General features: G+C 73.3%; 111 protein-coding genes, 1 rRNA gene, 4 pseudogenes and 1 riboswitch (1 of these 117 running past the window's edge). Of the genes and pseudogenes, 39 read left to right on the top strand and 77 right to left on the bottom strand.

Annotated features, from left to right (window positions below; all coding sequences use genetic code 11):
* From GVV04_RS27520 to GVV04_RS27470, 11 genes are all read right to left on the bottom strand, one after another.
* Positions 1–134, bottom strand: partial view of an ABC transporter permease gene (locus tag GVV04_RS27520; protein ID WP_161691894.1) — the start only. The gene continues 886 nt to the left of window position 1, outside the view; only the first 134 of its 1020 coding nucleotides appear in the window; the start codon lies at positions 132–134; the stop codon falls past the left edge of the window.
* Positions 131–1642, bottom strand: a complete 1512-nt coding sequence (locus GVV04_RS27515; RefSeq protein ID WP_328822613.1) for a sugar ABC transporter ATP-binding protein — start codon at positions 1640–1642, stop codon at positions 131–133. Before GVV04_RS27515 ends, GVV04_RS27520 begins: the two co-directional genes overlap by 4 nt.
* A 119-nt stretch (positions 1643–1761) precedes the next feature.
* Positions 1762–2940, bottom strand: coding sequence for an ROK family protein (locus GVV04_RS27510; protein WP_161691893.1), 1179 nt, complete (start codon positions 2938–2940; stop codon positions 1762–1764).
* A gap of 247 nt (positions 2941–3187) precedes the next feature.
* Positions 3188–4372 (bottom strand): YihY/virulence factor BrkB family protein, encoded by a 1185-nt coding sequence (locus GVV04_RS27505; protein WP_328822599.1) that lies wholly within the window; start codon positions 4370–4372, stop codon positions 3188–3190.
* A 119-nt stretch (positions 4373–4491) separates the two neighbouring features.
* Positions 4492–5028 (bottom strand): hypothetical protein, encoded by a 537-nt coding sequence (locus GVV04_RS27500; protein WP_161691892.1) that lies wholly within the window; start codon positions 5026–5028, stop codon positions 4492–4494.
* Between the two features lie 203 nt (positions 5029–5231).
* On the bottom strand, positions 5232–5768 hold the full coding sequence (locus GVV04_RS27495) for a hypothetical protein (protein ID WP_161691891.1): 537 nt from the start codon (positions 5766–5768) through the stop codon (positions 5232–5234).
* Complete coding sequence (dnaG, locus tag GVV04_RS27490; protein WP_161691890.1) at positions 5768–7639, bottom strand: DNA primase; 1872 nt, start codon at positions 7637–7639, stop codon at positions 5768–5770. Before dnaG ends, GVV04_RS27495 begins: the two co-directional genes overlap by 1 nt.
* Before the next feature lie 81 nt (positions 7640–7720).
* Positions 7721–8995: a phospholipase D-like domain-containing protein gene (locus GVV04_RS27485; RefSeq protein ID WP_161691889.1), complete on the bottom strand. Its 1275-nt coding sequence runs from the start codon at positions 8993–8995 to the stop codon at positions 7721–7723.
* 76 nt (positions 8996–9071) lie between these two features.
* Positions 9072–9902, bottom strand: coding sequence for a siderophore-interacting protein (locus tag GVV04_RS27480; RefSeq protein ID WP_161691888.1), 831 nt, complete (start codon positions 9900–9902; stop codon positions 9072–9074).
* A gap of 123 nt (positions 9903–10025) precedes the next feature.
* Entirely contained in the window at positions 10026–11276 is a 1251-nt protein-coding gene (locus tag GVV04_RS27475) for a deoxyguanosinetriphosphate triphosphohydrolase (RefSeq protein ID WP_161692015.1), read from the bottom strand.
* A gap of 18 nt (positions 11277–11294) precedes the next feature.
* The gene (locus GVV04_RS27470; protein ID WP_161691887.1) at positions 11295–11645 is read right to left on the bottom strand and encodes a VOC family protein; all 351 of its coding nucleotides are present in this window, start codon (positions 11643–11645) and stop codon (positions 11295–11297) included.
* 234 nt (positions 11646–11879) lie between these two features.
* On the opposite strand from GVV04_RS27470, the gene GVV04_RS27465 reads away from it, so the two are divergent.
* Positions 11880–12386: a roadblock/LC7 domain-containing protein gene (locus GVV04_RS27465; RefSeq protein WP_328822598.1), complete on the top strand. Its 507-nt coding sequence runs from the start codon at positions 11880–11882 to the stop codon at positions 12384–12386.
* Between the two features lie 110 nt (positions 12387–12496).
* Here GVV04_RS27465 and ppdK read toward each other — a convergent pair whose 3' ends face one another.
* Complete coding sequence (ppdK, locus tag GVV04_RS27460; protein ID WP_161691885.1) at positions 12497–15232, bottom strand: pyruvate, phosphate dikinase; 2736 nt, start codon at positions 15230–15232, stop codon at positions 12497–12499.
* 734 nt (positions 15233–15966) lie between these two features.
* Between ppdK and GVV04_RS27455 the strand changes: the two genes are divergently transcribed.
* A complete protein-coding gene (locus tag GVV04_RS27455) occupies positions 15967–16632 on the top strand; it encodes a C39 family peptidase (protein WP_161691884.1) in 666 nt (221 codons plus the stop codon).
* Positions 16633–16687: 55 nt separating this feature from the next.
* On the opposite strand, the gene dusB is transcribed toward GVV04_RS27455, so the two are convergent.
* The 4 genes from dusB to GVV04_RS27435 form a co-directional block, all read right to left on the bottom strand.
* Positions 16688–17860, bottom strand: coding sequence for a tRNA dihydrouridine synthase DusB (gene dusB, locus GVV04_RS27450; RefSeq protein WP_161691883.1), 1173 nt, complete (start codon positions 17858–17860; stop codon positions 16688–16690).
* A gap of 64 nt (positions 17861–17924) precedes the next feature.
* Positions 17925–19304 (bottom strand): glycine--tRNA ligase, encoded by a 1380-nt coding sequence (locus tag GVV04_RS27445; protein WP_161691882.1) that lies wholly within the window; start codon positions 19302–19304, stop codon positions 17925–17927.
* Positions 19305–19463: 159 nt separating this feature from the next.
* On the bottom strand, positions 19464–19937 hold the full coding sequence (locus tag GVV04_RS27440) for an Rv0361 family membrane protein (protein WP_161692014.1): 474 nt from the start codon (positions 19935–19937) through the stop codon (positions 19464–19466).
* A 126-nt stretch (positions 19938–20063) separates the two neighbouring features.
* The gene (locus GVV04_RS27435; protein WP_161691881.1) at positions 20064–20405 is read right to left on the bottom strand and encodes an antibiotic biosynthesis monooxygenase family protein; all 342 of its coding nucleotides are present in this window, start codon (positions 20403–20405) and stop codon (positions 20064–20066) included.
* Positions 20406–20431: 26 nt separating this feature from the next.
* On the opposite strand from GVV04_RS27435, the gene GVV04_RS27430 reads away from it, so the two are divergent.
* From GVV04_RS27430 to GVV04_RS32420, 8 genes are all read left to right on the top strand, one after another.
* Positions 20432–20689, top strand: a complete 258-nt coding sequence (locus tag GVV04_RS27430) for a DUF6703 family protein (protein ID WP_161691880.1) — start codon at positions 20432–20434, stop codon at positions 20687–20689.
* A gap of 110 nt (positions 20690–20799) precedes the next feature.
* Positions 20800–21762, top strand: coding sequence for a metal ABC transporter substrate-binding protein (locus GVV04_RS27425; protein WP_161691879.1), 963 nt, complete (start codon positions 20800–20802; stop codon positions 21760–21762).
* On the top strand, positions 21759–22520 hold the full coding sequence (locus GVV04_RS27420; RefSeq protein ID WP_161691878.1) for a metal ABC transporter ATP-binding protein: 762 nt from the start codon (positions 21759–21761) through the stop codon (positions 22518–22520). Before GVV04_RS27425 ends, GVV04_RS27420 begins: the two co-directional genes overlap by 4 nt.
* 2 nt (positions 22521–22522) lie before the next feature.
* Positions 22523–23389 carry a metal ABC transporter permease gene (locus tag GVV04_RS27415; RefSeq protein WP_161691877.1) on the top strand — a complete coding sequence of 289 codons (867 nt, stop codon included), beginning with the start codon at positions 22523–22525 and terminating at the stop codon, positions 23387–23389.
* A 43-nt stretch (positions 23390–23432) separates the two neighbouring features.
* Positions 23433–23732, top strand: coding sequence for an ArsR/SmtB family transcription factor (locus GVV04_RS27410; RefSeq protein WP_161691876.1), 300 nt, complete (start codon positions 23433–23435; stop codon positions 23730–23732).
* Positions 23726–24124, top strand: a complete 399-nt coding sequence (locus tag GVV04_RS27405) for a Fur family transcriptional regulator (protein ID WP_161692013.1) — start codon at positions 23726–23728, stop codon at positions 24122–24124. The genes GVV04_RS27410 and GVV04_RS27405 overlap by 7 nt, the downstream gene beginning before the upstream one ends.
* A gap of 94 nt (positions 24125–24218) precedes the next feature.
* Complete coding sequence (locus GVV04_RS27400) at positions 24219–24824, top strand: hypothetical protein (protein WP_161691875.1); 606 nt, start codon at positions 24219–24221, stop codon at positions 24822–24824.
* A gap of 9 nt (positions 24825–24833) precedes the next feature.
* Positions 24834–25001 carry a hypothetical protein gene (locus tag GVV04_RS32420; protein ID WP_201754299.1) on the top strand — a complete coding sequence of 56 codons (168 nt, stop codon included), beginning with the start codon at positions 24834–24836 and terminating at the stop codon, positions 24999–25001.
* Between the two features lie 76 nt (positions 25002–25077).
* Here the strand turns inward: GVV04_RS32420 and GVV04_RS27395 are convergent, their stop codons facing one another.
* The 6 genes from GVV04_RS27395 to GVV04_RS27370 form a co-directional block, all read right to left on the bottom strand.
* Positions 25078–27069, bottom strand: a complete 1992-nt coding sequence (locus tag GVV04_RS27395) for an acyl-CoA dehydrogenase family protein (protein WP_161691874.1) — start codon at positions 27067–27069, stop codon at positions 25078–25080.
* A 131-nt stretch (positions 27070–27200) separates the two neighbouring features.
* On the bottom strand, positions 27201–27704 hold the full coding sequence (locus GVV04_RS27390) for a DUF6328 family protein (RefSeq protein WP_161691873.1): 504 nt from the start codon (positions 27702–27704) through the stop codon (positions 27201–27203).
* A gap of 114 nt (positions 27705–27818) precedes the next feature.
* The gene (locus GVV04_RS27385) at positions 27819–28568 is read right to left on the bottom strand and encodes a sugar isomerase domain-containing protein (RefSeq protein ID WP_161691872.1); all 750 of its coding nucleotides are present in this window, start codon (positions 28566–28568) and stop codon (positions 27819–27821) included.
* Positions 28565–29365 (bottom strand): aminoglycoside N(3)-acetyltransferase, encoded by an 801-nt coding sequence (locus GVV04_RS27380; protein WP_161691871.1) that lies wholly within the window; start codon positions 29363–29365, stop codon positions 28565–28567. The genes GVV04_RS27385 and GVV04_RS27380 overlap by 4 nt, the downstream gene beginning before the upstream one ends.
* Positions 29366–29414: 49 nt before the next feature.
* On the bottom strand, positions 29415–30245 hold the full coding sequence (locus GVV04_RS27375; protein WP_161691870.1) for an alpha/beta fold hydrolase: 831 nt from the start codon (positions 30243–30245) through the stop codon (positions 29415–29417).
* 10 nt (positions 30246–30255) lie between these two features.
* Positions 30256–30468, bottom strand: a complete 213-nt coding sequence (locus GVV04_RS27370; protein WP_161691869.1) for a hypothetical protein — start codon at positions 30466–30468, stop codon at positions 30256–30258.
* A 45-nt stretch (positions 30469–30513) separates the two neighbouring features.
* A riboswitch (TPP riboswitch) is annotated at positions 30514–30619 on the top strand.
* Positions 30620–30692: 73 nt separating this feature from the next.
* Between GVV04_RS27370 and GVV04_RS27365 the strand changes: the two genes are divergently transcribed.
* The 5 genes and pseudogenes from GVV04_RS27365 to gndA all read left to right on the top strand — a co-directional run bounded on the left by GVV04_RS27365 (position 30693) and on the right by gndA (position 36115).
* Positions 30693–31286 (top strand): ECF transporter S component, encoded by a 594-nt coding sequence (locus GVV04_RS27365; RefSeq protein ID WP_161691868.1) that lies wholly within the window; start codon positions 30693–30695, stop codon positions 31284–31286.
* A gap of 104 nt (positions 31287–31390) precedes the next feature.
* Positions 31391–32854: an ABC transporter ATP-binding protein gene (locus GVV04_RS27360; RefSeq protein WP_161691867.1), complete on the top strand. Its 1464-nt coding sequence runs from the start codon at positions 31391–31393 to the stop codon at positions 32852–32854.
* Positions 32851–33651, top strand: a complete 801-nt coding sequence (locus GVV04_RS27355) for an energy-coupling factor transporter transmembrane component T family protein (RefSeq protein WP_161691866.1) — start codon at positions 32851–32853, stop codon at positions 33649–33651. The genes GVV04_RS27360 and GVV04_RS27355 overlap by 4 nt, the downstream gene beginning before the upstream one ends.
* Before the next feature lie 417 nt (positions 33652–34068).
* Positions 34069–34260 (top strand): annotated as a pseudogene (locus tag GVV04_RS34870) (hypothetical protein); the annotation flags it as partial.
* Positions 34261–34672: 412 nt separating this feature from the next.
* Positions 34673–36115 carry an NADP-dependent phosphogluconate dehydrogenase gene (gene gndA, locus GVV04_RS27350; protein ID WP_161691865.1) on the top strand — a complete coding sequence of 481 codons (1443 nt, stop codon included), beginning with the start codon at positions 34673–34675 and terminating at the stop codon, positions 36113–36115.
* A gap of 93 nt (positions 36116–36208) precedes the next feature.
* Here gndA and GVV04_RS27345 read toward each other — a convergent pair whose 3' ends face one another.
* The 3 genes from GVV04_RS27345 to recO all read right to left on the bottom strand — a co-directional run bounded on the left by GVV04_RS27345 (position 36209) and on the right by recO (position 38088).
* The gene (locus GVV04_RS27345; protein WP_161691864.1) at positions 36209–36394 is read right to left on the bottom strand and encodes a hypothetical protein; all 186 of its coding nucleotides are present in this window, start codon (positions 36392–36394) and stop codon (positions 36209–36211) included.
* Positions 36395–36463: 69 nt separating this feature from the next.
* On the bottom strand, positions 36464–37264 hold the full coding sequence (locus GVV04_RS27340; protein WP_161692012.1) for an isoprenyl transferase: 801 nt from the start codon (positions 37262–37264) through the stop codon (positions 36464–36466).
* 8 nt (positions 37265–37272) lie between these two features.
* Complete coding sequence (recO, locus tag GVV04_RS27335; RefSeq protein WP_161691863.1) at positions 37273–38088, bottom strand: DNA repair protein RecO; 816 nt, start codon at positions 38086–38088, stop codon at positions 37273–37275.
* 99 nt (positions 38089–38187) lie between these two features.
* On the opposite strand from recO, the gene GVV04_RS27330 reads away from it, so the two are divergent.
* Positions 38188–39033, top strand: a complete 846-nt coding sequence (locus GVV04_RS27330; RefSeq protein WP_161691862.1) for a DUF4097 family beta strand repeat-containing protein — start codon at positions 38188–38190, stop codon at positions 39031–39033.
* Here GVV04_RS27330 and GVV04_RS27325 read toward each other — a convergent pair.
* The 8 genes from GVV04_RS27325 to GVV04_RS27290 form a co-directional block, all read right to left on the bottom strand.
* Positions 39020–40183, bottom strand: coding sequence for an acyltransferase family protein (locus GVV04_RS27325; RefSeq protein ID WP_161691861.1), 1164 nt, complete (start codon positions 40181–40183; stop codon positions 39020–39022). The two genes, GVV04_RS27330 and GVV04_RS27325, sit on opposite strands and share 14 nt — an antisense overlap.
* Before the next feature lie 225 nt (positions 40184–40408).
* Positions 40409–41416, bottom strand: coding sequence for a GTPase Era (gene era, locus GVV04_RS27320; RefSeq protein ID WP_328822596.1), 1008 nt, complete (start codon positions 41414–41416; stop codon positions 40409–40411).
* Positions 41413–41799 carry a cytidine deaminase gene (locus tag GVV04_RS27315; protein WP_161691860.1) on the bottom strand — a complete coding sequence of 129 codons (387 nt, stop codon included), beginning with the start codon at positions 41797–41799 and terminating at the stop codon, positions 41413–41415. The genes era and GVV04_RS27315 overlap by 4 nt, the downstream gene beginning before the upstream one ends.
* Positions 41792–43210, bottom strand: coding sequence for a hemolysin family protein (locus tag GVV04_RS27310; protein WP_201754267.1), 1419 nt, complete (start codon positions 43208–43210; stop codon positions 41792–41794). Before GVV04_RS27310 ends, GVV04_RS27315 begins: the two co-directional genes overlap by 8 nt.
* On the bottom strand, positions 43186–43659 hold the full coding sequence (ybeY, locus tag GVV04_RS27305; protein ID WP_117672428.1) for an rRNA maturation RNase YbeY: 474 nt from the start codon (positions 43657–43659) through the stop codon (positions 43186–43188). Before ybeY ends, GVV04_RS27310 begins: the two co-directional genes overlap by 25 nt.
* A 9-nt stretch (positions 43660–43668) precedes the next feature.
* Entirely contained in the window at positions 43669–44733 is a 1065-nt protein-coding gene (locus GVV04_RS27300; protein ID WP_161691858.1) for a PhoH family protein, read from the bottom strand.
* A gap of 174 nt (positions 44734–44907) precedes the next feature.
* Positions 44908–46248, bottom strand: coding sequence for a serine hydrolase domain-containing protein (locus tag GVV04_RS27295; protein WP_201754266.1), 1341 nt, complete (start codon positions 46246–46248; stop codon positions 44908–44910).
* 40 nt (positions 46249–46288) lie between these two features.
* On the bottom strand, positions 46289–46639 hold the full coding sequence (locus GVV04_RS27290; protein WP_161691856.1) for a histidine triad nucleotide-binding protein: 351 nt from the start codon (positions 46637–46639) through the stop codon (positions 46289–46291).
* Between the two features lie 45 nt (positions 46640–46684).
* Here GVV04_RS27290 and GVV04_RS27285 point away from each other — a divergent pair, with 45 nt between their 5' ends.
* Positions 46685–47446 carry an SDR family NAD(P)-dependent oxidoreductase gene (locus GVV04_RS27285; RefSeq protein WP_161691855.1) on the top strand — a complete coding sequence of 254 codons (762 nt, stop codon included), beginning with the start codon at positions 46685–46687 and terminating at the stop codon, positions 47444–47446.
* A 191-nt stretch (positions 47447–47637) separates the two neighbouring features.
* On the opposite strand, the gene GVV04_RS27280 is transcribed toward GVV04_RS27285, so the two are convergent.
* From GVV04_RS27280 to hrcA, 3 genes are all read right to left on the bottom strand, one after another.
* Complete coding sequence (locus tag GVV04_RS27280) at positions 47638–48372, bottom strand: 16S rRNA (uracil(1498)-N(3))-methyltransferase (RefSeq protein ID WP_161691854.1); 735 nt, start codon at positions 48370–48372, stop codon at positions 47638–47640.
* Between the two features lie 57 nt (positions 48373–48429).
* Complete coding sequence (gene dnaJ, locus GVV04_RS27275; protein ID WP_328822595.1) at positions 48430–49572, bottom strand: molecular chaperone DnaJ; 1143 nt, start codon at positions 49570–49572, stop codon at positions 48430–48432.
* 73 nt (positions 49573–49645) lie between these two features.
* Positions 49646–50668, bottom strand: a complete 1023-nt coding sequence (gene hrcA, locus GVV04_RS27270; protein ID WP_161691852.1) for a heat-inducible transcriptional repressor HrcA — start codon at positions 50666–50668, stop codon at positions 49646–49648.
* 267 nt (positions 50669–50935) lie between these two features.
* On the opposite strand from hrcA, the gene GVV04_RS27265 reads away from it, so the two are divergent.
* Positions 50936–51613 carry a DUF4870 domain-containing protein gene (locus GVV04_RS27265; RefSeq protein WP_161691851.1) on the top strand — a complete coding sequence of 226 codons (678 nt, stop codon included), beginning with the start codon at positions 50936–50938 and terminating at the stop codon, positions 51611–51613.
* A gap of 69 nt (positions 51614–51682) precedes the next feature.
* Here GVV04_RS27265 and hemW read toward each other — a convergent pair whose 3' ends face one another.
* Positions 51683–52906: a radical SAM family heme chaperone HemW gene (hemW, locus tag GVV04_RS27260; protein WP_161691850.1), complete on the bottom strand. Its 1224-nt coding sequence runs from the start codon at positions 52904–52906 to the stop codon at positions 51683–51685.
* Positions 52907–52924: 18 nt separating this feature from the next.
* Here hemW and GVV04_RS27255 point away from each other — a divergent pair, with 18 nt between their 5' ends.
* The 3 genes from GVV04_RS27255 (at position 52925) to GVV04_RS27245 (ending at position 55931) form a co-directional block, all read left to right on the top strand.
* Entirely contained in the window at positions 52925–53707 is a 783-nt protein-coding gene (locus GVV04_RS27255) for an enoyl-CoA hydratase-related protein (protein WP_161691849.1), read from the top strand.
* A gap of 238 nt (positions 53708–53945) precedes the next feature.
* Positions 53946–54809 (top strand): hypothetical protein, encoded by an 864-nt coding sequence (locus GVV04_RS27250; protein WP_161691848.1) that lies wholly within the window; start codon positions 53946–53948, stop codon positions 54807–54809.
* Between the two features lie 219 nt (positions 54810–55028).
* Positions 55029–55931 carry a phytanoyl-CoA dioxygenase family protein gene (locus GVV04_RS27245; RefSeq protein ID WP_161691847.1) on the top strand — a complete coding sequence of 301 codons (903 nt, stop codon included), beginning with the start codon at positions 55029–55031 and terminating at the stop codon, positions 55929–55931.
* 72 nt (positions 55932–56003) lie between these two features.
* Here the strand turns inward: GVV04_RS27245 and GVV04_RS27240 are convergent, their stop codons facing one another.
* The 9 genes from GVV04_RS27240 to GVV04_RS27200 all read right to left on the bottom strand — a co-directional run bounded on the left by GVV04_RS27240 (position 56004) and on the right by GVV04_RS27200 (position 64611).
* Positions 56004–56648 carry an MOSC domain-containing protein gene (locus tag GVV04_RS27240; RefSeq protein ID WP_161691846.1) on the bottom strand — a complete coding sequence of 215 codons (645 nt, stop codon included), beginning with the start codon at positions 56646–56648 and terminating at the stop codon, positions 56004–56006.
* A gap of 149 nt (positions 56649–56797) precedes the next feature.
* Positions 56798–57631 carry a carbohydrate ABC transporter permease gene (locus tag GVV04_RS27235; RefSeq protein ID WP_161692010.1) on the bottom strand — a complete coding sequence of 278 codons (834 nt, stop codon included), beginning with the start codon at positions 57629–57631 and terminating at the stop codon, positions 56798–56800.
* Positions 57632–57642: 11 nt separating this feature from the next.
* A complete protein-coding gene (locus tag GVV04_RS27230) occupies positions 57643–58629 on the bottom strand; it encodes a carbohydrate ABC transporter permease (protein ID WP_161691845.1) in 987 nt (328 codons plus the stop codon).
* A complete protein-coding gene (locus GVV04_RS27225; protein WP_161691844.1) occupies positions 58626–59915 on the bottom strand; it encodes a sugar ABC transporter substrate-binding protein in 1290 nt (429 codons plus the stop codon). Before GVV04_RS27225 ends, GVV04_RS27230 begins: the two co-directional genes overlap by 4 nt.
* 345 nt (positions 59916–60260) lie before the next feature.
* The gene (locus GVV04_RS27220) at positions 60261–60542 is read right to left on the bottom strand and encodes a GlsB/YeaQ/YmgE family stress response membrane protein (protein WP_161691843.1); all 282 of its coding nucleotides are present in this window, start codon (positions 60540–60542) and stop codon (positions 60261–60263) included.
* A gap of 313 nt (positions 60543–60855) precedes the next feature.
* Positions 60856–61143: a GlsB/YeaQ/YmgE family stress response membrane protein gene (locus GVV04_RS27215; RefSeq protein WP_161691842.1), complete on the bottom strand. Its 288-nt coding sequence runs from the start codon at positions 61141–61143 to the stop codon at positions 60856–60858.
* 229 nt (positions 61144–61372) lie between these two features.
* Entirely contained in the window at positions 61373–63250 is a 1878-nt protein-coding gene (lepA, locus tag GVV04_RS27210) for a translation elongation factor 4 (protein WP_161691841.1), read from the bottom strand.
* A 122-nt stretch (positions 63251–63372) separates the two neighbouring features.
* Complete coding sequence (locus GVV04_RS27205; protein WP_161691840.1) at positions 63373–63906, bottom strand: DUF4240 domain-containing protein; 534 nt, start codon at positions 63904–63906, stop codon at positions 63373–63375.
* Positions 63907–64023: 117 nt separating this feature from the next.
* Positions 64024–64611 (bottom strand): DUF4240 domain-containing protein, encoded by a 588-nt coding sequence (locus tag GVV04_RS27200; protein ID WP_161691839.1) that lies wholly within the window; start codon positions 64609–64611, stop codon positions 64024–64026.
* 157 nt (positions 64612–64768) lie between these two features.
* Between GVV04_RS27200 and GVV04_RS27195 the strand changes: the two genes are divergently transcribed.
* Together GVV04_RS27195 and rpsT are read left to right on the top strand one after the other, a co-directional pair.
* Positions 64769–65791 carry a phosphotransferase family protein gene (locus GVV04_RS27195; RefSeq protein ID WP_161692009.1) on the top strand — a complete coding sequence of 341 codons (1023 nt, stop codon included), beginning with the start codon at positions 64769–64771 and terminating at the stop codon, positions 65789–65791.
* Between the two features lie 113 nt (positions 65792–65904).
* Entirely contained in the window at positions 65905–66171 is a 267-nt protein-coding gene (gene rpsT, locus GVV04_RS27190) for a 30S ribosomal protein S20 (RefSeq protein WP_161691838.1), read from the top strand.
* A gap of 531 nt (positions 66172–66702) precedes the next feature.
* On the opposite strand, the pseudogene GVV04_RS34865 reads toward rpsT, so the two are convergent.
* The 3 genes and pseudogenes from GVV04_RS34865 to GVV04_RS34155 all read right to left on the bottom strand — a co-directional run.
* A pseudogene (locus GVV04_RS34865) lies at positions 66703–67023 on the bottom strand (hypothetical protein); the annotation flags it as partial.
* 14 nt (positions 67024–67037) lie between these two features.
* Positions 67038–68018 carry a DNA polymerase III subunit delta gene (holA, locus tag GVV04_RS27180; protein ID WP_161691837.1) on the bottom strand — a complete coding sequence of 327 codons (981 nt, stop codon included), beginning with the start codon at positions 68016–68018 and terminating at the stop codon, positions 67038–67040.
* Between the two features lie 124 nt (positions 68019–68142).
* Positions 68143–69768 (bottom strand): annotated as a pseudogene (locus GVV04_RS34155) (ComEC/Rec2 family competence protein); the annotation flags it as partial.
* 342 nt (positions 69769–70110) lie between these two features.
* Here GVV04_RS34155 and GVV04_RS27170 point away from each other — a divergent pair.
* From GVV04_RS27170 to GVV04_RS27150, 5 genes are all read left to right on the top strand, one after another.
* Positions 70111–70302 carry a hypothetical protein gene (locus GVV04_RS27170; RefSeq protein WP_161691836.1) on the top strand — a complete coding sequence of 64 codons (192 nt, stop codon included), beginning with the start codon at positions 70111–70113 and terminating at the stop codon, positions 70300–70302.
* 77 nt (positions 70303–70379) lie between these two features.
* Entirely contained in the window at positions 70380–72410 is a 2031-nt protein-coding gene (locus tag GVV04_RS27165) for an AAA family ATPase (RefSeq protein ID WP_161691835.1), read from the top strand.
* A 244-nt stretch (positions 72411–72654) separates the two neighbouring features.
* Positions 72655–72903, top strand: a complete 249-nt coding sequence (locus tag GVV04_RS27160; RefSeq protein ID WP_161691834.1) for a hypothetical protein — start codon at positions 72655–72657, stop codon at positions 72901–72903.
* A gap of 74 nt (positions 72904–72977) precedes the next feature.
* Positions 72978–73340 (top strand): hypothetical protein, encoded by a 363-nt coding sequence (locus GVV04_RS27155; RefSeq protein ID WP_161691833.1) that lies wholly within the window; start codon positions 72978–72980, stop codon positions 73338–73340.
* A gap of 61 nt (positions 73341–73401) precedes the next feature.
* Complete coding sequence (locus tag GVV04_RS27150) at positions 73402–73677, top strand: hypothetical protein (RefSeq protein ID WP_161691832.1); 276 nt, start codon at positions 73402–73404, stop codon at positions 73675–73677.
* 502 nt (positions 73678–74179) lie between these two features.
* Here the strand turns inward: GVV04_RS27150 and GVV04_RS27145 are convergent.
* Complete coding sequence (locus GVV04_RS27145) at positions 74180–74431, bottom strand: hypothetical protein (RefSeq protein ID WP_161691831.1); 252 nt, start codon at positions 74429–74431, stop codon at positions 74180–74182.
* 636 nt (positions 74432–75067) lie between these two features.
* Here GVV04_RS27145 and GVV04_RS27140 point away from each other — a divergent pair.
* Together GVV04_RS27140 and GVV04_RS27135 are read left to right on the top strand one after the other, a co-directional pair.
* Complete coding sequence (locus GVV04_RS27140) at positions 75068–75493, top strand: helix-turn-helix domain-containing protein (protein ID WP_161691830.1); 426 nt, start codon at positions 75068–75070, stop codon at positions 75491–75493.
* Positions 75494–76004: 511 nt separating this feature from the next.
* The gene (locus GVV04_RS27135; RefSeq protein WP_161691829.1) at positions 76005–77165 is read left to right on the top strand and encodes a hypothetical protein; all 1161 of its coding nucleotides are present in this window, start codon (positions 76005–76007) and stop codon (positions 77163–77165) included.
* A 64-nt stretch (positions 77166–77229) separates the two neighbouring features.
* On the opposite strand, the gene GVV04_RS27130 is transcribed toward GVV04_RS27135, so the two are convergent.
* Positions 77230–77445, bottom strand: coding sequence for a hypothetical protein (locus GVV04_RS27130; protein WP_161691828.1), 216 nt, complete (start codon positions 77443–77445; stop codon positions 77230–77232).
* A gap of 158 nt (positions 77446–77603) precedes the next feature.
* Here GVV04_RS27130 and GVV04_RS27125 point away from each other — a divergent pair, with 158 nt between their 5' ends.
* Positions 77604–77945, top strand: a complete 342-nt coding sequence (locus GVV04_RS27125) for a hypothetical protein (protein WP_161691827.1) — start codon at positions 77604–77606, stop codon at positions 77943–77945.
* A 231-nt stretch (positions 77946–78176) separates the two neighbouring features.
* On the opposite strand, the gene GVV04_RS27120 is transcribed toward GVV04_RS27125, so the two are convergent.
* From GVV04_RS27120 to pepN, 10 genes and pseudogenes are all read right to left on the bottom strand, one after another.
* On the bottom strand, positions 78177–78371 hold the full coding sequence (locus tag GVV04_RS27120; RefSeq protein WP_161691826.1) for a hypothetical protein: 195 nt from the start codon (positions 78369–78371) through the stop codon (positions 78177–78179).
* 75 nt (positions 78372–78446) lie between these two features.
* Positions 78447–79811: a recombinase family protein gene (locus tag GVV04_RS27115; protein ID WP_161691825.1), complete on the bottom strand. Its 1365-nt coding sequence runs from the start codon at positions 79809–79811 to the stop codon at positions 78447–78449.
* Positions 79812–79827: 16 nt separating this feature from the next.
* Positions 79828–80631: pseudogene (locus tag GVV04_RS27110) on the bottom strand (ComEC/Rec2 family competence protein); the annotation flags it as partial.
* Positions 80628–81530 (bottom strand): helix-hairpin-helix domain-containing protein, encoded by a 903-nt coding sequence (locus tag GVV04_RS27105; RefSeq protein WP_407938845.1) that lies wholly within the window; start codon positions 81528–81530, stop codon positions 80628–80630. The pseudogene GVV04_RS27110 and the gene GVV04_RS27105, both read right to left, overlap by 4 nt.
* Before the next feature lie 576 nt (positions 81531–82106).
* Entirely contained in the window at positions 82107–83174 is a 1068-nt protein-coding gene (locus GVV04_RS27100; RefSeq protein ID WP_328822594.1) for a protein kinase family protein, read from the bottom strand.
* A 133-nt stretch (positions 83175–83307) separates the two neighbouring features.
* On the bottom strand, positions 83308–84165 hold the full coding sequence (locus tag GVV04_RS27095; protein ID WP_161691824.1) for a DegV family protein: 858 nt from the start codon (positions 84163–84165) through the stop codon (positions 83308–83310).
* A 47-nt stretch (positions 84166–84212) separates the two neighbouring features.
* Complete coding sequence (locus GVV04_RS27090) at positions 84213–84842, bottom strand: histidine phosphatase family protein (protein WP_161691823.1); 630 nt, start codon at positions 84840–84842, stop codon at positions 84213–84215.
* A complete protein-coding gene (rsfS, locus tag GVV04_RS27085) occupies positions 84839–85249 on the bottom strand; it encodes a ribosome silencing factor (protein WP_161691822.1) in 411 nt (136 codons plus the stop codon). Before rsfS ends, GVV04_RS27090 begins: the two co-directional genes overlap by 4 nt.
* A 110-nt stretch (positions 85250–85359) precedes the next feature.
* Positions 85360–85956, bottom strand: a complete 597-nt coding sequence (nadD, locus tag GVV04_RS27080) for a nicotinate-nucleotide adenylyltransferase (protein WP_161691821.1) — start codon at positions 85954–85956, stop codon at positions 85360–85362.
* Between the two features lie 130 nt (positions 85957–86086).
* Positions 86087–88603, bottom strand: a complete 2517-nt coding sequence (gene pepN, locus GVV04_RS27075) for an aminopeptidase N (RefSeq protein WP_161691820.1) — start codon at positions 88601–88603, stop codon at positions 86087–86089.
* 67 nt (positions 88604–88670) lie between these two features.
* Between pepN and GVV04_RS27070 the strand changes: the two genes are divergently transcribed.
* The gene (locus tag GVV04_RS27070; RefSeq protein ID WP_161691819.1) at positions 88671–88889 is read left to right on the top strand and encodes a DUF397 domain-containing protein; all 219 of its coding nucleotides are present in this window, start codon (positions 88671–88673) and stop codon (positions 88887–88889) included.
* A gap of 180 nt (positions 88890–89069) precedes the next feature.
* Here the strand turns inward: GVV04_RS27070 and GVV04_RS27065 are convergent, their stop codons facing one another.
* Entirely contained in the window at positions 89070–89474 is a 405-nt protein-coding gene (locus GVV04_RS27065; RefSeq protein WP_235967107.1) for a hypothetical protein, read from the bottom strand.
* A gap of 265 nt (positions 89475–89739) precedes the next feature.
* On the opposite strand from GVV04_RS27065, the gene GVV04_RS27060 reads away from it, so the two are divergent.
* A complete protein-coding gene (locus GVV04_RS27060; protein WP_328822593.1) occupies positions 89740–90867 on the top strand; it encodes a glycosyltransferase in 1128 nt (375 codons plus the stop codon).
* Positions 90868–90950: 83 nt separating this feature from the next.
* Entirely contained in the window at positions 90951–91430 is a 480-nt protein-coding gene (locus GVV04_RS27055) for a DUF4383 domain-containing protein (RefSeq protein ID WP_161691818.1), read from the top strand.
* A gap of 134 nt (positions 91431–91564) precedes the next feature.
* Here the strand turns inward: GVV04_RS27055 and GVV04_RS27050 are convergent, their stop codons facing one another.
* The 9 genes from GVV04_RS27050 to GVV04_RS27010 all read right to left on the bottom strand — a co-directional run bounded on the left by GVV04_RS27050 (position 91565) and on the right by GVV04_RS27010 (position 101990).
* Complete coding sequence (locus tag GVV04_RS27050) at positions 91565–92014, bottom strand: GNAT family N-acetyltransferase (protein WP_161691817.1); 450 nt, start codon at positions 92012–92014, stop codon at positions 91565–91567.
* Between the two features lie 102 nt (positions 92015–92116).
* Positions 92117–93592: a GTPase ObgE gene (obgE, locus tag GVV04_RS27045; RefSeq protein WP_161691816.1), complete on the bottom strand. Its 1476-nt coding sequence runs from the start codon at positions 93590–93592 to the stop codon at positions 92117–92119.
* Positions 93593–93686: 94 nt separating this feature from the next.
* Positions 93687–93944, bottom strand: coding sequence for a 50S ribosomal protein L27 (gene rpmA / locus GVV04_RS27040; protein ID WP_161691815.1), 258 nt, complete (start codon positions 93942–93944; stop codon positions 93687–93689).
* 11 nt (positions 93945–93955) lie between these two features.
* Entirely contained in the window at positions 93956–94270 is a 315-nt protein-coding gene (rplU, locus tag GVV04_RS27035; protein ID WP_161691814.1) for a 50S ribosomal protein L21, read from the bottom strand.
* A gap of 246 nt (positions 94271–94516) precedes the next feature.
* Positions 94517–95020, bottom strand: coding sequence for a hypothetical protein (locus GVV04_RS27030; protein WP_161691813.1), 504 nt, complete (start codon positions 95018–95020; stop codon positions 94517–94519).
* 117 nt (positions 95021–95137) lie between these two features.
* On the bottom strand, positions 95138–98278 hold the full coding sequence (locus GVV04_RS27025) for an Rne/Rng family ribonuclease (RefSeq protein ID WP_161691812.1): 3141 nt from the start codon (positions 98276–98278) through the stop codon (positions 95138–95140).
* A gap of 139 nt (positions 98279–98417) precedes the next feature.
* A complete protein-coding gene (locus GVV04_RS27020; RefSeq protein WP_161692005.1) occupies positions 98418–99131 on the bottom strand; it encodes a TIGR03936 family radical SAM-associated protein in 714 nt (237 codons plus the stop codon).
* A gap of 173 nt (positions 99132–99304) precedes the next feature.
* Positions 99305–101296, bottom strand: coding sequence for a TIGR03960 family B12-binding radical SAM protein (locus GVV04_RS27015; RefSeq protein WP_161691811.1), 1992 nt, complete (start codon positions 101294–101296; stop codon positions 99305–99307).
* Positions 101297–101369: 73 nt separating this feature from the next.
* On the bottom strand, positions 101370–101990 hold the full coding sequence (locus GVV04_RS27010) for a hypothetical protein (protein ID WP_161691810.1): 621 nt from the start codon (positions 101988–101990) through the stop codon (positions 101370–101372).
* Between the two features lie 224 nt (positions 101991–102214).
* Between GVV04_RS27010 and GVV04_RS33590 the strand changes: the two genes are divergently transcribed.
* Positions 102215–104077, top strand: coding sequence for a hypothetical protein (locus tag GVV04_RS33590; protein ID WP_235967159.1), 1863 nt, complete (start codon positions 102215–102217; stop codon positions 104075–104077).
* A gap of 54 nt (positions 104078–104131) precedes the next feature.
* Here GVV04_RS33590 and GVV04_RS27000 read toward each other — a convergent pair whose 3' ends face one another.
* The gene (locus tag GVV04_RS27000; protein ID WP_161691809.1) at positions 104132–104827 is read right to left on the bottom strand and encodes a lysophospholipid acyltransferase family protein; all 696 of its coding nucleotides are present in this window, start codon (positions 104825–104827) and stop codon (positions 104132–104134) included.
* A 335-nt stretch (positions 104828–105162) separates the two neighbouring features.
* Here GVV04_RS27000 and GVV04_RS26995 point away from each other — a divergent pair, with 335 nt between their 5' ends.
* Both GVV04_RS26995 and sigJ read left to right on the top strand, forming a co-directional pair.
* Entirely contained in the window at positions 105163–105603 is a 441-nt protein-coding gene (locus GVV04_RS26995) for a carboxymuconolactone decarboxylase family protein (RefSeq protein WP_161691808.1), read from the top strand.
* Positions 105552–106484 carry an RNA polymerase sigma factor SigJ gene (sigJ, locus tag GVV04_RS26990; protein WP_161691807.1) on the top strand — a complete coding sequence of 311 codons (933 nt, stop codon included), beginning with the start codon at positions 105552–105554 and terminating at the stop codon, positions 106482–106484. Before GVV04_RS26995 ends, sigJ begins: the two co-directional genes overlap by 52 nt.
* Before the next feature lie 45 nt (positions 106485–106529).
* Here sigJ and ndk read toward each other — a convergent pair whose 3' ends face one another.
* Complete coding sequence (ndk, locus tag GVV04_RS26985) at positions 106530–106955, bottom strand: nucleoside-diphosphate kinase (RefSeq protein WP_161691806.1); 426 nt, start codon at positions 106953–106955, stop codon at positions 106530–106532.
* A gap of 144 nt (positions 106956–107099) precedes the next feature.
* Here ndk and GVV04_RS26980 point away from each other — a divergent pair, with 144 nt between their 5' ends.
* Positions 107100–108494, top strand: coding sequence for a VOC family protein (locus GVV04_RS26980; protein WP_161691805.1), 1395 nt, complete (start codon positions 107100–107102; stop codon positions 108492–108494).
* A 110-nt stretch (positions 108495–108604) separates the two neighbouring features.
* Here the strand turns inward: GVV04_RS26980 and GVV04_RS26975 are convergent, their stop codons facing one another.
* The 3 genes from GVV04_RS26975 to GVV04_RS26965 all read right to left on the bottom strand — a co-directional run bounded on the left by GVV04_RS26975 (position 108605) and on the right by GVV04_RS26965 (position 112985).
* On the bottom strand, positions 108605–109003 hold the full coding sequence (locus GVV04_RS26975) for a DUF4233 domain-containing protein (protein WP_161691804.1): 399 nt from the start codon (positions 109001–109003) through the stop codon (positions 108605–108607).
* Complete coding sequence (locus GVV04_RS26970; protein WP_235967121.1) at positions 109000–110271, bottom strand: bifunctional folylpolyglutamate synthase/dihydrofolate synthase; 1272 nt, start codon at positions 110269–110271, stop codon at positions 109000–109002. Before GVV04_RS26970 ends, GVV04_RS26975 begins: the two co-directional genes overlap by 4 nt.
* Before the next feature lie 95 nt (positions 110272–110366).
* Positions 110367–112985 carry a valine--tRNA ligase gene (locus tag GVV04_RS26965; RefSeq protein WP_161691802.1) on the bottom strand — a complete coding sequence of 873 codons (2619 nt, stop codon included), beginning with the start codon at positions 112983–112985 and terminating at the stop codon, positions 110367–110369.
* A 69-nt stretch (positions 112986–113054) separates the two neighbouring features.
* Here GVV04_RS26965 and GVV04_RS26960 point away from each other — a divergent pair, with 69 nt between their 5' ends.
* Positions 113055–113738 (top strand): hypothetical protein, encoded by a 684-nt coding sequence (locus tag GVV04_RS26960; RefSeq protein ID WP_161691801.1) that lies wholly within the window; start codon positions 113055–113057, stop codon positions 113736–113738.
* A 141-nt stretch (positions 113739–113879) separates the two neighbouring features.
* Here GVV04_RS26960 and rrf read toward each other — a convergent pair.
* Positions 113880–113996 (bottom strand): 5S ribosomal RNA (rrf, locus tag GVV04_RS26955).
* Positions 113997–114005: the final 9 nt, after the last annotated feature.

Raw genomic sequence — 114005 nt, 5'->3', positions numbered from 1 at the left:
TCGCCGTACAGGTCGGGTCGGGTGGCGATGCCGATCAGGATCAGCACCACCAGGACCCCGATCAGGCCCAGGTTGCGCCGGGCGCCCTCGCCGCCGTCGCCGCGCCACCAGGAGAGCCGGCAACGCTCGCTCATGCGGCTGCTCCTTCCATCAGGGACCCCGCCATGACGAGGTCGAGCACCGTGTTCTCGTCCAGTTCGTCGGCGGGCGCCTCGCGCACCATCCGGCCCTCCCGCAGCACCAGCACCCGGTCGGCCAGGCCCAGCACCTCGGGCACCTCGCTGGACACCAGCAGGACCCCGACGCCCCGGGCGGCCAGTTCGCGGATCACCTGGTACAGCTCGGCGCGGGCGCCGACGTCCACCCCGCGGGTGGGCTCGTCGAGCAGCAGCAGCCGGGTGTCGCCGAGCAGCCAGCGCCCGACCACCACCTTCTGCTGGTTGCCCCCGGACAGGGTGCGCACCGGCCGCCGCACGTCGCGGGGGCGCAGCTCCAGGGAGCCCGCGATCCGGTCCGCCTCGGCCCGCTCCCGCCCGGCGTCGGTGAAGCCGAGCCGGGCGTACCGGCCGAAGGTGGCCAGGGTGACGTTGCGGTAGATCGGCTCGCCGAGCAGCAGCGCCTGGCTCTTGCGCTCCTCGGGGGCCATTCCCATGCCGGCCCGTACCGCCGCGCCGACGCTGCCCGGGCGCAACGCGCGCCCGGCCATCCGGACCGTCCCGGCGTGCGCGCGGCGTGCCCCGTAGATGGTCTCCAACAGCTCGGACCGGCCGGAGCCGACCAGCCCGGCGATGCCGACGATCTCGCCGGCCCGCACGCTGAGCGAGACGTCGGCGAACTCGCCGGACCGGCTCAGGCCGTCGACCCGGAGCAGCTCCGCGCCCGCGCCGGAGTCGGCCGGGCGGTCCGGGAAGACGTACTCGATGGTGCGGCCGGTCATCCGGGCCACCAGGTCGCGGGTCGGGGTGTCGCGCGCCGGCAGGTTCGCCGCGGTGGTCCGGCCGTCCTTGAGTACGGTGACCCGGTCGCCGATCTCCCGGATCTCCTCCAGCCGGTGGGAGATGTAGATGACGGCGATGCCCTGCGCGGTCAACTCGCGGATGATCCGGAACAGGTTGCCCACCTCGTCGTGGGCCAGCACCGCGCTCGGCTCGTCCATGATGATCAGCCGGGCCTCGTGGGACAGCGCGCGGGCCATGCTGACGATCTGCTTGCCGGCCGCCGGCAGCGCCCGGACCATCCGCCCCGGCGGAATCTCGCCGTGGCCGAGCCGGCCGAGGATCTCCCTGGTCCGGCTGGCCATCCGGCCGCGACGCACGAAGCCCGCCCGGCGCGGCTCGTGGCCGAGGAAGGCGTTCTCCGCCACCGACAGGTCCTCGACGAGGTCGAGCTCCTGGTAGATGGTGGCGATGCCGGCGCGCATGGCGGCCTGCGGGTTGGCGAACTCGGCGGGCTGCCCGCGCCACTCGACCTGACCGGAGTCGGGGCGGTGCACCCCGGCGAGGACCTTGATCAGGGTGGACTTGCCGGCCCCGTTCTGCCCGAGCAGGCAGTGCACCTCGCCGGCCCGCACCTCCAGCTGCACCCCGTCCAGCGCCCGTACGCCGGGGAAGGTCTTCACCACGTCGGTGAGGCGCAGCACCACCTCGCCGGGAACGGCGTCGGCGGGCGCCTCGACCAGCGGGCCGGTGGCGGTGTGCGCCGGGTCGGCGGCGTCGGCGGGTGCCTCGGCCAGCGGGCCGGTGGCGGCGTCGGCTGGCTCGGTCATGACGCCTCCCCGAAGGCCACGTCGCTGGCGAGCACGGCCGCTCCGGCCACCCCGGCGCGCGGGCCCAGCTCGGACAGGACGACCGGCAGGTTGCCGGTGGCCAGCGGCAGCGAGCGGCGGTACACCACGCTGCGGATCTCGGCGAGCAGGATGTGGCCGAGCTGGGCCAGCCCTCCGCCGATCACGATCATCGACGGGTTGGTGAAGCTGACCAGGCCGGCCAGCACGCCGCCGACCCGTCGGCCGCCCTCGCGGATGAGCTGGATGCAGGTCACGTCCCCCTCGACGGCGCCCTCGGCGACGTCCCGGGCGGTGACCACGCCCCGGTTGGCGAGCCGGTCGGCCAGGGCCGGGGACGCCCCGCTGCGGGCGGCGACGTTCGCCTCCCGGGCCAGCGCGGCCCCGCTGAACAGCGCCTCCAGGCAGCCGGCGTTGCCGCAGGAGCACATCGGCCCGTGCGGGTCGACCTGGATGTGCCCGATGTCGCCGGCGCAGCCGTCGGTGCCCCGGTAGACGTCGCCGCCGAGGTGGATCCCGCACCCTATGCCGGTGCCGATCTTGATGAACAGGAAGTCGTCCACCGAGTGGGCCACCCCGCCGTGCCGCTCGCCGATCGCCATGATGTTGACGTCGTTGTCGACCACCGCCGGGCAGCCGTGCTCGCGGGTCAGCAGCTCACGGACCGGGAACCGATCCCAGCCGGGCATGATCGGCGGCGAGACCGGCACCCCGTCGCGGAAGCTCACCGGCCCCGGCACCCCGACGCCGACCGCGTGCAACCGGTCGAAGGCCCCGTCGACCCGCGCCTTGTGCAGCAGCTCGTTGACCCGTTGCAGGATCACCTTGGGGCCGTTGCGGATGTCGGCCGGCTCCACGTACGCGGCGATCGTCTCCAGCCGGCCGTTGACCACCTCAAGGTCGATCGAGCTGGCCCCGAGGTCGACCGCCGCGAAGCGCAGCTGGGGGTTCAACTTCACCAGCGTGGACCGACGCCCGCCCCGGGAGGCCGCGAGACCGGCCTCGGCGACGTAGCCGAGGCCGACCAGCCGCTCCAGCTCGGCGAGCAACCTGGGGCGCGGCATCTGTAGCCGGTCCCCGAGCTCCGCCCGGGACACCGCACCCTCGTCGCGGAGCAGCCGCAACAGTCGCAGGTGCAGGGGCTCCACCGTCCGCATCGGCACTCACCTCCACCTCGGCATCATCCACATCAACAAGTACGTCGATGTGTTGTGTCCGACACAGTAGGAGGCTTCCGTGCCGCCTGTCCAGAGCTTCGGCCAGCTTGACTCCAACTTTTGTTCGTTCGAACAAAAGCGGGCGGTTGATCCAGGAAGTCGACGGGTCACGCAGCCGCCCCGCCTCGCGGGGCGAGACGGGGCGGCGGGCTCCGAAGCGGCGGGCGGCGGCCCTGGTGGAAGGAGGTCAGCGGCCGGCGGCGGAGTTGCGCTTCTTCTTCAACTTGCGGTCGTCGCGCAGCTCGACGTACGGCTCGACCTCGGCCGGGTGCCCGGCGGCGATCGCCCGGCTGCGCTCCAACTCGGCGTCGAACTCCGCGCCCAGCAGGATCGCGATGTTGCTCAGCCACAGCCAGACCAGGAAGATGATCACACCGGCCAGCGCCCCGTACGTCTCGTTGTACGAGCCGAAGTTGCCGACGTACAGGGCGAACAGCCCGGAGACCAGCACCCAGATCAGCACGGCCAGCACCCCGCCGGGGCTGATCCAGCGGAACCCGCCGTGCCGGGCGTTCGGCGACGCCCAGTAGAGGATCGCGAACATCAGGCTGACCAGCACCAGCAGCACCGGCCACTTGGCGATGTTCCACACCGTCACGGCGGTGGAGCCGATCCCGATGGCGCTGCCCGCCTCCTCGGCGAACCGGCCGGTGAAGACCACGATCACCGCGCTGGCCAGCAGCAGGACGCCGATCACGGCGGTCACCCCGACCCGGATCGGCAGGGTCTTCCAGATCGGCCGCCCCTCCGGAACGTCGTAGATGCTGTTGGAGGCGCGCATGAACGCGGCGACGTACCCGGAGGCGGACCAGAACGCGGCGAGCAGACCGATGACGGCGGCGACGCTGGCCAGCCCGCCGGCGTTGGACGCCTGGTCGATCGCGGCCGAGATGATCTGCTGGATGTTGCCCTCCGGCACCGCCTGGTTGACGGTGTCCCTGACCCCCTCGGTGGCGCTCGGTCCGAGCAGGCCGAGGATCGAGATGAGCACCAGCACGCCGGGGAAGATCGACAGCACCCCGTAGTAGGTCAGCGCCGCCGCCCAGTCGGTCAGGCTGTCGTCCTGGAACTCCCGGACGGTGCGCTTCAGCGTCGCCAGCCAGCCGGTGCCCGACAGCTCCATCGGGCTGTCCGGCCCCTCGTCCGGACCGACCGGCCGGTCTCGGACCGAGCCACGCCGATCGCGGTCGGCATCCTGCCGGTCCCGGTCGGCATCCTGCCGGTCCCGGTCGGCGTCCTGCCGGTCCCGGTTACGGCCGGTCCCCGGACCATCGGCGTCGGTCCGGCTGTCGGTGCCCGGCCGGGCCGCGCCCGCGTTGCGGGCCCCGTCCCGGTCGCGTCCGGCGCGGACGGAAGTCTCGTCGGAGGCCATCGCCCCTCCTCATGGTCGCGGTGTCCACTCGGACATGCCCAGCGAAGGAGGCCACTAACCGCTGACGGTGGAGCACACGTTCCATCCGGCGGGCCGCCACCACCAGCCCGGCCCAGGCGTCAGCCGGCCGCCCGGGGCGCGGTGGCCAGCGCCCACACCGCGTACGCCCAGAGCAGCAGCCCGGCGCCGACACCCACGACCAGGCCCGGCACCACGGCCGAGGCGAGCCCGGTGACCAGGCCGGCGAGCGCCACCAGGCACATCGCGACGCCGAGCAGCCGCAGCCGGGGGTCGCGCAGCAGCGGGGTGAGCGGGAAGAAGTGGGCACCGACGACGGCGCAGACCAGCACCGGGGCGTACGCCGAGCGCCCGAGCACCGCCAGCAGCGCCGCGCCGAGCCCCGCTGCGGCGAACTCGGCCACCACGATGAGCAGGTACCGGCGGTCCGACGCCCGGTCCCCGACGGCACCCGCCCCGGAGCGGCTGCGCGCGACGACCACGGCGCCGACCACCGCCGTGCCCAGGGCGACGACGCTCGCGACAATCAGCAGCGTTCGCAGTGGCTGGCCGGCTGCCGGCACGCTGAACCAGATCGTCGCGAAGACGCCGAGGTAGAGGGCGGTGAGCCCGGCCTGGCGCCGGGGGACAGTGAGCACGAGGGGACTCGCTTTCGGTAGGGGGCAGTCAATTGGGCCGCATCCGGCGAGCCGTAGGAAGAAGCCCCCTGGCTCCACCCCGCCAACCCGCAGCGCGGCCGGCGCGGCGCCATGATCGTCTGCTGAAAACTGAGACGACACGCCGTGCCAGTTCTCCCTGAACGACAGACGATCATGAAACGGCGTGCGGGGGGCGGGGCGGGCTAGAGGTTGGTGGGGGTGGTGGCGGCGCGGGCGGAGGCGACCAGGCGGTCGGTCTCGGCGACCACCGGCTCGTCTTCGGCCGGGGTGCCGGGTTCGTAGCGGACCGTCCAGGTCAGGCCGTCCACGCCGGGCACCCGGCGGGCGGCGATCCGGCCGGCACCGCCGGGCACCGGGTGCTGCTGGGTGTACGCGACCGAGTTGGTCACCCGCGCGCGCACCTGGTGCGGCAGTTCCCCCGGGTCGAGCAGCAGGTACGTCCCGGCCGGGCAGTCGGCCACCACCAGGTAGCCGGCCCGCTCGGCAACCTGTTCGGCGGGGGTGACGGTCAGCTCCCGGCCCGACCAGCCGGCCTTGAGGATGTCGTGCCAGCCCAGCCGGTGGGCCCGCCCCGGGAGCCAGAGCCCGAGGTTGCTGGCGACCACCACGCCCGCGCCCTCGCCGTCGCCGACCGCGGCCCAGGCGAGCACCCGCTCGTCGTCGGCGAGCGGCGGGCGGGCCGCCGGGGGCAGCTTCGGCCTGCGGTTGAACAGTCCCATCAGAGCCCTCCTGCGGCCTGCTCGCGCAGCGCCCGTGCGTGCTGCTCCAGCGAGAGCAGCTCCCCGAACAGCGCGAAGTACTCGTCCTTGTCGCTGACCGGGTTGATCCGCTGGATCTTGGACTTGAGGTCCCTGATCCGGCCGGTCACCGAGCCCCACTGCAACCGCGCCATGGTCACCGAGACGTACCTCGGGTCGGGCTCGCCGTCGATCCGCAGCGGCTCGACGGCCAGCTCGCCGACCAGGGCCTGGGCGGCAAGGTCGGCGCACGCGTCGCGGACGGCCTCGACCCAGACGGCCCCGCCGGTGGCGCCGGCGACACCGCCGGCCGCCGCGACCGCCTCCCGCACGGCCACGTGCAACGGGTGGCGGTACTCCGACGCCTCGACCGCGTCGAACATCGGGCCGGCCAGCACCGGCTCCTGGACGGCGAGCTTCAGCGCCTCCCGCTCGACCAGCGACAGCGGGCTGTCCACGGCGGGCGCGCCCCGGGCCCCACGGGCCGCTGCGGGCGCCGCCTGCCCGGCGGGCTGGCCCGAGGCGGCGGCGAGCACGGCCCGCTGCACCGGCTCGATCTCCATGCCGAGGTCACCGGCGAGCTTGCGCACGTACTCGGGGCGCTTCTCCCGGTCCTTGAGCTTCGCCACCAGGGGGGCGGCCCGGCGCATCGCCTCGACCCGGCCGTCGACGGTGTCCAGGTCGTACCGGTTGATCAGGTGCCGGAGCGCGAAGTCGACCAGCGGCTCGCGGCGGGCGACCAGGTCGCGGACCGCCAGGTCGCCCTTGGCCAGGCGCAGGTCGCAGGGGTCCATGTTGTCGGGGCTGACCGCGATGAAGGTACGCCCGACGAAGCGCTGGTCGTCCTCGAAGGCGCGCAGCGCGGCCTTCTGCCCGGCGGCGTCCCCGTCGAAGGTGAAGATGATTTCGCCGGCCACGTCGTCGGTGTCCAGCAGCAGCCGGCGCAGCACCCCGATGTGGTCGGAACCGAACGCGGTGCCGCAGGTCGCCACGGCCGTCGGCACGCCCGCGAGGTGGCAGGCCATCACGTCGGTGTAGCCCTCGACGACCACCACCTTGCCCTGCTTGGCGATCTCCCGCTTGGCCTGGTCGATGCCGTAGAGCACGTGCGACTTCTTGTAGATCGGCGTCTCGGGGGTGTTCAGGTACTTCGGGCCGTCGTCGTCGTCGAACAGCTTGCGGGCCCCGAAGCCGATCACGTCGCCGGTGATCTCCCGGATCGGCCACATCAGCCGGCGACGGAACCGGTCGATCAGCGTGCCGGAGCGTGACGGACGGGACAGCCCGGCGGTGACCAGCTCGTCGTGGCTGAAGCCCTGCTGGCGCAGGTGCTTGGTGAGCAGATCCCAGGCGTCCGGGGCGAAGCCGCAGCCGTACCGCTCGGCGGCGGCCCGGTCGAAGCCGCGCTGCGCCAGGAACTCCCGGGCCGGGCGGGCACCGGCCGTGGTGAGCTGGGACCGGTAGAAGTCGACGGCGGCGGCGTGCGCGGCCACCAGGCGCTGCCGCTGACCCTGCTGCGGGCGGGCGCGCGGGGTGGCCTGGTCGTTCTCGACGTAGCGGAGCTGGAGGCCGGCGCGGGCGGCGAGCCGCTCGACGGACTCGACGAAGCTGAGGTGGTCGGCGTCCATCAGGAACTTGATCGCGTCGCCGCCGGCCCCGCAGCCGAAGCAGTACCAGACGTTGCGGGCGGGCGAGACGTTGAACGAGGGGCTCTTCTCGTCGTGGAACGGGCAGAGCCCCTTGAGGTTGCCGCCGCCGGCCGACTTGAGAGTCACCGTGTCCGAGATGACCTCCGCGATCGAGGTGCGTTCCCGGACCAGCGCGATGTCCTCGTCCCGGATCCGCCCAGCCATCCACCACACCCCCTCGGCCCCACATCCTGCCCTGCGCCGACGACGACGCCCGCTCCGGGTGGCGCCGGAGGAGTCGCCCGGTCAGTAGACGCAGCTCCCGTTGGCGGGATTGACGCACTTCGCCCGGCCCCAGAGGGTGGTGAAGTTGGCTTGGTAGCCGGCCGAGACCGTCGGGTGTTCGATCTTGAGGAACGTCTCGTCGTGGTTCACGAGCGACGGGCCGGTCAGGTTGTGCGAGCCGGTGAAGACGATGTTCCGCCCCGACGCGCCGTTGTAGTTGCCCTTCACCACCAGGTACTTCGAGTGCACGGTGACCGTCCGGCCGTCGACGTTGCCCGTCTCGGCGTCCCAGTACTTCTTCAGCGACACGTTCGCCGAGCCGCGCAGGATGCCGTACACCTGGTCGCCCATCTCGCCGTAGACCACCCGGACCTTGCAGCCGAGCCGGGCGATGCGCAGCAACTCGGTGGCGACCGCGGGGCGGGCGTCGGTGAACATCGCCTGGGCCACGTCGATCGCGCACCCGCTCTCGTACGTGGTGACGTAGCTCAGCACGTTGTCGACCGTGTCGCCGGCGGCCCGCGGCGAGTGGTAGACGGTCACCGCTGTGGTGGGCGACTTGTAGTACCCGTCGGCGGCGGAGAAGAAGTTGTTGTTCTTCCGCTCGGCGCGCAGCTCGTTGAAGTAGCGGGTGAAGTGGTCGTACAGGTCGTAGTCGCCGTGCACGACCACGGCGTTGTTGAACAGGTTGTTCTGCGAGAACGTCAGGTTCTGCGAGGAGACCAGGACCACCCGCTTCATCGTCCCGGACGTGGAGAAGGTGAAGAACTTGTTGTGGTTGATCGAGTTGGCGTGGTTGGCGACGCACGCGCTCGACCCGGCCACCGACGCCGACGAGGTGCCGCAGAAGACCAGGTCGTCCAGGCCGGCCCCGCGCAGGGTCACCACGGCCGCGTTGGCCGGGTCGAGGTTGACGTTGCCGTCGCCCTCCCGGTCGACCGCCAGCCGGACCACCACGCCCCGGGCCGCCGCCCGCTTCAGCGCCTCGGCGACCACCGGCGAGGTCCAGCTGAACATCGCACCCCGGATGTACCCCCCGGCCGGCGCGCCGTCGGCCAGCCGGACGATCTCGTCCTCGATGCTGCGGTCCCGGGTGCCGTCGTCGGCCGGCACGTTGAACACGGTGTACGCGTCGAACGCGGCCAGCGGCGCCGCCTCGCCGGCGAGGTCGCGAGCCACTCCGGCCGACGGGTCGGCGGCCGGGGAAGGGCCGGCGGCGGCGGGAGTGGGTGCCACGGCGAGGGCGGCAAGGGCGGCGAGGGCCAGCAGCCCGGCCCCCCGGTAGCGGTTTCTCATGTTCGTGTGTCTATGTCATGACGGCGAATGAAACAAGCCCGGCCGGGGCCCGATTGATCAGCGGGAGCGGGGTCGGTCAGGCGACGATGGTCTCCTCCGCCTCGACCTGACGGTTCCAGTCCGCCTTGCTGGAGCGCCAGCCCTCGTCGTCCATGCCGCGCCGCCAGTAGCCGGAGATCGACAGCCGCTCGCGCGGCACGGCGCGCTCGACGCGCAGCAGCCGGCGCAGCTCGCGGACGAAGGTCGCCTCGCCGTGCACGAAGGCGTGCACGTCGCCGGGCGGGAAGTCCAGCGCCGCCACGGCCGCCACCAGCGCCGCACCGACCGGCCGGTCGCCCCGGTGCAGCCAGGTCAGCTCCACCGCGCCCGGGCTGGGCAGCGGCTGCTCGTCGGCGGCGTCGGCGACCTCGACGAAGACCTTCGCGGGGGCGTCGAGCGGCAGCCGCTCCAGGGCGGAGGCGATCGCCGGCAGGGCGCTCTCGTCGCCCACCAGCAGGTGCCAGTCGGCGGCCGGGCTCGGCGCGTACGCCCCGCCGGGGCCGACGAACATCACCGGGTCGCCGGGGAGCAGCCGGGCCGCCCACGGCCCACCCACCCCGGCCTCGCCGTGGTGCACGATGTCGATGGTCAGCTCGCCGGCCAGCGGATCCCAGGCCCGCAGGGTGTAGGCCCGCAGCCGGGGCCACTGTTCCGCCGGCAGGTCCCGGCGGATGGCGGCGAGGTCGACCGGCTCCGGGTAGGTCACCCCGGGCGGCGGGAACACCAGCTTCACGTAGTGGTCGGTGTACTCGCCCACCGGCAGGCCGGTCAGCTCCTCGCCGCCGAGCACCAGCCGGACCAGGTGCGGGGTGGGCCGCTCGGTCCGCAGGACCCGGGCGGTGGTGACCATCTTCGGACGCTCCGTCATGCTTCTTAGGCTAGCCTAAGTACCCCCCGGCTTCCTACTGACCGCTCGGGCCCGGCGGCCCGTCGGCCGATCGGCCCGTCGGCCACCCCGGGCGGCCCGTCGCCGTCCGGCCGGCCCGGTGGCTCAGTCGGCGAGCAGCCGCTCGTGCCAGGCCAGCGCGGCCGGGTCGGTGAGCGAGGCAACCTGGTCGATCACCACGCGCAGCCGCACGGCGTCGTCCGGGGCAGCCCGCCACAGCGGGGCGAAGACCTCGTCGAGCGCCTCCGGCGCCCGGTGGGTCAGGGCCGCGACCAGCTCCGCGAGGATCTGCCGCTGCCGCTCGTACCGGCTCCGGGAACCCGGGCGGCGCATCACGTAGCGCAGCGCGATGCCCTTGAGCAGCGCGCACTGCGCCCGGACCGGGCGCGGCACCACCAGGTCGGCGGCGTACCGACGCAGCGGGCCGGGGCCGCAGCGCTCCCCGGTGGCGGCCAGCACGGTCGAGACGAAGCGGCCCGTCAGCACGCTGGTGGTGGCCTTCAGCGCGGCCTGGGCGCGGTGGCTGCCGTCGTACCCGAGGAGCGGGGCGAGCACCGGGTCGGCGAGCAGTTCGACCAGCACCTCACCCAGGTCGGCCGGGGACTCCCCCGAGTACTCGGCGGCCACGTCGGCGCAGAGCGCGGCCCGCTCGTCGGGGTCGGCCAGCAGCGGGCGCAGGGCGACATGTCCGCCGTGGATGCCGTCCTCGACGTCGTGCACCGAGTACGCCACGTCGTCGGCCCAGTCCATCACCTGCGCCTCCAGGCAGCGCCGCCCGCCGGCCGGGGCGCCGGCGCGCAGCCAGTCGAAGACCGGCCGGTCGTCGGCGTACACCCCGAACTTGCGCTCGCCCGGCCGGCGCGGCCAGGGGTACTTGCCGGAGGCGTCGAGCGACGCCCGGGTCAGGTTGAGCCCGACGGAGCGGCCGTCGGGGCCGAGCACCTTGGCCTCCAGCCGGGTGAGCACCCGCAGCGTCTGGGCGTTGCCCTCGAAGCCACCGCAGGCCGCGGCGAGCCGGTCCAGCTCGGCCTCGCCGTTGTGCCCGAAAGGCGGGTGCCCGAGGTCGTGGGCCAGCCCGGCGGTGTCCACCACGTCGGGATCGCAGCCCAGCCGGGCACCCATCTCCCGGGCGATCTGCGCCACCTCCAGCGAGTGGGTCAGCCGGGTACGCAGGAAGTCGTCGGTGCCGGCGACGTGCACCTGGGTCTTCGCGGCGAGCCGGCGGAACGCCGCCGAGTGCAGCACCCGGGCCCGGTCCCGCTCGTACGGCGAACGGCCGTGGCCGGCGTCCTTCGGCGGCTCGGCGACCCAGCGCGCGGCGTCGGCCGGCTCGCCGCCGGTACCGCCCCCGGGCAGATCGCTCACGCCGCCCCGCTACCCGCGCTGCCGCAGCACGCAGAACTCGTTGCCCTCCGGGTCGGCCAGCACCGTCCAGCCGACGTCGCCCTGGCCGACGTCGACGTGCCGGGCGCCCATGTCGACCAGCCGCTCGACCTCGGCCTCCTGGTCGGCCGGGCGCAGGTCGAGGTGCAGCCGGTTCTTGACCTGCCGGTCGTCGGGGACCGGCAGGAAGACGATGCCGGGGAGTTGGTCGGCGGACTGCCGGATCTCCACCTCGGCGGGCTGGTCGTTGATTACCTGGTAGCCCAGGACCTCGGCCCACCAGCGGGCGAGCCGGGCCGGATCCCGCGCGTCGACGGTCAGACTTTCCCAGACGCTGGCCATGCGGTCCACCCTCCACCGGCGATACGACACACTCGCGGGCCCAGGTTACGCCGGAGCGGCCCGCTCGGCTCAGCGGGCAAGGTGAGGGTTTTGCAACAGCCGATCAGTCGAGAGTTGTCGACCGATCGCCGACCGTCACGGGGGTCGCGGGCGGCCATGGCGGCGGGTAGCGTTTCCGGAGCAGAACGTTACCGAAGATCCGCACATCTGAATGCACGACGGGAAGTGACGCTCGTGGACGCTGACGCGGTGCTGGGAACGGAGTTGTGGGGGCTGCGCCGACGCCGGCCGGAGGTCGCCGGCACGGTGCTCGCCGGCACCGACGGCCTGCTCATCTCCAGCGACCTGCCGACGACCGACGCCACCCACCTGGCCGCCCTGGCCGCGGCCAGCTTCGGCCTCGGCAACCGGGTCGCCGACACGGTGCGGCACGGCGAGTTCCAGGAAACGATGGTGCGCACCGCCCGGGGTTGCGTGGTGACCTACCCGGCCGGCCGGCACGCCCTGCTCACCCTGATCACCGCAGCCGGCGCCGACCTGGAGACACTGCACGCGGAGGCCCGTGAGGTGGCCGACCGGACGGGTTCCGTCTTCGACCGGCAGCGCACGGCGGTCGCCCCGGGCCCGGTCCCGGTGCCGGACCCGCACGCGCCGCTGGCCATGCGGACCCCGATGGCGACGCTGCCCGGCCGGGCCCCCAACGCGTCCCGCGTGACCGGCTGGCGGCGCCCACCGATCTGAGCCCGCCGGTCCCGGTGGGGGTGCGTGCGGCTCACCCACCGGGACCGGCGCCGATCAGTCAACGCCGACCCTCGTAGCCGATCGGCTGCGAGGGTCGGCGACGCCGGCCGTCAACGGCTGTCGGAGCCGTCGCTCTCCACCACGGCACGACCCGCCTCCAGCCGGGCCACCGGGACGCGGAACGGCGAGCAGGAGACGTAGTCCAGCCCCACCTCGTGGAAGAAGTGGACCGACTCCGGGTCGCCGCCGTGCTCGCCGCAGACGCCGAGCTTCAGCTCCGGCCGGGCGGCCCGGCCCTCCTCGGCGGCGATCCGCACCAGCCGGCCCACGCCGTCGCGGTCGATCGACTCGAACGGCGAGATGCCGAAGATGCCCAGCTCCAGGTAGCGCCAGAAGAACGCGCCCTCGACGTCGTCCCGGGAGAAGCCCCAGCCCATCTGGGTCAGGTCGTTGGTGCCGAAGGAGAAGAACTGCGCCGCCTCGGCGATCTGGCCGGCGGTCAGCGCCGCCCGGGGCACCTCGATCATCGTGCCGATCAGCACCTCGACCCCGCTGTCCCCGACCACCTCGGCGATGATCTTCTCGGCCTCGGCGCGTACCGTCTCCAGCTCCTGGACCGCGCCGACCAGCGGGACCATGATCTCCGGGCAGGCCGTCCGGCCCTCGCGGGTGACCTGGACCGCGGCCTCCGTGATCGCCCGGACCTGCATGGCGAACAGGCCGGGGATGACCAGGCCCAGCCGGACCCCGCGCAGCCCCAGCATGGGGTTCTCCTCGTGCATCCGCCGGACGGCGGCGAGCAGCGCCTCCTCCTTGGCGACGTCCTCGCCGCGTTCCTGGGCGACGGCGACGTCCACGGCGAGCTGCTCCAGCGGGGGGAGGAACTCGTGCAGCGGCGGGTCGATCAGCCGGACGGTGACCGGCAGCCCGTCCATCTCGCGGAAGATCTCCACGAAGTCGTCGCGCTGCAACGGCAGCAGCGCGGCCAGCGCGTCCTGCCGCTCGGTGTCGGCGCGGGCCAGGATCAGCCGCTCGACCAGCTCCCGCCGGTCGCCGAGGAACATGTGCTCGGTGCGGCACAGCCCGATGCCCTGCGCGCCGAAGCGCCGGGCCCGGGCGGCGTCCGCGGCGGTGTCGGCGTTCGTCCGCACCGCCAGCCGCCGCCGCCCGTCGGCGTGCGTCATGATCCGGTGTACGGCCCGGACCAGCGCGTTGTCGATGTGTTCCGGGTCGACGCTGCCCTCGAAGTACTGCACCACCTCGGACGGCATGACCGGCACCTCGCCGAGGTACACCTTGCCGGTGGTGCCGTCGATGGAGACGACATCGCCCTCGGTGACGGTGCGCCCGCCGACGGTGAACTTCTTCGCCGGCACGTTGACGTCGATCTCGTCGGCGCCGGAGACGCAGGTCTTGCCCATCCCCCGGGCCACCACGGCGGCGTGGCTGGTCTTGCCGCCCCGCGAGGTGAGGATGCCCCGGGCGGCGATCATGCCGTTCAGGTCGTCGGGGTTGGTCTCCCGGCGGACCAGGATCACCGCCTCCCCCGCGCCGGCCAGCTCGACCGCCCGGGCGGAGGTGAAGACCACCTTGCCGGACGCCGCGCCCGGCGACGCCCCGATGCCCTTGGCCACCGGCTCGAACTCGTGGTCGAGCTGGAACCGGGGGAACATGAGCTGGGCGAGCTGCGCGCCGTTGACCCGGTGCAGCGCCTCGTCCAGGTCGATCAGCCCCTCGTCGACGAGCTGCCCGGCGATGACGAACGCCGCCGCGGCGGTGCGCTTGCCGACCCGGGTCTGGAGCATCCACAGCTTGCCGCGCTCGATGGTGAACTCGATGTCGCACAGGTCCCGGTAGTGCTCCTCAAGCCGGGCCATGATGCCGAGCAGCTCGTCGTAGGACTTCTTGTCCAGCCGTTCCAGCTCCTGCAACGGCACGGTGTTGCGGATGCCGGCGACCACGTCCTCGCCCTGGGCGTTGGCCAGGTAGTCGCCGTAGATGCCCTGCGCGCCGCTGGCCGGGTCGCGGGTGAACGCGACACCGGTGCCCGAGTCCGGGCCGAGGTTGCCGAAGACCATGGCCACCACGTTGACCGCGGTGCCGAGGTCGGCCGGGATGCGCTCCTGGCGGCGGTAGAGCACCGCGCGCTCGGCGTTCCACGACTCGAAGACCGCGCGGATGGCCAGGTCAAGCTGCTCGCGCGGCTCCTGCGGGAACTCCCGTCCGGTGTGCTTGGCGAAGATCTTCTTGTACGCGTCGACAAGCCCACGCAGGTCGTCCGCGTCCAGGTCGAGGTCGTTCTGCGTGCCCCTGGCGCGCTTGACGTCGTCGAGGGCCTGCTCGAACTCCTCGCCCGGCACCTCGCACACGGTCTTGCCGAACATCTGGATCAGCCGGCGGTAGGAGTCCCAGGCGAACCGGTTCGCGCCGCCGGAGGTGGCCTGGCCCGCCCCGCCGCCCGCCTGCGCGCTGAGCCCGACGACACTGTGGTCGTTGAGGCCGACGTTGAGGACGGTCTCCATCATGCCCGGCATGGAGAACTTGGCGCCGGAGCGGACGGAGACCAGCAGCGGGTCGTCGGGGTCGCCGAGCCGCCGGCCCATCCCGCGCTCCAGCGACTCCAGGTGCGCCTCGATCTGGCCGGCGAGCCCGTCCGGCTCCCGGCCGGTCGCAAGGTACGCCTTGCACGCCTCGGTGCTGATCGTGAAGCCGGGGGGTACGGGCAGGCCGATGTTCGTCATCTCGGCGAGGTTGGCCCCCTTGCCGCCGAGAAGCTCCTTGAGCTCCTTGTTGCCCTCGGAGAAGTCGTAGACGTACTTGCGATCGACCATCTCTTGCGCTGCCACCAGAGCCTCCCACGCGCGCCGGGACTGACACTTAACGAAGGTTCAGTTCCTCCATACCCCGGGGCCGGCCTCTGGTAATCCGAGGTCGTCGGCGATCGGTGGGCGAAGGCTAAGCGAACATCGCGTGACCTGGGCCCGGTCGGTGACAATTGGCACAGTCATCCCGACTGTCCGTGTCCGTACCGGTTTTTGGGAACGCTTCCACGCGCACTATCACGCAATTCTCCGTTCCTCTCGCATTCTTGACGCGCTGGTTCTGTCGAACCTCACCTTTGCCATATCACACGCAAATACACACCGGGGAGCCGCCATCGTGCCACCCATCCCGCCCCACCCTGCCCCGCCCGCTCTGGCCGCGTTGATCAAGAGGTTTACGTCAGGATCCGCCGCCCCGCAGACGCAAACCTCTTGATCAACGCGGCCAGGGGGAGGAGTGGGGGGCGGTCTGAGGGGTTTGGGGTGGTTTGGGGTGGGCTCGGTTACCCCGGCGGGGGAATCGGTGGGGGGTCGGGGGCGTTGTACATGGTTCACCCGGGCGAGACCGGCCCGAGGCAGCCCCCGGAACCGAGACCCCCGCGGAATGCGGGGCCGGCCGGGACCGTTACACCCCCCGGACACCCGAGCAGGTCCCCCGACCGCCGGGCCCGTCCCCCCGAACCTGACCCCCCTCGCGGCACACCTCGCTGCCCTGGCGAATACTGCCGCGTGTCCCCCGACCAGAGGAGCACGCCACCATGCGTACCGATCTGATCCGCAGGACCGCCCTCACCGCCGGCATCCTCACCGCCACCGCCGGTGGCATCGCCGCCCCCGCCATCGCCGCCCAGGCGGCCCCGGCCGAGAAGGCCCCCACCACCACGTCGGTGCAGGCCGAGCGTAAGGCTGCCGGCGAGCGGCAGCTCGATGTCCGGTACGAGGCCCAGCCGAACTTCTACTACTGCGGCCCCGCCGCCGCCCGTAACGCCCTGTCGGTGCAGGGTAAGGCCATCAGCGTCGACGCCATGGCCAAGGAGATGGGTACCACCGAGGACGGGACTGATTCGATCAACGACATCACCCCTGTCCTGAACAAGGAGACCGGTAAGGCCGACGCGTACCGCAGCGTCGAGATCAAGACCGGCAAGGCCGACAACGGCCAGACCGACAAGCTGCGCGCCGACGTCGTCCGCACCGTCGACAACGGCCGGGCAGTCGTCGCCAACATCGCCGGCACCACCACCGACACCGACGGCGGCGTCCACTCGTTCGAGGGCGGCCACTACATCAGCGTCGTCGGCTACCGCGACAACGGCGGCATCGTCAAGATCGCCGACTCGGCCAACCCCGACCAGGCCAGCTATGAGATCAGTGTCGACAACCTCGCCGACTGGATCGCCACCCGCGGCTACGCCACCTCCTGACAACCACAACGACAAGGGCCGGCCCCCACCCGGGGACCGGCCCTTTCGTCGTGGGTCAGCCGCCGGAGTCGGCCAGTTCCGCGCCCTCGGGCACGGTGTCGTCGTCCCGGCTAGCCAGCCAGCCCTCGGGGAGGTAGACCTTGCCCGGGGAGTTCGTCCGGCCGCGTGGCTGGCCGAGCGTCGCCACCGGGAACGGCTCGGCCGGGTCGAGCTTGCCCAGCAGGTCGTCGAGCTGAGCCAGGCTGTCGATCATGGCGAGGGACCGGCGCAGCTCGCTGCCGACGGGAAAGCCCTTGAGGTACCAGGCGACGTGCTTGCGGAAGTCGGTGCAGCCGTCCCGCTCGCCCCGGGCCGGGTTCCGCGCCCCCGCCACGAACTGGTCGACCAGCAACTCGGCGTGCCGCCGCATGGTCGCCGCCACCTCGCCGAGGGTGGGCAGCCGCCGCTCCGGCCGCCCGTCGAACGCGGCCTCCAGGTCGGCGAAGAGCCACGGCCGGCCCAGGCAGCCCCGCCCGACCACCACCCCGTCGACGCCGGTGTGGGCGACCATCCGCAGCGCGTCGTCGGCTTCCCAGATGTCGCCGTTGCCGAGCACCGGCACGTCGAGGGCCTGCTTGAGGGTGGCGATCGCGTCCCAGTCGGCGGTGCCCGAGTAGCGCTGGGCGGCCGTACGACCGTGCAGGGCGACCGCCACGACTCCGGCGTCCTGGGCGGCGAGCCCGGCCTCGACGTACGTCAGGTGGTCGTCGTCGATGCCCTTGCGCATCTTCACGGTGACCGGCACCCCGGCGGGTGCGGCGGCGTCCACCGCGGCCTTCACCAGCCGGGCGAAGAGCCGGCGTCGCCAGGGCAGGGCCGACCCGCCGCCCCTGCGGGTGACCTTGGGGACCGGGCAGCCGAAGTTCAGGTCGATGTGGTCGGCGAGGTTCTTCTCCACCACGATCCGCACGGCGGCGGCGGTGATCTCCGGATCGGTGCCGTAGAGCTGGAGGCTGCGTGGCTGCTCGTCGTCGCCGAAGGCGATCATGCGCAGGGTCTTCGGGTTCCGCTCGACCAGCGCGACCGTGGTAATCATCTCGCAGACGTAGATGCCGCCGCCCTGCTCCCGGCAGAGCCGGCGGAACCCGACGTTGGTGATCCCGGCCATCGGCGCGAGCACCACCGGCGGCCACACCTCGTGCCGCCCGAGGGTCAACGGACGCTGCGCGGGCAGGATCGGGGCGGTCACCGGACAAGTGTACGGGGCCCCAACCGGCACGTTCCCGCGCCGGCCGAGGCCCCGTCGACGGTGCTCAGCAGCCGGGGAGGCGTTCGATCAGGTAGCGCTCGACCTGGTCCAGGGAGATCCGCTCCTGGGCCATGGTGTCCCGGTTCCGCACGGTCACCGCGTCGTCGTCGAGGGTGTCGAAGTCGACCGTCACGCAGAACGGGGTGCCGATCTCGTCCTGGCGGCGGTACCGGCGGCCGATGGCCTGCGAGTCGTCGAACTCGACCACCCAGCGCTTGCGCAGGTCGGCGGCGAGGCCCTTGGCCTTCGGGGACAGCGCCTCGTTGCGGGACAACGGCAGGACCGCCACCTTGACCGGGGCCAGCCGGGGGTCGAAGCGCATGACGGTGCGCTTGTCCACCCCGCCCTTGGTGTTCGGGGCCTCGTCCTCGTCGTACGCCTCCAGCAGGAACGCCAGCACCGCGCGGGTGAGGCCGGCGGCCGGCTCGATGACGTACGGCATCCAGCGCTCGCCCTTGCCCTGGTCGAAGTACGACAGGTCGACGCCGGAGTGCTTGCTGTGCGTGGAGAGGTCGAAGTCCGTGCGGTTGGCGATGCCCTCCAGCTCGGCGAACTCGCTGCCGCCGAACCGGAACCGGTACTCGATGTCGACGGTGCGCTTCGAGTAGTGGGAGAGCTTCTCCTTGGGGTGCTCGTAGAAGCGCAGGTTCTCCTCGGACAGGCCGAGGTCGAGGTACCAGTTCCAGCGCTCGGAGAGCCAGTACTCGTGCCACTGCTCGTCGGAGCCCGGCTCGACGAAGAACTCCATCTCCATCTGCTCGAACTCGCGGGTGCGGAAGATGAAGTTGCCCGGGGTGATCTCGTTACGGAACGACTTGCCGGTCTGCGCGATGCCGAACGGCGGCTTCTTGCGGGCGACCGTCTCCACGTTCTTGTAGTTGACGAAGATGCCCTGGGCGGTCTCCGGGCGCAGGTAGTGCATGCCCTCGTCGCTCTCCACCGGGCCGAGGTAGGTCTTCATCAGGCCGTTGAACATCTTCGGCTCGGTGAAGGTGCCCTTGTTGCCGCAGTTCGGGCAGTTCAGCTCCGACAGCGAGGCCAGCGGCTTGCCGTGCTTCTCGGCGTACGCCTCCTCCAGGTGGTCGGCGCGGAACCGCTTGTGGCAGGACTGGCACTCCGTCAGCGGGTCGACGAACTCGGCGATGTGGCCGCTGGCCTCCCAGACCTTGCGGGAAAGGATGACCGCGGAGTCCAGGCCGACGACGTCGTCGCGCTGCTGGACCATGGTCTTCCACCACTGCCGGCGGACGTTCTCCTTCAGCTCCACGCCGAGCGGACCGTAGTCCCACGCCGATCGGGTGCCCCCGTAGATCTCACTGGAGGGGAAGACGAAGCCCCGGCGCTTGGCGAGGCTGACGACGGCGTCGATACGGTCGGCTGGCATGTTTCCTCCTACGCCGGCTGGCGGTCGGCGGGGGCGAGATGTGGATGGATCGGTCGGTTCGGGGACAACGGTACGACCGTACGGGCCCCGAGCCCAGCAGAATACCGGGGGCGGGGCCGACCACCCCCGCGAGCCTCCGCTCGGCCACCAGGGCGGGGGTCAGCTCACCCCGCAGACCTTCAGGGCCCCGGTCTGCCCGTCGGTGGCGAGGGTGACCTCCTGGTCGCCCCGGTTGCCGCCGCTGAAGGTGACGGAGACCGGGGCGGTGAGGGTGGTGGGGTCCACCTCGCCCACCCGGTACGAGTCGATCTGCGGCTCGGCGGCGACCCGACGCTCGAACTCCGCCCGGGACTCGCGGCGCCGCGCGTCGTCGCAGAGCGTGTCGTACGACCTGCCGTACTTCCGCTCGACCAGCCCCTGGTAGTAGTCGTCGGTCACCACGCGGCCCTGCTCCCGCACCGCCTGCACGTTGCTGACCGCCAGGCCGACCACGGCCGCCCCGCCCCCGCCGCAGCAGAGCAGCACGGCCAGCGCTCCGGCCCCGAGGCCGAGCCAGAGCCGGGCGCGGCGCCCCTCGGTCGGGGGCGCCACGAACGGCGGGGCCACTCCGGGGCCGGTCGGGGGCTCGGGCACCCCCGGCTCCAGGTGCGTCGGCGGCCCGCCGGGGGCCGGCGGCCCGCCCGGCCCGGGCGCCACAGGGTACGAGGGTGGACCGGCCGGTCCGGGTGCGGTCATAGGTGCAGGGTAGTGCCCGACGGGTCAGCGGTATGGGGCAGCAGCCCGATCACTGGGGTTCACCTCGACCGCCCCACCGGGGGCGGCGACGGCCAGCGCCTCGTACGCGGACGGCTCGTCGAGCGACTCGGCCAGCAGCGGCGTGGCGTGCACCTTGACGTCGAACCCGCCCAGCGCCCGCCGGTAGGCCCCGACGGACTCCCACTCGGTGACGAGGCACCAGTGGCGCGGGTCGTCCAGCGCCCGGAGCAACTCCCCGCGCAGGTAGCCGGGGCGGGCGGCGAGCGCGGCCAGGGCGGCGTGCGCGCGTTCGGTGAAGACGGGGGCGACGTCCTCGTCGACCACGAACCGGTTGGTGACCAGCACCGGGTCCTCCTCGTAGAGTCTGTGGGATGCAGCGTACGCAGCGCACCCTGCCGGTCCGGTTGGCCCGGGCGAACCCTACGACGATCTTCCTGGTCACGCTGGCGCTGGTGCTGGTGGGGCTGTTCACGCCAGGAGTGTTCGGCGGGGTGTTGCTGCTGACGCTCGCCGCCGCCCTGGTCGCGCTGCTGCTGACCACCTGGCCGGTGCAGGCGCCGGCCACCCGGGTGATCCGGTTGGTCATGCTCACCCTGCTGATCATCGCGGCGCTGACGAAGCTGCTCTGACCGCCGCCGCTCGGAGACTGGGCCACCTGAACGGGGCATTAGCAGACACCCCGCTCGCATGCAAGCATGCGTTTTTGACAATCAATTTCGTTATCACGCAGAGTTGAGGCATGAAGCTCCGCCGCTCGACCGCACGTGCCCTGGCCGCAGCGACCGCCCTGATAGCCCTCGGCACCGTCACCGCCTGCGCGGAGGACGGCGCCGGGGCAGACCCGCAGCGGGTCGACGTGGCCGCCGCCTTCTACCCGCTCCAGTTCGTCGCCGAGCGGGTCGGCGGCGACGCGGTCCGGGTGACGAACCTGACCAAGCCGGGTGCCGAGCCGCACGACCTGGAGCTCACCCCCCGCCAGGTCGGCGAGGTGAACCAGGCCGAGCTGATCGTCTACCTCAGGGGCTTCCAGCCCGCGGTGGACGAGGCGGTCGAGCAGAACGGCGGCGACCGGGCCTTCGACGTCGCCGGGGTGCAGCCGCTGCTGACCGGGAACGCCGGCGGGCACGACCACGAGGGCGGGGAGGCCGGGCACGGGGGCGGGGAGGCCGAGGAGGAGGACGGCGGCAAGGACCCGCACCTGTGGCTCGACCCGACCCGGCTGGCCACCGTCGGTGACCGGCTCGCCGAGCGGCTCGGCCGGGCCGACCCGGACCGCGCCGCCGACTACACCGCCCGGGCGGGCGCGTTGCGCGTCGAGCTGGAAAAGCTGGACGCCGAGTTCGCCGCCGGGCTGAGGACCTGCCAGCGCCGGGAGCTCGTGGTGAGCCACACCGCGTTCGGTTACCTGACCGAGCGCTACCAGCTCGATCAGGTCGGCCTCACCGGGCTGGCCCCGGAGAACGAGCCCTCCCCGCAGCGCTTCGCCGAGGTCCTCCGGGAGGCCCGGGAGCACGGGGCCACCACGATCTTCTTCGAGACCCTGGTCAGCCCGAAGGTCGCCGAGACGATCGCCCGCGAGGTGGGGGCGAAGACCGCGGTCCTCGACCCGCTGGAAGGACTGTCCGCCGATCACGGCGGGGACTACCTTTCGGTGATGCGCACCAACCTGGTGACCCTGCGGACGGCGTTGAGCTGCTCGTGAACGCGCCTGTCATCACCGTCACCCGCGGGGCGGTCGGCTACGACGGCCGCCCGGTGCTGCGCGACGTCTCACTGACCGTCACCGCCGGCGAGGTGGTCGCCGTGCTCGGCGCCAACGGCTCCGGCAAGTCCACCCTGATCCGCGCGGTGCTCGGGCTGGTCCCGCTGCACGCGGGGTCGGTCGCGCTCTTCGGCGTCCCGCTGCGCCGGTTCCGGCAGTGGCAGCGGATCGGGTACGTCCCGCAGCGCCTCGGCGCCGGCGGCGGCGTCCCGGCCACCGTCCGCGAGGTGGTGGCCTCGGGCCGGCTGGCCCGCCGGGGCGTGCTGCGCCCACCGGGCCGGGCCGACCGGGTGGCGGTCGACGCCGCGCTGACCGCCGTAGGCCTGGCCGACCGGGCCGGCGACCCGGTCGCCACCCTCTCCGGCGGCCAGCAGCAGCGCACCCTGATCGCCCGGGCCCTGGCCGGCGAGCCGGAGCTGCTGGTCCTCGACGAGCCGACCGCCGGGGTCGACGCCGCCAGCCAGGAGGCGTTCGCCGGGGCGCTGCGCGGCTTCGTCGACGGCGGCGGGACGGTGCTGCTGGTGGCCCACGAGCTGGGGCCGCTGCGACCGCTGATCACCCGGGCCGTGGTGGTGCACCACGGCGGGATCGCCCACGACGGCGCGGTCCCCGAGCCGGCCGGTCACCACGCCGACCCCGACCACGACCACGTGCACCCGCACGGACCCGACGAGCCCGCAGGGCTGTGGAGCAGTTGAGCATGGAGCTTTTCCAGTACCCGTACATGCAGCGCGCCCTGATCGGCGCGCTGGTCATCGGCCTGGCCGCCCCGGCGCTCGGCATCTACCTGGTGCAGCGCCGGCTGGCCCTGATCGGCGACGGGGTCGGGCACGTGGCGCTCACCGGCGTCGGCGCCGGGCTGCTGCTCAACCGCTCCCCGGTGCTGGTGGCCGTGATCGTGGCGACGCTCGGCGCGATCACCATCGAGCTGGTCCGGGCGCGCGGGCGCACCTCGGGCGACCTCGCGCTGGCCCTGCTGTTCTACGGCGGGATCGCGGGCGGGGTGACGCTGGTCGGGCTCTCCGACGCGACCAGCGCGAAGCTCAACGCGTACCTGTTCGGATCGCTGACCACCATCTCGCCCCAGGACCTGACCACCATCGTGGTGCTCGGCGTGGCGCTCCTGGTGACCATGCTGGCGCTGCGCCCGGCGCTGTTCGCGGTCTGCCACGACGAGGAGTACGCCCGGGTCGCCGGGCTGCCCGTCCGGGCGCTGAACATGCTGATCGCGGTCGGCACCGCGGTCACCGTGACGATCGCCATGCGGGCCGTCGGGGTGCTGCTGATCAGCGCCCTGATGGTGGTCCCGGTGGCCACCGCCCAGCAGGTCACCCGGGGGTTCCGCAGCACGATGGCCGCGGCGATGGCGCTCGGGCTGTTCGCCGCCGGCTCCGGGGTCTGGGTGGCCGCCAACGCCGACACCGCCCCCGGCGCGTCCGTGGTGCTGCTGGCGATCGCCTCGTTCCTCGTCGTCGCGGTCGCCGGAGCCGGCTGGCGGGCGGTACGCCGACGCCGGACGACGACCGGGACGGCGGTCGTCGAGCCGCCCGAGGTGGTGCTGAGTTGATCCTGCGCCCCGGCGGCCCGCTGGGACTGGTTATCGTTACAAGATGACCGGCGGATCAGGATACGAGGCGTACGAGGACGCCGGTGAGCTGCTGCGCGCCCTCGCGGCCCCGATCCGGCTGGCGATCGTGAGCGAACTGGCGCAAGGTGAACGGTGCGTGCACGAGCTGGTGGAGAAGCTCGGGGCGACGCAGCCGCTGGTCTCTCAGCACCTGCGGGTGCTGCGGGGGGCCGGCGTGGTCCGCGGCTCCCGGCGGGGGAGGGAGATCGCGTACGCGCTGGTCGACGAGCACGTCGCACACATCGTGGCCGACGCGGTCAGCCACGCGGGGGAGGCATCGTGACCGAGGGGACCGCCGTCCGGAACACCCGGCAGCGCTCGGCGGTGAGCGCGCTGCTCGCCGAGGCCGAGGGGTTCCACAGCGCGCAGGACCTGCACGCCATGCTCCGCGAGCGCGGCGAGCGGGTGGGGCTGACCACCGTCTACCGCACCCTCCAGGGGCTCGCCGACGCGGGCGAGATCGACGTGATGCGGCCGCCCGGCGGCGAGCACCTCTACCGGCGGTGCAGCGAGGGCCACCACCACCACCTGGTCTGCCGGGCCTGCGGGAGCACCGTCGAGGTGGCCGGGCCGACCGTGGAGGTCTGGGCGGAGCGGGTGGCGGCGCAGCACGGGTACGCCGACGTCAGCCACACCCTGGAGATCTTCGGCACCTGCCCGGCCTGCGCAGGCTGACCCCGGCCCGCCGGGCGACGCCGGCAGCCGGGTCCGCGCCGGTTGACAATTCCGACCCGTGCCGGGCGGGGCGAGCCGTGGCACGCTGTCCGGCGTGAAGATCTATGCCGATCGCTTCCCGACCGCCGTCCGCCAGTTCCTGACCGACCTGCTCGTCGTCGTCTGGGTGTACGCCGCGATCCGCTTCGCGCTCTGGGTGCACGACCTCGTGCAGAAGCTCGCCGTACCCGGGCAGAAGCTGGAGGGTGCCGGCGGCGGCCTCGCCGACAACCTGGCCGACGCCGGCGGCAAGATACGCCGGGTGCCGCTGGTCGGCGACGAGCTGACCGCCCCGTTCTCGAAGGCCGCCGACGCCGCCCGGTCGATGGCCGAGGCGGGCCGGGACCAGCAGGAACTGGTCGGCCAGCTCGCCCTGGCGCTCAGTATCGCGGTGCTGGTGTTCCCGCTCGGCCTGGTGCTGGTCGGCTGGCTGCCGCTGCGGCTGCGTTGGATGCGGCGGGCCGCCTCGGCCAGGGCGCTGGCCGCCGTCCCGGCCGGGCGGGACCTGCTGGCCCTGCGGGCGCTGGCCCGTCAGCCGATCGGCAAGCTGACCCGGATCGCCCCGGACGTGGCCGATGCGTGGCGACGCGGCGACGACGCCACGGTCGAGGCACTCGCCGCGCTGGAGCTGCGCGGACTCGGGCTCCGGGCCGACCGCTAGGGTGGTCCGGTGCTCTACTTCCTGATCGTCGTCGCCGTGCTGCTGCTGGTCTACGCCGTCGTGCTGGTCAGCTTCGTCCGCCGGGGCCGCAAGATCCCGCCGGCGGCGTACCTGGTGCTGGCGGCGCTCAACGGGCTGATCCTGGCCGCCGTGCTGGCCTGGGCCATCGCCCGGTAAGCCGGCGCCGGCCCGGGGCGATTCGCTCCGGACGGGCCCCTGCCGCGCCACGGGCGTCGGCAGGGGCCCTCCCTCGTCACTCGGGGCGGGGGATGCGGCGGCGGACGTCCTGGGCGGTGGACGGGCCGGGGGTCCAGTTGGCCACCCAGGGCAGGTCGGCCGGCGGGGTGATCACCCCGTCCTCCAGGGCCGCGTACCGGCCGTCGAGGATCCGCTTCGCCGCCGCCACGTCGACGGAGTCGGTGTTCGCCCACAGGCCGGTGAACAGGGCGTCGACCCGCAGCCGGGCCTGGCGGCAGAACAGGTCCGCCAGCTCGACGTTCTCCGGGCGGGTGTCCTTCTCCGCGTACGCCCGGACGCAGACCGCGGACATCGCGAACAGCTCCGCGCCGATGTCCACCACCCGGCCGAGGAACGCCTGCTTGCGCTCCATCTTGCCCTGCCAGCGGGACATCGCGTAGAACGTCGACCGGGCCAGCTTGCGGCTGTGCCGCTCGACCTGGCGCAGGTGGCCGGCGAGCGGGCCGAACTCGGCGTACGCCCTCGGCGCCTGGCCCCGGCCGACGGCGAGGGTGGGGAGCCACTTCGCGTAGAAGGCCCCCGCCCGCGCGCCGGCCTTCGCCTTGCGGCCGAGCCCGGCGTCGGGGTCGATGATGTCCCCGGCGACCGAGAGGTGGGCGTCGACCGCCTCGCGGGCGATGAGCAGGTGCATGATCTCGGTGGAGCCCTCGAAGATCCGGTTGATCCGCAGGTCGCGCAGCATCTGCTCGACCGCGGCCGGGCGCTCGCCCCGGGCGGCCAGGGAGTCGGCCGTCTCGTAGCCGCGCCCGCCCCGGATCTGGAGCAGCTCGTCGCCGATCTTCCAGGCCATCTCGCTGGCGTAGAGCTTGACCAGGGCCGCCTCGATCCGGATGTCGTTGCGGTCGTCGTCGGCGAGCAGGCAGCACAGGTCCAGCATGGTCTCCATGCCGTACGTGGTGGCGGCGACGAACGCGAGCTTCTGCGCGACGGCCTCGTGCTCGCCCACCGGCCGGCCCCACTGGACCCGGTCGGCGGCCCAGTCCCGGGCCACGTTCAGCGACCACTTCCCCGCGCCGACGCACATCGCCGGCAGCGACAGCCGCCCGGTGTTCAGCGTGGTCAGGGCGATCTTCAGCCCCTTGCCCTCGCCGCCGATGACGTTCTCGTTCGGCACGAACACGTCGTGGAACCGGGTGAGGCTGTTCTCCAGGCCGCGTAGGCCGGTGAACTCGTTGCGCCGCTCCACCGTGATGCCCTCGGCGTCGCCGTCGACGACGAAGGCGGTGATCCCGCCGCGCCGCCCCTCGGCGGCCGGCACCCGGGCCATCACCACCAGCAGGGTGGCCACGGTGCCGTTGGTGGCCCACAGCTTCACCCCGTCGAGCCGGTATCCGGCGCCGTCGGCGGTCGGCTCGGCCGTGGTGGCCAGCCGTGCCGGGTCGGAGCCGACGTCCGGCTCGGTGAGCAGGAACGCCGACACCTCGCCGGCGGCGAGCCGGGGCAGGAAGCGCTGCTTCTGCTCGTCGGTGCCGAACATCTTCAGCGGCTGCGGGACGCCGATCGACTGGTGGGCCGACAGCAGCGCGCCGATCGCCGGGCTGACCGACCCGGCCAGCATCAGCGCCCGGCAGTAGTGCAGGTTGCTCAGCCCGAGGCCGCCGTGGGACCGATCGATCTTCATGCCGAACGCGCCGAGGCGGGCCAGCCCGTGGAACACCTCGTCGGGGATGCGGGCGTCGCGCTCGATCGCCGCCCCGTCCACCTCGGACTCCAGGTACGCCCGCAGCCGGCCGAGGAACTCCTCGGCCCGGGCTTCCTCGGCCGGGTCGGTACGCGGCCAGGGGTGGATCAGGTCGAGCCGGAGCCGGCCGAGGAACAGCTCCTTGCCGAAGCTCGGCCGGTCCCACACGGACTCGCGGGCCGCCTCGGCGACCTGCCGGGCCTCCTTCTCGGACACCTGACCGGCCTCCGTCGGCAGCGGAGGGACGCCCGCCGGGGCTTTCCCCGCCGGGTCGGGCGCGGGTCGGCTGTTCTGCGTCGTGGTCACGGCGGCTCCCTCGAACCTCGGCCCGGATGCGTCAACGTGCTCGACAAAAGCAACGCTACCCCCGGCTGTTACCCAGGGGTAGCGTTGCGTGCACCTCGGATTTTCCCCAGCGTCCACGCTGGTCGGCGGGATCAGCCGGCGGTGAGCACCTGCGGATCGTCATCGTCGTCGTCGATGTCGTCGTCGCCCCAGCTGCGGCGGGCGAACGGCAGGACCACCCAGAAGGCCAGGAACCAGGCCGCCGTGATCCCGGTGAGCACGAAGGCGATGCCCCGGTCCAGCACGAAGTCGGCGACCAGCAGGACCGCGCTGACCATCGAGACGAGCATGAAGGCGAGCCCGCCGCTGGCCATCCGGTGGGCGAACCGGACCAGCTCCGGCTTGCGCCCCTGCCGGAACAGCGCCCGGTGGAAGGCGACCGGAGAGATGATCATGGCGGTGGCGCCGGCCGCCGACAGCAACGCGACGATGTAGACGTCTCTCTGGAACTCGCTGGTCTGCGCGAAGCCGTTGCTGAACGGCAGGGTCAGCAGGAACGCGAACAGGATCTGCACGCCCGTCTGCGCGACCCGCAACTCCTGGAGCAGGTCGGCGAAGTTGCGCTGCCAGCGTTGCTTCTCAGTTTCCTTCGACACGCGCTACCTCCGGGGAAACGTTCCTGCCGGCGGGATCCACCCCGCCGGCAGTACCGCCTTTGCCCCGTCCGGCGGATGGCGAAACCGACTCACGACCGTACCCGCCCGGTGCGGTCAGGACCCCCGGCGGATGCGACCGGCGTACCGGGCCTCCAGGCCGTTGTTGTGCTCGTCGCCGCCGGCAATGTTGGCCGACAGGTAGACCGGGGGCCGCTCCCCCGCCGCGAGCAGCCGGGCCACCACCTCGACCGTGAGCTGCTGCGCCAGCAGGGCGGCGGTGATGGAGGAGACCGCGCCGACCGCGCCACCGCCGGGCAGCGGCAGGGTCGCATCGCCGTACGGGGCCCCGTTGTCCAGCACCACGTCGGCGAAGTCGGCCAGTTTCCGGCCCGACGGGTGGCGGGACGTCATCCGTGCCGAGTGCTGCGCCGAGGTGATCGCGACGAGGCCGTGGCCGTGCTCCTTCACCAGTGCGGCGAACTCCACGATGGCCCCGTTGACGCCGGAGTTGGAGGCGACCACGAAGACGTCCGACGGGCGGACCGGGGCCAGCTCGTAGAGGCGGTGGGCCACCGCCGGGTCGCGCTCCAGCAGCGGGCCCAGGACATCGGCCGGGGCCCCACCGTGCAGTACGAGGTCGCGCAGCGCGATCCGGTTGGTCGGCACCAGGCCACCGGCCCGGCCGGCGATCTCCATGGCGAGGGCCTCGGAGTGCCCGGTGCCGAACGCGTGGACCACCCCGTCGGCGCGCAACGCATCGGCGACCAGGTCGGCCGCCCGACCCACCGCCTCCCGTTGGCTGGCCGACACCCGGCCGATCGTCTCCGTCACCACCGCGAGGTAGTCCTCGGCGCTCACCGTCATGTTTTCTTCCCCGTCCGTCGGTTGCGGGCCAGCCAGTCCACCGCGAAGTCGACCACCGCCCGCTGGCGCATCGACCTGCCCGTCCCGTCGCCGACCGGGCCGACCCGGACCGCGCCGGTCGCCTCCAGGTCCGCCCCGAGCCGGGGGAAGTCTGCCGAGTCGACCGCCACGTCCTCCCACCACACCCAGTCCTGGCCGCCGTCGCGGGTGCGCACCGCCGCGCCCACCCGCTCCCTCGGCGGAGTGGCCTGCCGGTACTCCGCCAGGTGCAGCGACGTGTTGCAGCCATGGTCGACGCCGAGCAGCAGCACGTCGGCGTCCAGGTCGTACAGCCGGCCCAGCGGCGAATTGGGGCCGAGCATGTCGTCCAGCGGGTGCCCGGCCACGATGTCCTCGGCGGCGGGCCCGAGCGCGGCGAACGAGACGTGCGGGTGGTCGCTGCGCCGGGCCCCCGGCCAGCACCGGACGGTCTCGGCCAGCGCCCCCATGAACCGGCTCGCGGTGACCGCCGGATCGAAGCCGGGAGTCTCCGCGCGGATCACCGGCCACCAGTCCGCCGGCACCGGCGGGTTGCTCCACCCTGCCGGGTCGCTGTTCTCCGGCGTGTGGGTCGGCACCACCAGCGTGCCCTCGGGGCCGAGCACGTCGCGCAGGGCGAGGGCCACCGCCTGCGGGCCGCCGCAGACGAACCCGAGCGCCCGCAGGCCACCGTGCACCAGCACGATGCCGCCGGGGCGTACCCCCAGGTCGTGGAGCTGCGTGGCGAGCGACGCGCGGGTGTGCGGCCGGGCCGTCACGACGCCGCTGCCCGCCGCACCCGGGACGGACGGCGGACCCGGGGCGGGGTCATCGGGCGGGGCCCGTGCGGGCCAGGATCGCCTCGGCGAGCGGGCCGGGCGCCTCGTCGGGGATCCAGTGCGAGACGCCGGGCAGCTCTACGAGGCGGTAGTCCCCGGTGACGTGGGCGGCGCACGCCTCGGCGGCGGTGCGGCCGATCGCGATGTCCCTGTTGCTCCACACGAACGTGGTCGGCACCGACACCGGCCCGACCGCCGCGAGGTCGGCCCGCGACATCGCCCGGTACCAGTTCAGCGCGGCGGTCAGCGCGCCCGCCTCGCGCATCGGCTCGGCGTACCGGGCCACCCGGGCGGCGTCGCCGACCCCGCCGAGCAGCTTGCGCAGGGCGGCGGCCCGAAACGCCAGCAGCACCTTCTCCGCCTTGCCGGGCTTGCGGAACAGGGCGATGTACGACGAGCGGGCCTTCTGCTCGGTGTCCGTGGCCAGCGCGTGCGCCATCGCGGCGGGGTGCGGGACGGACACGGCGGTGAGGGTGCGCACCCGGTCGGGGCGGCTCGCGGCGAGCCCCCAGGCCACGATCGCGCCCCAGTCGTGCCCCACCACGTGCGCCGCCTCGACGCCCAGCGCGTCGAGCAGGGCCGCCGCGTCGGCGACCAGCTCGGGGAGCCGGTACGCCTCGACCGCCCCGGGCCGGGCGAGCGGCGAGTAACCCCGCTGGTCCGGCGCGTACGTGCGCAGCCCGGCGGCGTGCAGCGCCGGCGTCACCTCGTCCCACTCGCCCCCGTGCTGCGGGAAGCCGTGCAGCAGCAGCACCGGTTCGCCGTCGGCCGGCCCGCCGGCGCGGGTCTCGAACGTCAGCCCTTGCGCCTCCATCTGCATGATCGGCAGCCTACCCAGCGGGCACGTCGCGGGTCAGGCCCAGCGTGACCGGTCGTCCGTGGGCGGCGCAGCAGGCCAGCACATCCGGGTCGCCCGGCGGCAGCGGCGGGTGGTCGGACGGCTGCTGTTCGGCGGCGCGACACCATCGCGCACGACGGGCCGGGTCGATGGAGTACGGCGAGATGACGGTTTCCGCATCGAGGGTGAGCTGCGGTGGGATCACGTTGCCCGGCGATCTTCCGAGGTGTTAGCGTCGCCGAGACAACTTCATATCCGACAGGGGAGCGCACAGCGCTGAGAGTGCGGGCACCGCCCGCAGACCCTCGAACCTGATCTGGGTAATGCCAGCGCAGGGAGTTCGGTCGACCTCCAGCCGCGTCGCCGTCCGGTTTATCCGGGCGCGGCGTGCGTCTTCTCCTGGTTCACTCACGAACTAGGAGCCATCACATGAACCACACCGACAGCCACCGCTGGCGCACGATCGACATCGTGGTCGCCTCGGTGATCGCGGTCGCCTTCGGCGTCATCTTCTGGGCCTGGGGCCTGGTCTGGAGCGCCACCGAGGGGGCGTTCGCGTTCTTCCCGCCCGCGCAGACCCTGCTCTGCGGGGTCTGGCTGATGCCGGCCGTGGTCGGCGGCCTGGTGATCCGCAAGCCGGGCGCGGCCCTGTACTGCGAGACCGTCGCCGCCGTCCTGTCCGCCCTGCTGGGCAGCCAGTGGGCCGGCACGGTGATCCCGCAGGGCATCGTCCAGGGCATCGGCGCCGAGCTGGCCTTCGCCGCGTTCCGGTACCGCTCGTTCCGACTGCCGACCGCGCTGCTCGCCGGAGCGCTCACCGGCCTCAGCGCCGCCCTGTTCGACTTCCTCGTCTGGAACGCCGAGTACGACCTGACCAGCTACCGCATCCCGTACGCCCTGTTCACCATCGTCAGCGCCACGGTCCTTTGCGGCGCCGGCGGCTGGGCCCTCACCCGCGCCCTGGCCGGCACGGGCGTCCTGGACCGCTTCTCCGTCGCCCGCGACTACCGCGCCCCCGTCTGATCAGGTTGATCAAGAGGTTTGCGTCAGCCGAACCCGTTCTCCAGACGCAAACCTCTTGATCACCCAGGCTGGGGTGGGTTGAGGGCGGTGTTAAGGGGTTGGGTGTGGGCGGGGTTCGGGTGCGGGGGTTCGGGTGGCGGCATGCCGGGCGGCGGGGCTGGGCGGTGCGGGGGGTGGACCTGCGCGTCGAGCGCGGCGAGCGGGTGCTGCTGCTCGGGCCGTCGGGGGCGGGCAAGAGCACGCTGCTGGCCGCGCTGGCCGGGCTCCTGCCCGAGGACTCGGGTGAGCAGGAGGGCGCCGTCGAGGTCGACGGGGTCGACCCGCGCGCGGATCGGGAGCGGGTCGGCATCGTCTTCCAGGACCCGGAGACCCAGCTCGTCATGGCCCGCTGCGGCGACGATGTGGCGTTCGGGCTGGAGAACCGGGGCGTACCGGCCGACGAGATCTGGCCCCGGGTGGACGAGGCGCTGCGCCGGGTCGGCTTCCCGTACCACCGGGACCGGCCGACCGCCGCCCTCTCCGGCGGGGAGCAGCAACGGCTCGCCCTGGCCGGGACGCTCGCCCTGCGGCCGGGTCTGCTGCTGCTCGACGAGCCGACCGCGAACCTCGACCCGGCCGGGGCGGCGCTGGTTCGCCGCGCGGTGGCCGACGCGATGGACGGCGACACCACGCTGATCCTGGTCGAGCACCGGGTCGCCGAGGCGTTACCGCTGGTCGACCGGGTGGTGGTGCTGGAGCCCGGTGGCGGCGTACGCGCCGACGGGCCGCCGGAGGCGGTCTTCGCCGCCCACGGCGACGCCCTCGCCGCCGAGGGAGTCTGGGTGCCCGGCCGGACCGTGCCGCCCCGGCACGCCGGCGCGGCTCCGGGAGACCTGCTGATCAGCGCCGACCGGGTCGCCCTGCCGCCCCGCCTCGCCCCGATCGACCTCGCGGTACGCGCCGGCGAGGCGCTGGCCGTGCTCGGCCCCAACGGTGCCGGCAAGTCCACCCTGGCACTGCTGCTGGGCGGCCTGCTCCGACCGGGGACCGGCCGGGTGGCGGCGACCGGGGAGCTCGCCGGCCGGCATGCCCGGACTCCCCCGTACCGCTGGCGGGCCCCCGCCCTGGCGAGCCGGATCGGGTCGGTCTTCCAGGACCCGGAGCACCAGTTCGTCACCGGAACGGTCTTCGACGAGTTGGCCCTCGGCCCGCGACGTATCGGTCAGCCCGAGACCGCCGTCCGAGCCACCGTGGACGGTCTGCTGGATCGACTGCGCCTGACGGCGCTGGCCCGCGCGAACCCGTACACCCTCTCGGGTGGGGAGGCTCGGCGGCTGAGCGTGGCGACCGCCCTGGCCACCGCGCCCCGGCTGCTGGTCTGCGACGAGCCCACCTTCGGCCAAGACCGACGGACCTGGCTGGAACTGGTCGACCTCTTCGCCGAGCTGCGCGACGCCGGGCACGGCGTGGTCACCGTCACCCACGACCCGGACTTCGTCGCGGCCCTGGCCGACCGGCGGATCACCGTGACCCGCGAGCCGTCCGACGACGGGACCGGCGCGTCCGGCGAGGGGGTGGAGGCCGCATGATCAGCATCGAACCGGTGGCGACGCCGGGCGCCCCGCTGGCCCGGCGCAACCCGGTGGCGAAGGTCGTGGCGGCGTTGGTCTTCTCGTTCACCCTGCTCGCCACCCTGGACCCGGTCGCCCCGGCGATCGCCCTCGTCGTCGAGCTGGCAGTGCTGCCGCTGTTCGGCATCCGGTACCGGATGCTCGCCCGGCGGGCCGCGCCGGTGCTGCTCAGCGCGGTCGGCATCGTGGTCACCCTGGTCCTGTTCGCCGCCGACCGCTCCGGCCGGGTGCTGGTCGACGCGGGGCCGGTGCTGGTCACCACCGGGGTGCTGGTGACCGCGCTCGGGCTGGCGCTGCGCATGCTGGCCGTGGCCCTGCCCGGCGTGATCGTCTTCGCCACCACCGACCCGACCGACCTGGCCGACGCGCTGATCCAGAACGCGAAGGCACCAGCCCGGTTCGCGATCGGCGCGCTGGCGGCGTTCCGGCTGGTGCCGTTGCTGGGCCAGGAGTGGCAGATGATCAGCATGGCGCGGCGGGCACGTGGGGTCGACGCCGGACAGAACCCCCTGGCCCGGATGCGGCTGTTCGTCTCGACCGCGTTCGCGCTGCTGGTGGGGGCGATCCGGCGCGGCACCCGGCTCGCGGTGGCGATGGACGCCCGCGGTTTCGACGCGGGCACCCCGCGCACCGTCGCCCGGCGGCAGCGGTTCCGGGCCGCCGACGGCCTGCTGATCGCCGGGGCGGCGGCCCTGGCCGGGGCCGCGCTGGCGGTCAGCGTCGCGCTGGGCACTTTCCGCCCACTGATCGGCTGACCGCCCGGCGGGCGGACGATGGCGTCCCGCACCCCTTCAGGGACCTGTCCTTCGGCTCCTACGGAGCTGCCCCGTCTGTGCTCCCGCTCCACTGACAGCACAAACGGGGCAGCTCCATAGGGGCCGACGAAGGGTAGGTCGACCCGACCGAGCCGACGGCGCCGAGGTGAGCCGACGTGCGCCGACCTCGGCCCGGGCCCAGCCCCGAGGTGCGCGGATCAGCTGCGGCGGAAGGCGTACCGGCGGGTCTGGCCGGCGCGCTGGGTGCGGCCGGCAGGGTACTTGGCTCCGCCGGCCGGCGGGCCGGTCCTCGGCGGGGACGGCGTCTCCACCATGGGCGACACGTCCAAGGGCTCCGCCGGCGGCGACACGCGGAGCGAATCCCCCGTGGGCGAGAGGAGCGGAGACGCCGTCCCCGGCTGCGGGGAGACGCCAGCCGCGACGCCGAGATCCGGCGCGGTCACCTCCGGAGGAGACGATCCCGGGGACGAACCCGCGGACGAACTCGACGACGAACCCGGGGACGGCTTGCGGGGCTTGCGGGAACTGGGCTTGGCGGGCATACCCGGCCTCCTTACTGCTGGTGCCGACCGCACGGCGAGCGGCTGACGCCGACTGCGCGGCGCGGCGCTGCCGTCGGGCGACGGCGGGGCGAACGGGAACGGGATGGGGAGCGCCCGGGCGTCCGGCCACAACAGGTGCCGCGCAAAGCGGCGGCGGCGGTGGGAATGCGGACGCCCGGAACACCGGACCCGCGGCGAGAACGGCGGGTCGGCTTCCGAAAGAGGGGCGTCAGTTACGCATGTCCGTGACGGTAGTCGCCCGCCCCGCCCGCCGCACCCGATTTACCGGCACCCGCCCCGCCGGGGGGCCACCGCCGGCCCGGACGCCACCAGGTCACGTGCCGCTGCCGGCCCGGACGCCACCACATCGTGACACCGCGTCCACCATCGGGCCCCGCCGCCCGTCCCCCGGGATACGGTCGCAGCACCACAGGCGACGCGAGGGATGGCGGGTACGGATGACGCGACAGGCGACAGCGCAGATCGGCGTGACCGGGCTGGCGGTGATGGGCCGGAACCTGGCCCGCAACCTGGCCCGCAACGGGTTCACGGTGGCGGTGCACAACCGGTCCCCGGAGCGCACCCGCAGCCTGGTCGCCGAGCACGGCGACGAGGGCACGTTCGTGCCGTCGGAGTCCCTCGCGGACTTCGTGGCGTCGCTGGAGCGCCCCCGCGCGGTGATCGTGATGGTGAAGGCCGGCGCCCCGACCGACGCGGTGATCGACGAGCTGGTCCCGCTGCTGGAGGAGGGCGACATCGTCGTCGACTGCGGCAACGCCCACTTCGCCGACACCCGGCGACGGGAGGAGGCGCTGCGCGGGCACGGGCTGCACTTCTCCGGCACCGGTGTGTCGGGCGGCGAGGAGGGCGCGCTGCGCGGGCCGAGCATCATGCCGGGCGGCTCCGTCGAGTCGTACGCGAAGCTCGGCCCGATGTTCGAGAAGATCGCCGCCCAGGTCGACGGCACGCCGTGCTGCCGGCACATCGGCCCGGACGGCGCCGGCCACTTCGTGAAGATGGTGCACAACGGCATCGAGTACGCCGACATGCAGCTCATCGCGGAGGCGTACGACCTGCTGCGGGCCGGGCTGTCGGCGAGCCCGGCGGAGATCGCGGACATCTTCCGGGAGTGGAACACCGGCGAGCTGGAGTCGTTCCTCATCGAGATCACCGCCGAGGTGCTGGGGCACACCGACGCGGCGACCGGGCGGGCGTTCGTCGACGTGGTGCTGGACCAGGCCGAGCAGAAGGGCACCGGCCGCTGGACGGTGCAGAGCGCGCTGGATCTGGGCATCCCGATCACCGGCATCGCCGAGGCCACCTTCGCCCGGTCGCTGTCCGGGCACGCCGACCAGCGCGAGGCCGCCCGCCGGGCGTTCGGCGACGCCGGGGAGAAGTGGCAGGTCGAGGACCGGGACGCCTTCGTCGAGGACGTGCGGCGCGCACTGCTGGCCAGCAAGATCGTCGCGTACGCGCAGGGCTTCGACCACATCCGCGCCGGCAGCCGGGAGTACGACTGGGACATCGACCTGGGCGGCACCGCGACGATCTGGCGGGGCGGCTGCATCATCCGGGCCCGCTTCCTGGACCGGATCAGGGAGGCGTACGACGCCCAGCCGGAGCTGCCGTCGCTGCTGGTGGCGCCGTGGTTCGCCGAGGCGGTCAGCGCCGGCGTGCCGAGCTGGCGACGGGTGGTGGTCGACGCGGCCCGGGCCGGCGTGCCGACCCCGGCGTTCTCCTCGTCGCTGGCGTACTTCGACGGGCTGCGCGCCCAGCGGCTGCCCGCCGCGCTGATCCAGGGGCTGCGGGACAACTTCGGCGCGCACACCTACCAGCGGGTGGACCGGGAGGGGTCGTTCCACACGCTGTGGGCCGGCGACCGCTCCGAGGTGCAGGCGTGACGCGGGTGCAGGCGTGACGCGCTGACGGTCACGACGACCGGGTGGGAAGGCGTCGGCCCCACCCCCGAAGCGGGGGTGGGGCCGACGGACGGCTCACCAGAACCGGCGGCGCTTCGCCTTCTGCGGGCGCAGCAGGTCGGCGCCCTTGCTGAGCGCCCGGCTCACGCCGGTCGAGCCGCGCCGGGCCTCCAGGGTGTGGCTGAGCCGGCGAGCTCCGGCTGCGGCCAGCGGCACGGCGACCGCCATGACCGCCCACTGGCCTATCCGCTTCTGAATCATGTGGGTTCACCTCCGCGTCGTGGCTGCTGGGAGGGTGATACCCAGCCGGGCACGCCGGTAAGCCTGGGCTCAGCTCGACGGGGCGACCGGGTTGGGCAGCGCCCCGCCGAAGCGCCGGTCCCGCTGGGCGTACAGCTCGCAGGCGTACCAGAGGTGGCGGCGGTCGAAGTCCGGCCAGAGGGTGTCGAGGAACACCAGCTCCGCGTACGCGGTCTGCCAGAGCAGGAAGTTGGAGATCCGTTCCTCCCCGGACGGGCGGAGGAAGAGGTCCACCTCGGGGATCTCCGGGTGGTAGAGGTACTTCGCGATCAGCTTCTCGTTGACCTTGTCCGGGTCGAGCCGGCCGGCCGCCACGTCGCGGGCGATCGCGGCGGCGGCGTCGGCGATCTCCGCCTGCCCGCCGTAGTTGACGCAGAATTGGAGGGTCAGCGTCGAGTTCCCCCGGGACATCTCCTCGGCGGTCTGCAACTCGGAGATGACGCTCTTCCACAGCCGGCCGGGCCGGCCGGACCAGACCACCCGGACGCCGAGGTCGACGAGCTGGTCGCGGCGGCGCCGGATCACGTCCCGGTTGAAGCCCATCAGGAACCGGACCTCGTCGGGCGAGCGCCGCCAGTTCTCCGTGGAGAACGCGTACGCCGAGAGGTAGGGCACGCCCAGCTCGATCGCGCCCTCGATGGTGTCGAAGAGGCTGAACTCGCCCGCCTCGTGGCCCTTGGTGCGGGGCAGGCCGCGCTCCTTGGCCCACCGGCCGTTGCCGTCCATCACCACGGCGACGTGCCGGGGCACCGCCCCGGGGGGCAGCGCCGGGGGCCGGGCGCCCGACGGGTGCGGAGTCGGCGGCACCGGCTCGCGCCGGCCGGCCCTCATCGATCGGATCACTCGGCTCTCTCCCTGCTCACGTCCGGCACCCCCGGGCCGGCGACCGCACCGCCCCGGTCGACCAGCGGCAGCGAGCGTAACGCGCGCTCCAGGTGCCACTGCAGGTGCGCCGCGACCAGGCCGCTGCACTCCCGGCGTACGCCGGTCTCGGTGGCGTCGGCGAGCACCCAGTCGCCGGTGGTGAGCGCGGACATCAGGTCGACGGTGGCCGGGGCGGGGTGGGCCGCCCCGGGGGGCCGGCAGTCCGGGCAGACCGCGCCACCGGCCGGCACGGAGAACGCCCGGTGCCGCCCCGGGGTGCCGCAGACCGCGCACGCGGTCAGCGCGGGGGCCCAACCCGCGAGGGTCATCCCGCGCAGCAGGTACGCGTCGAGCACCAGCGTGGTGGCGTGGTCGCCCCGGGAGAGGGACTTCAGCGCGCCGAGGGTGAGCTGGAACAGCCGCAGCGAGGGTTCCCGCTCGACGGGGGTGAGCCGCTCGGCCGTCTCGGCGATCGCACTGGCCGCCGTGTAGCGCGGGTAGTCGCCGAGGAACCGCTTGCCGTACAGGTCGATCCCCTCGACCTGGCTGACGCTGTGCAGCGAGCTGCCGGTGTTGCCCTTCGGGTCGCCGGCGAGTTGCACGTCGACGTGGCCGAACGGCTCCAGCCGGGCGCCGAACTTGCTGGTGGTGCGGCGGACCCCCCGGGCCACCGCGCGGAGCCGGCCGTGCCGGCGGGTGAGCAGGGTGATGATCCGGTCGGACTCGCCGAGCTTCTGCACGCGCAGCACCACCGCGTCGTCGCGGTAGAGCTGTCGGCGGTACCCGGGCATCCGGTCATTCTCCTCGGGGTGTGAAATCAGGGTCGGTTCGGGGTAGCCGGCGCGCGATCCCGGATGCGCCCCAGGTCGGCCCCGCCGTAGCGTGCCGGCATGGCTCCGCATCCCACCGCCGCGCCCGCCCGGGCCGCCGCACCACGCCGCGCCGCCGTCGCCGCCCGCCGGCCGGTTGCCCGCACCGCCCTCGCCGTCGGCGGCGCCGCCGCCCTGATCCTCGTCGCCGGGTGCGACACCTTGTCGATGCGCCAGCTCGACTTCGACACCACCGAGACCGTCGCCGTGACCCGGGTCGTCGTGCGTCCGGGGGCGGGCGACGTGACGGTACGCGGCACCGGTCCGACCGGTCAGGTACGCGTCAAGCGGGTGCTGCGCTACCACGGCGCCCAGCCCGACACCCGGTACGAGGTGCACGGCGACGAGCTGGTGCTGGACTCCGACTGCGGCCACCGCTGCTCGGTGTCGTACGACGTGACCGTGCCCCCGGGGACGGCGGTGCGCGGCGAGGGCGGCTCGGGCGACATCGACCTGTCCCAGGTCAGCGCGGTGGAGCTGCGCCTCGGCTCGGGCAACATCCACGTCGGCGGGGCCACCGGCCCGGTACGGGCCGAGACCGGTTCCGGCGACGTGGAGGTGGACGACGTGCCCGGCCCGGCCACCCTGCGGGCCGGCTCGGGCAGCATCACGGGGCGGGGCCTCCGCGGTCAGGTCGACGCCGAGACCGGCTCGGGCGACGTCGACCTGGAGCTGTCCGCCCCCGCCTCGGCGCGGGCCCACGCCGACAGCGGGAACGTGGACCTGATCGTGCCCGCCGGCCGGTACCGGGTGCGGTCGAGCGTCGGGTCGGGCGATGCCGACCTCGGCGTTTCGGACGACCCGACCGCGCTGCTGCTGATCGACGTCGCCACAGGCAGCGGGAACGTGACGGTCAGCGCACGCTGAGCTTGGTGGTGTACTCCTCGGGGGCCCGGGGCGCCGGCGCCACCGCCCGCCCCGCCGGGGCGGGGCTGACCGGCACGCAACCAGGGGCCGTCGGGGTGCCGCCGGGGCGGGCCAGGGTGCCGTCGGGGCGGGCCGGGGTGCCGCCGGGGGTTCGGCTGCCTGGGAGCAGCTCCGGGGGGCGGCGGGCCGCCACGTCCTCCACCCAGCCGACCAGCACGGTGACCACGCCGACCAGCGCGAAGACCAGCGCCACCCGGATCGCCAGCCCGACCGGGTCCTGGTGGGACCAGCCGACGACGTCGACCAGCGGGGTGAGCGCCACCACGAACGGCATGTGCCAGAGGTAGGCGGTCAGCGCCCGCCGGTTCAGCACGGTCACCGCGCGGCCGAGCAGCGCGTTGCGGTCCACCCAGGCAGCGGACGCCGGGGCCCGGCCGATCGCCACCAGGATGAACGCCGCCGACCAGAGCGCGTTGCCCAGCGGCATGTCGTTCAGGTCGTACCCCCGGGGGCCGGGGTGGGTGACGATCCAGGCCGCCCCGGCGGCGCCGAGGGCGAGCGCGGTCGGGACCAGCACCCGGGTGGCCATGCGGCGCAGCAGGCCGTCGTGGTGGGCGAAGCCGAGCAGCCAGGCCCCGAAGTACAGGCCGAAGTCCCGCAGCACCGTCGGCGCGTTCGGCAGCATGCCGGCCTCGATCGCGGCCAGCAGGGCGTACGGGGCGAGCAGGGTGGGCCACGGCGCCCGGCGGAACAGCCAGAGCGCGAGAGGCGAGGCGAACACGAACCAGAGGTAGTCGCGCAGGTACCAGATCGGGCTGAGCGCCAGCGCCCCCCAGTAGTTGGCCGGCGGGTCGGCCACGGGGAACGCCCAGAGCAGCACCCTCGGCGTCAGCGGCAGCCCGGTGAGCAGCATGGCGGGTACGAAGATCGCGGCCACCACCCACAGCGACGGCAGCAGGCGGCGCAGCCGCCGGCCCACCGCCGGCACCCCGGACCTGTCCAGCGACGCCGCCATGAGCGATCCGGCAAGCGCGAACATCACCGACATGGCCGGGAAGAGCAGCGTCAGCGTGCCCCATCCGGTCACGTGGTAGACCACGACTCGGATGATCGCCAGGAAGCGCAGCAAGTCCAGGTATCGGTTTCGCATCAGCCTGCTTCAATGTCAGGGGGCAGGACGCAAACGTTCCCTACCCTCCGACCGAACGCCGGCAAACGCCCACCATCGCGGGCTGAAAGTGAAAAAAGCCATACCCGGCCTGACCCGGAAGCGTGCCGGGGGTGGATCAGCCCGACGGCGGGGCGGTGCCACTGCCCAGAAACTCCCCAGATCCGCCCCGCACGCCGACGACCCGGCGCGCGGGGCGGATCTGGGTCAGAAGCCGAGCTTGCGGAGCTGGTTGGGGTCGCGCTGCCATTCCTTCGCCACCCGCACGTGCAGGTCCAGGTAGACCCGGGTGCCGAGCAGCTCCTCGATCTGCTGGCGGGCGGTGATGCCGACCTGCTTGAGCCGGCTGGCCTGGTGGCCGAGCACGATCGCCTTCTGGCTGGACCGCTCGACGTAGACGTCGGCGTAGATCTTCATGAGCTGACCCTCGGGGATCATCTCCTCCACCACCACGGCGATGGAGTGCGGCAGCTCGTCGCGGACCCCCTCCAGGGCCGCCTCCCGGATCATCTCGGCGATCAGCACCTGCTCCGGGTCCTCGGTGAGCATGTCGTCCGGGTAGAGCTGCGGCGACTCGGGCAGGTAGCCGGTCATCACGTCGACCAGGGTGTCGACCTGGTGACCGGACACCGCGCTGACCGGCACCACCTCGGCGAACTCGCCCAGCTTGCTGACCGCGAGAAGCTGCTCGGCCAGTCGCCGCTTGTCCACCAGGTCGGTCTTGGTCACCACGGCCATCACGGTGGCCTTCAGCTCGGCCAGCTCGCCGGTGATGAACCGGTCCCCCCGGCCGACCGGCTCGTTCGCCGGGATGCACAGGCCGATCACGTCGACCTCGCTCCAGGTGGCGCGGACCAGGTCGTTCAGGCGCTCGCCGAGCAGCGTGCGGGGGCGGTGCAGGCCCGGGGTGTCGACCAGGACGAGCTGCGACTCCGGCCGGTGCAGCACGGCCCGGATGATGTGCCGGGTGGTCTGCGGCTTGTTCGAGGTGATCGCGATCTTCGTGCCGATGATGGCGTTGGTCAGCGTCGACTTGCCGGCGTTCGGCCGGCCCACGAAGCAGGCGAACCCGGCCCGGTACGGGAGCTTCCCCGGCTCGCCGCCGCCGGACGCGCGGCCACCGGCCGCAGCGCCCCCGCCGTCACGGCGACCGGCTGCCGGACGACCGTCGCGACGACCGGCGGCGGGACGGCCTGCTGCGGGACGGCCGGTCACTCGACCACCGTGCCGAGGACGGTGCCGTCCGGGGCGGCCACGTGGACCGGCGCGTCGGCGGCCAGATCCCGGACGGCGGCGTGCCCCGCCCCGTCCAGGGTCGACGCCTCGGTCACCACCACGGCGGCCTCCAGTCGGGTGGCCCCGGCCGCCACGGCGGAAGCCACCGCGAGCTGGAGGGCGGTGAGCGTGAGCGAGGGCAGCGAGACGCTCGCCGCCGTGTACGTGCGGCCGTCCTGGTCGCGTACCGCCGCTCCCTCCACGGCGCCCACCCGGCCCCGCGCGCCGCGGGCCAGGACGACCAGCTTGCCGTCCTCGGCGGTCAGCTCGACCGGCGCGGTCGGGGTGGGCAGGGCCGCGGGTGCGGCGGGTGACTCAGGCATCGGCGGATTGCCTCTCCTCGGATCGGTTCTGGTTGCCCCGGTAGTCGGCGGGCTCGCCGCGCCCCGGGGTCGTGTCGGCATGGCCGGTCGGCTCGATCCGGCTGACCAGCACGGTGTCTATCCGGTTGCGCCGGCCGGTGGTGCCCTCGGCGTGCAGCCGGAGCTTGGCCACGTCGGCCTCCGCGCCGGGGATCGGAACCCGGCCCAGGGCCTGGGCGAGCAGGCCGCCGACCGTCTCGACCTCGTCGGCGGGCAGCTCGACGTCGAACAGCTCGCCGAGGGTCTCGACCGGCAGCCGGGCGGTGACCCGCACCGAACCGTCCTCCAGCCGTTCGACCGGTGGGCGCTCGACATCGTACTCGTCGGTGATCTCCCCGACGATCTCCTCGAGGATGTCCTCGATGGTGACCAGGCCGCCGGTGCCACCGTACTCGTCGACGACGATGACCAGGTGGTTGCGGGCCGCCTGCATCTCCGACAGCAGGTCGTCGACCGGCTTGGACTCCGGGACGAAGGTCGCCGGGCGCATCAGCTCGGCCACCGGCAGCAGGGCCGCGGCGGGATCGCCGCCCCGGGTACGCCGGATCAGGTCCTTCAGGTAGAGCACGCCCAGCACGTCGTCGACGCTCTCCCCGATCACCGGGATGCGGGAGAAGCCGGAACGCAGGAACAGCGTCAGCGCCTGGGAGAGGGTCTTGCTCTCCTCTATCCACACCATCTCGGTGCGCGGCACCATCACCTCGCGGGCGATGGTGTCGCCGAGCGCGAAGACCGAGTGGATCATCTGCCGCTCGCCGTGCTCCACGACGCCGCGCTGCTCGGCCAGGTCGACCAGCTCGCGCAGCTCCACCTGGGTGGCGAACGGCCCCTCCCGGAAGCCGCGCCCCGGGGTGACCGCATTGCCGATCAGGATCAGCAGCGAGGCGAGCGGGTTGAGCGCCCGCCCGAGCCAGCGCACCAGCGGGGCGACCGCCCGGCCGACCGCGTACGCGTGCTGCCGGCCGATGGTGCGCGGGCCGACGCCGACCACCACGAAGCTGATCACGGTCATCGCGCCGGCGGTGATCAGGGCCGCCCGCCAGCCCGCGCCGAACGTGTCGACCGCCACCAGCGCGACCAGCGTGGTGGCGGTCAGCTCGGCCAGCAGCCGGAGCAGCAGCAGCAGGTTGAGGTGGCGGACCACGTCGCCGGCGACCGCCTGGAGGGTGCGGGCGCCCCGGGCGCCGTCGCGGGCCAGCTCGGCCGCCCGGGCCGGGGACACCGCGGCGAGCGCCGCCTCGGTCATCGCGATCAGGCCGGCGAGCACCACCAGCCCGGCCGCGAAGACGAGCAGTTGCAGGTCGGGCAGGCCGGCGGGGGCGCCGGCCGCCGATATCAGGGTGGGCATCACCGGGACCGGGTCGACCGCCAGCCGGCCAGCAGCCGGGCCTGGAGCTCGAACATCTCCCGCTCCTCCTCCGGCTCGGCGTGGTCGTACCCGAGCAGGTGCAGGACCCCGTGCACGGTGAGCAGGTGCAGCTCGTCCGCCGCCGCGTGGCCGGCGGTCGCGGCCTGCTTGGCCGCCACCTCCGGGCAGAGCACGATGTCGCCGAGCAGGGCCGGCTCCCCGCCGGACGCGCTGGCCTCGCCCGGCCCGTGGTCGACGCTGCCCTCGTCCATGGGGAAGGCGAGCACGTCGGTCGGGCCGTCGCCACCCATCCAGCGGTGGTTCAGCTCGGTCATGTAGTCGATGTCGACCAGCAGCACGGACAGCTCGGCGAGGGGGTTGACCCCCATCTCGTCGAGGGCGTACCGGGCGACGGCGAGCACGGCGTCGGTGTCGACCTCGGCACCGGACTCGTTGGCGATCTCGATGGACAACTGGGTTCCCTAGGTCTGGCGGCGCCGGCCGGCCCGACCGCCCGGGGCGGTAGGCCCCGGCACGGCGTGCACGCCCTGCGCCTGCTGCTTCTCCCGCTCGGCATCCCAGCGGGCGTACGCGTCGACGATCTCCCCGACCAGCCGGTGACGCACCACGTCGGAGCTGGAGAGCTGCGCGAAGTGCACATCCTCCACGTTCTCCAGGATCTCCCGGACGATCCGCAGGCCGCTGGTCGTCCCGCCGGGAAGGTCCACCTGGGTGACGTCGCCGGTGACCACGATCTTGGAACCGAAACCGAGCCGGGTGAGGAACATCTTCATCTGCTCGGGCGTGGTGTTCTGGGCCTCGTCGAGGATGATGAACGCGCTGTTGAGGCTACGCCCGCGCATGTACGCCAGCGGCGCGACCTCGATCGTCCCCGCCGCCATCAGCTTCGGGATGGTCTCCGGGTCGAGCATGTCGTGCAGCGCGTCGTAGAGCGGGCGCAGGTAGGGGTCGATCTTCTCGTTCAGCGTGCCGGGCAGGAAGCCGAGCCGCTCCCCCGCCTCGACCGCCGGCCGGGTGAGGATGATCCGGTCGACCTGCTTGGCCTGGAGCGCCTGGACGGCCTTCGCCATGGCGAGGTACGTCTTGCCGGTGCCCGCCGGGCCGATGCCGAAGACGATGGTGTGCCCGTCGATGGCGTCGACGTAGGTCTTCTGCCCGAGGGTCTTGGGGCGGATGGTGCGCCCGCGCCGGGAGAGGATGTTGTGCGTCAGGACCTCGGCGGGCCGCTCGGCACTGCCCTGCTCGAGCATGCCGACGGTACGCCGTACGGCGTCAGTGGTCAGGGTCTCGCCTTTCTCGATCAGTTCGAGCAGCTCGCTGAAGAGGCGCTCGGCGAAGGCGTTGTCCGCGGGAGCACCGGTGATGGTGATCTCGTTGCCACGGACGTGCACGTCGCTGGTGACCGAGCGTTCGACGAGTCGCAGGATCTCGTCGCCCGCGCCCAGCAGATTGACCATGATCTTGGAGTCGGGGACGGTGATCCTGGTCTGCACCCGGGGCGGGCCGGGAGGTGGGGTGCCGGTCATAGGTCGGGCCGAGGGGCCCTGCGCCACCTGCTCTCACTCTCGGCGCCAGGCCTGGTGGGCGCGGCGGTCGGACGTTGCCCCCATCCTATCGTTTCCCGCGCGGTGGCACCTCTGCCATTAACCGGGCCGCCGCCCCGCCCCACCTGCCGCCGAGCCGCCCCGCCCGGGGCGGGGTCAGCGCCGGAAGTCGTACCCGTCGAAGGTCTCCTGGGCCCGGGTGAACCGGTAGGTGGCCCAGTGCAGCCGGACCACCCTCCCGTCCGCGTCCCGGGTCAGCCGGAGCAACTCGCCGACCTCCCGCCCGGACACGGTGCGGAACACGTCCGGCCGGTCCGGCACCGGGGCGAAGACCGCCGGCGGCTTCCCCGCCGGGTCGTCCGCGCCCCGGGCCCGCAGGGCCCCGTCGTGCCAGCCGAAGACGTACTCGAAGCCCTCGCCCCACCAGCGGCCCAGCATCCCGCGCAGGTGCGCCGGGGCGGGCTCTCCCGGCCGCCACGGCTCGACGTCGGCCGGGTCATGCTCGGCGGACGCCGCGAGCAGCCGGTGCGGCAGGTCCATCACCTGCACCCCGGTCCCGGACGAGCCGAGCACCGCCGCGCCCATCGCCCCGGCGGTGCCGTCACCGCCGCGCCGGCCGTAGACGGCGGCCAGGAAGCCGGGCATCGCCCCGTCGTGCCCGACGTGCACCACCCGCTCGCCCTGCGGCACGAGGATCAGCCCCAGCCCGAAGCCCGCGCCCCAGGACGTCTCGTCGGTGACGGTCAGCGGCCAGCGCATCTCGTCGAGGGTGGCCGGGGCGAGCACCGCGCCGGCCGGGTCCAGCGCCGCCGGGTCGGCCAGGAACGCCGCCCACCGGGCCATGTCGGCCGCGGTGCTCCAGAGCTGGGCGGCCGGGCCGACCGCGCCGAAGTCCGTCGGCGGCTCCGGGTGCGCCTCGTCGGAGTACGCGTCGACCAGGAACCCGGTGGCCGCCGCCGGGCCCGGCCGGTCGGCGGTGGCGGTCAGCCCGAGCGGGGCGAGCACCCGCTCGCCGAGAACCTCGGCCCAGGCGCCGCCGCGCAGCCGCGCGACGAGCTGGCCGAGCAGCGCCATGCCGAGGTTGGAGTAGTGGTAGCGGCGGGCCGGCGGCAGCACCCGCTCGGCCCGGGCCAGGTCGGCCAGCAGCGCGTCCACGTCGGGGGCGGCCAGGGTGTCCCAGACGTCGCCGTGCGGCTCCCGTTGCAGGCCCGAGGTGTGCGACAGCAGCCGGCGCACGGTCAGCTCGCCGTGCGCCGGGACGTCGAGGTGCCGGCCCACCGGGTCGTCCAGGTCGAGCAGGCCCGCGTCGCGGCACTGGAGGACCAGCACGGCGGTGAAGGTCTTGGTCACCGAGCCGATCCGGAACCGCGTCTCCGGGCCGAGGACGCCGTCGTTGCCGGTGCCGCCGACCGCGCACGTCCACGGCGGCCGGTCGGCCCGGTGCAGGGCGGCCGACACGGCCGGCACCCGCCCGTCGGCCTGGACCCGCCGCACCATCCGCTCCAGGCGGCCGTCGATCTCGCTCACCACCGCCCGCCTACCGGCAGATCATCGGGCCGAGCGGCGCGCCGCCGAGCACGTGCGCGTGGACGTGGAAGACCTCCTGGCCCCCGTACGCCCCGGTGTTGAACATCAGCCGGTAGCCGTCGCCGAGCAGCCCCTCGTCCTCGGCCACGACGGCGGCCGCGGCCAGCAGTTCCCCGGCCAGCCCCGGGTCGCCCTGGCCCAGGGTGGCCACGTCGGCGTAGTGCTCCTTCGGGATGACCAGCACGTGCACCGGGGCCTTCGGGGAGATGTCCCGGAACGCCAGGGTGGTGTCGGTCTCCCGGACGATGGTGGCCGGGATCTCCCCGGCGACGATTCGGCAGAACAAGCAGTCGGATCCCATCGGGGCATGGTAAGGCGTGCCGGCCTGCTCGGGCATGATGGCGGCGTGACTTCACGAGCGGTACTGGTGACGGGGTCCTCGCGCGGCATCGGGCGCGCGGTGGCGGCGAGGTTCGCGGCGGGCGGGGACCGGGTGGCGATCCACCACCGGGACTCGGCGGAGCTGGCCGAGGGGCTGCGCGCCGAACTGCCGGGCGACGGCCACGTCGTGGTCCGCGCGGACCTGACCGACCCCGACGCGGTACGGGCGATGGTCGACGACGCGGCGGCCCGCCTCGGCGGCCTGGACGTGCTGGTCAACAACGCCGGCGTGTACGGCGAGCGGGACGCCCCGCACCCGGTCTTCGGCGCGTCCTACGCCGACTGGCAGCGGCGCTGGCGGCAGGCGCTGGAGACCAACCTGACCGGGGCGGCCAACGTGACCTGGTGCGCCGCCCAGCACATGCGCGAACGGGGCGGGCGGATCGTCAACGTCTCCTCCCGGGGCGCGTTCCGGGGCGAGCCGGACCAGCCGGCGTACGGGGCGAGCAAGGCGGGGCTGAACGCGCTCGGCCAGTCCCTCGCGGTGGCCCTCGCCCCGTACGGCATCGCGGTGGCCACGGTGGCCCCCGGCTTCGTGGAGACGGACATGACCACGGAGCACCTGGCCGGCGAGCGGGGCGCGGAGATCCGCGCCCAGAGCCCGTTCAACCGGGTGGCCCGCCCCGACGAGATCGCCGCCGCCATCCACTGGCTGGCCGCCCCCGAGTCGGAGTGGACCTCCGGCACCATCATCGACCTCAACGGCGCCAGCTACCTCCGCCCCTAACCCACCCCCCGCCCACCCCGGGCCACCAGTTGGCGCAAATTCACGGAATGAGTGGCTATTCCACGCGGAATGACCACTCATTCCGGGTAAGTGCGAGCTGAGGCCCCGGGGTGCGGGGTGAGGCCCCGGGGTGCGGGGTGAGGCCCCGGGGTGCGGGGTGAGGCCCCGGGGTGTGGGGTGCGGTTCCGGGGTTACCAGCGGGGGAGGCGGGTGGAGAGGACCGAGAGGGCGGCCACTCCGGCCGTGGAGGTGCGCAGGACCGACGGGCCCAGGCGGACCGGGCGGGCGCCGGCGGCGGCGAAGGTGGCCAACTCGGGCTCGGCTATGCCGCCCTCCGGGCCGACGACCAGCACGATCTCGCCCGCGTCGGGCAGCTCCACGGTGGTCAGCCGGTCGTCGGCCTCCTCGTGCAGGACGAACGCGGCGGCGGACCCGGCGATCCGCCGGGCCACGGTGGCGGTGGACTCGTCGGGGGCCCCGGCCAGCACCGGCAGCCACGCCCGTCGGGCCTGCTTCGCCGCTTCCCGGGCGGTGGCCGCCCACTTCTCCCGCGCCCGTACGCCCCGGTCGCCGCGCCACTGCACCACCGAGCGGGACGCCGCCCAGGGGACGATCTCGTCCACCCCGACCTCGGTCATCGCCTGCACGGCCAGCTCGCCCCGGTCGCCCTTGGCGATGCCCTGCACCACCACGAGCCGGGGCACGGACGCGTCGACGTACCCCCGGGAGGTGACGTCGAGCTCCAGGCTGCCCCGGCCGACGGCGGTGACCACGGCGGACGCGGTGCCGCCCCGGCCGTCGGCGAGCAGCAGTTCCTCACCCACCCGCAGCCGCTGCACGGTGGCGGCGTGATGCCCCTCGGGGCCGTCCAGGGTCAGCTGGGCAGCGGTGGGCAGCGACTCGACCAGGAACAGCGGCGCGGACACGACGATCAGGTTAGCCGCCCCGGCGGGGACCGGGGCGGCGAGGCCGGAGGACCGGGGTCAGGGGTGCCCGTTGAACGCGTCGCGCATCCGGGAGAAGAAGCCGCCCTGTTTGGACAGCTCGGCGACCTCCTCGCCCCGGGTCTTGGCGAAGTCGCGCAGCATCTTCTCCTGGTCGGCGTCGAGCTTGGTCGGGGTCCGCACGTCGAGGTGGACGTAGAGGTCGCCGCGGCCGGTGCCACGCAGGTGCGGCACCCCCCGGGCGCGCAGCCGCAGGGTGCTGCCCGGCTGGGTTCCGGCCTTGACGTCGACCGTCTCCTCGCTGTCCAGCGTCTTGATGGTCAGCCGGGTGCCGAGCGCCGCGGCGGTCATCGGGACGGTCACCCGGCAGTGCAGGTCGTCGCCCTTGCGGGAGTAGACGTCGTGCGGGCGCTCGTGGATCTCCACGTACAGGTCGCCGGCGGTGCCGCCGCCCGGGCCGACCTCGCCCTGCTGGGCCAGCCGGATCCGCATGCCGTCCTCGACCCCGGCCGGGATCTTCACGGTCAGCGAGCGGCGGGTACGCACCCGCCCGTCGCCGGCGCAGGTCGGGCAGGGGTGCGGGATCGTGGTGCCGTACCCCTGGCAGACCGTGCACGGCCGGGCGGAGACCACCTGGCCGAGGAACGTGCGCTGCACCGACTGCACCTCGCCCCGGCCGCCGCACGCCTCGCAGGTGGCCAGGTGGGTGCCGGCGGCGGTGCCCGCGCCGGAGCAGGTGGTGCAGAGCACGGCGGTGTCGACGGTGATCGGCGCCTCGACGCCGAATGCCGTCTCGTGCAGGTCCAGCTCCAGTCGCAGGATCGCGTCGGCCCCCGGCCGGGTGCGCGGGCGTGGCCCGCGTGAGCCGCCGGCCGCGCCGCCGAAGAAGGCGTCCATGATGTCCTGGAAGCCGACGAACGGGCCGGCTCCGCCGGGCCCACCCGGGCCGGCGCCACCGCCGCCCGGGGCGAGCGGGTCACCGCCCAGGTCGACGATCTGCCGTTTCCGATCGTCCGAGAGGACCTCGTACGCGGCGTTGATCTCCTTGAACTTCTCCTGTGCCTCCGGGTCCGGATTCACGTCCGGGTGGAACTGCCGCGCCAGCTTGCGGTAGGCGCGCTTGATCTCGTCGTCGGAGGCTTCCCGGCCTACGCCGAGGATGCCGTAGTAGTCCCTGGCCACTGAGTTCCGTGTCCTCATGTTCGTCTCGCGTTGCGCCGGTCGGCGGCTGAAGCCGGCCGTCGGCCCTGACTGGTCAGTTCTGGGCCAGCAGCTCGCCCACGTAGCGTGCCACGGCCCGCACCGTGGCGATGGTGCCGGGGTAGTCCATCCGGGTGGGGCCGAGCACGCCCAGGCCGCCGAGCGCCGTCGCCCCCGGCCCGTACCCGGTGCTCACCACCGAGGCGGCGCGCAGGTTGTCGATCTCGTTCTCGTCGCCGATCAGCACCCGGGTGGTGGTCGACTCGGCCTCGCCGATGAGCTTGAGCATCACCACCTCCTCCTCCAGCGCCTCCAGGATCGGCCGCAGCGAACCCTGGAAGTCCAGCAGGCCGCCCCGGGTCAGGTTGGCGGTGCCGGCCAGCGCGATGCGCTCCTCGTGCCGCTCGACCAGCGTCTCCAGCAGCACCGTGGCCAGCGTGGTCATGGCCGGGCGCAGGTGCGCCGCAGACTCCTCGACCAGGGCCTGCACCAGCGGCGGGGTCTCCGACAGCCGGCTGCCGACCAGCTTCTCGTTGACCAGCCGGCGCAGGTCGGTGACGGTGTCGGCGGGGACCGGCGCGGGCAGCTCGACCAGCCGCTGCTCGACCCGCCCCGTGTCGGCGATCATCACCAGCATCAGCCGGGTGGTGGAGATCGGCACCAGCTCCAGGTGCCGCACCGAGGACCGGGCCAGCGACGGATACTGCACCACGGCGACCTGCCGGGTGAGCTGGGCCAGCAGCCGGACCGTGCGGTGCACCACGTCGTCCAGGTCGACGGCGCCGACCAGGAAGCGCTCGATGGCCCGACGTTCGGCCGGGCTGAGCGGCTTGACCCGGGAGAGCCGGTCGACGAAGAGCCGGTAGCCCCGGTCGGTGGGCACCCGCCCCGCGCTGGTGTGCGGCTGCCGGATGTACCCCTCCTCCTCCAGCACCGCCATGTCGTTGCGAACGGTCGCCGGGGAGACGCCGAGCTGGTGGCGCTCGACCAGGGCCTTGCTGCCGACCGGCTCCTGAGTGGCGACGTAGTCCTCGACGATGGCGCGGAGCACGGCGAGCTTGCGGTCGTCGAGACCCACTCCCCTTACCTCCTGTCGCACGTCGGTGCCCGTCGTCGCGGCGACGCCCCGGGCCTGCGCGCCGGCCGGCGAAGCCTGGCACTCGACTGTAATGAGTGCCAGTCTACGTCGGCTGCCCCTCCGTCGGTAAGATCACAGACGGACCATCGGTCCGGCTGCGGCCCCCGGGCGACGGGGCGGGGCCCCGGCCCCGCTGGCCGATCATCCCCTCGGCCCGACCAGTGTCGCTCTGGTGCCCCCTTGCCGGCAGCCCCTACCGTGGCGTGCATGACTGAACCACCTCGTCCTCCCGGAGCGGGCGACCCGGGCGGCTACCCGCCCGAGGCCAACCCGCCGTCGGCACCGTACGGCTCGTCGGCGGACGAGCCACCCACCGCACCACTTTCCGGGGCTCCCGGGGCGGGCGGCTATCCACCACCCGGCGGCTATCCACCACCCACCGGCGACCAGTCGCCGTCGGGCGGCTACCCGCCCCCCGGCAGCCAGCCCCCGCCGGCCGGCTACCACCCGGGCGGCTACGCCCCCGGTGGCACATACCCCCCGGGTGGCGGATATCCGACCGGCGGGGCGTACCCGGGCCCGACCGGCGGCTACCCCACCAACGACGACAAGACCTGGGCGCTGATCGCGCACTTCGGCGGCCCGCTCGGCGTGGTGGTCGGCGGCAGCCTGCTCGGCTGGGTCGCCCCGCTGATCGCGCTCGTGGTCAAGGGCCAGCAGTCGCCGACCGTGCGCGCGCACGCCGTCGCGGCGCTGAACTTCCAGCTCACCTGGGCGATCGCCCTGGTGATCAGCTTCGTGCTCGCCGTGGTCACCTGCGGGGTGCTGTTCTTCATCCCGCTGCTGGTCGCCCTGATTCCGATCATCTTCGGCATCATCGGCGGCCTCAAGGCCAACGAGGGCACGCTCTACCGCTACCCGATGACCTACAACCTCGTGAAGTGACCCGCACCGGCCGGCCTCGGTCGGGCCGGCCGGTGCCAGGCGGACGGGGGCGCGGGCCAGGGCGTCCCGTCAGGGCAGCAAATCGCGGACGACCGCGTCGGCCAGCAGCCGGCCGCGCAGGGTGAGCACGGCCCGGCCGGCCGAGTACCCGGCCGGGTCGAGCAGCCCGCCGGCCACGGCCCGCTCCGCGCCGGCCCGGCCGGGCGCGTCCAGCACGTCGAGCGGCAGGCCGGAGGCGAGCCGCAGGCGCAGCATCACGTCCTCCATGTGCGTCTCGCCGGGCGTGAGCACCTCCCGGGCCAGGCCGGGGGACTCCCCCGCCGCGAGCCGCTTCGCGTACGCGCTCGGATGCTTGACGTTCCACCAGCGCACCCCGCCGACGTGGCTGTGCGCCCCCGGGCCCAGGCCCCACCAGTCCGCGCCGGTCCAGTAGAGCAGGTTGTGCCGGCACCGGCCGGCCGGCGTGCGGGCCCAGTTGGACACCTCGTACCAGGAGAAGCCGGCCGCGCCGAGGGCTGCCTCCGCGGCCAGGTAGCGGTCCGCCGCCACGTCGTCGGAGGGGTACGGCAGCTCGCCGCGCCGCATCCGCGCGGCCAGCCGGGTGCCGTCCTCCACGATCAGGGCGTACGCGCTGACGTGGTCCACCCCGGCGGCGACCACCTGGTCGAGGGAGGCCGCGAAGTCCTCGGCGCTCTCCCCCGGGGTGCCGTAGATCAGGTCCAGGTTGACGTGGTCGAACCCGGCGTCGCGGGCCTCGGCCGCGGCGGCGGTGGCCCGGCCGGCGCTGTGCCGGCGGTCGAGCACGGCCAGCACTCCCGGCGCGGCGGACTGCATGCCCAGCGAGATCCGGGTGTACCCGGCCGCCCGCAGGGTCTTCAGCGACTCCGGCGTCACCGACTCCGGGTTGGCCTCGGTGGTCACCTCGGCGTCGGCGGCCAGCCCCCAGGTGCGGTCGATGCCGTCGAGGATCCGGGCCAGGTCGTCGGCGGGCAGCAGGGTGGGGGTGCCGCCGCCGACGAACACGGTGTCGACCCTCGGCGGTGGGGTGTCGCCGAGGACCCGGCCGGCGAGGGCCAGCTCGGCCAGCACCGTGTCGGCGTACGACTCGCGGCCGGCCCCGCCGCCCAACTCGTCGGCCGTGTACGTGTTGAAGTCGCAGTAGCCGCACCGGCTGGCGCAGAACGGCACGTGCACGTACACGCCGAAGCCGCGTGCGCCGACGGCGCGGGTGGCGGTGGCGGGCAGCGATCCGTCGACGGGGACGGCTTCGCCTTCTGGAAGGACGCCGGGCATGGCCACTAGTGTGCCCGCATGACCTCCTCCGACGCGCTCGTGCGGGTCGCCACGACCCGCGGGGTGACCACCCTCACCCTGAACAGCCCGCACAACCGCAATGCGCTCTCCACGCCGCTGATGACCGAGCTGCTGGCCGGGCTGTCCGCCGCGGTGGCCGACGACGCGGTCCGGGTGGTCGTGCTCGACCACACCGGCCCGGTGTTCTGCTCCGGCGCCGACCTGAAGGAGACCGCCGCCGCGTACGCCAGCGGGACGGTCCCGGCGGGAATGCTCGGCGACGTGCTCGCGGCGGTGTGGGAGTGCCCGAAGCCGGTGGTGGCCCGGGTGGCCGGGCCGGCGCGGGCCGGCGGGCTGGGCCTGATCGCGGCGGCCGACCTGGCGTTCTGCGCCCAGGAGGCGACGTTCGCCTTCACCGAGGTGCGGATCGGGGTGGTCCCGGCGGTGATCTCAGCGACCGTGCTTCCCCGACTGGCCCCCCGGGCGGCCGCCGAGCTGTACCTGACCGGCGACACCTTCGACGGCCGGCGGGCCGCCGAGATCGGCCTGGTCACCTCCGCCGTGTCGGCCGACGGGCTGGACGCGGCGGTGGAGCGGGCGTGCGCGTCGCTGGTGCGGGGCGCACCGCACGCGCTGGCCGGGGTGAAGGCCCTGCTGCGCCGGCCACCGGCCACCGACCTGCGCGCCGAGATCGCCGAGCTGGCCGCCGTGTCGACGGGATTCTTCCTCTCCGAGGAGGGGCGCGAGGGGGTGCTGGCGTTCCGGGAGAAGCGGGACGCGAGCTGGGTGCCGACCGCCTGAGGCGTTTCCCGGCCCGGCCGGCGGGAAAGCCCGCCGTCACCGCGCCCGTCGCGCCCCGCCGCCGGGCCGGACGGGACGCGCCGCTCTCGCGCCGGACGGGACGCGCCACCAGGCCGGACGGGACGCGCCGCCCTCGCGCACAAAATGTGGTCGACTCGCTACGGAACGGAGCGAATCGGTCGGACCAGCCGGTCAGCGACGGCGGGGACGTACTCTTGGCGGAGCCGTCGAACGGGGGGTGCGGGTGCGAGGTCGGGCAGTCGTCGCAGTCGGTGTCGTCGTCGCCGTCGTCGCAGTCGTCGGGATCTGGCTCGTGATCCGCCAGGCGGGTGAGCGACTGCGGCTCCCCCTGTCCAGCCGGACCTGCGTCGTGCAGGCGGACGGCCAGGTGCGCCTCGACGCCGACCAGATGGCCAACGCCGCCACCATCGCGGCGATCGGCACCCAACGGAAGATGCCGGAGCGCGCCGTGGTGGTGGCTCTCGCCACGGCGTACCAGGAGTCCGGGCTGCGCAACCTCGACGGCGGCGACCGCGACTCGGTGGGGCTGTTCCAGCAGCGGCCGAGCCAGGGCTGGGGCACCGAGGCGCAGATCGGCGACCCGCGATACGCGACCAACAAGTTCTACGCCGCCCTCAAGCGGGTGCGCGGCTGGGAGAAGATGCGGGTCACCGAGGCGGCACAGAGGGTGCAGCGCTCGGCCTACCCGGAGGCGTACGAGAAGTGGGCCGACGAGTCGCAGGTGTTGACCCGGGCGCTGCTCGGTCAGGCGACCGGGGCCGTGGCCTGCACCGTGGGGTCGACGCCGGTGATGCGCGGCGAGGCCGCAGCGGCGGCGCTGACCCGGGGCCTGAGCCTGGACTGGGCGCCGCCGGGGACGGTGTCGCCGGCCGAGCTGACCGGGCTCGCCGTGCCGGCCACCGACCAGCGCGACGGCTGGCGGTACGCCCACTGGCTCGTCTCACACGCCTCCGACCACGGGGTGAAGCGGGTCCGCTTCGGCGGGTTGGAGTGGACCGCCGAGGCCGGCACCTGGGATCGGGTGGCCGATGCCCCGGCTGCCGACCGGCGGGTCGTCGCGGAGGTCTTCGGCGACTCCTGACCGCCCCGGATCTTCCCACCGACGGTCACCGCACAATCCGGCATAGGGGGGCACTTTCCCCGAGCAAGCCCCAGATTGTGACCCTCCGCACCCGACCGGCTGCCGATCGTCGGGCCACCGTCCGGGGCCGGGCGGGCGCGACGCCCACCCCGATACCGGCGCAGTACCATCGGCTGCCTGTGCCAGAAATGGTTTCCTCATGGGGAGGGGTACTACGCGGTGTTCGATTACGACGGCCGGACCGGCTACGAACCGATCAGCGACACCGATCGCAAGGAGTTTCACGAGCAGGGGTTCCTCCTGCTGCGGAACGTGCTGACGGAGGACCACCGGGCCGCCCTGGAGGAGGCCGTCGACCGCGTCTACGCGGAGGAGCAGACCAAGGGCAACACCACCAAGGACGGCACCCTGCACCTGCTGGGCTTCCTTGATCGGGACGAGCTCTTCGGCAACCTGCTCACCCACCCGATCGCCTTCCCGTACATGTGGGGCCTGGCCGGGTGGAACATCTACACCCACCACAACCACCTGGACGTCACCCCGCCGGCGGCGGAGCCGGAGAAGCCGTACTGGGGTTGGCACCAGGACGGGTACCGGCAGAACTCCGACCCGGAGACGATGGACCCGAACCTGCCCCGGCCGATGTTCTCGCTGAAGGTGGCGTACGTGCTCTCCGACCTGTCGGAGACCGGGCGCGGCGCGACCAAGGTCATCCCGGGCAGCCACCTGTGGAACTCCCTGCCCCGGCCGGACGACCTGACGGTGCACAACCCGGACCCGGAGGGCACGGTGGAGATCACCGCCAAGCCGGGCGACGCGTTCATCTTCGACCGCCGCCAGTGGCACTCCCGGTCGACGAACCTGTCCTCCATCACCCGCAAGATGCTTTTCGTCGGCTACACCTACCGGTGGATCCGCCCCCTCGACGAGCTGCACATCGACCCGGAGAGCGAGTGGTGGGCCAACCGCACGCCGGTGCAGCGCCAGCTCTGCGGCGAGGGCACCCACACCGCGAACTACTGGGGCATCAACTGGAACGGGTACGTCGACGACGAGATCCCGCTGCGCAAGGAGCTCAAGGAGCGCGGCCAGCTCGACCGCAACATCCCCTGGCTCCGCTGACGCGATAGGCGAGGGGCCTCCTGTCGGCGCGCGTCGCACACGGCAGGAGGCCCCTCCGCACGCCCGGCGCGGTCAGGGCCGCCCTGCGGCGAGGCGGCGGCGGGCCTTCTCCCGGACCGACTCCGGCAGCTCGGGGACGTCGAGCAGCCGGGGCAGCAGCTCCGGCTCCAGGGTGCCGGCCCGGAACACCTCGCCGACGGTGACCCCGTGCGCCGGCCGGTCCACCACCTCGACCGGGTCGCCCGCGCCGACCTCGCCCTCCCGGAGCACCCGCAGGTACGCCCCGGGCGCGGCCCGCGCGGTGAACCGCTTGATCAGGTCGGGCACGCCCCAGAACCCGGCGAACGTGGTGCACGGCGTGCGCGGCTTGGTCACCTGGAGCAGGGCCGAGCCGACCAGCCACTGTTCCCCGATCACCGCCCCGGTCACGTCCACGGCGTACGTGGTCAGGTTCTCGCCGAAGCCACCCGGCCGGACGTCCCGGCCCAGCTCGGCCGCCCACCAGGCCGCGTCCTCCTCGGCGTACGCGTAGACCGTCTGGTCGGGGCCGCCGTGGTGGGCCCGTTCCGCGATGAAGTCCCCGTCGACGCCATCGGCCCGCAGCAGCACCGGCCCGTCGACCGGTCGCTTGTCGATCCCGCTGCGGCCGCTCGCGTCGCCCGCCCACTCCGCCTCGGTCACCACGCCGAGGTTCACCGCCACCAGCCTGCCCGTCATGGCGCCAGCCTACGGTGCGGCCTCCGCGACCGCCGTCCCCGGAACGGCCTCCGGCGACCGCCGTTCCCGGAGCGGCCGAGGCCTCGCCGCCGGGCGACGGGCAGGGTCCACTCCGGACGTCACGCGCCCGGCCGGCCCCTGCCCGCGCCTCAGCCCTTGACGGCGCCCGCCACCAGGCCGGAGACCATCCGGCGCTGCACCAGCAGGAAGAAGATGATCACCGGTAGGGCGAACAGCGTCGAGGCGGCCATCACCGGCCCCCACGCGGTGTCGTCCCGGCCGAAGAAGAACGTCATCGCCACCGGCAGGGTGTACCGGTCCTGATCGTTGATGAACGTCAGCGCGAAGATCAGCTCGTTCCAGGCGGTGATGAAGGAGAAGATGCTGGTCGCCACCAGGCCGGGCGCGACCAGCGGGAACAGGATGCGGCGGAAGGTCTGAAACCGGCTCGCCCCGTCGATCGCCGCGGCCTCCTCGAGTTCCTTGGGCACCGCGGCCACGAAGCCGCGCAGCATCCAGACCGCGAACGGCAGCGAGAATCCGAGGTAGGTGAGGATCAGGCTGGGCAGGGTGTTGTAGAGGCCCAGCCGCTGGATCATCAGGAACAGCGGGATGACCAGCGCCTCCAGCGGAATCATCTGCACCACCAGCAGCATGATCAGGAAGCTGGTCCGCAGCTTGAACCGGAACCGGGCCACCGCGGTCGCCGCGAGCAGCGCGACCAGGCCGCTGAGCACCACGGTCGAGACCGCCACCAGGAGGCTGTTGAGGAAGAAGTCCGCGAACGTCACGCCGGGGATCAGGTTCCCGGTAAGGATCTCCCGGTAGTGCTCCAGCGTCGGATGGGCCGGCACCGGCCGGGGCGTGGCCGAGAAGATCTCCCGGTTCGGCTTGAGCGACGTCGCGATCATCCAGTAGACCGGGAACGCCGCGAAGAGCGCCACCAGCAGGCCCGCGCCGTTGAGGGCGACCCGCCTCACCATCGTGCCGCGCTTCACGACTCCTCCTCCTGCTTGAGCACCATCCGCACGTAGAGGCCGGTCACCAGCAGCAGGATCAGCGTGAGGATGACGGCGACCGCCGCGCCCAGGCCGTACTTGGGGGGCGGGGAGAACGCCTCGGCGTACGAGTAGATCGAAAGCATGAACGTCGGCCGGTCCTGGGTGCCGCCGGCCAGCACGAACTGCTGGGTGAAGACCTTGAAGTCCCAGATGGTGGAGAGCACCACCAGGATCCCGAAGACCGGGCGCAGCAGCGGGAAGGTGATCCTCCAGAACACCTTCCACGAGCTGGCCCCGTCCACCCGGGCGGCCTCGTGTAACTCGCTCGGCACGCTCTTGAGCCCGGCCAGCACGCTGACGGCGATGAACGGGAAGGAGTGCCAGACCACCACGAGGGTGAGGATCGAGAAGAACAGCAGCGGCGAATTGAACCAGCCGTAGCCGGTCCAGTCGGCGCGCCCGAACAGCGCGTTCGACAGCCCGTCAGGCAGGGCGTTGAACATCCAGGTCACCAGGCCGGAGGTGTCGTCGAACATCCACTTCCACACGATGGTGCCGGTCAGCGCCGGGGTGGCCCAGGCCAGCATCACGCAGCTCGCGACGAAGGTGGCCATCCGCTTGCCCAGCCGGTTGAGCAGCAGCCCGACCAGGGTGCCCAGGATCATCGTCAGGGCCACGTTGGCCACGGCGAACAGGACCGTGTTGCGCAGCACCGTCAGGAAGAACGGGTCCCCGAGGATCTCGGCGTAGTTGCCGAAACCCACCCAGGGCCATTCCCGGTCGCCGCGCAACTGCCGGACGTTGTTCAGCCGGAAGAAGGACATCGCCACCACCTGGCCGAGCGGCCACAGCAGCAGCACGCAGATGACCACCAGGCAGGGCAGGAGCAGCAGGTAGGGCAGGCGGTCCACCCGGCGACGCCGCCGCGCGGGATTCTCCCGCGCGGCGGACGTCTCCGACGCCTTGGTCAGGGTGGTCACTTCGCGTTGAGGATGCTTTCCATCTCGGCAGCCGCCTCGGCGGTGGCCTTCTCGACCGTCTTCTGACCCTTGATGACCGAGCTGTTCATGGCCTGGGTCACCGTCTTCGTGCGGCTGGCCTCGACCCACTTCGGGGTGAGCGGGGTCAGCTTCGTGTTCTGCATCGTCGTGGCGAATGCCGCCATGAACTTGTCGTTGGCGTACTCGCCGCCGCTGACCAGGTCGGAGTAGACCGGGAAGAAGCCGAGGCTGCTGGCGAACTCCTTGTCCTTCTGCTTGCTCAGCAGCACGGTCAGGTAGTCCCAGGCGAGGTCCTGCTTCTTGCTGTCCTTCCACAGGGCGATGTCCGAGCCGCCCGCGAAGGCCGGGGCCGGCTTGCCGTCCGGGCCGGGGATGGGGAAGGTGCCCCAGACCTTCTCGATCTCGGGGTTGTCCTTCTTGATCGCGCCGGCCTGCCAGCTACCGCCGAAGGCCATCGCGGCCTTGCCGGTGGCGAACTGGGTCCGGGCGTCGATCTCGTTCCACCCGGCGGCGGCCGGCGGGGCGACCTTGTGCACGGTGACCATGTCGGTCCAGAACTTGACCGCCTTCTGGGCCTCCGGGGTGTTGTAGCCGGACTTCCAGCTGTCACCCTGCTTGGTGGCGATCTCGCCGCCCGCGCCCCAGAGGAAGGAGTAGAACGGCAGCTCCGAGTTGCCCGGCAGCGCGATGCCGTAGGTGCCCGGCTTCTTCGCCTGGACGGCCTTCGCGGCGGCGACCAGCTCGTCCCAGCTCGTCGGCGGCTTCACGCCGGCCTCGGCGAACCAGTCGGTGCGGTAGTACAGCGCGCGGACGCCGGCGTACCACGGCACGCCGTACTGCTTGCCGTCGAGCTGGGCGTTCTTGACCAGGTCGGGGAGGATGTCCTTGCCCTCGGACCAGCCACCGAGCTTGCCGGTGACGTCGGCGAGCGCCTCCTGGGCGGCCCAGCCCTGGGTCTCGGTGTTGCCGAGCTCGGTGACGTCGGGTCCCTCACCGCCGGCGAGCGCCGCCTGGAACTTCTTCGGCGCCTCGAGCCAGGGAATGTACTGCACGACCACGTCGGTGTCGGGGTGCTTCTTCTTGAACTCGGTCTCGACGCCGTCGAGGAACTTGGTCTGCGCCTCGCTGCCCTCGCCCATCATCCAGACCGTCAGCTTGCTGTTGTCCGCGGCCTCGTCGTCCCCCGAGCCGCCGCAACCGGCGAGCACCATCGCGGCCGACGCCACCACGGCGGTGACCGGGGCCAGCCGTTTCCACCTGTTCACGCCACATCTCCCTCGCGCCGTCCTGGCACTAACCTTCTGCGCCGCACCTTAGTAGGAAAATTTCCTTTACGACAGGGGGTGGGGTCCCGAGGTGCAGCCGGTCGATGGCCGGTTGCCCGGAAGCGAGGCGACGGTACCGCAGGCGGGGGCGCGGGGGCAGTCCCAACATCGGCCAGAAGTGGGCGTAACGCAGCGAGCGGGGGCCCCCCCCGGGGGGGGGGGGGCCCCCCGCCCGCCGGGGGGGTTAAACCGGGGGGGAGCCCCGGCCACCGGCCACACGTGGGCGTAACGCAGCGCGCGGGCGCCCGACCGGTGAGGTCGGGCGCCCGCTCGCGGACGGTGCTGTTACCGGTGGCTGACGCCGCGGCGACCACCCACGCCGGCCACGATCGCGACCGCGATGGCGGCGACGACGACCTGCACCAGCAGCTCGGTCCAGTCGACCCCGGCGGTGTCGGTGGAGATGCCGATGGCGTTGGCCAGCACGGTGCCGAGCAGGGCCGCGCCCACACCGACGAGCATGTGCAGCCAGATCGGCATGTTCTGCCGGCCCGGCACGACCAGGCGGCCCAGGGCGCCCACGATCAGACCGACGATGAGCGCGGTGATGATTCCGGTAACGGTCATGGTCGTTCTCCTTCAGAAGGCTTCATAAGTATTGATCGCTGTGGTGACAACTAAGTTCCCGGCCCACCGAAAACCCAAACCCGTCATCCGGACATTGCCTGGGGCAACCGCCACTCGGGACATCTGGTCAGCTCAGGCTGCCTGCGGCTGCCCCTCGGCGCAATCGCCCACCCTGCGGGCACACCGGAACGCACATTCACGAGAGACACTCGTGCACACTTTTCGCCTTCGGCACGGCGCGGAAAGGCCGGACGCACGCGAGGGGCGCCCGACCACTGTGGTCGGGCGCCCCTCGGGAGAAAACGGCGTGCCGTTACCGGTGGCTGACGCTCCGGCGACGGCCGACACCGGCGACCAGGGCCACGGCGACGGCGGCCAGCACGACCTGCACCAGCAACTCGGTCCAGTCGATCCCGGCCGTCTCGGTGGCGATGCCCACGGCGCGGGCGAGCACGGTGCCGAGCAGCGCGGCGCCGACACCGATCAGCATGTGCAGCCAGATCGGCATGTTCTGCCGGCCCGGGACGACCAGGCGGCCCAGAGCGCCGACGATGAGACCAACAACGAGTGCGGTGATGATGCCCCAAACGGTGAGCTCCACGGTCGCCCTCCTCCTAAAGATGTGTCACAACGGTGTGTTGTTGCTGTCGTGACCGCTAAGTTCCCGAGGGCCCGAAAATCCAAACCGGGTTCGCCGCCGATCTGCTGCCGCACGTCGATGCCGCCACCTCTCCGCACCCCCAGGGGCGGCAAAAGGCCAGGTGGAAGGGCTCCCACCGCCCCTGGGCGCGCGTTGCCGGGCCCGGAAAAATCCTTCCGGTACGCCCGGACTACTTCTTGCCGGCGGTCTTGCCGTCGCCGTCGTCGGAGGAGAGGGCGGCGATGAAGGCCTCCTGGGGGACCTCGACCCGGCCCACCATCTTCATCCGCTTCTTGCCCTCCTTCTGCTTCTCCAGCAGCTTGCGCTTGCGGCTGATGTCACCGCCGTAGCACTTGGCGAGCACGTCCTTGCGGATGGCCCGGATGGTCTCCCGGGCGATCACCCGGCTGCCGATCGCGGCCTGGATGGGCACCTCGAACTGCTGCCGGGGAATCAGCTTGCGCAGCTTCGCCGCGATGGTGACGCCGTAGTTGTACGCCTTGTCCTTGTGCACGATGGCGCTGAACGCGTCCACCGGCTCGCCGTGCAGCAGGATGTCCACCTTGACCAGGTCGGACGCCTGCTCGCCCGAGGGCTCGTAGTCCAGCGAGGCGTAGCCCTTGGTGCGGCTCTTGAGCTGGTCGAAGAAGTCGAAGATGATCTCCGCGAGGGGCAGCGTGTAGCGCAGCTCCACCCGGTCGGCCGAGAGGTAGTCCATCCCGAGCAGGTTGCCCCGGCGGCCCTGGCACAGCTCCATCACCGCGCCCACGTAGTCGTTCGGGGTGAGCACGGTGGCCCGCACGACCGGCTCGTACACCTCGGCGATCCGGCCGGCGGGGTACTCGCTCGGGTTGGTCACGACGATCTCCTGGCCGTCCTCCGTGATGGCCCGGTAGACCACGTTCGGCGCGGTGGAGATCAGGTCGAGGTTGTACTCCCGCTCCAGCCGCTCCCGGATGATCTCCAGGTGCAGCAGGCCGAGGAAGCCGCACCGGAAGCCGAAGCCGAGGGCACCGGAGGTCTCCGGCTCGTAGTCGAGCGCGGCGTCGTTGAGCTTGAGCTTGTCCAGCGCCTCGCGCAGGTTGGGGTAGTCGGATCCGTCGATCGGGTAGAGGCCGGAGTAGACCATCGGCTTCGGGTCCTTGTAGCCGCCGAGCGCCTGCGTCGCCGGCCTGGCGTTGATGGTGACCGTGTCGCCGACCCGGGACTGGCGGACGTCCTTCACGCCGGTGATCAGGTAACCCACCTCGCCGACGCCGAGCGCGTCGGCCTTCACCATCTCCGGCGAGATGACGCCGATCTCCAGCAGTTCGTGGACGGCCCCGGTGGACATCATCTTGATCCGGTCCCGGGCGCCGATCCGGCCGTCGATCACCCGGACGTAGGTGACCACGCCCCGGTAGACGTCGTACACCGAGTCGAAGATCATCGCCCGGGCGGGCGCGTCGGCGTCGCCGACCGGCGGGGCGAGCTGCCGGACGATCTCGTCGAGCAGGTACGGCACGCCGACGCCGGTCTTGCCGGAGACCCTGATGCAGTCCGACGGCTCGCAGCCGATCAGGTGGGCCAGTTCCTCGGCGTACTTCTCGGGCTGGGCGGCCGGCAGGTCGATCTTGTTGAGCACCGGGATGATCCGCATGTCGTTCTCGAGCGCCAGGTAGAGGTTCGCCAGGGTCTGCGCCTCGATGCCCTGGGCGGCGTCGACCAGCAGGACCGCCCCCTCGCAGGCGGCGAGCGACCGGGACACCTCGTAGGTGAAGTCGACGTGGCCCGGGGTGTCGATCATGTTGAGCACGGCCTGTTCGCCGACCCGGTCGCCCTCGCGGACCGTCCACGGCATCCGGACGGCCTGGCTCTTGATGGTGATGCCGCGCTCGCGCTCGATGTCCATCCGGTCGAGGTACTGCGCGCGCATCTGCCGGGGGTCGACCACGCCGGTGAGCTGCAGCATCCGGTCAGCCAGGGTCGACTTCCCGTGGTCGATGTGGGCGATGATGCAGAAGTTCCGGATGCGCGCCGGGTCGGTGGCACCGGGAGCGTTCGCGCCGGAATCGAGCGTCGGTGGCACAGCGGTCCGTTCTGGTCGGCTGACGTGAGCGGGCCGACGCGACGCCGGCCCCCTCTATGATCCCACGTCGCCCCGGGCCCGATCGGATCACTCCTCCCGCCGCCCGGGGCGGGGCCGGCGGCTCACTCCTCGGGCGGCTCGACGAAGAGCGCGGCAAGCTTCGGCAGCCGGCGCTGGGCCTCCTCCTCGTCGTCGAAGTCCCAGAACTCGCCCAGCTCCGGGTAGGGCGTCTCCGGGACCGCCGGCAGCTCGCTGGCGGTCGCCTTCCGATACGCCTCCTCGGCGACCGTGAGCATCTGCTCGGCCTCGAACTCCTCGCCGGTGAGCGCCGCCTGACGGATCTGCGGCAGCGCCGCCAGCGAGTCCGGGTCGGCCACCGCGCGAGCGAAAACCTCCCGGCCCTGGGTGATCAGCCAGCCCCGGAAGTACTCGAAGCCGTCGTCGGACGCGCCCCCGTTGATCAGGTACGCCGCGCCCCAGAGATCAGCGCGGTAGGACGCCACCATGACTCGGCGCTGGTGCTGCGCGTACCCGACGATGTCGGCGGCATCGCGCTCGGCCAGCAGCGCGACGGCCCGGGCGGCGACCGGCCCGGCCGCGCCGCCCCCGCCGGCCCGGGCCCGGTCGATCAACTGCCAGAAGTCGTCGGTCCTCATGCTCCGCAGTCTGACAGAGCCGGCCGCCGCCACGGCGGTCGCGCGGGTCGTGGCGGTCCCGCACGGCACGCGCGGGCCCTGCGCCGACCCGGGCGGGCAGGCCACGGGCACCGCGGGTCACGGGCGGCCGGGCGCGGGCGGGAACATCGCCGCCAGGTGCGGGTACCGCCGGGCGAACTCCGCCGGATCGTCCGACTCCTCCGGCTCATCGCCGAGGTCCGGCGATTCGTCGCCCGGCTCGCCGACGCGCGCGAGCATCGCGTCCTCCAGACCCTCGGCGACACCGGTGATCCGCTCGTACGCCTCGCCCGCCACGTAATCGAGGGACTCCCAGTCCGGCCACTCGTCGTCGGACCACTCCCGAGTGGGGCGGCCGGCCAGCCGGCACACCTGGGGAACGTCGGCCAGGGTGTCCGGAGCCGCCACCGCCCGCTCGAAGACCGGCCGCCCCAACCCGACCAACCACGCCTGGAAGTAGCGGAACCCGTCGTCGGAGCAGAGCCCACCGCAGATCCGCAGCGCGGCGTCCCAGAGCCGCGTGGTGTCGGCCCGGGCGTGGGCCTCGTCCAGCCGAAGCTGAAAGTCGACCACCTCCGTCGCGGGGAGGCCGGCGAGCCGGTCCGTGAGCCAGGTCAGCCGTCCGGCCGGGTCGCCGGCGGCCCGGTCGGACGCCTCCACCAGCGCCCAGAATTCCTCGGTGTCCACGGCGGCATCATCGCGCGGCGGCACGACATTCCGCCGGGGCCGGCACGGGCTGCGTGAGCGGGGCGGCGTTGCGGGCGAGGTCGGCGAGGTGGCGGCGGGCAGGGTCAACGGCGCCCGGCGGGCGGTGCACCGGGCACGGGTGGGGCAGCATGGTCGGATGGTCCCGATCTCACTCCCCCCGGTGCCGTACGACGCGACCGCGCTGCGCCCCGGCTGGGCGGAACTGCCGGCCGGCCTGCGGGCGGCGGTGACCGCCCGACTGGGCGGCCCGGTGGCGGCGGCCCGGGTGGCCGGGGCCGGATTCACCCGGGGCTTCGCCGCCGTGCTGGAGACCGCCGACGGGCGGCGGACCTTCGTCAAGGCGGCCTCGCTGACCGAGCAGCGGCACCTCGCCGACTGGTACGCCCGGGAGGCCGCCGTCCTGGACCGGCTCCCCGCCGGCCTGCCGGTCCCCCGCCCGCGCTGGACGGTGGCGACGGCCGGCTGGTACGCGCTCGGCCTGGACGCGATCGACGGTCGCACGCCCGCACTGCCGTGGACCCCGGCGGACCTCGACGCGACCCTCGCCGGGTACGCCGAGGTGGCCGCCGCGCTGGCCGACCCGCCCGCCGAACTGGTGGGGCTCGACCTGCCCCGGCTCGCCGATCTGGCCCGGGAGGACATCCTCTGGTGGGGCGAGGTGGCCGCCGGCCGGGAGCCGGCCCCGGAGCTGCCGCCCTCGGCCCGGGACCGGCTGCCCGAGCTGGTCGCGCTGGAGTCGCGCCTGCCCGGGTACGCCGAGCGCGGCGGGCTGGCCCACGGCGACCTGCGGCTGGACAACGTACTCGTCGATCCGAACGGCCGGGCGTGGTTCTGCGACTGGACCTGGATCTGCCACGGGCCGGCCTGGTTCGACCTGGTCAGCCTGCTGATCACCGCCCACGCCAGCGGCCTGGCCGCCGACGGGCTCTTCGCCGGGCACCCGGCGGCGGCCGGCGCACCCCCGGACGCCCTGGACGTGACCCTCGCCGCGCTCTCCGGGTACCTGCTCACCTCGGCCGCAGCCGGGCCGACGAGCGCGTCACCGCACATCCGGGCACACCAGCGGTGGAGCGGCGGGCAGGCGCTGGGCTGGCTCGCCGTCCGGCAGGGCTGGGCGGCGGCGGGCCGGGAACCGACCACCTCGGGGCCGCAGAAGTGAGCCGTTTTGGCTCGTCCGGGCGGACCTGGTAACCTGGCCATTCGCGCAGCGATGACGCATGCTCGTCGCAGCGGAATGCAGACCATACCGAGCTATCAAGACGAGGCTGTCGCGTGGCGAACATCAAGTCCCAGATCAAGCGCAACCGGCAGAACGAGAAGCGCCGGCTGCGTAACAAGTCGGTCAAGTCGTCGCTGAAGACCGCCATCCGCAAGTTCCACGAGGCTGCGGAGGCCGGTGACTCCGAGAAGGCCACCGTCCTCATGCAGGACGCCTCGCGCAAGCTTGACAAGGCTGTCAGCAAGGGCGTGATCCACTCGAACCAGGCGGCGAACCGCAAGTCGGCGATCGCCAAGCGCGTGACCTCGCTCGCTGCCTGACTGACGTCCACAGACCTGACCGGAAGCCCCGGGACCAACCGGGGCTTCCGGCTTTCTGTGCGTCCGCGCCGACCTCCCGCGCGTCGGCTCCGGCGCGCTGCGTAGCCCGCTCTGGGGTTTCCGTGCTGCGGGCACGTTCGCAGCCCATGTCCCGGACCGGGCTGACCAGCCGACTCGTCCTCAACCGCCGCACCATCGGGGGCACCCGGGCTCGCTCGGCGACCCGCGCCTGGATCAGGGGCGGGGACCGGGGGTGTGCTCCGGGCGGGTGTGATCCGGGAGGCCGGGCTCCGCACGGCGGAGCCCGTGGCGGGGCCGTTCTGCGCGTCCCGCCGGCTCGGGATGGACGAGAACGCCCGGGATGGCCCGCGAGGCCGAACCCGGAGCGTCGCGCGGGCCAGCACCGGACGAACTGGCGACACCGATCGCGCCCCGGCCACCAGCGCCCCCGCCCGCGTGACCGGTGCCCGCGTGACCAGCCGCACCCCGGGCAGCGTGACCAGCCGCCCCGGGACGGCCACCGACGCCGTGGACCGTGGCACGCCCGACCACGGGCTCCATCTGCCGGCGGAACCGGTCCCGCTCCTGCTCCGGCACGAGCGCGGCCGTCCGGACCACCGCCTCCGCCACCATGTCGTTCAGCTTGACCATCGCCGCCACGGCGGCGGGCAGCACGAGCACCGCCCACCAGGTCACCAGCTCGGCCAGGGCGAGCAGGACGGCCAGCGCGACGGCACCCTCGAAGAAGAGGAAGCAGAGCACCCCGCCGGGGTTGACGAAGCGCAGGCCGAGGGCCCGGGCGTAGAGGGGGCGATACCGCTCCTGGGCGGAGGGGACCGTCGCCCACGACACCCGAACCGGCCGGTTCACCGGGCGCCGCCCTGCCTGGCCGCCGCCACCGAGAACACCGCCCGCTCCAGCGCGTACGCGCGGTCGTCCGAGCCGCCCTTGACCGCCGCGTTGCACTCGGCGGCGGCCCGCATCGCCTGCACCAGGCCCTCCGGCGTCCAGCCCCGGGCCCGCTGCTGGGCGCTCTTGACCTTCCAGGCCGGCATCCCGAGGGTGCCCGCCAGCTGGTACGGGTCGCCCCGCCCCGCCGCGGCGACCCGGGCGACGGTGCGGACGCCGTCGGCGAGGGCATCGGCGATCGGGACCGGGTCGACGCCGACGTGCAGCGCCCAACGCAGCGCCTCCAGCGCAGCCGGCACGTCGCCGATCAGGGTGGCGTCGGCGACGGTGAAGCCGCTCACCTCGACCCGTCCCTTGTAGTAGCGGGCCACGGTGTCGGCCCCGATCCGCCCGTCGGTGTCGGCGATCAGCTGGGAACACGCGGCGGCCAGCTCGCGCATGTCGTTGCCGACCGCCGCGATGAGCGCCTCAGCCGCGTCGTCGGTGCATTTGCCGCCGGCCCGGCGGATCTCGTCGCGGACGAAGGCCACCCGCTCGCGGTGCCCCTTGAGTTTCGCGGCCGGCACCACCGTGGCGCCCGCCGCCCGCAGCCCGTCCGCGAACGCCTTGCCCTTGGCCCCCCCGAGGTGCAGCACGACGAGCTGAACGTCCGGGTCCGGGTTCTTCGCGTACGCCAGCAGCGCGGCGGCCAGGTCCTTGCGGGCGTCCTGACCGGAGCGCAGCACCAGCACCCGTCGACCGCCGAACAGCGACGGGCTGAGCATCTCGGCGATCTCACCGACGGTCAGCGCCCCGGCCTGGTACTCCCGGACGTCGACCTCGGGGTCGACGTCGCGGGCCCTGGCCACGGTCTCGGCCACCGCGCGCGTGGCGAGCAGCTCCTCGTCGCCGAGGACGAGCAGAATGGGGGCGAGGTCGGCGGCGGTCACGCCGCCCATATTCGCACGCCGCCCACGGGATCGTGCCTGCTCGTTGAGGCCGACGAAGGCAGAGCCCGCACTCAGCGCAAATCCAGACATTTACGCTAATCCCCCTGCCAATGCCGCCAATAGCCATTACTCCTCAGCGTTGCCGTCGTCCCGGGGCGACGCCCCGGTTCACCACGGCCATTCCGTCCCGCCCCAGCACCACTGCCACGTCGCCGTCGGTGTCCGTACGCAGCACCCGCGCCCCGCCCCGGGCGATCCGGGCGAGCACGGCGGCGTTCGGGTGCCCGTAGGAGTTGCCGACCCCCACCGGGACCAACGCGACCCTCGGCCGGACCGCGTCCAGGAACGCCGGCTCCTGATACGCCGACCCGTGGTGGGCGACCTTGAGCACGTCGGCGCGTACGCCACCGGGTGGCGACCGCTCGAGCAGCGCCCGCTGCTCCTCGGTCTCGGCGTCCCCGGCGAGCAGGATCCGCACCCCGGCCACCGTGGCGCGCAGCACGAGCGAGTTGTTGTTCGGATCGGACCGGGTCCCCCGCAGGGGGTACGGCGGGCCGAGCACTACGAGTTCCAGCCCGCCGACCCGGTACGTCCAACCCGCCGTGGCCACGGCCGTCCCCGCCCCGCCCGTCGCGGCGGCAGCGCGTACCAGATCCCGCCCGGCGGCGGGCTCGGGCCACTGCGGCGTGCGCACCGCCGCCACCCGGCGGCCCCGGAACACCCCGGCCACCCCGCCGATGTGGTCGACGTGGAGGTGGCTGAACAACAGCAGCGGGACCTCCCGTACGCCCAGCCGACGCAGGCAGCCGTCCACGGCCGCCGGGTCCGGCCCGGCGTCGACCACCACCGCCCGGCCGGCGCCCGCCGGCAGCACCAGCGCGTCGCCCTGGCCCACCGCGCACGCCACCACCACCCAGCCGGGCGGCGGCCAGCCGGCGGCCACCAGGCGTACGGGCAGGGTGCCGGCGATCACGGCGACCGCGACCACCGCCACCAGCCGGCGTATCAGCGGCCGACGGGTGGCGATCAGCAGCGCCACGGTCAGCCCGGCCAACAGCAGCGCCCCCGGCATCCCACCCGGCCAGGGCAGCGCGCCCGCCGGCAGCCGCGCACCGTACCGGGCCACCGTGACCAGCCACCAGGCCGGCCAGCTCGCCAGCCAGGCCGCGAACTCCGCCCCCGCCGGCCAGACCGGGGAGAGCACCGCCGCCGCCACCCCGAGCACCGTGGCCGGCGCGATCGCCGGCACCACCAGCAGATTCGCCGGCACGGCGACCAGGCTCACCGTCCCCGAGATCCCGGCCACCACCGGGCCGCAGGCGAGCTGGGCGGTAGCCGGCACGGCCAGCGCCTCGGCGAGCCCCGGCGGCACGCCCCGCCGTCGCAGGCCGTCCCGCCACCCCGGGGCGAGCAGCAGCAGGCCGGCGGTGGCCAGCACGGACAGCGCGAACCCGGGGTCGCCGGCCAGGTCCGGGTCGAGCAGCACCAGCCCGGCCACCGCCGCGGCGAGCGCCGGCAGGGCCGCCCGGGGCCGCCCGGCGGCCAACGCCGCGAGGCCGATCGCGCCCATGGTGGCGGCGCGCACCACGCTGGGCGAGGGGCGGACCAGGATGACGAAGCCGACCAGGGCCAACGCGCACAGCCCGACGGCCACCCGGGGACCGGCCCGGGACCAGCGGGCCAGCAGCAGCACCGCCCCCACGACGATCGCGACGTTGGAGCCGGACACCGCGTTCAGGTGTGTCACCGCGCAAGTAAGGCGGGTATAAATCTTCCTGCCGTGACCTGCGCAAACTCTCCAGTCAGTCCTGATCTGGACTGAATATGGGGGCTGAGCTGGGTAAATGTAGATCAACTGAGTAGCGCTTCAATCGATGAAGCGCTACAGTGGAGGCACGGGCGAGAAACCAGCGCCACCCGGCGCAAGGTCCGCACGACGGCCCCAGACACAAACCGGTTGGCTACCGGGGGTCGATAGGTCCTGATGAGTAGCGATGCGCGCTGTAGAAGCGCGCGATGGGCCCGGACGGCACCGGGACGCAGAGGGTGGGGAGCCTAGCCAGGCGGGGCCACCAGGAAGCAACTTTCCTGGAGCCTTGCCATGTCTGTCGAGACACGAGCCCAGCGCGCCGCGCGCACCCTCACCCAGCGCACCACGCCTGAATGGCGTCGGGAGCGCGCCCGGAAGGCTCACCTGGCCGCCGCCGTGAAGGCCGTGGTGGAGCGGGCCCCGGAGCTGACCCCTGAGCAGACCGCGAAGCTGCGCGCCATCTTCGGGGGTGCGGCCCGATGAGCGCAGAGAAAAGCGGCCCGCTCCCCAGCAAGGCCGCTCCCCACGCAAGTTCCACCGTTGACTCTACCTCACCAGCCATGATCACGACTGGTGAGCAGGCCCGCGCGCTGGAGATCGCGCGCCAGCTCATCCGGGCCGGCGTCCCAGTCTTCGCGGCGGAGCCGGACCCTCATAGCCCCCTGGGCTACCGCCTCCCGAAGCACTGGGAGAAGACCTACCCCAGCGAGGTGAACCTGGACCGCTGGCGTCCGGGGTGGGCCCTGGCCGCCGTGGGCGGTTCCACGGCGGACTTCCTGGACGTGGACCCGCGCAACGGCGGGGACGCCAGCGTCCAAGAGCTGAAGGCCGCCGGCCACTGGCCGCGTTCCTTCGGTCAGCAGAGCACCCCGTCCGGCGGTACGCACTACGTCATCACGCCGACCGGGGAGCGGAAGGGCGTGCCGCTGGCGGGCCTGGACCTCCAGGCCGGGGACGCCCACGGTGTGGGCCGGGGCTTCGTGTGGATCTCTCCGACCGTGCGCCGGTCGAAGACCACCGGGGAACTGGTGGCGTACCGGTGGGAGGTGGGGCCGGACCTAGAGGGGCTGGAGGAGTGGCGCGGCCAGGATGAGTCCACCGCCGGCATCGTGACCCGCCTCCAGGCGAAGCGGTCCGCCAGCGTGCCGGCGCAGCGCGTAGAGGCGGACACGGCGGACCCGTTCCTGACCGCCTCCTCCGCCAGCCAGGGAGGGGAGCGGGCTTTCACCCAGGCCCAGGCCCAGGACTTCGTCCGGCCCGCGCTCCTGGCGCTCCAGGCCGCCCGCATCGGGGAGATCGAGGAGAAGGCCAACACCGCCGCCGTCATGCTCTCCCGCTTCGTCCCCACCTTCTGGAGGGCGGACGAAGCGTTCCGGTTCCTCACGGACGCGCTCTCGCACACCGCGTACGACCCAGATCACCAGGCTGCCACCTGGCGGGCGGAGAAGTTCCTCCCGGTGCTGGACGGACGCCGGCCCCTCCAGGACCCCTGGAAGGCCGTACGGCGGGCGGAGCAGGCCCCGGGCGGCCAGGAGAAGGCGCGGCCGGACCGGGTGGCCGCGCTCCTCGGGAAGATGCTGGACCCGGACGCCCTGGAGTGTCGGCCCCACCCCCGGCCCTTGGTGCGGGGACTGGTCAACCTGGAGTCCCTGACCTGGATCATCGGAGAGCCGGGGAGCTTCAAGTCCTTCGTGGCCCTGGACCTGGCGGCCCACGTGGGAGCCGGCCTCCCGTGGCGTGGACAGGAGGTGACCCGGGGCCGGGTGCTCTACGTGGCGGCAGAGGGGGCCTCAGGCATGACGCTCCGGATGCGTGCCTGGCGGAAGGTCTACGGGGCCACGCCGGACCTCCTGACGCTCCCGGAGCCGGTCCAGGCGTCCGACCCTCAGGCGTGGGCGGCCCTCGTGGAGGCGTGCCGGGAACTGGGGCCGGTGCTGGTGGTCATCGACACTCAGGCCCGGAACACGGTGGGCATGGAGGAGAACGACAACACCGCAATGGGGGTCTTCATCGAACGGCTGGAGGAGCTGAAGCGGGCTACCGGCGCGTGCGTCCTGGTGGTCCACCACACGGGCCGCAACGGCGGGGACGCCCGTGGGGCCAGCGCCATTGATGGGGCCCAGGACACGGAGCTGAAGGTCATCCGGGCAAAGCCCCGGAGCGCCCTAGCCGCGAAGGTCTCTGTGGAGAAGCAGAAGGACGGGGAGGACGGTTGGCACCTGCCCATCACCCTCCAGAAGGTGAACCTGGGGACCGACCCGGAGACCGGGGAGGAGCTGGGCACGCTCACCCTGGAGCCCTTCGACGCCTTCAACCTGGCGCAGGGGGTGGAGGAGGCCCCGGACTGGCAGGCCAACCTTACGGAGAACCAGCGGGACGTCATGGCGGCCATGCTGGAGCACTCCGACGAGACCGGGGCCACGCGCGCGCAGGCCATCCAGTGGGTCAAGGCACACCGTGAGCACCGGAACCAGCCGGCCATGACCCCCACCTCCTTCGACTCCGCCACGAAGGCACTGAAGGCGAAGGGGCTCCTCCTGAAGGAGGGGACGCGCTGGATCGCGGCTGAGTACGCGGAGGCGCACGAGTAGGACGGCCAGGGTAAGTGCCCGGCAAGTGCTGCACTTGACCGCACTTGCCGGGCACTTACCCGAAAGTAGGCGTTGACCTGGGAAAACACTTACACGCACTTACGCACTACTCAAACACTTAGCACACGCACTTACCTCCTCCTCTGGAGGTAAGTGCGTGAAGTACCCGGCCAGGGAGCCCCCCTCCTGGCCGCTGGGTCTGGGTTGCAGGAGGCCCGCCAGACCCGGGCCGGAAGGAGAAGACGTGAGCACCAACGCCACCAGGGCCACCGCCGGAGCCCTCTGGGTGGGCGGCGTGGGCAGGGACCGCGCCGGGAAGCCCGTCCCCGTTGTCTACCTGGCCGCCGGACGCTTCCTGATCCCCGATGACGGCCACCAGTGCCCCTGCTGCCGGTGGAGGCACGCGGACCCGGACACGGCACCTGAGCCGGTCACGGCCCCGGTTCAGTACGGGGCGGCCATCCTGGCGGCCAGGAGGGCGGCGGGCCGCTGAGCCCTCTGGCCGCGCAGTCCCCGACTGGTCGTACCCTGGCCGCTTCAAGCCTGACCGTCCGAAGGGGACAGACCTTGACCGAACAACCCATCGTGATCTCCGTGTCAAAGCCGCTCTGGGCGGCTTGGTCGATGATTGATCGACTAAGAATGGCCGGGGTGCAACCTGCCGAGGAATCCACGGGCGAACTCCTGGAAGCGCTGTCACTCCAAGAGGCCACCTTCGAGAAGAGGATGGACCACGTGCCGGAGGTCGTCTACGGACTCTGGATGGAAGACCGGAACTCCCACCCCATGCCGATCATCTGGGACGGAGTGATCCCAGGGGACGACTTCTATGTATGCCTGGAAACGCCGGAAGAGGCACAGAGTATGGCTCAACGATTTCGGGATCGCTCGGTGAGCGCCGTCCGTGAAGAGCTGGCACGCCGGGTCTGACCCCTCCCCTGGCCGCCTGAGACGGCCGGACAGGAATACCCCCCGCCCGTATGGTAAAGGCATGGGTGAGTGGAGAGAGCCGAGGCCGGACGGGGCCTGGATCACGCCGCGCGGGGTGGCCGCCGTGGTGGAGGAACTGGAGCTGTGCGGCATCCCGCTGGACGCCACGGCGGCCTCCGCCCGGTGCCGCCTGGAGCTGAACGGGGTCTGGGTCAGCTACTTCATGGCGAACATGGCGCTCCGGGTCCGCCGGGAGGCCGCCGGATTCCCGTCAGTCGGGTCCGGCCAGCATCGGTCCTGTGTCCCCGCCGCCGGGTCCTCCTCCCTGGCCGCCTGAAGGACTTGGACCCGGAGGACCCCCCCGGGTCCCGCTGAGGTCCTGGACCTAAGGACCCAGAGGCCCCGCCGGGGAGCGGGACCCGCTGAGGTCCTGGACATGGGACCCGGCAGGGACCCCGGGGGACCTCAGCGAAGGACCCACGTCCAGGACCTGGGTCCACCGCTGAGGTCCTGGAGCGGGCGGCCAGGTTGATGTCCTCCTGGCCGCACGGAGCGCACGGGAGCCCGTGAAGCTGACCGCGTGACCCACCAAGCGAGGAGGCCCCCGCCGTAGCGGGGGCCTCCTGTACGACCGCCTCTGGTTGGGCGGGGCTAGGCGGTCGCCCAACGAAATCCCCAGGCCAAGGGCCATGTATGGCTGGTTGGGCCTGGTTGGGCGGGGCTGGGCGAGAGGCCACCCGGACCAGAGAAGAAGTCTGTCTCCGGCCCGGGTAGGCCCGTCTTGATGATGACGTTGGTGAAGCCGGGCCGGAGATGAACTCCAGCACCGGCACACGGAGCTAGGTGCGCCTCCTGGGAGGTCTCCTCCGCAGCACCACCACGATGCCGCCGATCGCCGCGCTGCCGATCGCGCCGATGGTCGGTATCGCCACCGGCGCGACGCTGCCCACGTCCTCACCGCTGAGCCTGACGATGTAGGCGAGCGCCCCGATGGCCAGCACCGCGATCAGCACAAGCGCCCCGATCAGGGCGTTCTCCGTGCCGCTCTCTCCGGGCTGGTGCCGCCCGGTCCCTCTCGTTACCGTGGTCACGTGTTGTCGTTCCTCCTGTAGTTGGTCCTTGCCTCGGACATGTGGCGGACGCGACCGGTCAAGGCGGCCCCCGGGTTGCACCCCGGGGGACCCGCCGCCTTGACCCAGAGATGCAGGCCGGTCGCTCCGTTGCAGAGACAGTAGCGAGTGGACAGGACACATCACCGCCAGTCGCGCGGGTGAGCAGTGGGCCCACAAAACTGCCCACAAACTCCGCCCGCTCAGGCTGGGCGGCGGCGGACGGGCCGGGCGGGCCCGTGTTGGCTGGTAGGAGCGCTCTCCGCCTTGTCGGAAATTTTCTTCTCCAGGTGAAACACCTCGTTCGGGAAGTCCATCTGACCGACAGCGCCACCAACCGTTGTCCGACCGGGGCCACCTTGCGTTCTGGGCGTTGTGCAGGTCGCCCCGTTTGACGCCCGCCCGGCTCACATGAGCTTGTCCATCCGGGGCCACTTGACGTAGCGAAGTTGCCGCTGGTGTGCACACCGGACCGCTCTACAGCCGGCCAGACGGCCAGCCCTCATGTCTTTCGTGCAACTTGCACAAGGCCCCGCGCCGAACATAAGTGTCATTATGGTGCTCTCTCAGTGGCACTTTGGACTAGTATCTGGCACTTTGCGGGTATACGGTCCAAACATGAGCCGAATGACCGCCGGCCAGCGGCACGAACAGGAGCTGACCGCCCTGGAGCTGAGCAACGCCGGCCACTCCATCGACACCATCGCTGAGCGCCTGGACATCAGCCGGAGGACCGCCGCGCGGCGCGTTCAGGCCGCCCTGGAGCGCATCCCCGCCCAGGAGGCGGACACCCTCCGCCGCCAGTCGGAAGCGCGCTTCAACGGCTGGATGCGGCGCGCGAACGTCCTCCTGGACTCCCCGGAGCTGTCCATCCAAGACACGGTAAAAGTCGTCGGACTTCTGCTCTCCCTGGAGCGGGAGCGGGTCCAGCTCTACGGGCTCCGGCTCCCGGCGGCGTTCGTGGTCCAGCACGAACTAGGACCCGGGGGTCCCGGGACCCCGGACCTGACGGGACCCGCCTGGACCCCGGGGACCCAGCGGTGAGCCCCCTCGCGTTCGGTCCCGGGTCCGGGTCCTCCCGGGTCCTGAGGGGACAGGGGACCCGGGACCGCTGTAGGACCCACCGGGTCCCGCTGGGTCCCGGCCGGGTCCAGGAGGTCCCCGGGGAGGACCTGGCGGCCCTCCGCCTGGCCGATGAGTCCGCCGCCCGGCTGAGGGAAGCGGGGGTCCCGCTCCCCCGGGTCCGCCCGCTGACCGACAGACAGTCCCGGTGCCCGGAGTGCGTCCAGGTGTCTGCCCTGGCCGCCGTCGCCCGGTTGAACGGAGATGAGGACCGATGAACGTAGCCCAGGAGCTGGCCGCCGCCATGGTGGCCACCGCACGCCGCCCTCCTCGGGCTCGCCGGCCCGCCCGAGGAGGGCGGCCAGGAGGAGCCGAAGGCGAAGCGCACGGCCCGCCCCCGGAGGGGTGCCCTGGCGGACGCCTTGCCACCAATCACCAACACGGCCACGGCCCGCCGCCGGGCCATGATCCTGAACCTGAAGGAGAGCAACTGATGATCACGGATGAGCGGGTTCGCTACTCCCCGGAGCTGGGCGTCTGGACCGTGGACATGACCGGCATGACCGCCGTGACCCCGGGCCAGTCGGAACACATCCTGGGCCAGGCCATGTTCCACGCCCGGGAGGCGGGGACCGCGCTGGAGGGGTGCACGTGCGACCCGGGAGACCAGTTCTGGGACGGGCCCCGGTTCCGGGTCCCCACCACCCCCTACGGCCACGAAGTGGCCCAGGCGGAGGGCCACACCAGCCGGCTCATGGTGGTCGGGCACGGTGGCCGGACCCGCGCGGCCCAGTTGACCGGCGAAGAGGTCCAGGGCAACCCGTGCCCGCTCCGCAACGTGGCCGGGGAGCACCGGGCGAAGACGCTGGTTCAGCGCGGGGGCGGTGGCCTGACGGAGCTGTACGGCCTCACCGTGGCCTTCCCCGCCGGAGCCGGTCCGCTGACCGCTCTCACGGTCGCTGAGGACGCCCCGGAGGTCTGGGAGTCGGAGCCGGTCCGGTTCCGGGCCGCTGGCCTTGACGTGAGCGTCCCGGGTCGCCACGTTCACCCCGCCGTTCAGCCCTCCCTGGCCGCCTTTCAGGCGCTGGCGCTGAAGGCGGGGGAGCTGAACCGGGCCGCCCGGGACGCGCGCCAGCGGGCGGAGAACGCGCCCCGGGAGCTGCGCCGGGAAGCCGCTCAGGCCGCCATCTCCGGCCGGACGGCGGACGCCGCGAAGGCGGCCCAGAGCCTCCGGGACCTGGAGCTGGAGGCGGACGCCGCAAGGGCGGTAGCGGACGGCACGGAGGACGCCCTAGAGGCGACTCAGGCCGCCGTGGTGAAGGCGGTGGAGGACAACCGGGCGGAGTGGCTGGCGTACCTCGCCGGCCAGGGGCGGACCGCCCTGACGCGCGTGGACGCCGCGCTGACCGCGATGGACGCCGCCCTGGCGGAGCTGGTGGCGGTGGACACCATGCGGGCCAACGTGGAGAAGCCGCTCCACGCGCGTCATCAGGTCTTCGCCCAGGGCTCCACGCTCAGCGCTCCGGCGGATTCCTACCTGGCCGCCGCTCAGGAGGTCCGGACGAAGGCGGCGGAGACCCTGGCCCCGCTGTCCCGCCACGTCGGCACCGGCCAGGAGAAGACGGCCAGGAAGAAGGTGAAGGCCGCCGCCTGAGCCCTCACGGACAACGGCCCGGACCTGGTGGTCCGGGCCGTTTCGTGTGCGCTCTCCTGGCCGCTCAGCTCTCTTCGTCGGATGCGGCGTCCCGGGCCTGGTGGGGCCGGTAGGTCCTGATCCAGGCCTCCACGGCCGCGCGGTCCCAGACTCGCACCTTGCCGCTGGCGACCGTATCCACGGGCTCCGGGAAGGTGCTGCGGTTCGTGATCTCTGTGGTCCGGGTGCGCGACACGCCGCCGAGCATCTCGGCGATATCGGAAAGGGCCACCAGTCTCACGCGCTGACCGTATGCACGTGCAACCCGCACACGTTGCCACTTGCAACCTTGACGGTGCCCACGTTGCAGGGGAGGCTGTAGTGGCAATCGCAACTGGTAGCGGTCCGGCCACCTGATCGGGGATCGGTGGTCGGACCTGCCTGTCTCTGGAGGTGGGGATGGCGATCGACTACGGACCGCCCAGCCGCACGGACCTATTCCTGGCGGCCAGGAGGAGCGCGGAAGTACACCGGGACGGCAAGCGGTGTTCGGAGTGCACCGGGCACGGCGGGTGCCGCCAGTGGCGCTGGGCGGAAGCGCACCTGGCCGCCCTGGTCGCAGAGGAGCACGGGACGGACGTGCTGGCCCGGTGGCGGGAGGTGCGCCACCGGCACGGGTACTGGCACGGCCACGGCAGGCCGTGTCCGTTCTGCCGGGGGAACGGGTGCTGGCTGAACGACTACGCCCGGGACCAACTGGCCGCTTTCGAGCGCGCGGCGGACGGCGGACGGCACCCGTGAGCCTGCCCCAGGAGGTCCCCCGGGAGGTCTGGGTCCCCTGGCTGGCGAAGCGGATCATCCGGCAGCACTGGGCCGAAGGCGGGTGCCAGCGCTGCGGGCACGACGGGTGCCCGTCGCTGACCTGGGCGCGGGAACGACTCAGGGCGTACCGGGGGACCCTCCCGGTACGCCCTGGTTGTTTCGTGGCGCGTTGACACCTGCCACTACGCCGCTGGGAAACCTCAGGGCCCGTCAGCTCCGGCAAACGTTGATGCGCCCCGAAAGGGCCATCTGGTCCAGCACCACGTAAGCCTCTGCCAACTCCAGGGTCTCCCTGGGGGTAACGATCGCTGCCCCGGTCATGCTGTCCGTGGTCGCCAGCCGCTGCAAGATCACCTTCTTAGCCTCGCTGTACAGCTCGTTCTCCTCTTCCTCGGTCATCGCCATGCACGTCTCCTTCGCTTGGCCTGCCCGCTTGACAGGGATCTTGGACCGCGTGACAGTACCGTCCAGGTACGACAGTCACCGCCAGGTGAGCGTGATCCCCTCCGTGGAGAACCCGGGGCCGCGCCGGCCCCGGGCCACGGTGATCTCCAGGAGGAGCCGGACCACGGTGCGGCGCGCGTCCGGGCTCAGGGCCTCCCAGGCCGCCGCCACGTCCCCCGCGCTCACCAGCTCCCCCAGGACGCCGGCCCGGTCCGGGGGCGGAGCGGCGGCGGCCTCCAGGGTGGCCAGCTCTGGCCGGAGCTGACCCGTGATGGTGGCCAGTTGCCGGGCCGTGATGATGCCGGACGCGAAGCTGGCGGCGGCGTCGTCCAGGCGCTGGCGGACCAGCTCCGCCGCCTGGACGGCCCGCTCACGCTCTCCCCCGTCGTCCTCCGGGGTGAGCAGGGCGGCGGCGTCCGGACGGCTCAGGCGAGCGATGACCACGGCCTCCACGTACTCCTCCAGGCGGTCCCGCCGCCGACTGACGCACGCGGACGCCGTGCACCGGTACGCCTCCGTGGCCCTGCTGTGCCCGACCCGGAGCGGGGACCCGCACACGCCGCACCGGGCGATGCCGGACAGGAGGTGGAGGCGTCCCGCGCGGCCAGGGGTGGTGACCCGCTCCGGGTTGGTGAGGATGCGCCGGACCGCGCGCCAGGTCTCCGGCGGGATGATGGCGGGCCAGGCGGCCTGCCCCATCTCCTGGCCGTTGTACTCCCGGAGTCCGGCGTGGCGCGCGTGGAGAAGGACGTTGCGGAACGTCGGGTGCGTCCAGGGCTTCCCGCTGGCGTTGTGCAGGCCCCGGGCGTTCAGGTCCCGGAGGATGGAGCGCAACGGCTCCCCGGCCAGGACACGGCGGGCGGCGTCCCGGAGGACGGCGGCCTCCGACTCCCGGATGGTGAGCCGGTCCACCTCCCAGCCGTACGGCCGGTGCCCGCCGTGCGGCTTGCCAGCGGCGGCGTTCTCCGCCAGCTTGCGCCGGATGCGCGCGGCCTTGTGCTCCGATTCGTAGCGGGCGGTGGCACCCAGCATCCGGGCCACCATCCGGCCGGACGGGGAGCTGAGGTCTACGGCCCCGGACTGGCAGGTCTGGATCTGGAGGCCGGTGCGCTCCGCCAGGTCGATGAAGCGCTCCAGTTCCTTCGGGGAGCGGTGGAGACGGTCCGGGTGCCAGGCGATGAGGCCCCGCACGGTGCCCGCGTCCACGGCGGCCAGGAGACGTTCGTAGTCGGGCCGGGTCCGGCCGGAGTAGGCGCTGATGTCGTTGTCCCGGTAGACCTCGGCGACGGTCCAGCCCAGGCGCTCCGCCAGCGCGCGGCAGTCCGCTTCCTGGCGGGCGACGCCCAGGCCCTCCCCGGTGGAGTCGGAGGAGATCCGTACGTAGATCGCTGCGCTAATCACGCCTTGATCGTGGCATGACATGCGTCATGCCGGTGTCCCGGAAGTCCTCCTCGACTGCGGACGGCAGCCGGCTCGTGTCGCCGACCACCAGGCCGGGCAGCAGCCCGCCCTGCTCGTCGGGCAGCGGCGCGCAGGCCCGTTGCAGGCCGGCGCGCAGCACGCCGGCCGCCCGCTGCGCCCACGGCGGCGGACCGCGCGGCACCGGCGGACCGGGCACGGTGAGCACGGCGGCGGTCAGGTCACCGCCGCGCGGCGCGCCCAACCGCCCCTCGGCCGTGAGCCGCTGCCCGGGCAGCAGGCCCCGCCAGGCCTGGTCGGCGGCGAGCACCAGCACCCGCACCGGGGCGGCGACCCGCGCCCCGTCGGGGCCGGTCAGGGCCACCAGGTCGGCCCGGACCAGCAGGGTGGCGGGCCGCCCGGGGACGCCCCGGACCGGGCGCGGATCGTCCCGGACGACCAGCTCGGCGTCGACCGTGGCCCGGTCGTCGACGAGGGACCGGACGGCGGGTGCGTCCCGGACGACGAGCCGGGCGGCGGTCGCCGCCGCGCCACAGACCACACCGAGCAGCACGGCCACCGCGATCCACCCGTACCGGCGTACGGGAGCCACCGGGCGGCCCAGCGCTCCGAGCAGGTGGGCCGTGCTGAGCGCCGCCAGCCCGGCGGCACCGGCCGCGAGCAGCACCGTCGCGCGGGGGCCGAGGTGCAGACCGGCCAGCGCGGCCAGCCAGGCGGCCACCGCCAGCCCGGCCAGCCGCAGGTCGGGGTTGCTCCCCCCGTCGGCCGCAGGACCGGCGTCCGGCCCCGGCGAGCCGCTCACACCGTCACCAGTTCCTTGAGCTGCTCGTACCGGGCGTCGCCGATGCCATCCACCTGGCGCAGGTCGCCCACGGAGCGGAATCCACCGTGCTGGTCGCGGTGGGTCAGGATGCGCTGGGCGAGCACCGGGCCCACCCCGGGCAGCGCGTCGAGCTGCGCCAGAGTGGCCGTGTTCAGGTTGACCAGGCCCCCGGCACCCGGGTCCGCGCCGGCCGGCTGCCCGGGGACGGCCGGGGCGACGCCGGGCTGGCCCGCCGGGGCAGCCACGCCGACCAGGATCAGCTCCCCGTCGGTCACCTTGCGGGCCGGGTTCAGCAGCGCCACGTCCACGCCGGGCAGCGCACCGCCGGCCGCCTGCACCGCGTCGGCTACCCGGGAGCCCGCCGGCAGCCGGACGAGCCCCGGCCGACGCACCTTGCCGGCGACCGCCACCACCAGCTCGCCGCCCGGCGTCGGCCCGCCGGCCACCGGCTGGATCTCCTCCGGCCCTCCGGAGCCCGGGGCGACGGACGGGGCTGCCCCGACCGGTTCGGCCTGCGGCCGGGACTGCCACGCCCAGAAGCCCGCGCCGAGCACCACCAGCACGGCGACCACCGCCAGCGCCCGTACCCCCCGCCGCCCGGGGTCGAACGCCCCGGGGCCCGGCAGCCGGGACAGCCGCAGCCCGGACGTCGGCTCGTCGCCGGGCTCGGAACCGTCGCCAGGCGGCGATTCGCCGGAAGAACCCGGGCCACCGGCGACCGACGACGCGGGATCCGGACCAGCTACATCGAACGGGCCGACGGGCGGCGACGCTTCGGGCCCCGGACCGTCGGCGGCCGGCGGGGGCGCGGGTGAACGCGCGGGCCCGGGGTCACGGCGACGGCGCGGCCCGGGGCCCGCCCGGCCCGGCCATGGCACCGGCCGCTCGGCCGCCGGACCGCCGGCCGGGGCCCACCGGTCCTCCGGTGGCAGCACCGTCGGCCACTCGGCCGACCGGTCACCCGCCGGAGCCCGCCAGCCCTCGGGCCGCGCCGCCGGGGCAGCCCCGTTCCCGGCCGGCCCCGCCGGGGAACCGGCCCCGACCGACGGCAGGTCGTCGGTGGGCGCCGGCCCGGCCGCCAGCCACCGCAGCCTCCGCCGTACGACCGTCTCCTCGTCGTCTGACACGGCGCGAGGCTAGGCCGGCGGGCGGGCGTCATGCGGTCCCGCTGCCCTCGCCTGTGGACAACAAGACCCCTTGTGGACAACTGCCTGATCTTGCCCGTCGTGTGCTAAGGACGGCAGGTCAGCCGGCCTCCGGCCCGTCGGCCGCGAGCAGACCGGAGCAGGGCGGCGGATCGGTGGCATAGATGCTGGCCTGCAGCCACGATCTTCGAGGTTGTGGTCGGGTCGCTCGGGAAACAGCCCCCAGCCGAGCACTCGCGATCTACAGCCCGCACGCCACCCGGCGCGATTTCGCACGGGAACCGCCGCCCGCAGGATCGCGGGACCGAACTATGGGCCGGGATACACCGCGTGGATGTCGCCGTCGAACAGCCGTAAGCAGAAGTCGGTCATCCGCGCCGCAGCGGGGGCGTGCCGGGCAAGGATCCCCGCCACGGCCGCCGGCACGCCCTGCGGAATGTCGCCGTTCGCGCACCGGCGCACGTACCTGTCGCGGGCAACAAATCCACCGCTGACCGGCACCGGCACCCCGCACACCGTGGTGACCAGCCAGTTCACCAGCCGCATCGCCGCGTAGTCGGCGTCGTGGCCGACGTGGTGCGCGACAAAGTCACGCTCGGCGTTCGACAGCTCGAACCGAGGCGATGTGGCCAGCCCGAAATCGACGAGGTAGATCCGATCACCTTCTGCCCGGATGTTGCGGAAGTGGCCGTCCATATGGAGCAGCTCGCGGCTGCGCAGGAACGCCGCGACCTCAAACAACTGCCGCTCGAACGTCTCAGCCTTGCCGACCGGGTCGTTCAGCCAGTCGAGCAGCGGATCGGGGAGGTATTCGAGAAACAACACGAGGCTGGAGGCCGCGCCGGCCAGTTCCTCGAAGCGGATGCGCACGGCCGGGGAACCGTCGAACTGGGCGACGACGGCGTCGATGTCAAGGTGCTCGGACGCGATAGGTGGACGGCCGGGTAGCACCCGCCAGTGGTACAGCAACGGGAAAGACTCCGCCTCGCCGGCCAGGACCCCCTCGGTGACGATCTCGTTCGCGGCCAGCTCGCGCCAAGCGCCGAAGCCCGGGCCGGCGAGGCGGTACATGCCGTACTGGCAGTAGGTCGGCAGGTCGAACAGGTTCGCCGTGCTGTGCGGATGGGCCAGCTCCCGGTCGGTGATCGCGATCCGCTTGGCGAACACCGGAACGCCGTCAACGTCGAGCACCGAGAAATCGCCGCCCACGCCCACAGCGCCGGTGGGCGCGGCATGGAGGAAGGCCGCCAACTCGTCGTCGTTGCGGGCGGCGAGCGAGGCCGAGATGTGGTCGTGGCGGAGACGTCGGGCGGTGAGCATCGCGCCCATCATTCCATCGGATTGCGATCTCTCGCTTGGCGCGTGGCGGCGCAGCACCGACCCCACCTACCGTCGCGGATCGCCTCGACGGTAGGGCGAGTCACGCCCGTCAGGCGGGCCAATGCACGGCTGCTGATCCTGCGCCGTCTCGTCTCGGCGACGCCCGGCTGGCTTGACCGACCGGCGAGGATCAGGCCGCGTCGGGGTGCCGGTGCACGACCACGCAGGCCAGCCCAGGGCCCGCGTGCGCGGCCACCACCGCGCCCGCCTCCGTCACGTACGACGAGCGCAGCCGGTCGCCGAGCCGCTCCGTGAGCGCGGCGAGGAGCTGCTCGGCGCGCTGCGGGGCGGCGAGGTGGTGCACGGCGAGGTCCACGTCGGCGTCGCCGGCCGCCCCGACCGCCAGGTCGACCAGGCGGGCCACCCCCCGGCTCGCGGTGCGTACCTTGTCCCGGACCACGATCGCCCCGTCCGGCATGTGCATGATCGGCTTCACCGACAGCGCGGTGCCGAACAGCGCCTCGGCTACGCCGATCCGGCCGCCCCGGCGCAGGAACTCCAGCGTGTCGACGTAGAAGAAGATGCTGGTGCGGTCGATGGCGTCGACCGCAGCCCGGCGTACCCCCGACAGGTCGGCGCCCCCGGCGGCTGCCTCGGCCGCCGCGAGCGCCGGGAAGCCGAGGCCCATGCCGGTGGAGCGGCTGTCGACGACCGCGACCCGGTCGCCGACCTCGGCGGCGGCCAGCCGGGCCGCCTCCACCGTCCCGGACAGCTCGGCCGACAGGTGCACCGACACCACCGCGTCCGCGCCCGCGTCGAGCAGCTCCCGGTACGTCCCGACGAACTGCTCCGGGGACGGCCGGGAGGTGCTGACGGAGACCCGGCGACCGCCCAACGCCCGAGTGGCGTCCTCGGGAAAGGTCTCGATGCCCTCCAGCCCTTCCGCGCCGTTGAGCACCACGGTCAGCGGAACGACGGTGAGCCGGTGCGACTGCGCCAGCTCAGGCGGAAGGTAGGCGGTGGAGTCGGTGACGACCGCGACGGGCATGCCGGCACCGTAGCCGATGTCGGCCCCGACCGCCCGGGACCGTGTGGTCAGACCGCCTCGGCGGGAGCCGGCAGGGTGATCGGGCCGACATTGTGGGCCAGCAGCTGCCAGCCCCGCGACTCGCTGTGCCGCAGCTCGGTCCAGTGACAGTTCTGCAACGGCCCGATGGCCCGCAGCACCGTGTGGTCCCAGCCGAGCAGGTGCCCGCAGCCCTGCCGGGCACCGCCGCCGTGGGTGGCGACCACGATCGTGCCGCCGGGCGCCACGTCGGCCGCGTCCTGGAGGGCGGTGCCGATCCGTTTGCCGAGGTCGTCGAGGCTCTCGATGTCCGCCCCCGGATCCGGGTCGCCGGCCCGCCAACGGGAGTACTCGTCCGGGTACCGCTCGGCCGCCTCGGTGCGCGCGAGCCCCTGCCACCGGCCGAAGTGCCGCTCGCGCAGCCGGGCGTCGGCGCGCACCGGCAGCCCGGTGAGCGCGGCCAGGGCGGCGGCGGTGTCCACGGCGCGGCTCAGGTCGCTCGCCACGATCGCGTCGGGACGCAGCGCCGCGAGCAGCTTTGCGGCGGTGGCCGCCTGCTCCCGGCCGAGGTCGTTGAGCGGTACGTCGGTCTGTCCCTGCACCCGATCGGTGGCGTTCCAGTCGGTGTTGCCGTGCCGCCAGACGATCAGTCGGGTCATTCGCTGACGGCAGGCCCGGCGGAGGCCTCGGCCTCGACCAGGTCCCGGTCGACGAACGGGATCTGCGGGCAGTCCTTCCAGAGCCGGTCGAGGGCGTAGAACTCGCGCTCCTCGGTGTGCTGGACGTGCACCACGACGTCGACGTAGTCGAGCAGGACCCACCGGCCGCCCCGCTCGCCCTCGCGCCGGAGCGGCTTGGCCTTCTCCGGCAGCTCGAGTAGCCGCTCCTCGATGGCGTCGACGATGGCCAGCACCTGACGCTCGTTGGGGGCGGAGGCGACCAGGAAGGCGTCGGTGATGGCGAGCTGCTCGCCCACGTCGATGATGACGATGTCCTGTGCCTTCTTGTCGGCCGCGGCCTGGGCGGCGGCCATCGCCAGCTCGTGAGCGCGTTCGGAAACTGTCACCGTTCTCCTTCGATCAACCGTGCGACGCTCCAAGCGTCTCACACCCGGCGACGAGACGACTTGTCAGTTCTGGTCGATTTCCCGGACGAAAGGGCATGTATCCGGCGCGATCACCCGAGATAGAGCCGTCGTTTCGCGATGTACTGCACCACACCGTCGGGCACCAGATACCACACCGGCTCCCCCCGGGCCACCCGGTCCCGGCAGTCGGTCGACGAGATCGCCATCGCGGGCACCTGCACCAGACTGACCGTGTCGGCGGGGAGGTGCTTGGCGGACAGCTCGAACCCGGGGCGGGTGACCCCGATGAAGTGGGCCAGTTCGAAGATCTCGTCCAGGTCCTTCCAGGACAGGATTCGATCCAGCGCGTCCGCCCCGGTGATGAAGTAGAGCTGCACGGTCGGGCCGTACTGGGCGTGCAGGTCGCGCAGCGTGTCGACCGTGTACGTGGGCCCGCCCCGGTCGATGTCCACCCGGCTGACCTGGAACCGGGGATTGGAGGCGGTGGCGATCACCGTCATCAGGTAGCGGTCCTCGGCCGGGGTGACCGGCTGGTCCGCCTTCTGCCACGGCTGCCCGGTCGGCACGAAGACGACCTCGTCCAGCCCGAACCGGTCCGCCACCTCGCTGGCCGCCACCAGGTGACCGTGGTGGATCGGGTCGAAGGTGCCGCCCATGATCCCGACCCGGCGGGTGTCTTCCTCCATCCAAAGATCGTATGCCGGCCCCGACCGGCCCGGCCCGGGCCCTCGAACCGGGACGGGCCGAGCGGAAACGGGGCCGGGACGGAGGGAACGGATCGGGATGGTAGGAACATCTTGGGCGGAAGGGCCCGGGTCAGGCAGCGGCGGCGGCCACGGCCGTGCGGGCCACCAGGGCCCGGCGCAGGTCGTCGTCCAGGTCGGTGACCACCCTCCGCAGGCCGGCGGGAAGGTCGTCGCGGGCCAGCAACGCCGCGGCCAGTTCCCGGGTGGGCTGCGCCACGGCGTACCGGGGGAAGGCGAGCTGCGCGACGGACTCGGCCGCGCCGGGGGTACGCCGGGGCCACGCCACCGGCATGTCGGCGAAGTACCGCGACACGTACGGCGCGGTCAGCTCGACCTGCTCGGGCTGCCAGAAGCCCTCCGCGGCAGCCTCGACCAGCCGAACGGACAGCTCGGTGTTGCGCACCACGGTCTCCCACGCCGCCGCTTTGGCGGCCGGGTCGGGCAGCGCGGCCCGGCAGCCGGCGGCCCGTTCGGCGCCGGCCGCGCTCAGGTCGGCCGCCGCCTCTGCGGAGATCTCCACCTCCCCGGCCGCGCCGAGCACCACCAGCCGGCCGAGCACCGACCAGCGCAGCTCGGTGTCCACGGCCAGCCCGTCGGGCACGCCCCGGCCGGCCAGCCAGCCGGTCAGCAGGTCGATGTCGGTGGTCGCGCCGATCAGGGCACGCGCGGCGGCCAACTGCCGGGACCCGCCCGGCCCGGCGGCGGCGAGCATCCGCTCGCAGGCCCCGGCGAGCCGGAGCAGCGCCGCCTCCCGGGTCGGCGGGTCGAGGTAGCGGTCGACCAGCGGCCGGGCCGCCCGCAGCACGTCCTCGATGATGATCACCTCGGTCTCGCCGGGGAGCACGGTGTCGATCAGCCCCACCAGCCCGGCGACGGGCCGCTCCCCGTCGGCTGCGGCGTCCAGCGCCTCGCCCCAGAGCAGGGCCCGGGCCAGCGGGTCGGTCAGGGTCGGCAGCACCATCGGCACGGCGTCCGCCGAGGCGGGGTCGAGGCGGATCTTGGCAAAGGTGAGGTCCCCGGCGTTGGGCAGCAGCAGCCGGGCGGCCGACTGCCCGACCAGCCCGGCGAGGACCGTCCGGCCCCCGTCGGCGTCCGGATCGAGGTCGACCTCGTCCCGGGTGACCGTGCCGTCGACGTCGTACCGGGCGACGCCGATCCGGTGCGGGCGCAGCACCGGGTGGGTGGCCGGGGCCGTCTGCACGATCACCGCCTGCGCGTACCGGCCGGCGGCGTCGAGGGCGACCTCGGCCCGCAGAGTGTTCACCTGGGCCTGGCGCAGCCACCGCCCGGCCCAGCCGGACAGGTCCCGGCCGCTGGCGGCGGAGAGTGCGCCGAGCAGGTCGGCGAGGGTGGCGTTGCCGAACCGGTGCGCCGCGAAGTGCGCGTTCAGCCCGGCCAGGAACGCCTCGTCGCCCACCCACGCCACGAGCTGACGCAGCACGCTGGCGCCCTTGGCGTACGAGATGCCGTCGAAGTTGAGCAGCGCCAGGGCCGAGTCGGCCACCTCCTCGGGCGCGACGGGATGGGTGGAGGGGCGCTGGTCGGCCGCGTACCCCCAGCCCTTGCGGCGCAGCGCGAAGGTGGTCCACGCCCGGTCGAACCGGGTCGCCTCGGCGGTGACCCGGGTGCCCAGGTACTCGGCGAACGACTCGTTCAGCCACAGGTCGTCCCACCAGCGCATGGTGACCAGGTCACCGAACCACATGTGCGCCATCTCGTGGGCGATGGTGGTGGCCCGCTGCTCGCGCTGGGTGTCGGTGACCACCGAGCGGAAGATCAGGTCGTCGCGGAGGGTCACCAGGCCCGGGTTCTCCATCGCCCCGAGGTTGAACTCCGGCACGAAAGCCTGGTCGTACTTGCCGAACGGGTAGCGCTCGGCGAACAGCTCGTGGAACCGGTCCAGGCACTGCCGGGTGATGGTGAGGATCTCCTCGGCGTCGGCGTTCAGGTGCTCCGCCAGCGACCGCCGGCACCAGATGCCCAGCGGGACGCCGTCGTGCTCGGCCCGGCGCACGTGCCACGGCCCGGCGATCAGCGTGACCAGGTAGGGCGCCAGCGGGGCCGTCGGGGCGAACTCCCAGCGCCCCGGCCGGGGGTTCGCGACCTGTTCGCCGTTGGTCGCGACCGTCCACTCCGGAGGGGCGGTGACGGCGAGGGTGACCGGGGCCTTCAGGTCGGGCTGGTCGAAGGCCGCGAAGACGCGCTGGGCATTGTCCAGGAAGGACATGGCGTACAGGTACGTCTCGCCGTCGGCGGGGTCGACGAACCGGTGCAGCCCTTCGCCGGTGTTCGAGTAATCCATCTCGGCCTCGACGACGAGTGTGTTGGCCTCGGCCAGCCCGGCCAGCGGAAGCCGGTTGTCCGTGAGGGCCCCGGGGTCGAGGCCCCGGTCGTTCAGGCGCACGGCCAGCAGCCTCGCGGGGTTGACCTCGACGAACGTCTCCGCTCCGGGGGACGCCCGGAAGCGGATCGTGGTATGCGAGCGGAACCGCTCGCCGCCCCCGGTCAGGTCGAGGTCCACCTGGTAGGACTCGACAGTAATCAACGCGCCACGCGCGGTCGCCTCTACATGGCTCAGGCTCGGCATCCGCTTATCCTGCCCGATGGGAAACCACACCCGTTTCCCAACACGTTCTGCGATGGAGGAAGCAACAATGGGTCAGCACCCCAAGGGCGACTTCGACCTGTCCCGGGCGATCTGGCAACGGGCCGAGGGCGACACCTCGGACAGCGCGGTCGAGGTGGCCTTCGTCGACGATCTGATCGGCATGCGCAACTCCGCCGAGCCGGACGGCCCGGTGCTCGTCTTCACCCAGGCCGAGTGGGACGCCTTCGTCGCCGGCGCCCAGGACGGCGAGTTCGACCTGGACTGAGCCGGTCGGCGCGAGGTCGACCCTCGTCGGCGGCGGGACGGCACACCCGTTCGGGGATGCCGCACCGCCGCCGACCCGGGGCCCGACCGCCCCGAGGTCCATGATCGTCTGTCGTGCGGTGAGACGGCCCGCCGAGGAACGTGTTCGTAGACAGCAGACGACCATGGCCTGGCCCCTCACTCAGTCACCGTCTCCCCAGCCCAGGCCGCCCGGGCCCGGCCCGTGGTGGAAGCCGGGATGGTCGGCCACGTCGACACATCGCTCGCCGTCCGGGCCGACCGCACCGCAGAACAGCCGCTCGGCCCGGTGCCAGGCGTCGGCCGGGGACAACGCGGCGGCACCGAGGGCCAGCTCGGGGCGGAGCAGGCTCAGCCCCTCGGCGTACGTGACTGCCAGCTCGCGGGCCAGGTCGGCGCCGTCGGCCGCGAACCCGAGGTGCACCGTGAAGTAGCGCGGCGGCGCCTTTCGCCGGGGCGGGGCGAGCAGCGGTCGGTCGGTTCCACCGATCTCGCCACCCGCCCGGCCGGCAGCCAGCCCCTTGACCGCCCGACGCTCCCGCCAGCGCCACGACCCGTTCTCCCGCATGCGGTCCTCCCCGTCCTCGCCGACCGGCGGGCCGCCCCTCGGCCCGTGCGACCCAGCGAACCAGGTTTCCGCCGCCCGGGGAGGGGCCAGCCGAGCGCGGATCCACCGGCCCCTCCCCGGAACCGACGACGTGCGGGATGCTGGAGGGTTCGCTCAGCCGACCCACGGCAGGCCGCGACCGCGCGCCGCCCCCAGGCGAACGTTTGGCCAGCCGAAATGCGGGCATCCGGTGCGGCCCAGCCGATCGACACCACGGGAGGCACCGGTGCCCTTCGACGGCAGCCCGGGCGGCCGGCGGGCCGCCGCCGTCCCCGGCGGGGCGGATGCCGGGCCTGCGGCGGGCCGGTCGGAGGGCCTGGCGGATGGGGTGGAGGCGGGGCTCCCGGCGGGCGCCGCCCCGGGCCGCTGCCGGCTCCCCGTCGAGTACGTCCTGCCGCTGCGCTGGTCCGGCGACGCCGGGCTGGCCGAGCTGACCGGCTACCTGCGCGAACTGGGTCGCCTCGTCGACGTGACCGTGGTCGACGGCTCCGCCCCCGAGGTCTTCGCCCGGCATGCCGCGACGTGGCGGGGCGTGGTGCGCCACCTCGCCCCCGACCCGGCGGTGCGCGGCGGCAACGGCAAGGTCGTCGGGGTGCTCACCGGGGTCGCGGCGGCCCGGCACGAGCACGTGGTGATCGCCGACGACGACGTCCGCTACGACGAGGCGGGGCTGCGCGCCGCGCACCGGCTGCTCGGCGGCGTCGACCTGGTCCGCCCGCAGAACCACTTCGACCCGGTGCCCTGGCATGCCTGGTGGGACACCGGCCGGACCCTGCTCAACCGTGCCCTCGGCGCGGACTGGCCGGGCACCCTGGCCGTGCGCCGGAGCACCTTCGTCGCCATGGGCGGGTACGACCCGGACGTGCTCTTCGAGAACCTGGAGCTGGTCCGCACCGTGCGGGCGTACGGGGGCACCGAGGCGACCCCGCCCGGGCTGTACGTCCGCCGGCTCCCACCGGACGGCGCGCACTTCCGCGGGCAGCGGGTCCGCCAGGCGTACGACGACCTGGCCCAGCCGGTGCGGTTGGCGACCTCGCTGGCGGTGCTGCCCGCCGTGCTCGCCGCGCTGGCGGCCCGCCGCCCCGGCCTGCTGCTCGGCGCGGCGGCGGCCGTGGTGGCGTTCGCGGAGGTGGGCCGTCGCCGGGCCGGCGGGGCGCGGGTCTTCCCCCGCACGGCGGCGCTGGCCGCCCCGCTGTGGCTGCTCGAACGCGGCGTCTGCTCGTGGCTCGCCGTCGCCCACCGGGCGCTGGGCGGCGTGCCCTACGCCGGTGCCCGCATCGCCCGCGCCGCCAACTCCCCCGGTGCCCTACGGGCGAGCCGGAACGCCCGGTCGACACCGGCCCTCCACACCTGATTCCCGATTTCTCTGCGGGATGTGTGGGCGCACACACAGAATTGAGGATCGTCGGGAGCTGCTGATCCACGGAGGTGACAGCGATGGCACGTGACCAGCACAGGACCCCGAAGCCCCGGGTGCAGCAGGCCGCCGCCGCGGTGGCCGCGCTGTTCCTCCTACTCGGCGTGCTCGGCTTCATTCCCGGCATCACCATCGGGTACCACGACATGACCTTCGCCGGGCACACCTCCGGAGCGAAGCTGTTCGGCCTGTTCCAGGTGTCGGTCCTGCACAACGCCCTGCACCTGCTCTTCGGCCTGGCGGGGCTGGTCCTGGCGCGCAGCATCGGCGGCTCGCGGATCTTCCTGGCCGGCGGCGGCGCGATCTACCTCGGGCTCTGGCTCTACGGGTTCGCCATCGAGTTCTCCGCCGAACACAGCGCGGTCAACTTCATCCCGCTCAACGACGCGGACAATTGGCTGCACCTGGCGCTCGGCTTCGGCATGCTCGCCCTGGGCCTGCTGCTGTCCGAGCGGGCCGGCACGGGCGGCCGGCTCGACGAACCGTACGACCGCCCCTGACCCTCCACCCTTGAACCCTTGTCGTCACGCCCGACGGGTGGCGCGGCGTCCCCGGCCCGGTGGCGGGCCGAACCGGTGGCGGGGGGCCGGGGCGGCCGAAGCGTCGGCACCGCAAACCACCGAAGGTGGCGGCGTCAGGCCGCGACCGGGAGGCGCTTGGCGAAGCAGCGGCTGTACGGGTTGGCCACGTACTCGCCGAACACCGGGATCGGGGCGTATCCGTAGGAGGTGTAGAGACCGATGGCCGCCGGCAGGTAACTGCCGGTCTCCAGCCGGATCTCGGCGTACCCCTGTTGGAAGGCCAGCCCCTCCAGGGCGGCCAACAGTTGCCGGCCGATCCCCCGCCCTCGGTACGCGGGCCGGACGTACATCCTCTTCAGCTCGCCGGTGCACGGGTCGAGCCCCTGGATGCCGCCGCAGGCGACGGCCCGGCCCGCGTCCACGAACACGAGGTAGCGGATGTCGTCGTGGGTGACGGTCACCTGCCCGTCCAGCCCACCGTCGGCCTCCCGCAGCTCCCGCTGCTGCGCCATGACCAGGGTCACGATCTCCGGGTCAGTGGCGGGCCGCGGTTCGATCAGCATCCCCAGAGCGTAGGCCGCCCGGGTTTCCTCCAGGTTTCCGCCGGGCGACCCGACGGCGGAACCCGGCGAGCGGTTCGTCGTCGGGCCGCCCGCCGGCCGGAGCTATTCGTCGAGATCGGCGTCGAGGTCGGCGTCCGGCTCGTCGTCCGTCGCGTCGGCCCCCAGGTCGTCGGCCGACCGCACCCGGCGGGCCTTACGCGCGGCGAGCCGGTCGGCGGCCGAGGCCCGGGACGACTTCTCCTCCAGCCGTACGTCGGTGCCCCGGTTGCCCGGGACGAAGTCGACGCCCGCGTAGAGGGTGGGCTGCCAGTCGAACTCGCGCTCGCCGATCCGCACCAGGTCACCGGGTTTCGCCCCGACCTTGGCCAGCCTGTCCTCGACGCCGAGGCGGGCCAGCCGGTCGGCCAGGTATCCCACCGCCTCGTCGTTGTCGAAGGTCGTCTGCCGCACCCAGCGCTCCGGCCGGGCGCCCCGGACGGTGAACGACCCGTCCGACTCCGCCTCGACGGTGAAGCCGGTGTCGTCGACCGCCTTCGGCCGGATGATGATCCGGGTCGCCTCGGCCGGCACGGCGGCCGCGCGGCCCTGCTCGACCAGCTCAGCCATGGCGAACATCAGCTCCTTGAGACCCTCGCGGGTGGCCGCGGACACCTCGAACACCCGCAGGCCGCGGGCTTCCAGGTCGGCACGGACGATCTCGGCGAGGTCCCGGCCGTCCGGCACGTCGACCTTGTTCAGGGCGACGAGGCGGGGCCGGTCCACGAGCCCGCCGTACTCGGCGAGCTCGGCCTCGAGGGCGTCGATGTCGGCCAGCGGGTCCCGGCCGGGCTCCAGGGTGGCGGTGTCGACCACGTGCACCAGCACCGCGCAGCGCTCGATGTGCCGGAGGAACTGCAGCCCGAGGCCCTTGCCGGTGGCCGCCCCCGGGATCAGGCCGGGCACGTCGGCGACTGTGAAGATGTGGTTGTCGGCCTGGACCACGCCCAGGTTGGGCACCAGCGTGGTGAACGGGTAGTCGGCGATCTTCGGCTTGGCCGCCGAGATGACCGAGATCAGCGACGACTTGCCGGCCGACGGGAAGCCGACCAGGCCGACGTCGGCGACGCTCTTGAGCTCCAGGACCACGTCGAGCTGGTCGCCGGGCTCACCCAGCTCGGCGAAGCCGGGGGCCTTGCGCCGGGAGTTGGCCAGGGAGGCGTTGCCCCGGCCACCCCGGCCGCCCCGGGCCACCTCGAACGTGGCACCGGCACCGACGAGGTCGGCCAGCACCTCGCCGTCCAAGGTCTGCACGACGGTGCCGTTGGGCACCTTGAGCACCAGTTGGCGCCCGTTCGCGCCGTCCCGGTTCGAGCCCGCGCCGCCCTTGCCGTTGTCGGCCTTGACGTGCGGGTGGTAGTGGAAGTCGAGCAGGGTGTGCACCTGCGGGTCGACGACCATGGTCACGCTGCCGCCGTGCCCGCCGTTACCGCCGTCCGGGCCGCCGAAGGGCTTGAACTTCTCCCGGTGGATCGAGACACAGCCGTGCCCGCCGTCACCGGCCTGCAGGTGCAGGACGACCCGGTCCACGAACATCGTCACGTCGTCAATCCTTCCAGCGGGATGCGCCCCGCGCGTACGAGAAAAAGCGAAGCGGGCCGGGACCTACCGGTCCGCGGCCCGCAACGCCTTCGAACTACTGCTGCGCCGGTACGATGCTGACGGTCTTGCGACCGCGCTTGGTGCCGAAGAGGACCGAGCCGGCCGACAGCGCGAAGAGCGTGTCGTCGCCGCCGCGGCCGACCAGGTCACCGGGGTGGAACTTGGTGCCACGCTGCCGGATGAGGATCTCACCCGCGCTGACGACCTGACCACCGAAGCGCTTCACGCCGAGCCGCTGGGCCGCGGAATCACGGCCGTTGCGCGAGCTGGACGCACCCTTTTTGTGAGCCATCTGAGGACGACCTACTTCCCGCTGGAGATGCCGGTCACCTTGACCTGGGTCAGCGGCTGGCGGTGACCCTGGCGCTTGTGGTAGCCGGTCTTGTTCTTGAACTTGTGGATCTTGATCTTCGGGCCCTTGGTGTGTGCGGCGATCTCGCCGGACACTGCGACCTCGGCAAGCTTCGTCGCGTCGGTCACCAGGTCGTCACCGTCGACGAGGAGCACCGCGGTGAGCTTCACCGCGTCGCCGGGGGCACCGGCGAGCTTCTCGACCTCGATCACGTCGCCCTCGGCGACCTTGTACTGCTTGCCGCCGGTCTTGACGATCGCGTACATCGGAGGCGGACTCCCTGTCGTTGAGGCTGCTGGCGGTCGTTCCCTCGGCGGCTCGCCGGGTAGCAGAGGCACGGCGGCGCGGGCACGCGGGAACACGGCACACCAAGGTGCGCCGCAAGATAGCCTACGCCATCGGTGGGCTGACACCCAAACCGGGCTCCCCGTTCCCGGCGGGGCCGCCGCCGGGCACCGGGGCCGAGCCGGGCTCGGCGGCCCTCTCCCAGGTGCGGGAGGCGCCCCGCCCCGTCAGCGGGCACAGAGCTGGTCGAGGCGTTGCTGGAGCTCGTCCAGCTCCTCCTCGTCGATCGCGTCCACGTCGGTGCCCAGGGTGCCGACCTCGCTGGCCAGGTCGGCCAGCAGCGTCTTGAGCTGCGGGTCGGTGGCCCGGGCGGACTGCTGCCGCAGCGCGGTACGCCAGCCGGCCAACGCGGCCTCGGCCCGCTTGCGGGCGGCCTCCGCCGTCGCGCTGTCGTTGGCCCCGACCGCACCGATCATCCGGCCCAGCTCCGCCACGTACGTGCGGACCGCCGCGCCGCTGGCCTGCTGGGCGGCGGCGCAGACCTCCGGGCCGTTCCCGCCGGCCGGCCCGAGCGACCCGCCGGCCGCGCCCGGGCCTGCTCCCCCCGCCCCCGGGGTGGCCCCGGCCTGTGAACCGCTCGGCCGGGGCTCGGAACCGGAGCGCTCGGCGGAGCAGGCCACGCCGGCGGACAGGACCGCCATCGCGGCGGTGAGGGCGAGCAGACGACGCATTCTTCTTCTCCTGACCGAGGGTGGCCGATCCTAACCGGGGCCGGGATGACCGACAGGGCCCCGCCCACCGGTGCTGTACCGGGGAAGGGGCCCTGTCGGACGCGGGATGTCAGCCGGTCACGGGCGGGTACGCCGCCTGGTGCCGCCCCGGCGGGACCGGCGCCGGCCGGCGCCGCCCTCAGCGTCGCCGTCGGCCTCGTCGCCCAGGGCGTCCGGGTCGTCGGCCCCGGCCAACCGGGCGGACTCGCCCTGCTGGCTGTCCGTTACGGCCGGCGCGGCGGCCGTGTCCGCCTCGTACCGGGACAGGTCGTAGCCCATGGTGTCGTGGTACTCGACGACGGCGTTCCCGCCCGGCGCCTCGACCACCTCGGGCGCCTCGGCCACCGCGCGCTCCGGCGCGGCGCTCTTGCGGGCCCGCCGCCGCGGCGATGCCCCACCGACCTGCTCGACCGGGGCGGGAGGGGCGGGAGGGGCGGGAGGGGCGGGAGGGGCGACGGCCGAGGCGACCGCCTTGACCTTCTCCCCCGCACCCGTGGCGCGCGGCTTCTCCGGCACCGGCTCGGTGTGGATCACCACGCCGCGGCCCTTGCAGCAGTCGCAGGTCTCGCTGAACGCCTCCAGCAGCCCCGCGCCGATCCGCTTGCGGGTCATCTGTACCAGCCCCAGCGAGGTGATCTCGGTGACCTGGTGCTTGGTGCGGTCCCGGCCCAGGCACTCGGTGAGCCGGCGCAGCACCAGCTCCCGGTTCGACTCCAACACCATGTCGATGAAGTCGATCACCACGATGCCGCCGATGTCACGCAGCCGGAGCTGGCGGACGATCTCCTCCGCCGCCTCCAGGTTGTTGCGGGTGACCGTCTCCTCCAGGTTGCCGCCCGCACCCGTGTACTTGCCGGTGTTGACGTCGACCACGGTCATCGCCTCGGTGCGGTCGATCACCAGGTGACCGCCGGAGGGCAGGAAAACCTTCCGGTCGAGGCCCTTGAGGATCTGCTCGTCGATCCGGTACTCGGCGAACGCGTCGCTGGTGCCGACGTACCGGCGCACCCGGTCGACCAGGTCCGGTGAGACGTGCGAGAGGTACGACTCGACCATCCCGTACGACTCGTCGCCCTCGATCACCAGCTCGCGGAAGTCCTCGTTGAACAGGTCCCGCACGACCCGGATGACCAGGTCCGGCTCCCCGTAGAGCAGCACCGGGGCGCCGCCCTCGGTCGCCTTGGCCTGGATGTCCTCCCACTGGGCCTGGAGCCGCTCGACGTCGCGGGCCAGGTCGTCCTCACTCGCCCCCTCGGCGGCGGTCCGGACGATCACGCCCGCGCCGTCGGGGACCATCTTCTTGAGCACGTCGCGCAGCCGCTTGCGCTCGGTGTCGGGCAGCTTGCGGCTGATGCCGGAGGCGTTGCCGTTCGGCACGTACACCAGGTGCCGGCCGGACAGGGCGATATGGCTGGTCAGCCGGGCGCCCTTGTGCCCGATCGGGTCCTTGGTGACCTGCACCAGCACCGAGTCGCCGGACTTGAGGGCGTGCTCGATCGAGCGGGCCCGGCCCTCCAGACCCGTGGTGTCCCAGTTCACCTCGCCGGCGTACAGCACGGCATTGCGACCCCGGCCCACGTCGACGAAGGCCGCCTCCATGCTCGGCAGGACGTTCTGCACCTTGCCGAGGTAGACGTTGCCGGCCATCGTGCCGGAGGAGTTGCGGGTGACGTAGTGCTCGACCAGCACGCCGTCCTCCAGGACGGCGATCTGGGTGCGGTCGCCACGCTGACGCACCGCCATCACCCGGTCGACCGCCTCCCGGCGGGCCAGGAACTCCGACTCACTGAGGATCGGCGGACGGGTCCGCCGCTGCTCCCGGCCGTCGCGGCGGCGCTGCCGCTTCGCCTCCAGTCGGGTCGACCCGGAGACGCCCTGCACCTCGTCGACGGCCTTGCGCGGCTCACGGATCTTCACGACGGTGGGCACACCGTCGTCGGCCCCGCCGTCGCTGTCCCCGGCGCCCCGACGACGACGGCGACGGCGGCGGCGGGTCAGCCCGTCCCCGGTCTCCTCGCCCTCGTCCTCGTCACCCTCGGCCTCGGTGGACTCCTCCTCGGCCTGGGCGGCCTCCTCGGCGTCCTCGTCGACGTCGTCGTCCGCGCCGCCCTTGCCCCGGCCCCGGCCCCGGCGACCACGCCGACGCCGCCGGCGAGCCGCGGCGGTCTCGTCGTCGTCCTCATCCTCGTCTTCGTCTTCCTCGCCCTCGACGGCCTCCTCGACGGCGGCTTCCTCGACGGGCTCCACCGCCTCGACGGGCTCGGCCTCGCGGCGACCGCGGCGACGTCGCCGGGTCGGCTCGGGCTGCTCCTCGGCCGGCTCCTCCTCGATCACGACGGGCACCACGACCCGGGCGACCGGCGCCTCCTCCGGCTGGGGGGCCATGAAGAGCACGGTCGGCGCGGAGAGCGCGGCCCGACGCCGCCGGGTCTTCGGCTCGGCCGGCTCGGCCGCCTCGACGGGCTCGGCCGGCGACACAGCGGGCACGGCCACGCCGGGCGGGACATCCCCGGCGCGGTTCTCCGCGCCGTCGGACCGGGTGCCGGCGGCGGCCGGGCGACCGGCCTGCGCCTCGGCGGCCCGGGCGGCCTCGGCGGTCTCCTCGTCCTCGGCCGCCGCGCCGTCGACCGGCTGGGCGGGCGTGGGCGTGGTCTGGGCGGCGACGGGCGCGGACGACGCCTCCGCCTCGGTGATGGTCGGCTCGGCGCCGGCCTCTGCCGGGGCCTCCACCGCGGGAGCGGCGGCCTTGCGGCGGCGGGTCCGGGTCACCTTCACCGGGGGTACGACCTCGGCGGACGCCTCCTCCGCGGCGGACGCGACAACCGGTTCCTCCGTCGCCTTCGCGGTGGTCGCCTTGCGGCGGCGGCGCGGCGTCTTCGGGGCCTCCTCCAGCTCACCGGCGATCGGGGCGAAAACCTCGGCCTGGAGGGCCTCGCCGCTGGTCGAGCCGGCGGAGGTGGACGCCTCCACCGGCGCGTCGGTCTGCTCCGGCTGGTTCAGCGGGGCGGCCCGCCGCCGGGTAGCCCGCTTGCGGGGCGGGGTGGCCGGCGCCTCGGCGGCCGGTTCCCCGTCGGGCGGCGGCTGGGCGGCGGTGGGCCCGCCGACCGGGGCGGCGCCTTCGGCGGTGCCGGTGCCGGCGACGTCGGTGGTGCGGTCAGCGGTCTCGCCGGCCGGCTGTGAACCGGTCCGTTCGCCGCCCTCGGGCTCGTTCTCGAGCATGGAGGTTCTCCAGTTTCTGGCTGCCCCGGGCGCGGTTGAGCGCTGCCACGCAGGGTTGCCGCAAAAGTGTTTCCGCCGGGCGCGCGAGGTGCGCGACCGCCGAAGTCTGCCTGCCCGAGCGTTGACCGACGGTCAACGCTCATACGATGGCTGCCCCGTCGCGGTCCGCGTCCAACGGATCCACGATCGCACCCTGCGCGGTCAACGTGCCCTGCGCCAGCCGGATCACCCTTGGGGAGACCGGCGGCTCCAGGTCGGCCACCACGCGGAGGCCGGAAAGGACGTCATCGGGTCGTACGGACGGGGTGACCTGCCGGACGACCAGTTCGAGTATCGCACACGGTACGGCCGCGGCTCCGGAAGGCGTCTGCGGAGACGCGACCACATCGATGCTTATGACTGCTGCGCGAGCGTCGAAGGTGCGCCTGCCCTGCTTGGTCATCCGCTCGACCTGGACCTCCTCGGCGGCGGTGAAGGCGGCCACCGCGCGATCCAGCACGGCCGGCTCGACCTCCGGCAACTCGATCCGCCAGTGCGACGCCTCGATCCGGTCGGCAAGACCACCGCCGGAGGCGACGACAGCGTCCATGATGTCGAGGCCGGGCGAGAGGGCCGCGTCCAGCGCGGCCCGCAGCTGCTCCGGGTCGACCGGCTCGCGGAGCCCGATCTCGAGATACTCCGCCTCGCTGGCCACCCCGGTCGGGGCCGCGCTGGCGTAGGAGATCTTGGGATGCGGGGAGAAGCCCTGCGAGAAGGCGATCGGTACACCCGCCCGGCGCAACGCCCGCTCGAAGGCACGGGCGAAGTCGCGGTGCGAGGTGAACCGCAGCGGCCCACGCTTGGCGTACCGGATCCGGACACGCTGGACGATCGGGGCCTGCCCGCCCTCCGGCTGTGGTTTCCTGCTGATCGTCGTGCTCCTCGGACTCAGAACCGGTTGGTCGTGCAGGTGCCGTCGCCGACGTGCCGTGACCGTGACGGCACCTGCCTGATCAACGCAGCGGACGGTGGTGGGCCGGCCGTGGGTCAGGGGTGGGTGTGGGTGGGCACCTTCAGGCCGGCGCCGTTGAGCGGGGTGAGCGGGAGCAGCTTCTGGCCCGTCGGGCCGATCTGGATCTCGGTGTCCATGGATGGGCAGACCCCACAGTCGAAGCAGGGGGTCCACCGGCAGTCGTCCTGCTCGTACTCGGACGTCGAGTCCTGCCAGTCCTTCCAGAGCCAGTCCTTGTCCAGGCCCGAGTCCAGGTGGTCCCAGGGCAGGACCTCCAGCTCGTCGCGCTCCCGGGTGGTGTACCAGTCCAGGTCCACGCCGAAGGCCGGCAGCGTCTCGGCGGCGGCGTCCACCCAGCGCTGGTACGAGAAGTGCTCGCTCCAGCCGTCGAACCGGCCGCCGTTCTCCCAGACCCGGCGGATCACCGCGCCGACCCGGCGGTCGCCGCGACTGAGCAGGCCCTCGATCAGCGACGGCTCGCCGTCGTGGTAGCGGAAGCCGATCGCCCGGCCGAGCGACCGATCCGAGTTGATCTCCTGCTTGAGCATCCTCAGCCGGCCGTCGATGACCTCCGGCCGCTCCATCTTCGCCCACTGGAACGGAGTGTGCGGCTTCGGCACGAACCCGCCGATGGAGACCGTGCAGCGGATGTCCTTCGAGCCGGTGGCGGCCCGGCCCGCCTTGATGACCTCGTGGGCCATCCGGGCGATCTGGAGCACGTCGTCGTCGGTCTCGGTGGGCAGGCCGCACATGAAGTACAGCTTCACCTGCCGCCAGCCGTTGGTGTACGCGGTGACGACGGTGCGGATCAGGTCCTCCTCCGACACCATCTTGTTGATCACCTTGCGGATCCGCTCCGACCCGCCCTCGGGGGCGAAGGTCAGACCGGTGCGCCGGCCGTTGCGGGACAGCTCCTGGGCCAGGTCGATGTTGAACGCGTCCACCCGGGTCGACGGCAGCGACAGCGACACGTTGGTGCCCGCGTACTGCTCGGCCAGGCCGGAGCACATGTCGCCGATCTCGGAGTGGTCGGCCGACGACAGCGACAGCAGGCCCACCTCGTGGAAGCCGGAGAACTCCAGCCCCTGCTGCACCATCTGCCCCACCGTGGTGATCGACCGCTCCCGGACCGGCCGGGTGATCATGCCGGCCTGGCAGAACCGGCAGCCCCGCGTGCAACCCCGGAAGATCTCCACCGCGTACCGCTCGTGCACGGTCTCGGCGAGCGGGACCAGGGGCTTCTTCGGGTACGGCCAGGCGTCCAGGTCCATCGTCGTGCGCTTGTGCACCCGGAACGGCACGTCCGCGCGGTTCGGCACGACCCGCTGGATCCGCCCGTCGGGCAGGTAGTCCACGTCGTAGAAGCGCGGCACGTAGACGCTCTCGGTGCGGGCCAGCCGCAGCAGCAGCTCGTCCCGGCCGCCCGGGGAGCCCTCGGACTTCCACTCCCGGACGATCGTGGTGATCTCCAGGACCGCCTCCTCGCCGTCGCCGAGCACGGCGGCGTCGACGAAGTCGGCGATCGGCTCCGGGTTGAACGCGGCGTGCCCCCCGGCCACGATCACCGGATCGGCGTCGGTGCGGTCCGCCGCGAGCATCGGGATGCCGGCCAGGTCGATCGCGGTGAGCAGGTTGGTGTAGCCCAGCTCGGTGGAGAACGAGATGCCGAACACGTCGAAGTCGCGCACCGCCCGGTGGGCGTCGACGGTGAACTGCGGCACGCCGTGCGTGCGCATCAGACTCTCCAGGTCGGGCCAGACCGCGTACGTCCGCTCGGCGAGCACGTCGGGCAGCTCGTTGAGGACCTCGTACAGGATCTGCACGCCCTGGTTGGGCAGCCCGACCTCGTAGGCGTCCGGGTACATCAGCGCCCAGCGGACGGTCGCCGTGTCCCAGTCCTTGACCACCGCGCCCAGCTCGCCACCGACGTACTGGATGGGCTTGGTCACCTGGGGCAGCAGCGGCTCCAGCCGAGGCCAGACGGAGTTGGCCGCGGCGGGGCGCGGGGGGGTGGACGGGACGCTCATGATGCCCAAGGGTACGCGTCCACCCACCGACCGCCGCGTCGCATCCGCCACGGCGTCCGGCCCCGCGCCGGGATCAGGCCTTCCCGACAACGAGAGGCACGGCCTCGGCGCCGTATTCGACGCGGATCGGCAGGCCCGGGTAGCGGGCGGTGATCGTTGCCCGGTGGCGGGCCGGGTCGTCGACGGCGACGACGACGCAGAGGCCCGGGTCGGTGCTGATCTCGTTCAGGACGATGCCGCGGACCTGCCAGTAGGGGCGGTCGGCGACGACTCTGGCCTGCCAGGCGGCGAGCTGCCGCTCGGAGTGGACGGCGTCGACGAACCTGACGGTCACGGTCGGCACGAGGGCGCACATGGCCTGGTCGACGGCGGGATCGGAGGGGATGCGGCGCACCTGTAGCAGGTTCTGTTCGAGGTCGAGTTCGACCCCGGCGTACACCTGCGGCCAGCGCTGCTCGCCGGCTTCCTGCACGATGGTGGCGGCGTCCAACAGGCTGTTCTGATGCGGCCAGTAGGAGCGCCCCGGCGACGGGGTGGGCGGCGACGGGACGGCGGTGCCGGCCTGGGCGCAGAAGGACCCGGCCGCCCCGGGGGCGGGCTGCTGCGGTGCGGCGGCGGGGCCCGGCTGGCCGCAGGCGGCGAGCCCGGCGAGTGCCGGACCGGCCAGGAGCGTGAGCAGGGTGCGTACGCGCATGGTCGAACCTCCTCGGCGGCGAGCCGCCGTATTCGGACACTAACGACCTAACGGCCCGGTCAGGGGATAGGAAACAGACAATCCCGCGACCGGTTCCGCAGATCGGCCCGGCATCAGCCGGTCCGGCTGCCAGGGCCCAGCCACGCGCCACCGGGACGTGGGCGGATCGCCGTCGGTGGCACGCCGGTACTAACCTCGGACCGGCGCGAGAGGAGATTGCCGCGATGCCGCACCCGCAGCCGGGAGCAGACCGACCGGCCGACGGGGGCACCCCGGCCACCGACCGGGGCCAGGATCCGGCCGCCGCCGGCGAGTCGATCCCCTCCCCCGAACCACCGCCCGCCGTGCCGGGCCCGCGCGGCACGTCCGCGCCTCCCGCCGCTGCGGACGTGCCGGCCACAGATCCGGAGGGCACACCGGCCGGGCCGGAGGTGCCCGCAGCCCACCCGACGGAGGACGCCCCCGACGCGGCCGGCTCCGCCGGCACCCGGGGCGGCGATGCTCCCGACGCGACCACCCCGGTCGGGAATCCCCGACCGGCGGCCGAGGCGTCGGCCCCGCCGGAGCCCACCCGGGTCGATCCCGCGCCGGCCCCCGGGGCGCGGCCCGAACCGGTGACCCCGCCCCTGCCGGCCGACACCGCCCCGCAGCCGACCGACCCGGGCCCGACCGCAGCCGAGGCGACTCTCGAACAGACCGGCCCGGACCCCACCACGGTCGAGGCCACCCCGGGACGGGCCGGACCCGACCCCACCCGAGTCGAAACCACCCCGGGACGGGACGAGGCCACCCCGGGACGGGCCGGGCCCGACCCCACCCGGGTGGAGGCCACCCCGCGGCGAACCGGCCCGGAGCCGGCTCGCCGCGGGGGTGGGCCGGCCCCGGCGGCCCCCGCCCCCGACCCGACGAAGGTCGACGCGCGTCCGGACCGGACCACCCTCGACCCCGCCGCCGCACCGCCGGCGCCCCGGTGGACGGGCTCCGCGCCGGTCCCACCGCCGCCGCAACGCAGGAGGATCTGGGGCGAGTCGGCGGAGCCCACCCCGCCGCCACCCGCCCCGGCCGGGCACGGCCCGCTGCCGTCCCCGGAGAGCCAGGTGCCGGTGGACCCGTGGGCCGGCGTGGACACCGGCAGTTGGGACCTGCACTCCGCCGAACTGCCCCCGCTGCCGCCGACGCTGTCGTACCCGACGCCGCCGGCCACCCGGCAGCCCCAGGGGCGGGTCGCCGGCTCGGCGCCCGTCGCCGGACCCCCGACCCCGCCGCCGGTGGCCCATCCGGCCACCCCAGCGCAGGGCGCCCGGCCGGTGTCGCCCGCGGCCCGCCCCGTCAGCCCGCCGCCGCCCGTGGCCCGGCAACCGGCGCCGACCCGTCAGATGCCGCGGCAGGCCCCACCCCGGCAGGTGTCACCGCCAGCACCGCCGCGCCACGTGCCGCCGCCGGCTCCGCCGATCGCGCCGCCGCAACAACAGCAGCGGCCAGCGCCGACGCCGCCGCCCGCGCCGAGGTCCCCCCGCCGGCGACGTCGGCGCTGGCCGTGGGTGCTGCTGCTCAGCATCGCCTGCTGCTGCGGCTGCCCGGCCTACTGGGTGAAGCCGATGTGGGAGCAGTACCCGGCGAGCGCCGCGCTGCCGCAGCAGATCTCCGACCTGTCGCTGCGCCAGGACGCCCGCAGCCAGGCCACCGCGAAGGAACTGGAGAACGATGTACGTAAGGCACATCTGCTGACCGAGGACACCTTCGCCGGCGTGTACGCCTCGTCGGCGGGCAAGCCGGTGGCGGTGTTCGGCGGCACCGGGTTCCGGCTGACCCCGGAGAGCGACGCGGACGACGAGATGACCCGGCTGACGGAGCCGTACCGGCTCGGGGACAAGCAGGTGGTGGAGACTGGTGTCCGGGGCCGGTTCGAGCGCTGTGCCGTCGGCGCCCTCGACGGCACCGACGTGGTGGTCTGCACCTCGGTCGACCACGGCAGCCTCACCACCGGCGTGTTCACCCAACTCTCCGTCGATGACAGCGCCCGACTGCTGAACACCATGCGCGAGCAGATCGTCACGGCCAACCAGAACCCGGGCACGACGGGCTGAGGCGGACGGGCTGAGGCCCGACCCGACCGGGTGGGGCCGGTCAGGGCAGGCCGGTCAGGCCGGGGGCTCGCCCTCGGCCGCCGGTCGCGCGCGGGGCGGGGCGTAGCGCGACACGTACTCCTGGCCGGTGAGCTTCTGGATCTCGCCCATCACCTCGTCGGTCATCTCCCGCAGCGAGGTCCGGTCGTCCGGGCGGCCGGTGAAGTCCAGCGGCTTGCCAAACCGCACGACGATGTCCGCCCGGCCCGGTCGGGGCACCCTGGTGCCGATCGGCTGGGCCCTGTCGGTGCCGACCATGCCCACCGGGATGATCGGCACGCCGGCCGCAACCGCCAGTCGGGCGGCCCCGGTGCGGCCCCGGTAGAGCCGGCCGTCGGGCGAGCGGGTCCCCTCCGGATACACGGCGACCAGGTCACCGGCCTTCAGCACCGGAATCGCCGCGTCGAACGCGGACAACGCGGCCCGGCCGCCGGCCCGCTCGACGGGGATGGCTCCCAGCCCGGTGAGCACGAACTTCGATAGCGCGCCCTTCGGGCCGGTGCCCTTGAAGTACTCCGACTTGGCCCAGAACGCGAGGTGGCGGGGCACGACCGTGCCGAGGAACAGCTCGTCGGCGACGGAGAGATGGTTGCCGGCGAAGATAGCGCCACCGGTCTCCGGGATGTGCTCCAAACCCTCCACGGTCGGCCGGAAGGCCAACCGGAGCGCCGGCGCCACTGTGAGCCTGCCGATGGTGTAAAGCAGCGGCACTGGTCCTCCGGCGGTCGTGCTGGACAGGGCGATGTCACGTTAGCCGACGCGGTCACGCCGGGCCGAACGGGTGACCGGGCCGTCCGCTGCGTGGCGGAGGGCGGCCGGGCAGGGGCGCCGTCCCGGGAGGGCCCCACCCACATCTCACACCCGGCGGACGGCCACCGTCACCGGTTCGTCCTTGCCGGCCTCCCGGCGAGGCCGGCGAGCGGCGCCCACCTTCGACTATTCACCGCCCGGCCTGCGGCGGCATGACCGGCGTCACACCCGCCGCCGTCACATCCACGCCCGCTCCGCCCGTCGTCCCGGTGTATCGACGAGGATGGGAGAACACGATGAGTCGGATCGATCTGGAGGCGGTGGCGCCGGAGGCGTACCGGGCGGTGGCCGGGCTGGAGCGGTACACCCGCGCGAACCTCGACCACACGGTGCTGGAGCTGGTGAAGCTGCGCGCGTCGATGCTGAACGGCTGCGGGTTCTGCGTGGACATGCACAGCCGGGACGCCCTCGCGGCGGGCGAGTCCAGCCGGCGGCTGTTCGCCGTGGCCGCCTGGCGGGAGACGCCCTTCTTCGACGAGCGGGAACGGACGGCGCTCGCGCTCACCGATGCGCTCACCCGCCTCGGGGAGCACGGGGTGCCCGACGAGGTCTGGGACGCCGCCGCGAAGGTCTGGTCGGAGAAGGAGCTGGCGGACCTGACGGTCGCGATCGCCACAATCAACGTATGGAACCGGATCGTGGCGGCCACCCGGCGCCAACCGCCGACGGACGGGTGACGACGGCCGGTGCGGCACAGGCGGCCGGTGTGCTCGACGCGCACCGGCCGATGCTGCTCGGCCTGGCGTACCGGATGCTCGGCAGCCTGCACGACGCCGAGGATGTGCTCCAGGACGCGTACCTGCGGTGGCTGGGCGTCGACCGGGCCGCGGTGGCCGAGCCCCGCCGCTACCTGTCCCGGGTGGTCACCCGGCTCGCCATCGACCGGCTGCGGGCCCGGCAGGCTGCCCGGGAGACGTACGTCGGGCCCTGGCTGCCGGAGCCGGTGCCCACCGAGCCCTCGCCGTTCGGGCCGCCGGAACACGCGGAGCTGCGCGACTCGCTCTCCCTCGCGCTGCTGCACCTGCTGGAGCGGCTGACTCCGCCGGAGCGCGCGGTCTACGTGCTGCGCACCGCCTTCGACCTGCCGTACGCGCAGGTCGGCGAGATCCTGGACCGGTCCGCGGCGGACTGCCGGCAGCTGCACCACCGGGCGGCGGCCCGGATCGCCGTCGACCGCCGCCGCTTCACTGCCGACCCGGGTGAGCAGCGGCGGCTGCTGGACGCGTTCCTCGCCGCGGCCCGCGACGGCGACCTGGCCCGGCTGACGGACCTGATGACGACCGACGTCACCGCGTGGACCGACGGGGGCGGCCGGACCAGGGCGGCCCGCAACCCGGTGCGCGGGGCGGACCGGGTTGCCCGCTTCTTCGCCGGGGTCCTCGGGCCCCGGCGGCCGACGCCGCACACGGTCCCGGTCGAGTTCAACGGCCGGGCCGGGTACGTCGTGTACTGGCCCGGCAGCCGGCGGTACGCGCTGACCGTGGCCGCCGCCGGCGGCCGGATCACCGGCCTGTACGTGGTCGCCAACCCGGAGAAGCTCACCCGGTTGGCGGGGTGACCCGGCGACCGGGCCCGCCCCACCACGCCCGGCGTCGGAAAGCCGTCAGCCCAGCTCGGGGAACCAGAGCGCGATCTCGCGCTTGGAGCTGTCGGTCGAGTCGGAGGCGTGCACCAGGTTCTCCCGGTTGGACAGGGAGAAGTCGCCGCGGATGGTGCCGGCGGCGGCCCGGCGGCCGTCGGTGCTGCCGATCATGCCGCGCACCACCTCGATGACCTGGTCGCCGGAGAGCACCAGGGCCACCAGCGGACCGCTGGTCATGAACCCCTTCAGGGGCGGGTAGAACGCCTTGTCGACGTGCTCGGCGTAGTGCTGGTCGGCGAAGTCGCCGTCCATCGTCCGGGATGCCATGGCGTCGATCCGCAGGCCCTTGCGCTCGAAGCGGGAGAGGATCTCACCGACCAGGCCACGGCCGACCGCGTCGGGCTTGATCAGGACGAGAGTGCGCTCGTCCGGGCTGCTGCTGGACACGCTGGGTTCCTCCTGTGCGCGGAAGACGGCTCGGCTGGGTACGGTCAGCCTAGCGACCCGGTGCGGGCACCGGCGCGGCGGCTGCGCTATTCCCTGGGTCGCCGATCCGGCCTAGCCTGGCCCTTGACCCATGGGAGGTCCACAGTGGCGAATGGCGGGAACCGACCCATCGCGCCGGTACGCAAGCTCATCGCGACGGTGCTGGGCACCGTGGCGACCTTCGTGGTCCTGTTCGGGCTGGGCATGACCAGCTGGGCGATCGTGGCGCTGGGGGTGGCCCTGCTGGTGCTGGCGATCGCGATGGCCACCGTGCGCGGCGGCGGCCGAACCTGGGTGGTCGGCGTCGGCCACGTGCACAGCGCCTCCGAGCCGCCCAACGCGTACGCGTTCGGCCGCTGCGAGTTGCAGCTCGTCATCGACGCGCCCGGCCTGCCGCCCCGGTCGAAGAAGATCATCGAGCCGCGGGTCCCGGTGGCGAAGTGGCCCTCGATCGGGCAGGCCCTGCCGATCCGGGTGGCCCTGGACGACCAGCGGCATGTCCGCGTCCTCTGGGACGAGGTGCCCACCCACGCGGAGACCGCCGCGTCGGCCATGGCCGACCTGCCGCCCGAGTACGCGGGCGCCGACCCGGTCGACGAGGTGCTGATCCAGCAGGAGGCGCCGCCGTGGGCCGACCGCATCCCGGACGACGACTTCCGCGACGACCTGCGTGACCTGCCCGGTTTCCACGACGACCTGCGCGACTCGTCCGGTTTCCGCGACGACCTGCGTGACCAGCCCAGGGCCGACCCGATGCGCGACGACGACCTCGGCCCGCTGCCGGAGGGCCGGGAGCCGGTCGTGATGCACCAGCGGCCGGGCGGCCCGGTCGTGCTGGAGGGGACGGTGGTGGAGCCGACCCCCGGCCCGCTGCCCCGGCGGGCCACCCCGGCCCCCCGCCCACCGGCCGAGGAACGCTTCGACCCGACCGTCCCCGTCGAGACCATCGACGCGACGGCCCCGGCCGACCCCGTCGAGACCGTCGACGCGGCGGCCCCGATCGACCCCATCGACGTGCCGCTGGACGACCCGGCCCCGCGCCCCCGACCGGCCCCCGACCAGCACGAGCTGGACGAGGCGATCTTCGGTTACGACCCGGAGGCCGAGCCCGCCGACGCGGCGGCCCCGATCAGCGGGGTCGGCATCACCCTGCTGGTCACCGGCCTGGACCGGTCGCTGGAGTTCTACCGGGACACCCTCGGCTTCGAGGAGGTCGACCGGGGCGCCGGCAACGCCGTGCTCGCCTCCGGGGCGACCCGGCTGGTGCTGCGCGAGGTCACCGGCGCGGCCCCGATGAGCCGCCGCCTGGTCCACGTGAACCTGGAGGTCGACAACATCCAGGGCGCGTACGAGCGGCTGCGCGACTCCGGGGTCCGCTTCACGTACGCCCCGAGGGTGGTGAACCGGGGTACCAAGCTGGAGGTCTGGGCGGCGGCCTTCCGCGACCCGGACGGGCACGGCATCGCCCTCACCCAGTGGCGCACCCGCGCCGACGCCTGAGCAGTGGGGACGGCACCCTGGCACCGGGCCCCGCCCCGGGTCCCGCGCCGCGGCAGGGCCCGTCCCGCACCGGGCCCGCCCCGCAGGCAGCGGCTCAGCGGCTCAGCGGCTCAGCGGCCGAGGATCACCCGGCGCACGTGCAGGGCGTACCCCCAGACCAGGGCGAAGATGATCCCCACCACCAGCAGCGACCAGTGCAGCAGCCCGGCAAGCAGCAGCGCCCCCTGGAGCACCGTGCCGGCGTACCAGGCCCACCGCCGACGCATCATCCCGGCGAGCACCACCGCCGCCACGGCCAACGCCACGATCACCGCGACGGCCGCGCCGCTGAGCTCCCCGCCGACCACCCGGATCGGCTGGATCGCGAGCAGCAGCACCAGGGCCTCCAGGCCGAGCGTCCCGGCGCCCAGGCCGCGCACCGCCCCCTCGGGGTTGCGCAGCCCGGAGCGCCGCTGACCCGATCCGTCGCCGGCGCCCTCCGCCCGGCGGTCTGAATCCGGGGCGGTCATCGCTTGAACAGCCTGCGGGCGTCGGCCACGGTCACCACCGACCCGGTGATCAGCACGCCGACCCCGGACAGCTCGCCGGGGACGTCGGCCTCGGCCTCGGCCACCGCCGCCTCGATCGCGTCGGGCATCTCCTCGGCCACCGCCACCCGGTCCTCCCCGAAGACGTCCCGGGCCAGCTCGGCCAGCTCGTCGGCCGGCATCGCCCGCGGCGAGCTGTTGCGGGTGACCACGAGCGAGTCGAGCACCGGCTCCAGCAGCTCCAGCAGGCCCACCGCGTCCTTGTCGCCGAGCACCCCGAGCACGCCGACCAGCTTGCTGAACGCGAACTCCTCCTGGAGGGCGGTCACCGTGGCCGCCATCCCGTGCGGGTTGTGCGCCCCGTCGAGCAGGACCGTCGGCGCGTTACGCACCTTCTCCAGCCGGCCGGGCGAGCTGACGTCGGCGAAGCCCTCCCGGACAGCCTCCACGTCGAGCTGCCGATTCGCCCCCGCCCCGAGGAACGCCTCCACGGCGGCGAGCGCCACCGCCGCGTTCTGCGCCTGGTGCGCGCCGTGCAGCGGGATGAACATGTCCTCGTACACCCCGCCGAGGCCCTGGATGCTGAGCACCTGGCCGCCGACCGCCACCGAACGGCGCAGCACGCCGAACTCCGACCCCTCGCGGGCGATCGTCGCGCCGACCTCGGCGCACCGCTCCAGGATCGGCCGGGCGGCCTCCTCGTCCTGCGCCGCGCAGACGACCGTGGCCCCCTTGTGGATGATCCCGGCCTTGTGCAGGGCGATGTCCTGGAGGGTGTCGCCCAGCCACTCGGTGTGGTCCAGCCCGATCGGGGTGAGCACCGCGACGCCGGCCTGGATCACGTTGGTGGAGTCCTCGGCCCCGCCGAGCCCCACCTCGACCACCGCGACGTCGACCGGGGCGTCCGCGAAGGTGGCGAACGCCAGCGCGGTGGTCAGGTCGAAGTAGGTCAACGGCTCGGCGGAGCGCTGGTCGACCAGGTCGGCCAGCGGCACCACCTCGCGGTACGTGGCCACGAAGCGTTCCTCGCTGACCGGCTCCCCGTCCAGGCTGATCCGCTCCCGGACGGTCTCCAGGTGCGGGCTGGTGTACCGGCCGGTGTGCAGCCCGAACGCCCGCAGCAGCGAGTCGATCATCCGGGCGGTCGAGGTCTTGCCGTTGGTCCCGGTCAGGTGGATCGACGGGTACGCCCGCTGTGGGCTGCCGAGCAGGTCGAGCAGCGTCTCGATCCGGTCCAGCTCGAAGTGCATGCGGGTGAACCCGCGCGCGGCCAGCTCGGCGTCGACGGCGGCGAACTCGCCGTCGACGCCGCGAGCGGTGCGGTGGGTGTGATCGTTACGGTCGGTCACGAGGGCAGCGCCTCCAGAGCGGCATCGATGCGGATCAGGTCGGCCTCGGCGGTGGCGAGCCGGTCGCGGATCTTGGCGACCACCGGCTCCGGGGCCTTCCCCACGAACGCCGGGTTGTCCAGCTTCGCGCGGGCCTGCGCGACCTCCTTCCCGGCTGCGGCGCGGTCCTTGGTCAGGCGGGCCCGCTCGGCGGCCACGTCGATCGAGCCCCGGGTGTCCAGCGCGACGCTCACCTCGCCGGGCATGGCCAGGGTCGCGCTGGCCTGGAAGTCGTCGCCGACCGGGTCGAGCCGGACCAGCGAGCGGATCAGCCGCTCGTGGGAGGCGATGCCCGCGCCGGCCAGGCCGTCGAGCCGGGCGACCACCCGCTGGGTGGGCCGCAGGCCCTGGTCCGAGCGGAACCGCCGGATCTCGGTCACCACCCGCTGGACGGTGCCGACCTCGCCTTCCGCGGCGTCGTCGATCCCGGTACGGTCGGCAGTCGGCCACGCGGCCGTCACCACCGTCTCCCCGCCGGTCAGCGCGATCCACAGCTCCTCGGTGACGAACGGGATCACCGGGTGCAGCAGCCGCAGGAGCTGGTCCAGCACGTGCCCGAGCACCCGCCGGGTGGCGTCGGCCGACGCCCCGCCCTCGGCGAGCACCGGCTTGCCCAGCTCCACGTACCAGTCGCAGACGTCGTCCCAGGCGAAGTGGTAGAGCAGATCACAGACCTTCGCGAACTCGTACGCCTCGAACTGCTCGTCGACCTCGGCGGTGACGTGCGCCAGCCGGGACAGGATCCACCGGTCGACGGTGGAGAGCTGCTCGGCCGGCGGCAGCGGGCCGTTGGTGTGGGCACCGTTCATCAGCGCGAACCGGGTGGCGTTCCACAGCTTGTTGCAGAAGTTGCGGGAACCCTGACACCAGTCCTCGCTGACCGGGACGTCCTGGCCGGGGTTGGCGCCCCGGGCGAGGGTGAACCGGGTGGCGTCCGCGCCGAACCGGTCGATCCAGTCCAGCGGGTCGACCACGTTGCCGAACGACTTCGACATCTTCTTGCCGTGCTCGTCGCGGACCATGCCGTGCAGGGCCACCACGTCGAACGGCGGCCGGCCGTCCATGGCGTAGAGGCCGAACATCATCATCCGGGCGACCCAGAAGAACAGGATGTCGTACCCGGTGACCAGGACGCTGGTCGGGTAGAACTTCTCCAGGTCCGGGGTCTGCTCCGGCCAGCCGAGGGTGGAGAACGGCCACAGGCCGCTGGAGAACCAGGTGTCCAGGACGTCCTCGTCCCGGTGCCAGCCCTCGCCGGTCGGCGGCTCCTCGTCCGGGCCGACGCAGACGATCTCGCCGTCCGGGCCGTACCAGACCGGGATGCGGTGGCCCCACCAGAGCTGGCGGGAGATGCACCAGTCGTGCATGTTATCGACCCAGGCGAAGTAGCGCTTGGCCAGCTCGGCCGGCTCGACCTTCACCCGGCCGTCGCGCACGGCGTCCCCGGCCGCCTTGGCCAGCGGGGCGGTGTTGACGAACCACTGCAACGACAGCCGCGGCTCGACCGTGGTCTTGCACCGCGAGCAGTGGCCCACCGCGTGCACGTACGGCCGCTTCTCGGCCACGATCAGGCCCTGCTCGCGCAGCGCGGCGACGATCGCCGGCCGGGCCTCGTACCGGTCCAGGCCCTCGAACGGGCCCGGTGCCGTGATGATGCCGCGCTCGTCCATGATCGTCAGGGCGGGCAGGTCGTGCCGCTGGCCGATCTCGAAGTCGTTCGGGTCGTGCGCCGGGGTCACCTTCACCATGCCGGTGCCGAAGCTCGGGTCGACGTGCTCGTCGGCGACGATCGGAATGCGCCGGTCGGTCAGCGGCAGGGCGACCTCGGTGCCGATCAGGTGTCGGTACCGCTCGTCGTCGGGGTGCACCGCCACGGCGGTGTCGCCGAGCATCGTCTCGGCGCGGGTGGTGGCCACCACGACCTCGTCGCCGTACCGGATCGAGATCAGCTCGCCGTCGTCGTCGGTGTGCTCCACCTCGATGTCGGACAGCGCGGTCAGGCAGCGCGGGCACCAGTTGATGATCCGGTTGGCCCGGTAGATCAGCCCGTCGTCGAAGAGCTTCTTGAACATGGTCTGCACGGCCCGGGACAGCCCCGCGTCCATGGTGAAACGCTCGCGGTCCCAGTCGACCGCGTCGCCGAGGCGGCGCATCTGGCCCAGGATCGCGCCGCCGGACTCGGCCTTCCACTGCCACACCCGCTCGACGAACTTCTCCCGGCCCAGGTCGTGCCGGGACAGGCCCTCTCCGGCGAGCTGCCGCTCGACGAGGTTCTGGGTGGCGATGCCGGCGTGATCCATGCCCGGCAGCCAGAGCGACTCGAAGCCCTGCATCCGCTTGCGCCGGGTCAGGGCGTCCATCAGCGTGTGCTCGAACGCGTGGCCCATGTGCAGCGAGCCGGTCACGTTGGGCGGCGGGATGACGATCGCGAAGGGCGGCTTGTCGCTCTGGGCCGACGCCCGGAAGCGCCCGGCGGCTACCCACTGCTCGTACCGTCGCTGCTCAACCTCGCCCGGCTGGTACTGGGCGGGCAGGGTCGGGGCGTCGGGGCGTCGGGCGTCCAGGCTGTCGGTCACCCTGAAAGTCTACGGAGCGCTTCCGCGGACCCGACGTGCGCCACCTGCCCTTCGCGTACGGTGTCGGCTATGTCCGACGCACATCTCACCGAGCGTCCGCTCGCTGACGAGCCCGAGCCGGTCGATCTCACCGAGGAACCGATCCGGCTCAGCAACCGGGACCCGAAGGGCTCGGCCCGGCGGCGCGGTCCCCGGTCGCGGCGCGGGCGGATCGCCCTCGCCGTGCTCCTGGCGGCCGGTCTCGCCGGCGTCGGGGCGCTGGGCGTCGCCGGCTGGCGGGTGACGCAGCAGAAGGACGCCCGGCTGGCCGCTCCGGCCACCGTCGCCGGCCTGCAACGCGACGACAGCGACCGGGCCCGCAGCACCGCCGACTACCTGCGCGACGGACTCGCCGCCGACATCGACCTGGACCGCAGCCTCGGCGTCGTGTACCGCGATCCGGCGGACGACAAGCGCTCCGTGCTGCTCTTCGGCGGCACCACCCTGCTGTGGCAGCCCGAACGCGACCTGGACACCCTCTTCGGCCTGATGGCCGACGAGACCGGGAAGGTCACCGGGCTGCGCGAGGTGCCGGCTGGCCGGCTCGGCGGGGTGATGAAGTGCGGCGCCACCAGCGGCGACGGCGGTGACTTCGCCGTCTGCGGCTGGGCGGACCACGGCAGCGTCGCGATGGCGATGCTGCCGGGGCGCCCGATCGACGCCGCCGGCGACCTGATGCGGCGGATCCGCGAGGATGTCCAGACCCGTTCCTGAGTCATCGTCCCCGAAGACCGGTTCCGGGGTTTCGCCGCCCGGAGCCGGTCACGCCGGATCGGCCCCGGTCTGATCCGGCTTGAAAATGGTCACGGAAACGCGTCAGGGCCACCCCCGAAGGGGTGGCCCTGACCGAAAGATGTCCGGCGGTGTCCTACTCTCCCACACCCTCCCGAGTGCAGTACCATCGGCGCTGGAGGGCTTAGCTTCCGGGTTCGGAATGTAACCGGGCGTTTCCCCTCCGCCATGACCGCCGTAACTCTATCG

The sequence above is a fragment of the Micromonospora rubida genome (assembly GCF_009908295.1).
Lineage (GTDB): Bacteria > Actinomycetota > Actinomycetes > Mycobacteriales > Micromonosporaceae > Micromonospora > Micromonospora rubida.
The sequence above is the reverse complement of the archived record's forward strand: the minus strand, read 5'-3'. Positions and strand labels throughout refer to the sequence as shown.

Bases quoted from the DNA above. Each gene is read 5' to 3' on its own strand.
- GVV04_RS27510 (WP_161691893.1), bottom strand. From the start codon at position 2,940: ATGCGGACGGTGGAGCCCCTGCACCTGCGACTGTTGCGGCTGCTCCGC.
- GVV04_RS27505 (WP_328822599.1), bottom strand. From the start codon at position 4,372: ATGGCCTCCGACGAGACTTCCGTCCGCGCCGGACGCGACCGGGACGGG.
- GVV04_RS27495 (WP_161691891.1), bottom strand. From the start codon at position 5,768: ATGGGACTGTTCAACCGCAGGCCGAAGCTGCCCCCGGCGGCCCGCCCG.
- dnaG (WP_161691890.1), bottom strand. From the start codon at position 7,639: ATGGCTGGGCGGATCCGGGACGAGGACATCGCGCTGGTCCGGGAACGC.
- GVV04_RS27485 (WP_161691889.1), bottom strand. From the start codon at position 8,995: ATGAGAAACCGCTACCGGGGGGCCGGGCTGCTGGCCCTCGCCGCCCTT.
- GVV04_RS27480 (WP_161691888.1), bottom strand. From the start codon at position 9,902: ATGACGGAGCGTCCGAAGATGGTCACCACCGCCCGGGTCCTGCGGACC.
- GVV04_RS27470 (WP_161691887.1), bottom strand. From the start codon at position 11,645: ATGGCCAGCGTCTGGGAAAGTCTGACCGTCGACGCGCGGGATCCGGCC.
- GVV04_RS27455 (WP_161691884.1), top strand. From the start codon at position 15,967: ATGCGTACCGATCTGATCCGCAGGACCGCCCTCACCGCCGGCATCCTC.
- GVV04_RS27445 (WP_161691882.1), bottom strand. From the start codon at position 19,304: ATGCCAGCCGACCGTATCGACGCCGTCGTCAGCCTCGCCAAGCGCCGG.
- GVV04_RS27430 (WP_161691880.1), top strand. From the start codon at position 20,432: ATGCAGCGTACGCAGCGCACCCTGCCGGTCCGGTTGGCCCGGGCGAAC.
- GVV04_RS27425 (WP_161691879.1), top strand. From the start codon at position 20,800: ATGAAGCTCCGCCGCTCGACCGCACGTGCCCTGGCCGCAGCGACCGCC.
- GVV04_RS27415 (WP_161691877.1), top strand. From the start codon at position 22,523: ATGGAGCTTTTCCAGTACCCGTACATGCAGCGCGCCCTGATCGGCGCG.
- GVV04_RS27410 (WP_161691876.1), top strand. From the start codon at position 23,433: ATGACCGGCGGATCAGGATACGAGGCGTACGAGGACGCCGGTGAGCTG.
- GVV04_RS27385 (WP_161691872.1), bottom strand. From the start codon at position 28,568: ATGACGGTGAGCGCCGAGGACTACCTCGCGGTGGTGACGGAGACGATC.
- GVV04_RS27375 (WP_161691870.1), bottom strand. From the start codon at position 30,245: ATGCAGATGGAGGCGCAAGGGCTGACGTTCGAGACCCGCGCCGGCGGG.
- GVV04_RS27365 (WP_161691868.1), top strand. From the start codon at position 30,693: ATGAACCACACCGACAGCCACCGCTGGCGCACGATCGACATCGTGGTC.
- GVV04_RS27355 (WP_161691866.1), top strand. From the start codon at position 32,851: ATGATCAGCATCGAACCGGTGGCGACGCCGGGCGCCCCGCTGGCCCGG.
- gndA (WP_161691865.1), top strand. From the start codon at position 34,673: ATGACGCGACAGGCGACAGCGCAGATCGGCGTGACCGGGCTGGCGGTG.
- GVV04_RS27345 (WP_161691864.1), bottom strand. From the start codon at position 36,394: ATGATTCAGAAGCGGATAGGCCAGTGGGCGGTCATGGCGGTCGCCGTG.
- GVV04_RS27340 (WP_161692012.1), bottom strand. From the start codon at position 37,264: ATGAGGGCCGGCCGGCGCGAGCCGGTGCCGCCGACTCCGCACCCGTCG.
- recO (WP_161691863.1), bottom strand. From the start codon at position 38,088: ATGCCCGGGTACCGCCGACAGCTCTACCGCGACGACGCGGTGGTGCTG.
- GVV04_RS27330 (WP_161691862.1), top strand. From the start codon at position 38,188: ATGGCTCCGCATCCCACCGCCGCGCCCGCCCGGGCCGCCGCACCACGC.
- GVV04_RS27325 (WP_161691861.1), bottom strand. From the start codon at position 40,183: ATGCGAAACCGATACCTGGACTTGCTGCGCTTCCTGGCGATCATCCGA.
- GVV04_RS27315 (WP_161691860.1), bottom strand. From the start codon at position 41,799: ATGCCTGAGTCACCCGCCGCACCCGCGGCCCTGCCCACCCCGACCGCG.
- GVV04_RS27300 (WP_161691858.1), bottom strand. From the start codon at position 44,733: ATGACCGGCACCCCACCTCCCGGCCCGCCCCGGGTGCAGACCAGGATC.
- GVV04_RS27295 (WP_201754266.1), bottom strand. From the start codon at position 46,248: ATGGTGCGGCGGGTCCAGGCCGACGGGCGGGTGCCGGCCGTGTCGGCC.
- GVV04_RS27290 (WP_161691856.1), bottom strand. From the start codon at position 46,639: ATGGGATCCGACTGCTTGTTCTGCCGAATCGTCGCCGGGGAGATCCCG.
- GVV04_RS27265 (WP_161691851.1), top strand. From the start codon at position 50,936: ATGACTGAACCACCTCGTCCTCCCGGAGCGGGCGACCCGGGCGGCTAC.
- hemW (WP_161691850.1), bottom strand. From the start codon at position 52,906: ATGCCCGGCGTCCTTCCAGAAGGCGAAGCCGTCCCCGTCGACGGATCG.
- GVV04_RS27255 (WP_161691849.1), top strand. From the start codon at position 52,925: ATGACCTCCTCCGACGCGCTCGTGCGGGTCGCCACGACCCGCGGGGTG.
- GVV04_RS27240 (WP_161691846.1), bottom strand. From the start codon at position 56,648: ATGACGGGCAGGCTGGTGGCGGTGAACCTCGGCGTGGTGACCGAGGCG.
- GVV04_RS27235 (WP_161692010.1), bottom strand. From the start codon at position 57,631: ATGGTGAGGCGGGTCGCCCTCAACGGCGCGGGCCTGCTGGTGGCGCTC.
- GVV04_RS27220 (WP_161691843.1), bottom strand. From the start codon at position 60,542: ATGACCGTTACCGGAATCATCACCGCGCTCATCGTCGGTCTGATCGTG.
- GVV04_RS27205 (WP_161691840.1), bottom strand. From the start codon at position 63,906: ATGAGGACCGACGACTTCTGGCAGTTGATCGACCGGGCCCGGGCCGGC.
- GVV04_RS27195 (WP_161692009.1), top strand. From the start codon at position 64,769: ATGGTCCCGATCTCACTCCCCCCGGTGCCGTACGACGCGACCGCGCTG.
- holA (WP_161691837.1), bottom strand. From the start codon at position 68,018: ATGGGCGGCGTGACCGCCGCCGACCTCGCCCCCATTCTGCTCGTCCTC.
- GVV04_RS27170 (WP_161691836.1), top strand. From the start codon at position 70,111: ATGTCTGTCGAGACACGAGCCCAGCGCGCCGCGCGCACCCTCACCCAG.
- GVV04_RS27165 (WP_161691835.1), top strand. From the start codon at position 70,380: ATGATCACGACTGGTGAGCAGGCCCGCGCGCTGGAGATCGCGCGCCAG.
- GVV04_RS27150 (WP_161691832.1), top strand. From the start codon at position 73,402: ATGGGTGAGTGGAGAGAGCCGAGGCCGGACGGGGCCTGGATCACGCCG.
- GVV04_RS27140 (WP_161691830.1), top strand. From the start codon at position 75,068: ATGAGCCGAATGACCGCCGGCCAGCGGCACGAACAGGAGCTGACCGCC.
- GVV04_RS27135 (WP_161691829.1), top strand. From the start codon at position 76,005: ATGATCACGGATGAGCGGGTTCGCTACTCCCCGGAGCTGGGCGTCTGG.
- GVV04_RS27125 (WP_161691827.1), top strand. From the start codon at position 77,604: ATGGCGATCGACTACGGACCGCCCAGCCGCACGGACCTATTCCTGGCG.
- GVV04_RS27120 (WP_161691826.1), bottom strand. From the start codon at position 78,371: ATGGCGATGACCGAGGAAGAGGAGAACGAGCTGTACAGCGAGGCTAAG.
- GVV04_RS27095 (WP_161691824.1), bottom strand. From the start codon at position 84,165: ATGCCCGTCGCGGTCGTCACCGACTCCACCGCCTACCTTCCGCCTGAG.
- GVV04_RS27090 (WP_161691823.1), bottom strand. From the start codon at position 84,842: ATGACCCGACTGATCGTCTGGCGGCACGGCAACACCGACTGGAACGCC.
- nadD (WP_161691821.1), bottom strand. From the start codon at position 85,956: ATGGAGGAAGACACCCGCCGGGTCGGGATCATGGGCGGCACCTTCGAC.
- pepN (WP_161691820.1), bottom strand. From the start codon at position 88,603: ATGCCGAGCCTGAGCCATGTAGAGGCGACCGCGCGTGGCGCGTTGATT.
- GVV04_RS27070 (WP_161691819.1), top strand. From the start codon at position 88,671: ATGGGTCAGCACCCCAAGGGCGACTTCGACCTGTCCCGGGCGATCTGG.
- GVV04_RS27065 (WP_235967107.1), bottom strand. From the start codon at position 89,474: ATGCGGGAGAACGGGTCGTGGCGCTGGCGGGAGCGTCGGGCGGTCAAG.
- GVV04_RS27055 (WP_161691818.1), top strand. From the start codon at position 90,951: ATGGCACGTGACCAGCACAGGACCCCGAAGCCCCGGGTGCAGCAGGCC.
- GVV04_RS27050 (WP_161691817.1), bottom strand. From the start codon at position 92,014: ATGCTGATCGAACCGCGGCCCGCCACTGACCCGGAGATCGTGACCCTG.
- rpmA (WP_161691815.1), bottom strand. From the start codon at position 93,944: ATGGCTCACAAAAAGGGTGCGTCCAGCTCGCGCAACGGCCGTGATTCC.
- rplU (WP_161691814.1), bottom strand. From the start codon at position 94,270: ATGTACGCGATCGTCAAGACCGGCGGCAAGCAGTACAAGGTCGCCGAG.
- GVV04_RS27030 (WP_161691813.1), bottom strand. From the start codon at position 95,020: ATGCGTCGTCTGCTCGCCCTCACCGCCGCGATGGCGGTCCTGTCCGCC.
- GVV04_RS27025 (WP_161691812.1), bottom strand. From the start codon at position 98,278: ATGCTCGAGAACGAGCCCGAGGGCGGCGAACGGACCGGTTCACAGCCG.
- GVV04_RS27015 (WP_161691811.1), bottom strand. From the start codon at position 101,296: ATGAGCGTCCCGTCCACCCCCCCGCGCCCCGCCGCGGCCAACTCCGTC.
- GVV04_RS27010 (WP_161691810.1), bottom strand. From the start codon at position 101,990: ATGCGCGTACGCACCCTGCTCACGCTCCTGGCCGGTCCGGCACTCGCC.
- GVV04_RS33590 (WP_235967159.1), top strand. From the start codon at position 102,215: ATGCCGCACCCGCAGCCGGGAGCAGACCGACCGGCCGACGGGGGCACC.
- GVV04_RS26995 (WP_161691808.1), top strand. From the start codon at position 105,163: ATGAGTCGGATCGATCTGGAGGCGGTGGCGCCGGAGGCGTACCGGGCG.
- sigJ (WP_161691807.1), top strand. From the start codon at position 105,552: ATGGAACCGGATCGTGGCGGCCACCCGGCGCCAACCGCCGACGGACGG.
- GVV04_RS26975 (WP_161691804.1), bottom strand. From the start codon at position 109,003: ATGACCGCCCCGGATTCAGACCGCCGGGCGGAGGGCGCCGGCGACGGA.
- GVV04_RS26970 (WP_235967121.1), bottom strand. From the start codon at position 110,271: ATGCACTTCGAGCTGGACCGGATCGAGACGCTGCTCGACCTGCTCGGC.
- GVV04_RS26960 (WP_161691801.1), top strand. From the start codon at position 113,055: ATGTCCGACGCACATCTCACCGAGCGTCCGCTCGCTGACGAGCCCGAG.